83 protein-coding genes (1 of these 83 only partly in view) are annotated in these 102,027 nt (G+C 71.6%); 40 read left to right on the top strand and 43 right to left on the bottom strand.

Features of this window, described 5'->3' with window-relative positions; genetic code table 11:
- Positions 1-143 precede the first annotated feature (143 nt).
- Entirely contained in the window at positions 144-1,598 is a 1,455-nt protein-coding gene (locus ACSC1Q_RS12405; RefSeq protein ID WP_436758811.1) for an MFS transporter, read from the bottom strand.
- A gap of 82 nt (positions 1,599-1,680) precedes the next feature.
- Here ACSC1Q_RS12405 and ACSC1Q_RS12400 point away from each other — a divergent pair, with 82 nt between their 5' ends.
- Complete coding sequence (locus ACSC1Q_RS12400) at positions 1,681-2,544, top strand: winged helix-turn-helix transcriptional regulator (protein ID WP_436758810.1); 864 nt, start codon at positions 1,681-1,683, stop codon at positions 2,542-2,544.
- 193 nt (positions 2,545-2,737) lie between these two features.
- On the top strand, positions 2,738-3,256 hold the full coding sequence (locus tag ACSC1Q_RS12395; RefSeq protein WP_436758809.1) for a COG4315 family predicted lipoprotein: 519 nt from the start codon (positions 2,738-2,740) through the stop codon (positions 3,254-3,256).
- A 259-nt stretch (positions 3,257-3,515) separates the two neighbouring features.
- Here ACSC1Q_RS12395 and ACSC1Q_RS12390 read toward each other — a convergent pair whose 3' ends face one another.
- Complete coding sequence (locus ACSC1Q_RS12390) at positions 3,516-5,927, bottom strand: GH1 family beta-glucosidase (protein ID WP_436758808.1); 2,412 nt, start codon at positions 5,925-5,927, stop codon at positions 3,516-3,518.
- A gap of 411 nt (positions 5,928-6,338) precedes the next feature.
- On the opposite strand from ACSC1Q_RS12390, the gene ACSC1Q_RS12385 reads away from it, so the two are divergent.
- From ACSC1Q_RS12385 to ACSC1Q_RS12375, 3 genes are read left to right on the top strand one after another with little or no spacing between them, the layout of a single operon-like run.
- Entirely contained in the window at positions 6,339-7,790 is a 1,452-nt protein-coding gene (locus ACSC1Q_RS12385; protein ID WP_436758807.1) for a serine hydrolase domain-containing protein, read from the top strand.
- The gene (locus ACSC1Q_RS12380) at positions 7,787-8,974 is read left to right on the top strand and encodes a sensor histidine kinase (RefSeq protein ID WP_436758806.1); all 1,188 of its coding nucleotides are present in this window, start codon (positions 7,787-7,789) and stop codon (positions 8,972-8,974) included. Before ACSC1Q_RS12385 ends, ACSC1Q_RS12380 begins: the two co-directional genes overlap by 4 nt.
- Entirely contained in the window at positions 8,971-9,630 is a 660-nt protein-coding gene (locus ACSC1Q_RS12375) for a response regulator (protein WP_436758805.1), read from the top strand. The genes ACSC1Q_RS12380 and ACSC1Q_RS12375 overlap by 4 nt, the downstream gene beginning before the upstream one ends.
- 16 nt (positions 9,631-9,646) lie before the next feature.
- Here ACSC1Q_RS12375 and ACSC1Q_RS12370 read toward each other — a convergent pair whose 3' ends face one another.
- From ACSC1Q_RS12370 to ACSC1Q_RS12355, 4 genes are all read right to left on the bottom strand, one after another.
- Positions 9,647-10,273: a TetR/AcrR family transcriptional regulator gene (locus ACSC1Q_RS12370; RefSeq protein WP_436758804.1), complete on the bottom strand. Its 627-nt coding sequence runs from the start codon at positions 10,271-10,273 to the stop codon at positions 9,647-9,649.
- Between the two features lie 223 nt (positions 10,274-10,496).
- Positions 10,497-11,300: a DUF4097 family beta strand repeat-containing protein gene (locus ACSC1Q_RS12365; protein ID WP_436758803.1), complete on the bottom strand. Its 804-nt coding sequence runs from the start codon at positions 11,298-11,300 to the stop codon at positions 10,497-10,499.
- 4 nt (positions 11,301-11,304) lie between these two features.
- Positions 11,305-11,946: a response regulator transcription factor gene (locus ACSC1Q_RS12360; protein ID WP_362689643.1), complete on the bottom strand. Its 642-nt coding sequence runs from the start codon at positions 11,944-11,946 to the stop codon at positions 11,305-11,307.
- Positions 11,937-13,175, bottom strand: coding sequence for a sensor histidine kinase (locus ACSC1Q_RS12355; protein ID WP_436758802.1), 1,239 nt, complete (start codon positions 13,173-13,175; stop codon positions 11,937-11,939). Before ACSC1Q_RS12355 ends, ACSC1Q_RS12360 begins: the two co-directional genes overlap by 10 nt.
- 434 nt (positions 13,176-13,609) lie before the next feature.
- On the opposite strand from ACSC1Q_RS12355, the gene ACSC1Q_RS12350 reads away from it, so the two are divergent.
- A complete protein-coding gene (locus ACSC1Q_RS12350; protein WP_436758801.1) occupies positions 13,610-14,404 on the top strand; it encodes a hypothetical protein in 795 nt (264 codons plus the stop codon).
- Between the two features lie 161 nt (positions 14,405-14,565).
- On the top strand, positions 14,566-15,528 hold the full coding sequence (locus ACSC1Q_RS12345; RefSeq protein WP_436758822.1) for an asparaginase: 963 nt from the start codon (positions 14,566-14,568) through the stop codon (positions 15,526-15,528).
- A gap of 201 nt (positions 15,529-15,729) precedes the next feature.
- Here ACSC1Q_RS12345 and ACSC1Q_RS12340 read toward each other — a convergent pair whose 3' ends face one another.
- A complete protein-coding gene (locus ACSC1Q_RS12340) occupies positions 15,730-16,239 on the bottom strand; it encodes a VOC family protein (RefSeq protein ID WP_436758800.1) in 510 nt (169 codons plus the stop codon).
- 72 nt (positions 16,240-16,311) lie between these two features.
- Between ACSC1Q_RS12340 and ACSC1Q_RS12335 the strand changes: the two genes are divergently transcribed.
- Positions 16,312-16,773 carry a MarR family winged helix-turn-helix transcriptional regulator gene (locus ACSC1Q_RS12335; RefSeq protein ID WP_436758799.1) on the top strand — a complete coding sequence of 154 codons (462 nt, stop codon included), beginning with the start codon at positions 16,312-16,314 and terminating at the stop codon, positions 16,771-16,773.
- 97 nt (positions 16,774-16,870) lie between these two features.
- Here ACSC1Q_RS12335 and ACSC1Q_RS12330 read toward each other — a convergent pair whose 3' ends face one another.
- On the bottom strand, positions 16,871-18,022 hold the full coding sequence (locus ACSC1Q_RS12330) for an ROK family protein (RefSeq protein WP_436758798.1): 1,152 nt from the start codon (positions 18,020-18,022) through the stop codon (positions 16,871-16,873).
- 78 nt (positions 18,023-18,100) lie between these two features.
- On the opposite strand from ACSC1Q_RS12330, the gene xylA reads away from it, so the two are divergent.
- The 6 genes from xylA (at position 18,101) to ACSC1Q_RS12300 (ending at position 24,760) form a co-directional block, all read left to right on the top strand.
- Entirely contained in the window at positions 18,101-19,252 is a 1,152-nt protein-coding gene (gene xylA / locus ACSC1Q_RS12325; RefSeq protein WP_436758797.1) for a xylose isomerase, read from the top strand.
- Positions 19,249-20,628 carry a xylulokinase gene (xylB, locus tag ACSC1Q_RS12320; protein ID WP_436758796.1) on the top strand — a complete coding sequence of 460 codons (1,380 nt, stop codon included), beginning with the start codon at positions 19,249-19,251 and terminating at the stop codon, positions 20,626-20,628. The genes xylA and xylB overlap by 4 nt, the downstream gene beginning before the upstream one ends.
- 245 nt (positions 20,629-20,873) lie before the next feature.
- Positions 20,874-21,524, top strand: coding sequence for a DUF998 domain-containing protein (locus tag ACSC1Q_RS12315; protein ID WP_436758795.1), 651 nt, complete (start codon positions 20,874-20,876; stop codon positions 21,522-21,524).
- 141 nt (positions 21,525-21,665) lie between these two features.
- A complete protein-coding gene (locus ACSC1Q_RS12310; protein WP_436758794.1) occupies positions 21,666-23,924 on the top strand; it encodes a sensor histidine kinase in 2,259 nt (752 codons plus the stop codon).
- Positions 23,925-23,999: 75 nt separating this feature from the next.
- The gene (locus tag ACSC1Q_RS12305) at positions 24,000-24,389 is read left to right on the top strand and encodes a roadblock/LC7 domain-containing protein (RefSeq protein ID WP_350975632.1); all 390 of its coding nucleotides are present in this window, start codon (positions 24,000-24,002) and stop codon (positions 24,387-24,389) included.
- Positions 24,386-24,760, top strand: coding sequence for a DUF742 domain-containing protein (locus ACSC1Q_RS12300; protein WP_436758793.1), 375 nt, complete (start codon positions 24,386-24,388; stop codon positions 24,758-24,760). The genes ACSC1Q_RS12305 and ACSC1Q_RS12300 overlap by 4 nt, the downstream gene beginning before the upstream one ends.
- 379 nt (positions 24,761-25,139) lie before the next feature.
- On the opposite strand, the gene ACSC1Q_RS12295 is transcribed toward ACSC1Q_RS12300, so the two are convergent.
- The 4 genes from ACSC1Q_RS12295 to ACSC1Q_RS12280 all read right to left on the bottom strand — a co-directional run bounded on the left by ACSC1Q_RS12295 (position 25,140) and on the right by ACSC1Q_RS12280 (position 29,097).
- Positions 25,140-25,715, bottom strand: coding sequence for a GTP-binding protein (locus ACSC1Q_RS12295; protein WP_436758792.1), 576 nt, complete (start codon positions 25,713-25,715; stop codon positions 25,140-25,142).
- Complete coding sequence (locus ACSC1Q_RS12290) at positions 25,696-26,043, bottom strand: DUF742 domain-containing protein (RefSeq protein WP_362689693.1); 348 nt, start codon at positions 26,041-26,043, stop codon at positions 25,696-25,698. Before ACSC1Q_RS12290 ends, ACSC1Q_RS12295 begins: the two co-directional genes overlap by 20 nt.
- Before the next feature lie 67 nt (positions 26,044-26,110).
- Positions 26,111-26,518 (bottom strand): roadblock/LC7 domain-containing protein, encoded by a 408-nt coding sequence (locus ACSC1Q_RS12285; protein WP_329088690.1) that lies wholly within the window; start codon positions 26,516-26,518, stop codon positions 26,111-26,113.
- Entirely contained in the window at positions 26,515-29,097 is a 2,583-nt protein-coding gene (locus tag ACSC1Q_RS12280) for a sensor histidine kinase (RefSeq protein WP_436758791.1), read from the bottom strand. The genes ACSC1Q_RS12285 and ACSC1Q_RS12280 overlap by 4 nt, the downstream gene beginning before the upstream one ends.
- A 119-nt stretch (positions 29,098-29,216) precedes the next feature.
- Between ACSC1Q_RS12280 and ACSC1Q_RS12275 the strand changes: the two genes are divergently transcribed.
- On the top strand, positions 29,217-30,023 hold the full coding sequence (locus ACSC1Q_RS12275; protein WP_436758790.1) for an SDR family NAD(P)-dependent oxidoreductase: 807 nt from the start codon (positions 29,217-29,219) through the stop codon (positions 30,021-30,023).
- 253 nt (positions 30,024-30,276) lie between these two features.
- Positions 30,277-31,305 (top strand): acyltransferase family protein, encoded by a 1,029-nt coding sequence (locus tag ACSC1Q_RS12270; protein WP_436758789.1) that lies wholly within the window; start codon positions 30,277-30,279, stop codon positions 31,303-31,305.
- 121 nt (positions 31,306-31,426) lie between these two features.
- On the opposite strand, the gene ACSC1Q_RS12265 is transcribed toward ACSC1Q_RS12270, so the two are convergent.
- Positions 31,427-33,475: a flavin monoamine oxidase family protein gene (locus tag ACSC1Q_RS12265; RefSeq protein ID WP_436758788.1), complete on the bottom strand. Its 2,049-nt coding sequence runs from the start codon at positions 33,473-33,475 to the stop codon at positions 31,427-31,429.
- Positions 33,476-33,978: 503 nt separating this feature from the next.
- Here ACSC1Q_RS12265 and ACSC1Q_RS12260 point away from each other — a divergent pair.
- The 6 genes from ACSC1Q_RS12260 to ACSC1Q_RS12235 all read left to right on the top strand — a co-directional run bounded on the left by ACSC1Q_RS12260 (position 33,979) and on the right by ACSC1Q_RS12235 (position 38,771).
- A complete protein-coding gene (locus tag ACSC1Q_RS12260) occupies positions 33,979-34,179 on the top strand; it encodes an NfeD C-terminal domain-containing protein (RefSeq protein WP_436758787.1) in 201 nt (66 codons plus the stop codon).
- 136 nt (positions 34,180-34,315) lie between these two features.
- The gene (locus tag ACSC1Q_RS12255; protein ID WP_436758786.1) at positions 34,316-35,902 is read left to right on the top strand and encodes an SPFH domain-containing protein; all 1,587 of its coding nucleotides are present in this window, start codon (positions 34,316-34,318) and stop codon (positions 35,900-35,902) included.
- Between the two features lie 341 nt (positions 35,903-36,243).
- Positions 36,244-36,516 (top strand): GlsB/YeaQ/YmgE family stress response membrane protein, encoded by a 273-nt coding sequence (locus tag ACSC1Q_RS12250; protein ID WP_329088698.1) that lies wholly within the window; start codon positions 36,244-36,246, stop codon positions 36,514-36,516.
- Positions 36,517-36,793: 277 nt separating this feature from the next.
- Positions 36,794-37,381, top strand: coding sequence for an ArsR/SmtB family transcription factor (locus ACSC1Q_RS12245; RefSeq protein ID WP_436758785.1), 588 nt, complete (start codon positions 36,794-36,796; stop codon positions 37,379-37,381).
- On the top strand, positions 37,378-38,109 hold the full coding sequence (locus ACSC1Q_RS12240) for an SRPBCC family protein (RefSeq protein WP_436758784.1): 732 nt from the start codon (positions 37,378-37,380) through the stop codon (positions 38,107-38,109). The genes ACSC1Q_RS12245 and ACSC1Q_RS12240 overlap by 4 nt, the downstream gene beginning before the upstream one ends.
- A gap of 71 nt (positions 38,110-38,180) precedes the next feature.
- On the top strand, positions 38,181-38,771 hold the full coding sequence (locus tag ACSC1Q_RS12235) for a dihydrofolate reductase family protein (protein ID WP_436758783.1): 591 nt from the start codon (positions 38,181-38,183) through the stop codon (positions 38,769-38,771).
- Positions 38,772-38,885: 114 nt separating this feature from the next.
- Here ACSC1Q_RS12235 and ACSC1Q_RS12230 read toward each other — a convergent pair whose 3' ends face one another.
- From ACSC1Q_RS12230 to ACSC1Q_RS12205, 6 genes are all read right to left on the bottom strand, one after another.
- Entirely contained in the window at positions 38,886-39,779 is an 894-nt protein-coding gene (locus ACSC1Q_RS12230; RefSeq protein ID WP_436758782.1) for an aldo/keto reductase, read from the bottom strand.
- A 78-nt stretch (positions 39,780-39,857) separates the two neighbouring features.
- On the bottom strand, positions 39,858-41,015 hold the full coding sequence (locus tag ACSC1Q_RS12225) for an alpha/beta hydrolase family protein (protein ID WP_436758781.1): 1,158 nt from the start codon (positions 41,013-41,015) through the stop codon (positions 39,858-39,860).
- Between the two features lie 14 nt (positions 41,016-41,029).
- Positions 41,030-42,460, bottom strand: coding sequence for a S41 family peptidase (locus ACSC1Q_RS12220; RefSeq protein WP_436758780.1), 1,431 nt, complete (start codon positions 42,458-42,460; stop codon positions 41,030-41,032).
- Positions 42,457-43,530, bottom strand: a complete 1,074-nt coding sequence (locus ACSC1Q_RS12215) for an ABC-2 membrane transporter-related protein (protein ID WP_436758779.1) — start codon at positions 43,528-43,530, stop codon at positions 42,457-42,459. The genes ACSC1Q_RS12220 and ACSC1Q_RS12215 overlap by 4 nt, the downstream gene beginning before the upstream one ends.
- On the bottom strand, positions 43,527-44,417 hold the full coding sequence (locus ACSC1Q_RS12210; RefSeq protein ID WP_436758778.1) for an ABC transporter ATP-binding protein: 891 nt from the start codon (positions 44,415-44,417) through the stop codon (positions 43,527-43,529). Before ACSC1Q_RS12210 ends, ACSC1Q_RS12215 begins: the two co-directional genes overlap by 4 nt.
- A complete protein-coding gene (locus ACSC1Q_RS12205) occupies positions 44,414-44,818 on the bottom strand; it encodes a GntR family transcriptional regulator (protein ID WP_436758777.1) in 405 nt (134 codons plus the stop codon). Before ACSC1Q_RS12205 ends, ACSC1Q_RS12210 begins: the two co-directional genes overlap by 4 nt.
- 306 nt (positions 44,819-45,124) lie before the next feature.
- Here ACSC1Q_RS12205 and ACSC1Q_RS12200 point away from each other — a divergent pair, with 306 nt between their 5' ends.
- Positions 45,125-46,036, top strand: coding sequence for an alpha/beta fold hydrolase (locus ACSC1Q_RS12200; protein WP_436758776.1), 912 nt, complete (start codon positions 45,125-45,127; stop codon positions 46,034-46,036).
- A gap of 20 nt (positions 46,037-46,056) precedes the next feature.
- Here the strand turns inward: ACSC1Q_RS12200 and ACSC1Q_RS12195 are convergent, their stop codons facing one another.
- The 4 genes from ACSC1Q_RS12195 to wecB form a co-directional block, all read right to left on the bottom strand.
- The gene (locus ACSC1Q_RS12195; protein WP_436758775.1) at positions 46,057-46,602 is read right to left on the bottom strand and encodes an ATP/GTP-binding protein; all 546 of its coding nucleotides are present in this window, start codon (positions 46,600-46,602) and stop codon (positions 46,057-46,059) included.
- A 59-nt stretch (positions 46,603-46,661) separates the two neighbouring features.
- Positions 46,662-47,942, bottom strand: a complete 1,281-nt coding sequence (locus ACSC1Q_RS12190) for a DUF418 domain-containing protein (RefSeq protein WP_436758774.1) — start codon at positions 47,940-47,942, stop codon at positions 46,662-46,664.
- A gap of 560 nt (positions 47,943-48,502) precedes the next feature.
- Positions 48,503-50,560 carry a glycosyltransferase family protein gene (locus ACSC1Q_RS12185; protein ID WP_436758773.1) on the bottom strand — a complete coding sequence of 686 codons (2,058 nt, stop codon included), beginning with the start codon at positions 50,558-50,560 and terminating at the stop codon, positions 48,503-48,505.
- Between the two features lie 63 nt (positions 50,561-50,623).
- Entirely contained in the window at positions 50,624-51,793 is a 1,170-nt protein-coding gene (wecB, locus tag ACSC1Q_RS12180; RefSeq protein ID WP_436758772.1) for a non-hydrolyzing UDP-N-acetylglucosamine 2-epimerase, read from the bottom strand.
- 164 nt (positions 51,794-51,957) lie between these two features.
- On the opposite strand from wecB, the gene ACSC1Q_RS12175 reads away from it, so the two are divergent.
- The 5 genes from ACSC1Q_RS12175 to ACSC1Q_RS12155 all read left to right on the top strand — a co-directional run bounded on the left by ACSC1Q_RS12175 (position 51,958) and on the right by ACSC1Q_RS12155 (position 59,294).
- On the top strand, positions 51,958-54,180 hold the full coding sequence (locus ACSC1Q_RS12175; protein WP_436758771.1) for a glycosyltransferase family 4 protein: 2,223 nt from the start codon (positions 51,958-51,960) through the stop codon (positions 54,178-54,180).
- 129 nt (positions 54,181-54,309) lie between these two features.
- On the top strand, positions 54,310-55,575 hold the full coding sequence (locus tag ACSC1Q_RS12170) for a nucleotide sugar dehydrogenase (RefSeq protein ID WP_436758770.1): 1,266 nt from the start codon (positions 54,310-54,312) through the stop codon (positions 55,573-55,575).
- Positions 55,576-55,594: 19 nt separating this feature from the next.
- Positions 55,595-56,683 carry a glycosyltransferase gene (locus ACSC1Q_RS12165; RefSeq protein ID WP_362689755.1) on the top strand — a complete coding sequence of 363 codons (1,089 nt, stop codon included), beginning with the start codon at positions 55,595-55,597 and terminating at the stop codon, positions 56,681-56,683.
- 78 nt (positions 56,684-56,761) lie between these two features.
- Positions 56,762-58,606 (top strand): DUF4434 domain-containing protein, encoded by a 1,845-nt coding sequence (locus ACSC1Q_RS12160; RefSeq protein WP_436758769.1) that lies wholly within the window; start codon positions 56,762-56,764, stop codon positions 58,604-58,606.
- 19 nt (positions 58,607-58,625) lie between these two features.
- Positions 58,626-59,294 carry an NUDIX hydrolase gene (locus ACSC1Q_RS12155; protein ID WP_436758768.1) on the top strand — a complete coding sequence of 223 codons (669 nt, stop codon included), beginning with the start codon at positions 58,626-58,628 and terminating at the stop codon, positions 59,292-59,294.
- A 76-nt stretch (positions 59,295-59,370) separates the two neighbouring features.
- Here ACSC1Q_RS12155 and ACSC1Q_RS12150 read toward each other — a convergent pair whose 3' ends face one another.
- On the bottom strand, positions 59,371-60,042 hold the full coding sequence (locus ACSC1Q_RS12150; protein ID WP_436758767.1) for a Uma2 family endonuclease: 672 nt from the start codon (positions 60,040-60,042) through the stop codon (positions 59,371-59,373).
- Between the two features lie 59 nt (positions 60,043-60,101).
- On the opposite strand from ACSC1Q_RS12150, the gene hisC reads away from it, so the two are divergent.
- Positions 60,102-61,163, top strand: a complete 1,062-nt coding sequence (gene hisC, locus ACSC1Q_RS12145; RefSeq protein WP_436758766.1) for a histidinol-phosphate transaminase — start codon at positions 60,102-60,104, stop codon at positions 61,161-61,163.
- Between the two features lie 231 nt (positions 61,164-61,394).
- On the opposite strand, the gene ACSC1Q_RS12140 is transcribed toward hisC, so the two are convergent.
- The 5 genes from ACSC1Q_RS12140 to purD all read right to left on the bottom strand — a co-directional run bounded on the left by ACSC1Q_RS12140 (position 61,395) and on the right by purD (position 68,357).
- Positions 61,395-62,342 carry an EamA family transporter gene (locus ACSC1Q_RS12140; RefSeq protein ID WP_436758765.1) on the bottom strand — a complete coding sequence of 316 codons (948 nt, stop codon included), beginning with the start codon at positions 62,340-62,342 and terminating at the stop codon, positions 61,395-61,397.
- Positions 62,343-62,797: 455 nt separating this feature from the next.
- Positions 62,798-64,087: a GTP cyclohydrolase IIa gene (locus ACSC1Q_RS12135; protein ID WP_436758764.1), complete on the bottom strand. Its 1,290-nt coding sequence runs from the start codon at positions 64,085-64,087 to the stop codon at positions 62,798-62,800.
- Positions 64,088-64,312: 225 nt separating this feature from the next.
- Positions 64,313-65,581 carry a UDP-N-acetylglucosamine 1-carboxyvinyltransferase gene (gene murA / locus ACSC1Q_RS12130; protein ID WP_350975573.1) on the bottom strand — a complete coding sequence of 423 codons (1,269 nt, stop codon included), beginning with the start codon at positions 65,579-65,581 and terminating at the stop codon, positions 64,313-64,315.
- A gap of 409 nt (positions 65,582-65,990) precedes the next feature.
- Positions 65,991-67,025, bottom strand: a complete 1,035-nt coding sequence (locus ACSC1Q_RS12125; protein WP_436758763.1) for a hypothetical protein — start codon at positions 67,023-67,025, stop codon at positions 65,991-65,993.
- Positions 67,026-67,124: 99 nt separating this feature from the next.
- Positions 67,125-68,357, bottom strand: coding sequence for a phosphoribosylamine--glycine ligase (gene purD, locus ACSC1Q_RS12120; RefSeq protein WP_436758762.1), 1,233 nt, complete (start codon positions 68,355-68,357; stop codon positions 67,125-67,127).
- 559 nt (positions 68,358-68,916) lie between these two features.
- Between purD and corA the strand changes: the two genes are divergently transcribed.
- Positions 68,917-70,068 carry a magnesium/cobalt transporter CorA gene (gene corA, locus ACSC1Q_RS12115; RefSeq protein WP_436758761.1) on the top strand — a complete coding sequence of 384 codons (1,152 nt, stop codon included), beginning with the start codon at positions 68,917-68,919 and terminating at the stop codon, positions 70,066-70,068.
- 9 nt (positions 70,069-70,077) lie between these two features.
- On the opposite strand, the gene ACSC1Q_RS12110 is transcribed toward corA, so the two are convergent.
- The 4 genes from ACSC1Q_RS12110 to fbaA form a co-directional block, all read right to left on the bottom strand.
- Positions 70,078-71,004, bottom strand: coding sequence for a glycerophosphodiester phosphodiesterase family protein (locus ACSC1Q_RS12110; RefSeq protein WP_436758760.1), 927 nt, complete (start codon positions 71,002-71,004; stop codon positions 70,078-70,080).
- A 90-nt stretch (positions 71,005-71,094) separates the two neighbouring features.
- Complete coding sequence (locus ACSC1Q_RS12105; protein ID WP_436758759.1) at positions 71,095-72,378, bottom strand: adenylosuccinate synthase; 1,284 nt, start codon at positions 72,376-72,378, stop codon at positions 71,095-71,097.
- Positions 72,379-72,574: 196 nt separating this feature from the next.
- Positions 72,575-72,994 carry a DUF3151 domain-containing protein gene (locus ACSC1Q_RS12100; protein WP_436758758.1) on the bottom strand — a complete coding sequence of 140 codons (420 nt, stop codon included), beginning with the start codon at positions 72,992-72,994 and terminating at the stop codon, positions 72,575-72,577.
- A gap of 126 nt (positions 72,995-73,120) precedes the next feature.
- Positions 73,121-74,143 (bottom strand): class II fructose-bisphosphate aldolase, encoded by a 1,023-nt coding sequence (gene fbaA, locus ACSC1Q_RS12095; protein WP_436758757.1) that lies wholly within the window; start codon positions 74,141-74,143, stop codon positions 73,121-73,123.
- A 381-nt stretch (positions 74,144-74,524) separates the two neighbouring features.
- Here fbaA and ACSC1Q_RS12090 point away from each other — a divergent pair, with 381 nt between their 5' ends.
- Positions 74,525-74,950, top strand: a complete 426-nt coding sequence (locus ACSC1Q_RS12090) for a hypothetical protein (protein WP_436758756.1) — start codon at positions 74,525-74,527, stop codon at positions 74,948-74,950.
- Between the two features lie 23 nt (positions 74,951-74,973).
- Here ACSC1Q_RS12090 and pyrE read toward each other — a convergent pair whose 3' ends face one another.
- On the bottom strand, positions 74,974-75,510 hold the full coding sequence (gene pyrE, locus ACSC1Q_RS12085) for an orotate phosphoribosyltransferase (RefSeq protein ID WP_436758755.1): 537 nt from the start codon (positions 75,508-75,510) through the stop codon (positions 74,974-74,976).
- 170 nt (positions 75,511-75,680) lie between these two features.
- Here pyrE and ACSC1Q_RS12080 point away from each other — a divergent pair, with 170 nt between their 5' ends.
- Together ACSC1Q_RS12080 and ACSC1Q_RS12075 are read left to right on the top strand one after the other, a co-directional pair.
- A complete protein-coding gene (locus tag ACSC1Q_RS12080; RefSeq protein WP_436758754.1) occupies positions 75,681-78,278 on the top strand; it encodes a zf-HC2 domain-containing protein in 2,598 nt (865 codons plus the stop codon).
- 408 nt (positions 78,279-78,686) lie between these two features.
- On the top strand, positions 78,687-79,892 hold the full coding sequence (locus tag ACSC1Q_RS12075) for an NYN domain-containing protein (RefSeq protein ID WP_436758753.1): 1,206 nt from the start codon (positions 78,687-78,689) through the stop codon (positions 79,890-79,892).
- A 28-nt stretch (positions 79,893-79,920) separates the two neighbouring features.
- Here ACSC1Q_RS12075 and ACSC1Q_RS12070 read toward each other — a convergent pair whose 3' ends face one another.
- Together ACSC1Q_RS12070 and ACSC1Q_RS12065 are read right to left on the bottom strand one after the other, a co-directional pair.
- Entirely contained in the window at positions 79,921-80,553 is a 633-nt protein-coding gene (locus ACSC1Q_RS12070) for a response regulator (RefSeq protein WP_436758752.1), read from the bottom strand.
- Positions 80,554-80,556: 3 nt separating this feature from the next.
- The gene (locus ACSC1Q_RS12065; protein WP_436758751.1) at positions 80,557-84,732 is read right to left on the bottom strand and encodes a HAMP domain-containing protein; all 4,176 of its coding nucleotides are present in this window, start codon (positions 84,730-84,732) and stop codon (positions 80,557-80,559) included.
- A gap of 120 nt (positions 84,733-84,852) precedes the next feature.
- Here ACSC1Q_RS12065 and ACSC1Q_RS12060 point away from each other — a divergent pair, with 120 nt between their 5' ends.
- The gene (locus ACSC1Q_RS12060) at positions 84,853-86,391 is read left to right on the top strand and encodes a PP2C family protein-serine/threonine phosphatase (protein WP_436758750.1); all 1,539 of its coding nucleotides are present in this window, start codon (positions 84,853-84,855) and stop codon (positions 86,389-86,391) included.
- 24 nt (positions 86,392-86,415) lie between these two features.
- Here ACSC1Q_RS12060 and ACSC1Q_RS12055 read toward each other — a convergent pair whose 3' ends face one another.
- The 3 genes from ACSC1Q_RS12055 to rho all read right to left on the bottom strand — a co-directional run bounded on the left by ACSC1Q_RS12055 (position 86,416) and on the right by rho (position 90,476).
- On the bottom strand, positions 86,416-88,182 hold the full coding sequence (locus tag ACSC1Q_RS12055) for a S9 family peptidase (protein WP_436758749.1): 1,767 nt from the start codon (positions 88,180-88,182) through the stop codon (positions 86,416-86,418).
- A 176-nt stretch (positions 88,183-88,358) separates the two neighbouring features.
- Positions 88,359-89,189, bottom strand: coding sequence for a putative RNA methyltransferase (locus ACSC1Q_RS12050; RefSeq protein WP_436758748.1), 831 nt, complete (start codon positions 89,187-89,189; stop codon positions 88,359-88,361).
- A gap of 54 nt (positions 89,190-89,243) precedes the next feature.
- A complete protein-coding gene (gene rho / locus ACSC1Q_RS12045; RefSeq protein WP_436758747.1) occupies positions 89,244-90,476 on the bottom strand; it encodes a transcription termination factor Rho in 1,233 nt (410 codons plus the stop codon).
- Positions 90,477-90,639: 163 nt separating this feature from the next.
- Between rho and ACSC1Q_RS12040 the strand changes: the two genes are divergently transcribed.
- Positions 90,640-91,386, top strand: coding sequence for an MBL fold metallo-hydrolase (locus ACSC1Q_RS12040; RefSeq protein ID WP_436758746.1), 747 nt, complete (start codon positions 90,640-90,642; stop codon positions 91,384-91,386).
- A gap of 95 nt (positions 91,387-91,481) precedes the next feature.
- Here the strand turns inward: ACSC1Q_RS12040 and ACSC1Q_RS12035 are convergent, their stop codons facing one another.
- Positions 91,482-92,711, bottom strand: a complete 1,230-nt coding sequence (locus tag ACSC1Q_RS12035) for an MFS transporter (RefSeq protein ID WP_436758745.1) — start codon at positions 92,709-92,711, stop codon at positions 91,482-91,484.
- 26 nt (positions 92,712-92,737) lie between these two features.
- The gene (locus ACSC1Q_RS12030) at positions 92,738-93,487 is read right to left on the bottom strand and encodes a helix-turn-helix domain-containing protein (RefSeq protein ID WP_436758744.1); all 750 of its coding nucleotides are present in this window, start codon (positions 93,485-93,487) and stop codon (positions 92,738-92,740) included.
- 182 nt (positions 93,488-93,669) lie between these two features.
- Here ACSC1Q_RS12030 and ACSC1Q_RS12025 point away from each other — a divergent pair, with 182 nt between their 5' ends.
- The gene (locus ACSC1Q_RS12025) at positions 93,670-94,977 is read left to right on the top strand and encodes a benzoate/H(+) symporter BenE family transporter (protein WP_436758743.1); all 1,308 of its coding nucleotides are present in this window, start codon (positions 93,670-93,672) and stop codon (positions 94,975-94,977) included.
- 19 nt (positions 94,978-94,996) lie between these two features.
- Here ACSC1Q_RS12025 and ACSC1Q_RS12020 read toward each other — a convergent pair whose 3' ends face one another.
- Positions 94,997-95,446, bottom strand: a complete 450-nt coding sequence (locus tag ACSC1Q_RS12020) for a hypothetical protein (RefSeq protein WP_436758742.1) — start codon at positions 95,444-95,446, stop codon at positions 94,997-94,999.
- A 631-nt stretch (positions 95,447-96,077) separates the two neighbouring features.
- Between ACSC1Q_RS12020 and ACSC1Q_RS12015 the strand changes: the two genes are divergently transcribed.
- The 4 genes from ACSC1Q_RS12015 to ACSC1Q_RS12000 all read left to right on the top strand — a co-directional run bounded on the left by ACSC1Q_RS12015 (position 96,078) and on the right by ACSC1Q_RS12000 (position 101,286).
- On the top strand, positions 96,078-97,043 hold the full coding sequence (locus tag ACSC1Q_RS12015; protein WP_436758741.1) for a magnesium transporter CorA family protein: 966 nt from the start codon (positions 96,078-96,080) through the stop codon (positions 97,041-97,043).
- A gap of 114 nt (positions 97,044-97,157) precedes the next feature.
- Positions 97,158-99,791 carry a sensor histidine kinase gene (locus ACSC1Q_RS12010; RefSeq protein WP_436758740.1) on the top strand — a complete coding sequence of 878 codons (2,634 nt, stop codon included), beginning with the start codon at positions 97,158-97,160 and terminating at the stop codon, positions 99,789-99,791.
- Complete coding sequence (locus ACSC1Q_RS12005; protein ID WP_344749791.1) at positions 99,788-100,456, top strand: response regulator; 669 nt, start codon at positions 99,788-99,790, stop codon at positions 100,454-100,456. The genes ACSC1Q_RS12010 and ACSC1Q_RS12005 overlap by 4 nt, the downstream gene beginning before the upstream one ends.
- Positions 100,457-100,563: 107 nt before the next feature.
- A complete protein-coding gene (locus ACSC1Q_RS12000; protein ID WP_436758739.1) occupies positions 100,564-101,286 on the top strand; it encodes an HNH endonuclease family protein in 723 nt (240 codons plus the stop codon).
- Positions 101,287-101,322: 36 nt separating this feature from the next.
- Here the strand turns inward: ACSC1Q_RS12000 and ACSC1Q_RS11995 are convergent, their stop codons facing one another.
- A protein-coding gene (locus ACSC1Q_RS11995) for a DUF4429 domain-containing protein (protein WP_436758738.1) crosses the window boundary here: on the bottom strand, positions 101,323-102,027 show its 3' portion. 192 nt of this gene lie beyond the right edge of the window; the window shows 705 of its 897 coding nt (coding positions 193-897); its start codon lies beyond the right edge, outside the window; the stop codon is at positions 101,323-101,325.

Below are 102,027 nucleotides of genomic sequence, written 5' to 3'. Positions count from 1 at the left end.
GCCCGACACCGACCCGGCACTGACACCGACCCGCTCGGTCTTTCACGCTCGAACCCGGCCGGCTCCCCAGGGGGCCGGCCTCGTGCTGTACGGCCACCCCGGGAGCCTCGGGCCCACCGCGCTCGGATCTACCGCGCTCGGATCTACCGCGACTCGGCGGGCAGCGGAGTCGCGTGGCGGGGTTCCGTGCCGGCCACGCCGCGCCCGCGCAGGCCGGACGCGACGACGGCCGCCGCGACGACGGCCATCGCGAGCGGGATGACCAGGGCCGCGCGGAAGCCGTCGAGCTCGGTGAGGAGGGATCCGCCGGATCCGGTGGCGGCGACGTTCACGGCGGTCACCGCCGACAGGCCGAGCGCCGAGCCGAACTGGAAGGAGGTGTACAGCAGGCCGCCGGCGAGCCCCTGCTCCTCCTCGGCCACACCGTCGGTCGCGGCGATGGTGAGCGGTCCGTACGCCAGGGCGAAGCCGAGACCAAGAATAATCATGGTCGGGAACATCGCCGCGTACGTCCAGTCGAGGCCGATCGGGAGGAACAGGGCGTAGGCCAGTGCGGCGAGGCACAGCCCGCCGAAGATCACCCGCACGTTGCCGAAGCGGTTCACCAGGCGCGGGGTGAGGGTCGGCGCCAGGATGGCGTCGATGCTGACCGCCAGCAGCGCCAGGGCCGCCTGCAACGACGACCAGCCGCGCAGTTCCTGCAGGTAGAGCACGACGAGGAACTGGAACCCGAAGAAGGAGCCCCCGAACAGCAGCGCGCCGAGGTTGGCGCGTACCAGGGGGCCCGAACGGAGGATGCCCAGGCGTACCAGCGGCGACGCCGACCGCCGCTCGATCGCCACGAAGGCGGTGAGCAGCGCGACCCCGGCGGCGAGGGCCCCGGCCGTCCAGCCCCATCCCGCGGCGGGGTCCTCCAGGCTGACGACCGCGAACACCAGCACCATCATCGCCCCGGTCACGGTGACCGCTCCGGCCAGGTCGAAGCCCCGCGAGTGCCGGTACGGATGGTCGCTGTCCGGGATGAGCAGGAGCGCGGCGACGAGGATCACCGAGGCCATGATCACCGGGGCGAAGAACACCCACCGCCAGCTGATCTCGGCCAGCAGGCCGCCGACGACGAGGCCGAGGGAGAACCCGGCCGCCGCCGTACCCGCGTAGACCAGGAGTGCCCGGTTGCGCCGCGGGCCCTCGGCGAAGTTCGTCGTGATGATGGACAGCCCGGCGGGTGCCATGAACGCGGCGGCCACCCCTGTCACGAAACGGGCGACGATGAGGATCCATCCCTCGGTCGCGAACCCGCCCAGGCCCGAGAAGACGATGAACACGCAGAGCCACATCAGGAACATCCGCCGCCGCCCCAGCAGGTCGGCGGCCCGCCCGCCCAGCAGCATGAAACCGCCGTAGCCGAGCACGTACGAACTCATCACCCAGCTCAGCGAACCGGTGGTCAGGTCCAGGTCGGAGCGGATCGACGGCAGGGCCACGTTCAGCATCGCCACGTCGATCCCCTCCAGGAAGATCGCGCCGCACAGCACGAGCAGCATGCCCCAGGCGCGCCCGTCCAGGCGATCCGGGGACGAGGACAGTGGTGTGGACACGAGACGGCTCCTTGAGGAGAGGCGGAAACCGCTGCCGGTTCCCTCTTGTAAGTAGTCGCATCATGGGACACCATCAATGACCATGGAAGAAGGCACTTCGAAGTCACCGAGTTGCTGCCCGGATACCGACGACGCCTACGACGCGCGCCAGTGGGACACCCGGGAAGACTGCGAGGTCCGCCAGATCCTCGACAGGGTCGCGGACAAGTGGTCCCTGCTCGTCATCGCGCTCCTCGACAGCCGCACCCTCCGCTTCACCGAGCTGAGCCGCGAGATCGACGGCGTCAGCCAGCGCATGCTGACCGTCACCCTGCGCCATCTGGAGCGGGACGGCCTGGTGCGCCGCACCGTGCACCCCGTCGTGCCGCCCAGGGTCGACTACGAGCTCACGCCCCTCGGCGTCACCCTGCACGACACCATCCAGTCGCTCGTCACCTGGACGGAGAAGCACCAGAACGAGATCGCCGCCGCCCGCGCCGGCTACGACGCCCGCGCGGACACCGCGCCGGTCGCGACGGGCCCCGCCCCCTCGGCGAGGACCGGCCACGACACCGTGCGAGTGGTGGTGGCTCGCGGTGACGGAATCCCGCCCGCGACGCCACTACGTAACGAAACCCCGGCCACAGGCCCACTACGTAACGAAACTCGGCCTTCGGCGCCGTCACGTAACGAAACCCGAGGCGTGCTGCCGCCGCGCAATGAGATCCAGGACGTGGCGTCGGCGCGCAACGAGATCCGAGACGTGGTGCCGCCGCGTGACGAGATCCGGGACGTGGTGCCGGCGCGTGAGGAGAGTGGTCCCGGCGCGGACCTCTCGCGGTGCGAGGTGTGCGGCGACCCGATCCGTGTCGCGCGTACCGGCCGCCCGGCCCGGTTCTGCGGCACGGCGTGCCGCCAGAGGGCACACCGCCGCCGCTCCCGCGCCGCCCTCCCCACCTCCGGCTGACCGCCTCGCCCCTCCTGACCTCACTGTGACCTGACGTCTTCGCTCCCGGCCTCTCATACGCGGACGGTCGCGAGACGGGTCTCACAAGGGCGGGCAAAGGCATGTCCAACCGATCCGTGTCGTGCCCTCCAACCGGTGCCGCAGCGTGTCTGCTGTCCAGCAGTAATGGCACTGCTTACCTGGAGGGTCGGAGATGAGGAAGTTGCTTCATGCCGGCGTGCTCGCGCTCGGCGTGCTCGCAGCCGGATGCGGCGGCGCCGACGACGGGAGCACGACCGAGCCGATGGTCGCGGACCAGGTCAAGGCGTCGCCCACCTCGCCAGAAACCCCCACCTCGTCCTCGCCGGCGACCAGGGCCAAGGTCGAGCTGGGCGAGACGAAGATCGGAAAGGTTCTGGTCGGGGAGGGAGAGCGCACGCTCTACCTCTTCGAGAAGGACAAGGGCGGGAAGTCGTCGTGTACCGACGCCTGCGCGCGGGCGTGGCCGCCGTACGTCACGGACGGGGCGCCCGAAGCGGGAGAGGGTGTCGAGGGGAACCTGCTCGGCACCACCGAGCGGGACGACGGCACGACGCAGGTGACCTACAACAACCATCCCCTCTACTACTTCGCCAAGGACACCGAGGCCGGCGACACCAAGGGGCAGGACGTCGAGGGCTTCGGCGACGATTGGTACGCGGTCGGCGCGAACGGGAAGAAGGCGCGCGACTGAGCCGACCCAGAGGGAAAAGGACGTGAACGAGCGCACCCGGGAGACCCGGGTGCGCTCCACCGATTGAAACCACGGTCACCTCGGGCGAAGCCCAGGGTCACCCCGGTTGAGACTCACGGTCACCCCGGTTGGAACCCACGTCACTTCGGGCGAAGCCCAACGGTCCCCTTGGCCAAGGCTCACGGTTCCCTTGGCCGAGGTTCACGGTCACCCCGTGCGAGGTCCACGGTCCCCACGTCGAGACCTCGCGGTCACCCCGTCAGGTGGACTCCCGGATGACCAGCTCCGTGGGCAGGATCGTCGACGACACGGGGCCGCCGTCGATCTGGCGGAGGAGCAGGCGTACCGCCGCCCGTGCTTGGTCCTCCCGGGGAGTGCGTACCGTGGTGAGGGCGGGCACGGCGTAGGAGGCGGCCTCGATGTCGTCGAATCCCGCGATCGCGACGTCGTCCGGCACCCGCCGCCCCGACTCGCTCAACACCCGCAGGGCGCCGATCGCCATCAGGTCGCCCGCCACGAAGACCGCGTCGAGCGCCGGGTCGTCGCGCAGGAGCTGGCGCATCGCGTCGGCGCCCGAGGCGAGGGTGAGATCGCCGACGGCGATGATCGACCGGTACCCGGTGTCGCGCAGGGCCTCGCGGTATCCCCTGAGCCGGTCCTGCGCGGCGACCACGTCCGGGGGCCCGGAGATCGCGGCGATCCGCCGCCGTCCCCCTGCGAGCAGGTGCCCGACCGCCGAGGCGGCGCCGCCCACGTTGTCGACGTCGGCGTACGCGGCGTGCGTCGCCACCGCCGGCCTGCCCAGCGACACGACGGGGATGCCCGTACGGGCCAGCGCGGCGGGCAGCGGGTCGGTGCCCTGCGTGGACACGAGCACCACCCCGTCGACGTGCCCCGAGGCGGCGTACTGCTCCACCCGGAGCCGGCCGGACGTCGAGTCGGCGAGCATGAGGGTGACGCGCTTGCCCGCCTCCTCCAGCTCCCGGGTGGCCGAGCGGACGGTCGCCGAGAACAGCGGGTCGTCGGAGCGGGCCCCGCCGGGGGAGCCGGAGACGACCAGCGCGATCGAGTCGGTGCGCCGGGTCACCAGGCTGCGGGCCGCCGAGTTGGGGACGTAGCCCAGCTCGTTGACGGCGTGCATGACGATCGCGCGGAACGCGTCGCTGACCGTGCCCTCACCGTTGATCACCCGGGAGACGGTCGACCTCGACACGCCCGCGCGGGCGGCGACCGCCTCCAGGGTGGGGCGCCTGGCGCGTTCGCGGTGCAGCCCGTTGTGCCGGATCACCTCGCGGTACCACAGCGCGCTGTCCTTGGGCAGCCGCCGCTGCGTCTCGAAGTCGACGTGCACGATCCCGAAGCGCTTGTGGTAGCCCTCGGCCCACTCGAAGTTGTCCAGCAGCGACCAGACCAGGAAGCCGCGCAGGTCGGCACCGGCCTCGATCGCGGTGTGCGCGGCCCTCAGGTGGCCCTCGAAGAAGGCGGTCCTGTCGGCGTCGTGCACGCGGTCGCCCGCCACCACGTCGTCGAACGCGGCGCCGTTCTCGGTGACGAGCAGGCCGACCTCGGGGTAGTCGCGCGAGAGCCGCGTGAGCAGCTGGGAGAGCCCGGTCGGCACGATCGCCCAGCCCATCGCCGTCGTCGGGGCGTGGGTGCCGCTGAACTGGATGTCCTCGCTGCCGGGGTAGGCGGCGTTGGCGGGCTCGCCGGGCTCGGACCGTACGACGCAGGGGGTGTAGTAGTTGATCCCGAGCAGGTCGACGGGCTGGTTGATCGTTTCGAGGTCGCCGTCGCGGATGTGGTCGGTCCCGCCCGTGCGCTCCATGATGTCGAGCACAGGGTCGGGATGCTTCCCGCGCAGGGCGGGGTCGAGGAACTGCCGGTTGATGAGGCAGTCGATCCGGTTCACCGCCTCGGCGTCCTCGGCGGACGGGACGAGGTCGGGGTCGCTCAGCTGGCCGGGTGTCATCACCGGCGTGAGGTTCAGTGTGAGGGCGATCTCGCGGGCGCCTCCGTCGCGCAGCACCTGGGCGCCCAGCCCGTGGGCCAGCAGGAGGTGGTGGGAGGCGCGGAAGGCCTCGGCCGCCGAGGCGCGGCCCGGCGCGTGGATGCCGATGCCGTACCCCAGCACGGCGGCGACCCACGGCTCGTTGATCGTCATCCACGTCTCGACGCGGTCGCCGAGCCGGTCCTGCACGAGGCGCGTGAAGTCGGCGAAGCGGTAGGCCGTGTCGCGGTTTGTCCACCCGCCCAGGTCCTCCAGCGCCTGGGGGAGGTCCCAGTGGTAGAGCGTCACGTAGGGCGTGATGTCGGCCGCGAGCAGCTCGTTCACCAGCCGGTCGTAGAAGTCGAGCCCGGCGGCGACGGCGGGTCCCGAGCCCGACGGCTGGATCCTGGGCCACGCCACCGAGAACCGGTAGGCCCCGAGACCCAGCTCCGCCATCATCCGGACGTCTCCGGCGTAGCGGTGGTAGTGGTCGCAGGCCACGTCGCCGGTGTGGCCGTCGGTGGTCCTGCCCGGCGTGTGGGCGAACGTGTCCCAGATCGACGGGCCCCGGCCCCCGTCTCGCGCGGCGCCCTCGATCTGGTACGCGGCGGTGGCGGCTCCCCAGACGAAGCCCTCGGGAAAGGCCAGGGTCTCGCCCCGGGCCGAGATGGTCGTTGCGGTCATCCTTCGAAAACCCCCGTTGGTTCTCGCGACTGCCGGGACGCGCGGGGCGGTGGCGGGGTTGCCGTCGTCCCTGTAGGTGGAAGTCTCCCACCGCCATCATGGGACGGTCGCGGCCCGGCGTCGAGAGTATTTCCCGACCCGCGTGGGCACGCTCCCACCTCGTCCACGTCCATGATCGACGACACGGTAACGGATGCCACCGACAGCGGGGACGGGGAGCCGCCCTCCATCACGCCCGTGGGGTGAAGGGCGGGCCGCCGCGCTGGGTGGACGACCACGCGGGTTTCCGGCCGAGGGCTCCCAGGGACGCCCGGCCGCCGCCTCTCGCCGGCCGGAAATCAGACTTTGGTCGGGGGTGGCGGTGGCCGATCGTCGGATCTTTCCGGGACCCGGGATTCCTAGGTTCTCCCTATGAAACACGAGCTCATCCGCCTGGTGGCGGCGACCGGCCTGGTCTCGATCCTCGTCGCGGCCCCCGTCGCGGTTCCCGCCGCGCGGGCCGCGTCACCCGCCACCGGGCTGACACCGGCCGCCGTCGAGGCCTACCTCGACAGGACGATGGAGTCCACCGGACTGCCGGGGATGTCCGTCGTCGTCACCCACAAGGGCGAGATCGTGCACGCCGGTGGGTACGGGCGCGGGTCGGACGGCGAACCGGTCACCGAGAGAACCCCGATGCGTGTCGCCTCGGTCAGCAAGTCGTTCACCGCCATGGCCGTCATGACGCTGGTCGAGGACGGAAGGATCTCGCTGGACGAGCCGGTCGCCGGGCGGCTGCCGGAGTTCCGCATGGCCGATCGGCGCGTCACCGGGATCACCGTGCGGCACCTGCTCAACCAGACGTCGGGCCTGTCGGACACCACCGTCGACATCGGCGCGACGCAGGCGGCCCCGTCGCTCGCCGGCTACGTGTCCGCGCTGGGCACCGGCACGCTGGCCGCCGACCCCGGTACGCGCGGGGAGTACTGCAACGTCAACTACGACGTGGCCGCCAGGCTGGTCGAGGTCGTCAGCGAACAGGGCTTCGCCGACTACATGGAGCGGCGTGTCTTCGGCCCGCTCGGCATGACGGGCAGTGCCGTCGGAGACCGTGTCGTCAGGCCGTCCGAGGGATTCAACTCGATGTACGGCGCCTGGGTGGCGCGTCCCGAACTGCCCGGCTTCCGCGACGGCGGCGGTGGCGGGGTGGTCACCAACGCGGCCGACATGGGCAGGTGGCTGATCAGCCAGACCGGCAACGGAAGGCGACTGGTGACGCCGGAGAGCCTGAGGACCATGCACACGCCGTCCGCGGTGGGCGACTACGGCATGGGCTGGGTCGAGGAGAGCGTGGACGGCACCAGACTGCTCGTGCATTCGGGCAACCTGTTCACTTACACCGCCGCGGAGGCGATCGTCCCGGACACGGGGTACGGTTTCGCGGTCATGACCAACAGCGCCGCCCTCCACGACGACACCTACGACGTGCTCACCGGCCTCGTCGCGATGAGCCGGGGCGGTACGCCGGACGTGCCGGGCGGCGACCGGCGGATGTTCGAGTTGGTCCTGGGACTGGTCGCACTGGCGGCGGTGGGCCTGGGCGTGCTCGGCGGGCTGCGGTCCCGCCGCTGGGCGAGCCGGAGGGCGGGGAACCCCGCCTGGCGCATCGGGCTGCGGCTGGCACCGTCGCTGCTGCCGGTCGCGCTGTTCGCCGTGTATCCGTGGTCGATCTCCTTCATCTCGAACGGCCGGACGGTCACCTGGGGGCAGCTCACCTACTTCGCCGCCCCGTTGACGATCACCTTGGCGGTCGCGGCCGTGGCGGGGACCGTCACCGCCGCGATGCGACTGGCGAGGCTGCGGTCGGTAGTGTCGACCCGGTGAGAAACGGCGTGATACTGGCGGTGATCGCGGGATCCGTCCTGGTCAGCGGGTTGCACCTCGACTTCGTTCCGCTGTGGCGGCAGCTTCTCTTCGTCATGCTGGCCGTGGCCGCCTACCTGCACGGCCGCCACCTTCCCGTACGGCGAGGCCGGCTGCTGCTGGCCGTTCTCGCGGTGTCCGGGACCGTCTACGCCGTGCCGGACTTCGCGACCGTCGCCGGCGCGCTGGCGGTCTTCGGCCTCTTCGTGGTGCTGCCGTGGCTGGCGGGCTGTTTCCAGCGGCAGCAGGCCGACCTGCTGGAGGCGGGCCGGGAACGGGTCGCCCGGCTCGGACGGGAACGGGAGTTCGTCGCCGAGCGCGTCACCCTTCGCGAGCGCGCCCGCATCGCCGAGGACATGCACGACTCGCTCGGCCACGAACTGGCACTGATCGCGCTGCGCGCCGGAGCCCTGGAGCTGGCCGCCGACATGACCCCGCGTAACCGGGAGGCGGCGGCGCGGCTGCGAGCCTCCGCGGTCACCGCGACCGACCGGCTTCGCCACACCCTCGGGGTGCTGCGCGAGACCGGAGCCGTCTCCACCGAGCCGCCGGACGAGTCCATCGAGGCGCTGGTGGACCGCGCGCGTGGCGCCGGGATGACGGTCACCCTCGACCGCGCCGGCGAGCGGGCGCCCCTGCCGCCGCTGGCGGACAGGGCCGCCCACCGGGTGGTGCGCGAGTCGCTGACCAACGCCGCCCGCCACGCCCCGGGCGCGGACGTGCTCGTCCGCGTCGAACGGACCCGTGAGGCGGTCACCGTCACCGTGTCCAACTCCGCCACCCGTGCCGTGCCGGTCCCGGCTCCGGGTCCAGGTGCGGGTCCGGGTCCGGCTTTGGACCCGGCTCTGGTGCCGGTGCCGGTCCTGGCTCCGATCCCGGTCCTGGCTCCGGTCCCGGCTCCGGGCCAGGATCCGGTCCCGGCTCCGGGCCAGGATCCGGTTTCGGTTCCGGCGAGCGCGGGGAGCGGGATCGCGGGTCTGCGCGAGCGGGTGCGGTTGCTCGGGGGCACCCTGCGGGCCGGTCCCCGGGGCGGCGGGTTCACCGTGACGGCGCGGTTCCCGTCCAGTCTGGAGGGGGTCCCGCCCGACCGGGCCTGCGGGGACGAGGCCCCGCCCGGCAGGAGAGGAGACGAGGGAAGCCGATGATCCGGGTAGTGCTGGCCGACGACGAGGCCATGATCCGGGCGGGGGTGAAGGCGATCCTCGCCACCGACGAGGGGATCGAGGTGGTCGCCGAGGCCGCCGACGGGCGCGAGGCGGTCGAACTGGTGCGCGCGCACCGGCCGGACGTCGCGCTGCTGGACATCCGGATGCCCCGCCTCGACGGCCTGTCCGCCGCGGCCGAGCTGCGCGTCGCCATGCCGGAGGTCGCGGTCGTCATGCTGACCACGTTCGACGAGGACGAGTACGTCGCCAGGGCGCTCGACGAGGGGGCCGGCGGGTTCCTGCTGAAAGCCGCGGACCCCCGCGAACTGATCATCGGGGTGCGCGCGGTCGCCGACGGCGCGGCGTACCTGTCGCCGAGGATCGCGCGGAAGGTCATCACGCGGTTGAGCGGCGGCAGACTCTCCAGGGCGGGGGTGGCACGCGAGCACGTGAGGTCGCTGACCGCGCGGGAGCGCGAGGTGCTGGCCCTCGTCGGCCGGGGCATGTCCAACCAGGACATCGGCCGCGAGCTGTTCCTCTCGCAGGGCACCGTCAAATCCCACGTCAGCGCCATCCTGCTCCGGCTCGGCCTGAACAACCGCGTCCAGGCGGCGATCATCGCCTACGAGGCGGGTCTGGCGCCGGGAGACGCCTGATCGCCGCCCGGCGCCCTCAGGCTCCGGGCAGTTTCAGCATGCGGTCGAGCAGCTGGCGGTGATGGGCCAGGAGGCGTTGCCGGGCCCGGGGGTCGGTGGAGACGGAGTGCGCCTCGGCGATCGTCTGGCCGTGCAGGAACCCGTACACGCTCCAGATCAGCGTACGCAGCAGCAGGCCCAGGTCCACCTGGTCGTCGATCAGCCCGGCCCTGGCGGCGGAGCGCATCGCGTCGCGGGTGTGGTTGATGAGGGAGACCGAGTAGGCCCGCTCCAGGTCGGGGAGGTCGGCGGCGTCGCCGAGCCAGCGGTGCATCCACAGCGCGGGGATCTGCGGGTTGTCGAGACAGAACTCCAGATAGCGCTCGGAGAGTTCGTACATGACCGCGGCGAACGCCTCGGGATCGGCGGCGGGGAGCGCGCTGAGCGCCTCCTCCACGACGGCCCGTTCCGCCCGGCCGGCGTGGTCGATGACGGCGAGGTAGAGATCGTGCTTGTCGCCGAACCGTCGCTGCACCCACGCCAGGTCCTGCCCGGCCGCCTCCGCTATCCCCTGCAGTGACGTGCCGTCATGACCGAACGCCGCGAAGAGCCGCGCCGCGATGTCGATGACCGCCTGGCTCTGCGGGTCGTCGGCGGGAGTCATGACTCGATTCAAGTCCCCCGCACGGGTGGAGACGCCCTGGTGTTGGTTTTGACCTGGTCAAACCTGTGTGCGCGATGCCCCCTGCCCCGCCCCGCCCGGCGGGGGCAGGGGGCGTGACGCTCCTCACCGCGCCGTGCCCGTGGGACTCACGGGGCGGGAGACCACAGGCCGGAAGACGGGAGGCCACGGGCCGGAAGACGGGCCGCAGACGGGAGACGACGGGTCAGAAGGGGAGGACGCTCAGCCGGCCCGCCCCGGTCAGGGCGGTGATCCGCCGTGGGGCCGCCGGGTCGAGCCGCACCCTGACGGTCGCGTTCCCGGTGTTGGTCCGCACGTTGTAGCCCTCCTCGTACTCCTCCCCGTCCGGCACCCTGACCTCCACGTCCCCGGCCGTCTTCACCACGGCGCTGACGTCGCCCGGCGGGGCCACGAACCTCAGATTGACGTCTCCCCTGCCTGTCTCGACGTCGGTCCCGGCGGACCTGAGGCCGGTGCCGATCACGTGCCCGTTCTGCGTCCGCACCCGCAGCGCGCCCCCCGTACCGTCCACGACCACGTCGCCGGTGACGGTGGAGAGGCGCAGGTCGCCCTGGATCCCGCTCACCGAGACGGTCCCGAAGCGGTGGGACGCGGCCTCGACGTCTGTGGCCGCGGGCACGCTCAGGGTGTAGTCGGCCTGGCAGACGGGGCCGCCGGGACGGTCGCCGCCGGGGCAGTGGACGTCGAGCGTGAGCGTCCGCCCGTCCCACTCCTCGGTGACCTGGGGCCGGTCCCGGGTCCAGAAGAGCGTCCGCTCCATGCCCAGCCGCTTCGTCGCGCCCGGCACGACCGAGATGTTGACGTGGCTCGTGGTCTCCACGACGATCCGCGGCGAGGTGAGCGCCCGGGACTGCAGCGTGGTCTCGAAGCTCGGGGGGACGGTCATGATCTCGGCCCACGAGGCCAGGGCGGTGAAGGCCACGGTGAGCGCGGTGAGCGTCCCGCCGGCGACCAGCCAGGCGGTTCGGACGTTGTTTCGTGTCGGCATGCTCTCAAACCTTCAGGAATCGCAGGACGGCGAGGACCCGGCGGTGATCCTTGTCGGCGCCGGAGAGGTCGAGCTTGGTGAAGATGTTGTTGATGTGCTTGCCGACCGCGCTCTCCGACACCACCAGGGCCTCGGCGATCCCGGTGTTGGAGCGGCCCTCCGCGATCAGCGCGAGCACCTCGTGCTCCCTGCGGGTCAGCCGGTCCAGCGGGTCGCTGTGCCTGCGCAGCAGCAGCTGGGCGACCACCTCGGGATCCAGGGCGGTGCCTCCGGCGGCGATCCGGCGCAGCGCGTCGAGGAACTCCTCGACGTCTGCCACCCGGTCCTTGAGCAGGTAGCCGATCCCGCTGGTCGCGGTGGACAGCAGCTGGGTGGCGTAGCGCTCCTCGACGTACTGGGAGAGCACGAGGATCGCGAGCGTGGGCCGTTGGCGGCGCAGGACGAGCGCCGCGCGCAGGCCCTCGTCGGTGTGTGAGGGAGGCATCCGCACGTCGGTGACGACGAGGTCGGGGACGTGCTCGTCCACGGCGCGAAGCAGCCCCTCCGCGTCGGACACGGCGGCCACGACCTCGATGCCCGCCGAGCCGAGCAGGCGGACGAGCCCCTCCCGCAGGAGTACGGAGTCCTCGGCGAGCACTACGCGCACGGTAGCTCCACTCTGATCGTCGTCGGCCCGCCGAGCGGGCTGTCGACGTACAGGATGCCGTCCACGGAGCCGACCCGGCGGGACAGGCCGCGCAGGCCGGTCCCCCGGTCCGGGTCCGCGCCGCCCCGGCCGTCGTCGCTGACGGCCACGTGGAGGCGGTCGCCGAGGCGGTCGACGACGACCTCGGCGCCGGACGCCCCCGCGTGCTTGGTGATGTTGGTCAGCGCCTCGGACACGACGAAGAACGCCACCGCCTCGACCGTGGGGGAGACCCGCTCGGAGATGTCGACGCTCAGCCGTACGGGGAAGGGGGCCCGCGCGGCCAGGCCGGACAGCGCGGCGTCCAGGCCCTGGTCGTTGAGTACGGCCGGGTGCAGCCCCCGGACGAGGTCGCGCAGCTCCTTGAGGGCCTGCTTGGCCTCCTCGTGCGCCTGGACGATCACCTCGCGGGCGGGTTCCGGCAGGTCGGTGAGGGTGGCGCGGGCCATGCCCAGGTTCATCGCGAGCGACACCAGCCGCTGCTGGGTGCCGTCGTGCAGATCCCGCTCGATGCGGCGGCGCTCGGCGTCCGCGGCGTCGACCACCCCGGTACGGCTCTCACGCAGCGTCTCCACCCGCTGGGCCAGCTGGTCGCTCAGGCTGGGGCCGAGCAGGGCCTCGGCGGCGATCACGTCCAGCACCGCGAACCCGCGCGCCACCCACGGCCCCGCGACGAGCAGGGCCCCCGAGGCGAGCACGAACGCCACGCTCGGCCAGGTCTCCTCCATCGCCCAGTGCCGGACGGCGAGCCCGGCGGTGACCAGGCCGCCCGCCCACGCCCCGACGACCGAGGCGGCGCCGATGCCGCTGATCAGCGGGGCCAGCAGGTGATACCCGAGGCGGCGCCAGGTGCTCCGCGTCCTGGCCTCCTGGAGCAGCCGCCTGAACGGGTTCATGCTCAGGGGGCGGCGTGGGACCGGGAGGATGTCCACGTCGAGGAAGGCGGCGAACCGCGACCGCTGCACCAGGGTGAGCAGCCGGACGACCCAGAAGAACAGCAGCAGCGCCACCACGGGGACCACCACGGTCCACACCAGCACCACCGACGCGGCCACCAGCGCCCCGATCACCGCCGTGCCCAGCACGGCGATCGGCACGCCCGTCACCAGGTGCGCGGTGCGGAGCCAGGCCCGCGTGGACCAGTGGGCGCTGATCCTCTCCCAGGGGGTGGTCATCTCGGTGCCGGTCATGGAATCCACCGTAGGGACCGTGGCGGCCGGGACACAGGGGCGAGGTATCCCGGAAAAAGGTGGGGCAAACCCCACCCCCGAACCCGGGCCGGGGGTCCCGTCGCGGGCGCGCCCCGCCCTCGCGGCCGTACGGCCCGTCCGCTTCCTGGGTAAAGAAGTTGTTTGTCGGTTTCACCTACCCTTGAGAAATGAGCCCCCGCGAGCATGCCGAACGGCATGGCGCGGAACGGGCGGCGGACCGGCCGCCTCCCGGCCGGGCCGCTCCCCCTGGTCCTCCCGGCTCCCCCGACCGCCCCGGCCTTCCCGTGCCCCCTGACATCCCCGCATTTCCCGGCCTTCCCGTGCTCCCCGGCATCTCCGGACTCTCTGGACTCTCTGGACTTCCCGGCCTCCCCGGCACCGCCGATCCCGTTCGGCTTCTCGCCGACGACCCGATGTCCGAGCCCCTGACCTACCCGGGCCGTCTCCCCCCGGGAGCCGGGTTGCTGGCCGACGGCCGTTTCCTGCCGATGTCCGAGGAGGCCGGTGCCCTCGGCGGCGGGCGGGTCCGGCCGGGGGACCGGGTCGTGCGGCTCGCCGACCACCTGGAGAGCCTCGGCGCGGGGCCGATGGAGGCCCGCCACCCGGTGGTCGCGGTGGGGTCCAACGCCGCGCCGGGCCAGCTGCACCGCAAGTTCACCGCCGCCGGGGTCCGGCCCGTCGTCCCGCTCACCCCGGCCACCGTGCACGGCGTCGCCCCGGGGGTGTCGGCGCACGTCAGCCGGAACGCCTACCTGCCCGCCGCGCCCATCAGGGTGGCGGGGGCGTCACTCCTGTTCGTCGTGTGGGTGGACGACGCCCAGCTCGCCGCGCTGGACGCGACCGAGCCGAACTACCTCCGGCTCCCGCTGCCCCCGGGCTCCTTCCCGGTCACCCTCTCCACGGGGGAGACCCTTCCGTCGTGCCACGTCTACGCGGGCATGCACGGATGCCTGGTGGACGAGGAGGGGGAGCCGCTGCGGCTCGCTCCCCAGCCGGAGCTGATCGGGCACCTGCTCGCGCGCTCCGCGAACCTGCGGCGCCTGTTCGGGCGGACACCCGAGGAGTTCGTGACCAGGGCGCGGCGGGACGACGGGACGCGGGAGGCGGCCCACGCCCTGTTCAGGAGCGAGGGGCTCGCCGACCCCGGGGCCGGTCTCGCCGGAGAGCCGCCACGTCCCCCGGCCCGCCAACGGCTCGGGCGCTCCTGACCGGAGGCCGACCTCGCGGTCCCCCCCCGGCTCGCCGACGGTGTGGGCGCTCCTGATCGGAGGCCGGCTCGCCTGGAGATAACCCCAATGGGGGTAGGTATGGGTTATAAATAGACGGCGATCCGAAAGCGGCCATCGAAGGGACCGTCTCCTTGAAGCGCGTGCTGCTGCTGGCGACCGGCGACGCCATCGCCCACTCCTACGCCCCCGGCCGCCCGGGTGTCCTGTCCGGGGCCGAGCTCCTGCGGGCACTCCCGCCCGGCGCGATCACGGCCGACGTGGTGGCCGAGGACGTGATGGCGGAGCCCAGCTGGGACATGTCGCCCTCGACCATGCTGGAACTGGCCCGCAGGGCGCGCTCGGCCGTCCTGGACCGCGGGTTCGACGGCGTCGTGATCACCCACGGCACCGACACGCTGGAGGAGACCGCCTACCTCGTGGACCTGCTCGCGGGCCGGGCCGCGGAGGCCGGTGCCATCGTGCTGACCGGCGCCGTACGCTCCCTGGACGAGCTGTCCCCGGACGGCCCGCGCAACCTCGCCTCCTCCATCACGGCGGCCGCCGAGGGCTCGCCGCGCGGTGCCGGGGCCGTCGTGTGTGTCAACGACGAGATCCACGCGGCGCGCTGGGTCGCCAAGGTGGACGCCACGAGTGTCGCGGCGTTCTCGTCGGCGCCCTTCCCCTTGCTGGGCCGGGTGGTCGGCGGCCGGGTCGAGACGCTGTCCGCCCCGCCGCCCCGGCCGCCCGCGTTCGTGGGGGACCCGGCGTCGGACGTCGCCCTGATCAAGACCTACCCGGGGATCGCCCCCGTGCTGCTCACCGCCGTCGTGGACGCCGGGGCCCAGGGCGTCGTGCTGGAGGGGACCGGCCTGGGCAACGTACCGGTCGAGCTCTTCACGACGATCGCCGAGCTGACGGAGTGGGGAATCCCGGTGGTCGTCGCGTCGAGGTGCCGTACCTCCGCGGTCCCGCTCGACGAGACGCGCTTCGGCGCGGGGCTCGCCGCGCACGTCGGGGCGATCGGGGCCCGCGGCCTGGCGCCCTCGAAGGCGCGGTGCGCGCTGATGGTCGCCCTCGGGACCGGCGGGATCGACGCCGTACGCGACTGGTTCGGCAGGCTCTGACACCGGCCCGGCAGGTCCCCGAGCAACGCGGGGCGGTTTACGGATAGGTAAAAACCGCGGAAAGGGGAGTATCCCCGAGCTGTGCGGGCACGTCGGTGGAGTCCGTGATCCGGCGAAGGGCTGGGGAGGCCTTCGCCGGATCACCCCCCTCTTCCCCACCTCGTCCACCAGGCGGGCCGGACCCCCGGAACGATCAAACGATCAGACGGGGATCGAGACCCCGAGGCCGCCGCGGGTCTCGGCGCCGTACCGCTCCTTCTCCTTGGCGATGTCGAGGGGCTTGATGCCGGAGCGCCCGCCCAGCACCTCGTCGGTGAGAAGGTCGGCGGGGACCAGCCAGGAGACCTCGAACTCCAGCCCGTCGGGGTCCTTGGCGTACAGGGCCTTGGTGGTGGAGTGGTCGGAGGCGCCGACGAGGGCGTTGAGCTCGCCGAGCTTGAGGGCGATCCGCTCCAGCTCCTGGAGGGTGTCGACCTCCCAGGCCAGGTGATAGAGGCCGACGGTCGAGCGCCCGGCCCCCGAAGGGCCCGCCTGCGCGCCGATCTCGAAGAGCCCCAGGTCGTGGTCGTTGGTGGATCCCGAGGCCTGGAGGAACACGGCGCCCGGCATGCCCATGACCGCCCTGAAACCGAGGGCCTCCCGGTAGAAGGCGACGCTGCGCTCCACGTCGCGTACGAAGAGAACGGCGTGGTTGAGCCGCTGGACCGGCATGGTTCCTCCCAAAAGCTTGAACTCTCAAGTAGATTACCTCCGCATGCTTGAGAGTTCAAGTAAGCTGTGCGCGTGACGCGATGGCTGGACGACGACGAGCAGCGCACCTGGCGCGCGTTCCTGGCCGCCTCGCAGCGCGTCCAGGAGGAGCTGGACCGGCAGCTGCAGCGGGACTCCGGCATGCCGCACGCCTACTACGCCGTGCTGGTGAAGCTCTCCGAGGCTCCGGGCCGCACGATGCGGATGAGCGAGCTGGCGGCGGAGGTCAACTCCTCGCAGAGCCGCCTGTCGCACGCGGTGAAGCGGCTGGAGGAGCGCGGCTGGGTGCGGCGTGAGCCGTGCGACACGGACAAACGCGTGAGCTGGGCGATCCTCACCGACCAGGGCCTCGCGGTCCTCACCGCCACCGCCCCCGGCCACGTCGAGGCCGTACGGCAGACCGTGTTCGACCGCCTCGCCCCCGAGCAGGTCGTCCAGCTGGCCGCGATCTGCGCCGCCATCCTCGCCAAGCCCGACCCTGACCTCCCCGCCTGAGCGGTCTGGACGTCACGCCTCGCCAAGCCCACCCCGATCTCCCCACCTGAGCGGCCATGGGCGGGCTCCAGGCGTAGGCGCAGGAGTCCTCGGACGGCTACAGATGGCTCCAGGGGTCGGCGATGACCCGGTGGATGACCTGTCCGGCGGCGCCCAGGGTCGCGGCGTCGCCGCCGAGGCGTGAGACGGTCAGCTCGGGGACGGCCCGGCGCATCACGCCCAGCCGGGAGGTCATCGTCTCGTGCGCCGGGCCCCGGACCCACGGGAACAGCGGGGCGAAGACCCCGCCCAGCACGATGGTCCCCGGGTCCATCAGGTGCACCGCCGAGGTGAGGGCGACGCCGAGTGCCTGGCCGGCGCGCTCGCAGGCCTCCAGCGAGTCCCGCTCGCCCGCGTGGAGGTGGGCCAGCAGCGTGGCCACCCCGTCGGGGACCCCGGCGAGCCCGGCGGCCCTCAGCAGGGCGTCCTGCCCGGCGTACTGCTCCAGGCAGCCCCGGCCGCCGCAGCGGCAGGCCGGGCCGTCGGGGGAGACGACGACGTGTCCCAGCTCCCCCGCGAGGCCGCGGGCGCCGCGGAACAGGGTCCCGCCGACCACCAGGCCCGCGCCGATGCCGATCTCCCCCGACACGTGCAGGAAGTCGCCGGGCACGGAACCGAACCAGAGCTCGCCCAGGGCCGCGAGGTTGGCCTCGTTGTCCACCTCGATAGGGAAGCCGAGCAGGTCGGAGACGCGGACGTCGTGCCAGCCGAGGTTGGGGGCCGTGTGGACCAGCCCCCCGTCCACGGGGCCGGGCACCGCGAGGGTCGATCCGGCGATGGAGAGACCCTCCTCGCGGGCTTCGTCCACAGCCCTGTGGGCGAGTTCCTCCAGGTGGGAAAGGGTTTCCACAGGCGAGGACGTACGGTTGTCCACAGCCTGTGTATATCTGAGCCGCACCGCGAGGGTGAGGTCGACCACGCAGGCGGACAGGTAGTCGACGTTGATCTCCAGGCCGAGCGCGGCGACCCGCCGCCCGCTGAGCGCGACGGCCGTGCCCGGCCGCCCCCGCTCGCCGTCCCTGAGCGCTCCCGACTCGGTGACCATGCCCGCCTCGATCAGGTCGCCGACCATCTTCGACACCGTCGTCTTGGTCAGTCCGGTGATCTCGGCCAGCGCCGCCCGGGTGACCGGGCCGCTCCTGCGGACCTCGCCGAGGACCACCCCGAGATTGCGGGCGCGCATCGAATTGTGGCGTACGGCCTGTGTCATGGAACATCCACCTCTTGACGATCCCACCACCTCAATCCATATTAAGTCCATAAAGTGGATTAAATCGGAGGAACGAAGATGAGCGCCTACACCCCCAAGCCCGAAGACCGCTTCACCTTCGGGCTGTGGACCGTCGGCTGGCAGGCCCGCGACCCCTTCGGGGACGCCTCCCGCCCCCCGCTGGACCCGGCGGAGAGCGTGCACAGGCTCGCCGAGCTCGGCGCGTACGGCGTCACCTTCCACGACGACGACCTGCTCGCCGTCGAGCCCGACCGTGACAGGGCCATCGCGAACTTCAAGAAGGCCCTGGCCGAGACCGGGCTCAAGGTCCCGATGGCCACCACGAACCTGTTCACCCACCCCGTCTTCAAGGACGGCGGGTTCACCAGCAACGACCGCGACGTGCGCCGCTACGCGCTGCGCAAGGTCATCCGCAACGTGGACCTGGCCGCCGAGCTCGGCGCGACCACCTACGTCTGCTGGGGCGGGCGCGAGGGCGCGGAGTCCGGGGCCGCCAAGGACATCAGGGCCGCGCTCAGCCGCTACAAGGAGAGCATGGACGTGCTCACCTCGTACGTGATCGAGCAGGGCTACGACATCAGGTTCGCCATCGAGCCCAAGCCGAACGAGCCGCGGGGCGACATCCTGCTCCCGACGATCGGCCACGCGCTCGCGTTCATCAACGAGCTTGAGCACTCCGACCGCGTCGGCCTCAACCCCGAGGTGGGTCACGAGGAGATGGCCGGGCTCAACTTCGCGCACGGCATCGCGCAGGCGCTCTGGCACGGCAAGCTCTTCCACATCGACCTGAACGGCCAGCACGGCCCCCGCTACGACCAGGACCTGATCTTCGGCCACGGCGACGTGAAGAACGCCTTCTTCCTGGTCGACCTGCTGGAGAACGGCGGCTACGACGGCCCCAGGCACTTCGACTACAAGCCGCTGCGCACCGAGGACTCCGAGGACGTCTGGGTCTCCGCCGCGGCCAACATGCGCACGTACCTGATCCTGAAGGAGAAGGTCGCGGCGTTCCGCGCGGACCCGGAGGTCGCCGAGGCGCTCGCCGCGAGCAAGGTCGCCGAGCTCTCCGAGCCCACGCTCGCCCCCGGCGAGACGATCGCCGACCTCAACCGCGACGAGTTCGACCTCGACGCGGTGGCCGCGCGCGGCTTCCACTTCACGCGTCTCAACCAGCTCGCCATGGACTACCTCCTCGGAGTCCGCGGATGACGCTGGTGGCCGGGGTCGACTCGTCGACCCAGAGCTGCAAGGTGGTGATCAGGGACGCCCGCACGGGCGCCCTGGTCCGCCAGGGTCGCGCGACCCACCCCGAGGGCACCGAGGTCGACCCCGGGGCCTGGTGGGACGCGCTCCAGGAGGCGATCGCGCGAGCGGGCGGGCTGGACGGCGTCGAGGCCCTGAGCGTCGGCGCGCAGCAGCACGGCATGGTCTGCCTGGACGAGTCCGGCGACGTCGTCAGGAAGGCGCTGCTGTGGAACGACACCCGTTCCGCCGACGCCGCCGCCGACCTGGTGAGGGAACTGGGCGGTCCCGAGGTGTGGGCCGAGGCGGTCGGCAGCGTGCCGGTCGCGTCGTTCACGGTGACCAAGCTCCGCTGGCTCGCGGAGCACGAGCCCGACTCCGCCCGCCGTACGGCGAGGGTGTGCCTGCCGCACGACTGGCTCACCTGGCGTCTGGGCGGGGAGTTCGTCACCGACAGGGGCGACGCGTCGGGCACCGGGTACTGGTCGCCCGCGACCGGTGCCTACCGGACCGACCTTCTCCGGACGGCCTTCGGCTCCGTACCCGGGCTCCCCGAGGTACTGGGTCCCCGCGACTCCGCGGGCGAGGTGCGGCCCGCGGCCGGTGTCTCCGGCGCGGGCGTGCGGCTCGCGCCGGGCACGGGCGACAACATGGCGGCGGCCCTCGGGGTCGGCGCCCTGCCCGGGGACGTGGTGGTGTCGATCGGCACGTCGGGGACGGCCTTCGCGGTCGCCTCGGCCCCGAGCGCGGACCCGGCCGGTTCCGTGGCCGGGTTCGCGGACGCCACGGGGCGGTTCCTCCCGCTGGTGGCCACGCTCAACGCGGCCAGGGTGCTCGACGCCGCCGCGCGGATCCTCGGGGTCGGTCTCGACGAGCTCGGCAGGCTGGCCCTGCAGGCGCCCTCGGGGGCCGGAGGGCTCGTCCACGTCCCGTACCTGGAGGGCGAGCGCACCCCGAACCTGCCCACCGCCACGGGCTCGCTGCACGGGCTGACGCTCGCCACCTCCACCCCGGCGCACCTCGCCAGGGCGGCGGTGGAGGGCATGCTCTGCCATCTCGCCGACGCCTTCGACGCCCTCGGGCTAGACCCGGCCAGGGTCCTGCTCATCGGCGGAGGCGCCAGGTCGGAGGCCGTACGGCGGATCGCCCCCGCGGTCTTCGGACGGCCGGTGGTGGTCCCCGAGCCCGGGGAGTACGTCGCGGACGGGGCGGCGAGGCAGGCCGCCTGGCTGCTCGGCGGCGACGAGCCCCCGGAGTGGGAGGCGGGCAAGGCCGAGCACTACGAGGCCGATCCCGCACCGGAGGTCAGGGCCCGCTACGCCGAGGTCCGCGGCCTCCGCTGAGCCTCCGCTGAGCCACGGGCACACGGTCGCGCGCCCTCGCCCGACCGTGTGCCCCGTTTGACCGCGTGCCCCGCCCGACGTCTGACCGCGTGTCCCGCCCGACGCGTGTCCCGTCGGAGGGCGGGGCGCGCCATCACGTGGCGACGGGCCGGACGTCCCGGGCGGGGCGTCTCAGGGGTGGCTCAGGGTTGGATCAGGGGCGCCGCCGGATGTCTGAAACCTCCTCTGGAGGACAGTCTTAGCCCATGCTCGCGTCGAAGAGGCTCTACCCCCTGATCGCATGTGCCGGACTCGTCGTGGCCGCCGCGGCCGTGGCCGCCGGACAGGCCGACCCGGTTCCCTACGCGAACCCGCTCGATCTGACGATCAGTGAGTACGCCGCGCTGGACCGCACCGGAGCCACCGGGCTCGCGATGGTGTCGCTGGGGATCGCGGCCTTCGCGGTGGTCGCCGGGCTGCGGGCCGTGGAGGCGCCGGTGGGTGTCCTGGCCGAGCGGCTGATGCTGGCCTGGGGCGTGGGGCTCGTCGTGCTCGCGGTGGTGCCCGCGGCGCTCCCCGGTACGGGGACGGACCTCTTCTCCCAGGCGTACCGCTACGTGTCGCTCGCCGTGCTGGCCGCGGTGCCCGCGGCGGGTGGCCTGACGGTGGCGCGGTTCGGCGAGGACGAGCGGTGGCGGCCGGTGGCCAGGCCGCTGGAGTGGCTGACGCTGGCCGGGGGGTTCGGGCTGCTGGCGCTCACCTACGTGATGCTTCCCGGGGACGGGGTGCTCGCCGGTCTCGTCGAGTGGACCCTGCTCGGCACCGAGGTCGCGCTGATCGGGATGCTGGCCGTCCGGCTCGCGCGACTGACCTGGGCACGGGCCGCCGCTCCCGCATCACGCGCCGCTCTGGGGTGAATCACTCACTTCTGAAAACTCTTTCACGACATGTCACGAATAGGCTACAAATAGCAGGAGCCGCCAGTGCTATTCTCGTCGGCGATCTAGAGATCGTCCGGGGCTCCCCCTGGCGCTCCGAGAGCGAGCCGTTGAGGTGACATGGCAGCGAGCAGGTCCATCCGGTTCAAGGTCTCGGTGCTGCTGGTCATCCCGCTCGCATCGCTGGTGGCGCTGTGGGGATTCGCGACGGTCGTGACGGTCGGCGACTCGGTGAGCCTGCTCTCCGTCGGCACGCTGTACGACACCGTCGCCAAGCCCGCGGGAGACCTGGGCGCCGCGGTCCAGCGTGAGCACATCCTGTCGGCCGAGTACCTGGCCACCCGCTCGGACGCGGACCGCGACACCCTCGCGGGACAGCGCTCGGTCACCGACCAGGCCCGCACGCGGCTGCGCCAGCAGACGAGCGGGGACACGGCGCAGGGGGCGATGTCCGAGGAGATGAGGACGCGCCACGACGAGCTGATGCGGCAGGTGGGCGCGCTCGACATGATCCGCGCCAGGGTCGACTCGGGGCGGATCGGCCCGGTGGGACTCTCCGAGGAGTTCGCCAGGCTGCCGGACGCCCTGCGACGGCTCTTCAACACCCTGAGCCTCAGCAACGACCTCCCGCTCTACCGCCAGTCGCGCGCCATCACGACGATCAACCACGCCATGGACCTGCTCAGCCGCGAGCGGGCACTCGCCGCGGGCTCGCTGGCGCTCGGGAGCAAGATGACGCCGAGCGAGATGCGGCTGTTCACCCGGCTCTCCGCCAACCGGATCTTCCTCATGGAGCAGGCGCTCCCCGAGCTGGAGCCCGGGCTGCGCGCCCCCTTCTCGGACATGATCGCCTCCTCGACGTACGCCCGCTTCATCACGCTGGAGAACCACATCCTGACCGGCGCGGAGGTGCGGTCCACCGACTGGCGCGCCGCCGGCGACGCGCTGGACGCCGCCTATCAGCGGTCCCTCACCGCGGCCGCCCCCGCGCTCGTCGAGCAGGCCACGCCCGCGGCCGTCGGGGTCTTCGTCCGCGCCGGCGTCATCGGCGTGCTCGGCCTCATCGCGGTCGTCGCGTCGATCCTGGTCTCCTACCGGATCGGCAGCGGGATCACCAAGGAGCTCGCCGCCGTGCGGCGGGCCGCCATCGAGCTCGCGCAGGCGCGCCTTCCGAGGGTGATGGAGAAGCTGCGCCGCGGCGACAGGGTGGACGTGGAGGCCGAGGCGCCCGCGCTCAGGCCGTCGGGCAGCACGGCCGAGATCCACGACGTCGCCGACGCCTTCAACAGCGTCCAGCGCAGCGCCGTGGACGCCGCCGTGGAGCAGGCCAGGCTGCGCGAGGGCGTCTCCCAGGCCTTCCGCAACCTCGCCCGCCGGAGCCAGTCGCTGCTGCAGCGCCAGCTCAAGATGCTCGACGGCATGCAGAAGCAGGCGGAGGACCCCGAGGCGCTGGATAACCTCTTCAAGCTCGACCACCTCACCACCCGCATGCGCCGCCACGCCGAGGGCCTGGTGATCCTGTCCGGCGGGGCGGCGGGCCGCAAGTGGCGCTCGTCGGTGCCGATGGAGGACGTGCTGCGCGGCGCCGCCGCCCAGGTCGAGGACTACGCCCGGGTGCGGATCTTCCCGACGGGCGGCACCACCCTGGTCGGCAACGCCGTCGCCGACATGATGCACCTGTTCGCCGAGATCCTGGAGAACGCCACGGTCTTCTCCCCGCCGGGCAGCCAGGTCGCGGTCCGCGGCGAGCTCGTCGGGCGGGGCTTCGCGGTCGAGATCGAGGACAGGGGGCTCGGGCTGACCGACGACAAGCGCGCCGCGATCAACGAGCGCCTGGCCAGCCCGCCTGAGTTCGACCCGGCGGAGACCGACCGGCTCGGCTTCTCCGTGGTCGGGCTGCTGGCCGCCAGGTACGGGGTCGAGGTGGCGCTGCGCGCCTCGCCGTACGGCGGTACCGGGGTGGTCGTCCTCATCCCCGAGCAGTTGCTCGGAGACCCCGAGCCCGTCGAGGAGCCCCTGGAGCCGCCGGTGCTCACCGTCATCAGCGTGCGGTCCGAGTCCGCCGGGCAGCACACCGGGACCGTCGTGGAGCGGGTGGACCGGCCCGGCGACTCCTCGGGCGAGGTCCCGATCCCCGCGGACCTGTGGAAGCCGCTGCGGCGCGGTGGAGACGGGCTGCCCCGCCGGGTGCGGCAGGCGAACATGCCGTCGCCGCGCCAGGCCCAGGAGTCCAGCTCGCCCGTCTCTCCCGGGACCGGAGCCGGGGCCGAGGTCGAGGTCGAGGGACGGTCGCCCGAGGAGGCGAGGGCGCTGATGAGCGCCCTGCAGTCCGGGTGGCGGCGCGGCCGCGGCGACGAGGACGGCGGCGCCAGGCGATGAGCCGGGAAACGAATTCACCGAGCCGGTGGGGGCCGGCGACCAGCGAGATCATCAGAGGGGAAGGGGTTTAACCACGTGCCGGGTGAGCTTTATTGGCTTCTGGATGACTTCGTCACGAGTGTGGCGGACGTCTCGCACGCGCTGATCCTGTCCAACGACGGGTTGATGATGGCCTCGTCGCGAGGGCTGAGCAAGGAGGACGCCGAACACCTGTCCGCGGTGGCCTCCGGCTTCCAGAGCCTCGCCAAGGGCACCAGCCTGCAGTTCGGCGGCGGTGCCGTACGCCAGACGATGGTGGAGATGGACGCCGCGTTCCTCTTCGTCACCTCCGCCGGTCAGGGAAGCTGCCTGTCGGTCATGACCACCGGCGCCGCCGACGTGGGCCTGATCGCCTACGAGATGGCCCGCCTGGTCACCCGCGTAGGTCAGCACCTGGCCACCGGCCCCCGGGTGGCCGGCCAATGAAGGACGACGACGTCGAGTGGGTCGACGAGGAGGCCGGTCCCGTCGTCCGCCCCTACGCGATGACCGGCGGGCGCACCCGGGCGTCGTCGTCCTCGTTCGACCTGCTCGCGATGGCGGTGGCGACCGGGGTGCCGGCCGGCCCCGGGGCGAACCTGGGCTCCGAGCACCGGCGGCTGCTCAACCTGGTCAGGCGGGCCCGCCCGATCGTGGAGATCGCCTCGGACGCGGGACTGCCGGTCGGCGTGATCAAGGTCCTCCTGGGCGACCTGCTGGACCAGGGCCTGATCCTGGTGCGGCCGCCGCTGCCCGCCGCCTCCATGCCCCCGGAGAGCCTCCTGAAGGAACTGATCAGCGGCCTGCGGGCGCTGTGACACTGTGACACCTCCCGCGTCCCCGGCGGCGGGGAAGGACGCCGAGGGCGCAGAGGGCACAGAGGGCACAGAGAACGCCGAGAACACAGCACCCGTGCTCGCGCCCCCGACGGCGGGCGCGCACCCGCTCCCCGGCCATGGCGCCCGGGTCGGCGTGCCCGTTTCCAGTCGGTAGCTTCCGAGCCGTGGTGTGTCCGAGCGGCGACGCGTTCGTTTCCCGACCGCGGTGTCCGGTGACGCGCTCGTTTCCTGTCCTGACCGCGGTGTCCCGAGTCCTGTCCTGACCGCGGTGTCCCGAGCCGGTGGCGTACCCGCTCCCCGGCCGTGGTGCCCGAGCGGTGGCGCACCCCGCGGGGCCGGGCGCGCCCCGGCCCGATCCTCAGCTCTGGCTGGCCGTCAGCACCCTCAGGGAGTGCTCCACGAGCGTCACGAGCACCGTCTTCGCCGATACGCGGCGCCGCACGTCGCAGAGCAGCACCGGCACGTCCACGTCGAGGTCCAGGGCGACGCGTACGTCCTCCGCCTCGTGCCGGTCGGCGCCGTCGAAGCAGTTGACGGCCACGATGAACGGCGTGCCGCGCTGCTCGAAGTAGTCGATGGAGGGGAAGCAGTCGGTGAGCCTCCGGGTGTCGGCGAGCACCACGGCGCCCAGCGCGCCGTAGGACAGCTCGTCCCACATGAACCAGAACCGCTCCTGGCCCGGCGTGCCGAACAGGTAGACGACCAGGCCCTCCCTGATCGTGATGCGGCCGAAGTCCATCGCGACCGTGGTGGTGGTCTTGCCCTCGACGCCGTCGACGTCGTCGATGCCGATACCGCGGTCGGAGAGGATCTCCTCGGTGCGGAGCGGCCGGATCTCGCTGATGGCGCCCACCAGCGTGGTCTTGCCGACTCCGAAGCCACCCGCGATGAGAATCTTGAGGGCGACGGGTTCGTCAGAGGGCCCGAAGTCCATTGATCACTTCCTTGAGAATGCGCTCGCTCGCGGAGGCGCGCCCGATCGAGATGAGCTTGTGGTCCTGCAGGTCGCCGAGAAGGACCCTGACCACGCCGAGCGGCAGGTTGAGGTCCGAGGCGACGTCGGCGACCGAGGTCGGAGTGGTGACCATGGCGAGGATGCGTTCCTGTTCGGGGCCTGGGACGAATCCCCCGGACGGAGCGCCGCGAGTCGAGGTGACCATCGCGACCAGGTCCAGCTTGTCACCGGAGGAGCGGGTGCGGCCCCCGATGAGCGCGTACGGCCGGACGACCGGTCCGGCCTCCTCGTCCATCCAGTTCGTCATCCGGACCTCCGGCACCGGGATCGGGGGTCCAACGGTCCGTCGACGACGCGGCCCCCCGTTCCCTCGTTCACGAGAGACCCTGGCGTGGATTGGTGGAGATGTGCTGGCCGACCCGCTTGACCAGCATCGCCATCTCGTACGCGATGTGGCCGACGTCGGCGTCGGAACTGCTCAGCACGGCCAGGCAGGTCCCCTGACCGGCGGCGGTGACGAAGAGGAACGCCGACTCCATCTCCACGATGGTCTGGCGCACCTCACCGCCGCCGAAGTGGCGTCCCGCGCCGCGCGCCAGGCTCTGGAATCCGGCGGCGACCGCGGACAGATGCTCGGCGTCCTCGCGCAGGAGCCCCTTCGAGAATCCGACGGCCAGCCCGTCGGTGGAGAGGATCACCGCCTGGCGCACCGCGCCCACCCTGGTGGTCAGGTCGTCGAGGAGCCAGTTCAGCTCGCCGGTGTTGGTCAATTTCCCGGTCACTTGTCCCCCTTGTCGCCTGTCGTATGGTGCGCGAAGTCATTGTCCTGCTCCTCGCGCCCGCGTCGCGCCCCCGCCTGGAAGGCGGAGAACAGCGCGCGGACCTCGTCCGGCGAACGCTCCTCGCCGTGGTCCGCCCTCGGCTCCGGCTCGGCCGGCTCGGACTCCTGGCGGAGCTGAGGCGCCAGGTTCGCCTGCCGGACCCGGCGAGGCAGGCCGCCCGGCCCCGTGGGGGGCTGTGTGGCCGTCTGACGCGTCGGACCGCCGTTGCCGCCCTTCTCCCGGGCCAGAGTGTCGCGAGGCGTCTCGTGGGACTCACGGGGCGCCTGGGGCGGTCCCTGGGGCGACGCCGGGAAGGGCGCGCTGAGCGGGGCCTCGCGCGCCGCCGCGCCCCAGCCCGTCTCGTGGCCCGTCTCCCAGCCCGCGGGCGGCTGCCCCGCCTGATCCGGGGACGGGGTACGGGCGGGCAGGTCGGTCACCACGCTGAGGGACGGGGCGGCGGACTGGTCCGGCTGGTTCTGCTGGGCGGGCTGGCCCGTGTGGCCCGGCTGGTTCTGGGAGGCCTGCCTCGTCCTGCGCGGGAGGCCGTTGCCTCCGGCGGGAGGGGCGAGCGCGCCGGGCGGGGCGGGCTCGAACATCTCCTTCTGGCGCCCGGGGACGCGCTCGGCGGTGAAGGACGTCCGCTCCACGGTGAGGGCGAGCGGCGACTCCTGCTGGGCGATCACCGAGCGGGGGATGAGGACGATGGCCGTGGTGCCGCCGAACGGCGAGCCGCGCAGGATGACCTGGACGCCGTGCCGGGAGGCGAGCTGGCCCACCACGAACAGGCCGAGCCTGTCGCTGTCCGCCAGGTCGAACTCCGGCGGGCTGGCCAGCCGCTCGTTGATCGCCGCGTACTCCACGGTGCTCAGGCCCAGGCCGCGGTCCTCGACCTCGACGGCGAACCCGTTGGCCACCACGTCTCCGCGTACGGTCACCGTGGTCTGCGGCGGCGAGTAGATCGTGGCGTTCTCGATCAGCTCGGCCACCAGGTGGGTGATGTCGGCGACCGCGGCCCCGTCGAGCGAGACGTCGGGCACCGGCAGCACGTTGACCCGGGTGTAGTCCTCGACCTCGGCGATCGAGGCCCGCAGCACGTCGATCACGGGCACCGGCTTGCGCCACGTCCGGCCGGGCGCCGCGCCGGACAGGATGATCAGGCCTTCCGCGTGCCGCCGCATGCGGGTGGTCAGGTGGTCCAGCCGGAACAGGTCCTCAAGGCTGTCGGGGTCGGTCGCCCGGCGCTGCATGCTGTCGAGCAGGGTGAGCTGGCGGTGGAGCAGGCTCTGCTTGCGCCTGGCCAGGTTCACGAAGACCTGGCTGACACCGCGCCGCAGGTTGGCCTGGCCGACGGCGGCCTCCACGGCGGTGCGCTGCACCGAGCCGAACGCGTGGGCCACGTCGTGCACCTCTGTCGAGCCGCCCGCCTGGATCGGCGGAGCCTCGGCCCGTACGTCGACGTCCTCGCCGCGTCGCAGGCGGTCCACGACGCGGGGGAGCCGCACGTCCGCCAGGTCCAGGGCGGCCGAGCGGAGCCCGGCCAGCTCGGTGGCGAGGCGGCGGCCGAAGCGGACCGAGATGATGATCGACGCCACCACCGCGATCAGGCCGACGCCGCCGGCGATCAGGATCCGGGCCATGACGCCGGTGGCGACGTCCTGGGCCCGGCCCGCCAGTTTCTTGGAGGCGGCGAGGTTGACCTGGTCGAGCCAGGTCGAGAGCGCGTTCGTGGTCGCCTTCCACGTGCTCGCCTCGGGGGCGAGCCGGCCGCCGGACGACCCGGCGATGGCCTTCTCCAGGTTGGCGAACTTCTCGAAGGCGGTGGAGGCGAAGGTGTCGCGGTACTGCGCGCCCAGCTCGGAGTCCAGCGCGGCCGCGCCCTTGGTGTGCAGGAAGCGCCGGGTGGCGACGTACTCGCCGAAGGCCCTGCGCTCCTCCTCGGACAGCCGGTAGTCGATCAGCGCCCCGCTGATCAGCGCGTCCTCCCTTGCGACCATCTCGTGGGCGTTGCCCATCCCCTGCATGGCCGCGGCCTGCTGGAAGATCGAGAGGTCGGGCACCGCGACCATCTGGTCGTACACCTGGAAGACCGCGTCGAGGATCTGGTTGTAGTTCGACAGCACGCCGAGACGCGAGTGCTGCCCGCTGTCGACGCCGGAGCGGACGCTCGGGAGCCTGTCGAGCTGGCGGACCAGCTCGTCCAGCGACTTGCCGAGTTCCGGACTGTCGGAATGGTCACCGGCGGCGGCTCCCCTGAACCCCTCGACCGCGCGGTCGGTGCGGGCGCGCTGCTCGCCCATCCCGCTGGTGAGGACCCGGGAGCTGATCGCCACCGACGCCAGCGTCCGCTCGGCCTGGAGCTGAAGGCCAAGCTCCGTGGAGGTGACGCCCACCGTCTGGTAGAAGGTGTTCGCCCGCAGGAGCGCGATGCCGTCACCGACGGTCAGGTTGAGTACGAAGCCCCAGAGCGCGCTCAGCGACAGCAGCGGCAGGAGCAACAGCAGGAAAATCTTGAACCGAATCGAGCGGTTTCTAGAGCTCATGTCCACTCGTCCCAACCCCTGAGCGTGTGGAGGCTCGTGCCGGTTTAGGGATGGATACGCCTCCGAAGATCGCACAGGAGACTAGCACCGAATAAGGTTTTTGCGCAGTGGAGGATCTGATGATTAGTGTGATTACCGGGGCTAGTGCCGGAATTGGCGAAGCCGCTGCGGTGGAGCTCGCGAGACGCGGGCAGAAGGTAGTTCTGGTCGGCCGTAATCCCGACAAGACAGCGCGCGTGGCGGAAAGGGTGAAGGCGGTCTCCGGGTCCCTTCCAGATACGTTTACCTGCGATTACACCCTTTTGGATGATGTACGAAGGTTGGCGGCGGAACTGCTGTCCCGCTACGAACGGATCGACATCCTCGTCAACAACGCGGGCGTCATGACCACCGAGCGCACGCTCACGCGCGACGGCCACGAGACGATGATCCAGGTCAACCACCTGGCCCCCTTCCTCCTGACGAACCTGCTGCTCGAACGGGTCACGGGACGAGTGATCACCACGACCTCCCGCGCGGGCAAGACCGGGCGCCTCGACCCGTCCGACCTCGACCGCGAGCGACGGCGCTGGAACGGCTGGCTCCAGTACGGGGACTCCAAGCAGGCGGGCGCCCTCTTCACGGTGGAGCTGGCCCGGCGCCTCCAGGACACCGAGGTGACCGCGACCTGCTTCCATCCCGGTGTGATCAAGACCGAGTTCGCCCCGTCGACGTTCATGATGTGGATGGTGAAGAACGTGCCCGGCATGGGCCAGACCGTCGAGGAGGGCGCGAGCACCATGGTCCACCTCGCCACCCACCCGGACGGCGCCGCCCATCCGGGCCGCTACTTCGCCAAGAGCGCCCCCGCCGCCGTCCCCCGGGGAATGCGCGACCCCGCGCTGGCCCGAGCCCTCTGGGACGCGAGCGCCGCCGCCGTCGAGTGACTGTGCGCGTGACCGCTCGCGCGGCACGACGACGACGTCCGCCCTGGCGCCCACGGATACGCGCATGTGTCCGTGGGCGCCAGGGCGTTTCCGCCGTCCCTGGGCTGGGCGTCCGGCTGCGCGTGGGCGTCCAGCCGTCCTTGAGCGCCCGGTTGCTCGCGGGCGCCTGATGCCGTGGTTCGCGGCGGGGATTTCCCCGCGCGTCACCGGCCGTTCGCCGGGTGTTGGGCGGGTCCGGTTACCGTCCGGGGCTGTGAGCGTCACAACCCCGCTGCGGGTCGTCCTCCCGGCCGCCGCGGACAGGGACCCGTTCTTCGACAACGCCAAGTTCCTGGCGATCACCCTGGTCGTGTCCGGCCACCTGATCGAGGACCTGCGGGACGTCCCGGTCGCGCACGCCGCCTACTTCTTCGTGTACACGTTCCACATGCCGCTGTTCATCGTGCTCAGCGGCTATCTGTCGCGGAACTTCACCTTCGGGTCGGGCAAGGCGCGCAAGCTGATCAGCACCCTCGCCGTCCCGTACGTGATCTTCGAGCTGATCTACTCGCTGCCCCGCCTCCTCCTGTACGGCAAGCTCGACATCAGCCTCCTCGACCCGTACTACCTGACCTGGTTCCTGATGTCGCTGTTCCTGTGGCGGCTGTCCACACCGGTCTGGCAGCAGCTGCGGTGGCCGCTGGTGGTCGCGGTGGGACTGTCGCTGCTGTCGGGGATGAGCAGGCTCCCCGACGAGCTGTCGATGAACCGCACCCTCGGCCTGCTCCCGTTCTACGTGCTCGGGCTCATGCTGCGGCCCGAGCACTTCGAGTGGCTCAAGAGGCGGTGGGTCCGGGTCGCGGGCGCGGTCACCCTCGTCGCCGGAGCGGCCCTGGCGCTCGCCGTGCACACCTCCGTGAAGACCGAGTGGATCCGCTGGCGGCACGCCAACGACGTGATCGGGGTGGACGACCTCACCGGCAGCCTGATCCGCCTGGGCATGCTGGCCGCCGGGACACTGCTCGTCGCCGCGTTCCTGGCGATCACCCCGTCCAGGCGCACCTGGTACTCCGGGCTCGGCATGGCGACCATGTACGCCTACCTCCTCCACGGCCTGGTGGTGAAGGTCGCCGAGCGGTTCTACGGCGACTGGTCCCAGACCGTGCCGGGGGTCGCGGCCGTGGCGCTCTTCGGTGTCGGGCTCGCCGCCCTGCTGTGTACGGCGCCGGTGCGGCGCGCCACCCGCTGGGCGGTCGAGCCCCGCATGAGCTGGGCCTTCACCAAATTGAGAAAACCAGGCTGAGCGAACCCGGGCTGAGCGAACCTCCGCTGGGAGAACCCGGGCTGGGAGAACCGAACCGCCAGGGGCGCGGCAGCCGGATTCGGGACCGGCCGGACTCAGAGCAGGTCAGCCTCAGAGCATGTCAGATCAGGATCGGTCCACCGGAGGGGTTCGGCGGCCGGACCTGGAGCTCCGCGACCGCGCGGTAGGCGGCGGTGACGGCCGCGTCGGCGCGGGCGGCGGGAACGGAGTCGGAGTTGGCGATCGCGATCCGGCCGTGCGGCCTGCGGGCGACGGCCGCGGGGGGCTGCCCGTCGGGGTAGAAGTCGAGGTCCCACGGGGTGGCGTACTCGGGCGCGTAGCCGTGTCCCCACCGGTTGACCGTGATCGCCTCGATGTCGCGGGCCGCGTCGAAGCCCCCGGGGCCGAGCAGCCGGGCGAGCTGGTCGCGGATGCCGTACTCCAGGTGCTCGTACGACGTCCCGATCAGGGAGTACCGCCCGGCGACCGAGCCCTGCGCGGGTGACATGCCGGGGGTGACGGGGGTGCTGACCATGTGCACGGCGATCGGCTCCTCGGGACTCCTCGGGCACCGGTAGCCGCCGAGGTCGACCGGGTCGTCGAGCTCGGCCACGCACCAGCGGGCGCCGGTGAACCGGGCGCGCCTGATCCCCAGCTCCCGCCAGGCCCGCCAGTCGCGGAGCTGCACCGTCGCGTACAGCAGGGGCACCTTGACCGACCGCCGCAGGGCCGCCTGCTGCGCGGGCGGGAGGTCGCCGACCAGGTAGGGGATCATCGCGTTCCAGCAGGCCATGATCACGCCACCCGCCCGTACGGTCCTCACCCGCTCGCCGTCGAAGTAGCCGACCGTGGCGCCGGTGGCCGTGCCGGGATCCGTGCCGGGATCCGTGCCGGGACCGGCGCCGGGGAGGCCGTCGTTGGCGGCCGAGACCACCGGGCTGGACAGGCGGATCCGGACCCGGTTGCCCGGCCGGTCGAGCACGTCGTAGTCGAAGCGCGCGGTGGTGACGTCCCGCACGCCGCCGGCCGTGGCGAAGCCGGGGATCATCCGGGCGGCCGTCATCCGGGCGATCGCCTGGTTGCCCTCAGGGAAGCGGCAGGCGCGCGGTTCGCCCGCGTCCCACTCCTTGATCACGGTCGGGGAGTTGTACCTGGACGGCTTGGACCTGTCGAGCCCGAGCCCCTGGAACCCCGCGTACCGGTGCTCGTCGGCGCCGCCCCAGGCGTCGATCGCGCCGAAGGCGTCGGAGCCGTAGGCCCACTCGTCGCTCGGCATGGTCCTGACGAACGCCAGCACGTCCGGGTGGACCCCGCAGACGTCCCTGAGGAAACCCGAGTAGGTCAGCCGGGCCAGCCGCGCCTGTTTCTCCTCGGCGGACAGGCCGGGGAACCAGTCGGGCGGATTCCCGTACAGCATGAGCAGGTCCTTCCTGGCCTGCTCCGCGACGGGCAGCTCGGCGATCCAGCGGGCGGCGTCCTCGCCGGGCGTGAGCACGACGAGCTTCTCCCGCAGGAAGGTCTCCCGGTCGCAGAAGACGCTGTCGTGCATCCCCAGGCTCGCGTACAGTCCCCGGCCGGTGGGCTCTCCGAGGCTCTCGGGGCGGATGCCCAGCTTGGCGAGCAGGTCCTTGCCCTCGGGGGTCCACGCCGACGGGTGCTCCATCGACCGCGAGCCGCCGTACGCGACCAGCGGCCCCTTCCTCGCCGCCGGACGGAACTCGTTGCGCAGGGCGTGCCCGCCGATGTCGTCGTGGTTGTCGAGGATCAGGATCCGCGCGGAGGGGTCGCGCTCCAGCCACCGGTGGGCCGCGCTGAGGCCGCTGATCCCCGCGCCGACCACGACCAGGTCGTAGTGCTCGCCGGTGGGCTCCGGCGTGCCCGCGTACGGCCAGAACCGCTGGTCGCGGAGCGCGTGGGGCACGCTCATCGCCTCCGCGGTGTCGCCGCGCAGCCCCGTGAGGGACGGCGGATAGGACGTGTCCGGCGAAAGCTCCAGATTCTCCGGGGGCGCGTGAGGGGAGCCGCCCCACTCGCCCATCCCGGGCAGCGAGCAGGCCGCCGCGATCCCGGTGGCCGCGATCACCCCATCGAAGAAGTCTCGACGGGAGATGGGCCGGTCCATGCCGAGTTCCAGGGCCTTACGGGGATTGATCTCGTGTGGATCGGTCATGGGGCGATCCTCACGATGTGAATGGATCGGCGGGGCTGCCGCGCTGCGTTTTCGGGAAGTTTTTACCCGGGCCATTAACGCGCTGTCGTGACATCTCCTACATGAGAGGCATGCCATGGTGGCTGGGAATTAAAGGGGGAGAGGGGGTGATGCGGCTTCGGTGTCGCCTGGGCTTATCCGATCCGGGGAAAACCACCCATGTCGCGAGCGGCCCGGTGCGCGTCCCACGCCGTCCCCGAGCCGGCCTCATCCCGTTTCCGCTGCTCCGTGCCCTTCCGGTGCCGCTCCCCGGGGATTCCGTGAGGGCAGGGAAGGTGCGTCATATGAATTACCGGATAACCCGGAACGTTATGGTCAGTCGGCTCGTTACCCGTATAAAGTGAAGTGAGGGGATTAGTGATGGATCCGGCGCCTCCGTGTCGCCGGACGGTGAGGCGCGGCATGCCGGGGGCGGCGTCCGCATTCGCTTTTCCTCTTTGACGGATGTCACGGGGGAGTATCGCGTGATCGGTAAGCAGGGAAGAGTCACCGGAAGGATCGGCCCGGGCCTGGTCGGGGAGGTGATGGTGGCGGTCCGCGGGGGCGTCGAGGCGTTCTACGCCCACCCGACGGTCCCGGACGAGGAGATCGCCCCGACCTCGATCGTCGTGATCGTCGAGTTCTTCCCGCCGCGCACGGTCTACGTCGCCCGCGCGCTCCCCTGACCCCTCTCACTCACCTCCCCTCCTCTTGGACCCTTTTCGCTCACTCTCGCTGTCTTGAGCCCGAGCACCCCACTCCCTCGAACCCGATCCCCGACCTTTCCTCTCCCCTGCTCTCCCCCACACCGCGGAGGCCGAGATGCCCACGGAGTACTTCGTCATAGGGGGCGTGGTCCTTTTCGCCCTTCTCGTCATGATCCTGCTGTTCAAGACCGTCTGGCGGGTGGCCGAGCCCAACGAGGCGCTGATCATCTCCGGTCTCGGCGCCCGGGGTAACTCCGCGGACGCCGACAGCCTCGGGTTCAGGATCGTCACCGGCAAGGGCACCTCCGTGCTCCCCGGTTTCCAGACCGCGCGCCGCCTGCGCCTGGACAGCCGCGCCGCCAATCTTCAGGTCTCCTGCGTCACCCAGCAGGGCATCCCGGTGGTCGTAAGGGGCGTCGTGATCTACAAGGTCGGCGACGACCTGCACTCGATCGCGAACTCCGCCCGGCGCTTCCTGGACCAGCAGGACTCGATGAACGGCGCCATCCACGAACTGTTCACCGGCCACCTGCGCTCGATCATCGGCAACCTCACGGTCGAGGACCTCATCCTCAACCGCGAGCGGCTGACCGGCGAGACCCGCGCCTCGGCCGCCGAAGAGATGATCAGGCTCGGCCTGATCGTCGACTCCCTGCAGATCCAGGAGATCGAGGACGGGACGGGTTACATCACCAACCTCGGCAAGCCGCACGCCGCCAGCATCGCCGCCGCGGCCCGCATCGCCGAGGCCCAGCGTGACCAGGAGGCCACCCAGGCCGAGCAGATCGCCGCCGCCAACAAGGCCGCGGCGTGGCGCGACTCGCAGATCAAGCAGGCCGTCTACCAGGCCGAGATCGACGAGGCCCAGGCCAGGTCCCGCCAGGCGGGGCCGCTCTCCGAGGCCTCCGCCCGGCAGGAGGTCGTCGTCCAGGAGACCCGCGCGGCCGAGCTGGAGGCCGCGCTGGCCGAGCAGCGGCTCCAGGCCCAGATCCGCAAACCCGCCGACGCCAGGGCGTACGAGACCGTGACGGTCTCCCGGGCCGAGCGCGACGCCCGGATCGCCCAGGCCGAGGCCGAGGCGCGTGAGACCGAGCTCCGCGCCGCCGCGCAGGCGTCGCAGGTCAAGCAGGCCGCCGCGGCCGAGGCGGAGTCCGTGCGGCTGCGCGGTATCGCCACCGCCGAGGCGACGAAGGTCACCGGCTTCGGCGAGGCGGAGTCCGCCAGGGCCCGCGGCCTGGCCGCCGCCGACGCCTCCAAGGCGCAGGGGCTCGCGGAGGCCGACGCCGCCAGGGCGAAGGGCCTGGCCGCCGCCGACGCGATCCGGGCCCGCGCCGAGGCCCTCGCCGAGAACCAGGAGGCGGTCATCGCCCAGCAGCTCGCCGAGAAGTGGCCCCAGATCGTCGAGGCGGGCGCGAAGGCCTTCGGCAACGTCGACCACATGGTCGTCCTCAACGGCGCCCAGGGTGTCGAGGAGATGCTCGCCAAGGCCCTCACCCTCGGCGGCGCCGGCCTCGGACTCGCCCGCTCCCTCCTGAACACCGTCACTCCCGCGACCACCCCGGACGCCCCCGCGAAAACCATCCCCGCCCAGGTCAAAGCCGCCCCCGACACCTCCGCCCCCCGTGCCTCCACCTCCCGCACCTCCGCCGACGGCACGAGCACCGGCGGCACGGCCGCTCCCAGCAGAACCGGCGACCAATGAAAGCGGCGGAACCGGCAGGAGCGACGGAATCGGCGGATCCGGCGGAACCACCCTCTGGAAGACCCGCCCCCACCCCCTGACCCTCAGGATTTTGCTTCATTTTTCCGATTATTTTCTCCGCTCCCTCCGGCGGACGGACCGGAGGGCAGGTGGGGGCCATGGGACTCCCGGGGCAGGTGAAGCCCGGTTTCCCTCACGGAGGGTGGCGGGCCGAAGCCGGCCTGAGACCATCGCGCGACGGACTCGTGACCGGCGGACACTAATTCAGGGCACCCCGTTATGTGTTGTTCCTTCTTCCCAGGGCATACGCCTGGCAGCTGAGCAGACAGGGAGCGTGGAACATGACAGTCACCGGCATCATTACCGCCATCGTTATCGGCGCCATCATTGGTGCCCTGGGTCGGCTCGTCGTGCCCGGCAAGCAGGGCATCCCGATCTGGCTGACCATCGTGATCGGTATCGTCGCCGCACTCATCGGCACCGCGATCGCCGGAGCCCTGGGGGTCTCCGCTACGTCCGGTATCGACTGGATCGAGCTGATCATCCAGATCGCCCTGGCCGCAGTCGGCGTCATCCTGGCGGTGAGCCTGTACGGCAGGCGAGGCGTCCGCTAGCCCGTGACCTGGGGCGGCCGGTTTCCCCGGGGGTAACCCGAGGAAATCCGGAGACCACCACCCCAGGCACCTGCGACGGCCCCGTCCCGGATCTTTCCGGGGCGGGGCCGTCGCCGTTTTCCCGCTGCGGCGAGGAGGCCAGGAAATGGAATCGGACCCTCACGGAAGCCCCCACACCTGCCCGGCCCGACCCCGAACCGGGGAAGCCCGTGAAGGATCGCCCACCGGCAAATAAGACTTCCTTGACAACATAATTTGTCGGTCATAGTCTGTGGTCATGCAGGACATCGCCGTGATCGAGGACCCGGCCGCCGCCGAGGCCTCACTGGACCCCATCCGGGCCCGGTTACTGGCCGAGCTGAGCGAGCCCGGCTCCGCGACCATGCTGGCCGCCAAGGTCGGCCTGCCCAGGCAGAAGGTCAACTACCACCTGAAGGCGCTTGAGGCGCACGGGCTCGTCGAGATGATCGAGGAGCGGCGCAAGGGAAACGTCAACGAGCGCATCATGCGCGCGACCGCCGCCTCCTACGTGATCTCCCCGACCGCGCTGGCGTCGGTCGAGCCCGACCCGGCCCGTTCCCCCGACCAGCTGTCGGCGGGCTGGCTGCTGGCCGTCGCGGCCCGGCTGGTCCGCGACGTCGGGGCGCTCATCACCGGCGCAGCCAAGGCGCGCAAGCGCGTCGCGACCTTCGCGATCGACGGTGAGGTGCGCTTCGCCTCGGCCGCCGACCGGGCCGCGTTCGCCCAGGAGCTCGCCGGAGCCGTCACGGCCCTGGTGTCCAAGTACCACGACGAGTCCGCCGAGAAGGGCCGCGACCACCGGATCGTCGTCGCCGTCCACCCGAGTGTGAGGGAAACCCGATGACGCACCCGTTCGAGCTGACCCAGGAGATCGAGCTCACCGCCACCCCCGAGCAGGTCTGGGACGCGATCGCGACCGGGCCGGGCGTCGACTCCTGGTTCATGGGACGCACCGAGCTCGGCGCCTCCACCGGCGGCCCCGCCCACCTGACGATGATGGGCCACACCCAGCAGGCCACGATCACCGCCTACGAGCCCGGCACCCGCATCGCGACGCGTGGCGCGGAGGCTCCCGACGGCCGGTTCATGGCGATGGAGTATCTCGTCGAGGGACGCGGCGGCGGCACGACCGTGCTGCGGCTCGTGCAGAACGGCATGCTCGGCGACGACTGGGAGACCGAGTTCGAGGCGATGAAGGCCGGTTGGCCCATCTACATGGAGACCCTCAGGCAGTACCTCGCCCACTTCACCGGCCGCACCCCGTCGATCACCACGGTCTTCCGGCCGGGAGCGGGTGGCCCCGACACCCTCTGGAAGATCGTCACGGAGTCGCTGGCCGTCACACCGGACGTCCGCGAGGGCGACCCCGTCCGGCTCCCCGACGGTTCCGCCGGGGTCGTCTACTACGCGAACCTGCCCGTCAACCTGGGCGTACGGACGGACGAGGGCCTGTACCGGTTCATCCACTCCGGCACCGCCCGAGGCGACGCCCTCGTCCTCGGCCACCAGAACTTCGCGGGCCGCGACGAGCAGGCCGCGTGGGACGCCTGGACGGCGGAGAACTTCGCCTGACCGGCCGACCTCGGCCGGCTCTTCCGAAGCAGCGATCCAAAGCAGTGGTGCCACCCCCAAGGAGTAATCCCATGCGTATCGTGATCATCGAGTTCATGAGCCTGGACGGCGTCGTACAGGCTCCGGGCGGGCCCGAGGAGGACACCGACGGAGGCTTCGCCCACGGCGGCTGGTCGCACCCGTTCTTCGACATGGAGGTGGTCGGCGGCGCCTTCGGCGGCGCGCTGAGCGGAGCCGAGGCGCTGCTGTTCGGGCGCCGCACGTGGCAGACCATGGCCGAGGCGTGGCCAGGGCGGGCCGGTGACCCGTTCGCCGATCAGATGAACGGCATCCCGAAGTACGTCGTGTCCCGGACGCTGGGCGACGACGAGCTGACGTGGAACAACACCACCCGGATCCCCGGAGAGGAGGCCGTCGCGCACCTCCGCAAACTGCGCGAGACCGACGGCGGCGACCTGGTGGTGATGGGAAGCCCCACCCTCGCGCGCACCCTCCTGAGCGAGGGCCTGGCCGACGAGCTCCGGCTCGTCGTCATGCCGGTGCTCCTCGGCGGAGGCAAGTCGCTCTTCCCCGACGACGGTGCCCTGCGCACGCTCGAACTGGTCTCCACGGTCACCAGCGCCACGGGCGCGAACGTGTGCGTCTACCGGCCGATCGGCTAGATCCGCAGAACATCCCGGAGACCCCGCAGACGCCCGGAGACGTGACGCCGCGCACGCGATGTCGCCGACCTCCGGGCCCCGCGGCCCCCCACAGACGCCCGGACACCTCGGAGATCAGAAGGTGACCGGGGTCGACCTTTCGAGGCGGGCGACCTCGTCCTCCGAGAGCCGCAGCGCCCCGGCCGCCACGTTGGCGACCAGGTGATCCGGATTGCCGGTGCCCGGGATGGCCAGCACGTGCGGCCCGCGCCGCAGCGTCCACGCCAGCCGGACCTGCGCGGCCGTCGCCCCGTGGGCACGCGCCACGGCGAGGACCTCGTCGTTCTCGGTGCCGCCCGCGCCCGCCTCGCGCCCGTCCCCGGCGATCGCGAAGAACGGCACGAACGCGATGCCCCGCTCACCGCAGGCGCGCAGGAACTCGTGGCGCTCGGGGCTCGCGCCGAGACCGTACCTGTTCTGCACGCAGACCACCGGGGCGATGGCCAGGGCCTCGGCGAGGTGCTTGGGCCTGACGTTGGAAATGCCCAGGTGGCGGATGAGCCCGGCGTCGCGCAGCTCGGCCAGCGCGCCGAAGCGCTCGGCGATCGAGTCGGGCCCGTGGACGCGCAGGTTCACCACGTCGAGGTGGTCGCGGCCGAGCTGGCGGAGGTTCTCCTCGACCTGGCCGCGCAGCTGCTCCGGCCTGGCCAGGGGCAGCCACGCGCCCGACGGATCCTTGCCAGGACCGACCTTCGTGGTGATGACCAGGTCGTCCGGGTACGGGGCCAACGCCCGGTTGATCAGCTCGTTGGCGGAACGCAGCGGCGAGAAGTAGAACGCTGCGGTGTCGATGTGGTTCACCCCTAGCTCGACCGCGCGGCGCAGCACGCCGATCGCCCGGTCACGGTCGCTCGGCGTGCCGTCGGCGTTCGCCGTCAGCCGCATCGCGCCGAACCCGATCCGGTTGACGACCAGATCGCCGAGCTCCCATGTACCCGCCACCGCCGCCGTGACGCTCTCCGAGTCCATGTGCGAAGTTTGCCACCACCGCCCAGCCGCCCAGGAACACCGATGACCGGACCGTCCACGCACGGTGCCGTACGGCCCTCAAGGGGTGCCGCACGTCGCGGGGCAGAACGTGACCTCGGGAGAGCGCGGTGACGGTCTCTCCAGGAGGGGCTGCGGCCGCGATTTCAGGTGCCGGTCGAGGAAGGCCGCCACGTAGGCGCGGGTGAGTTCCGCGCCGCGCTCCGCCGGTAGAACGCCTGGGGCGGGCCTGATGCCGAGGGCGCCTCCCAGCAGCGGCAGGTCGGTGAAGGACTGGTGTTCGGCGCCCGTCAGGACGAGCCATCGCTTCCACCCGGTCAGCAGCTTCCAGTCGCGGTCCCAGGAGGTGTCACGCCCCCCGGGGACGTGCTGCGGCGCACCGACGAACATGAACGGCTTGGTGAACCCGCTCTTGGGGATGCGGGCGTAGGTGGTGCCGTCCATGTCGATCCCGGCACGGATCCGGGGGTCCTTCACCATGGTCGCCAGGGCGGCGGCCCCGCCGATCGACTGGCCCGCCATCGCGATCCGGGTGCGGTCGATCATGCCGGAGCCGTCCCACTTCGACGGCAGCCGGTCGAGGACGAAGGAGACGTCGGCGGCCCGGCCCTGGACCACTCTCGGGCCGAAGCCCGGGTCGGTGTCGCTGTCGCAGGCGAGGCATTCGGCGATCCGCCCGTCGGACAGGGTGGTGGCGTAGCTCTCATGAGTGTGGTCGATCCCGGCCACCACGTAGCCCCGGCTGGCCAGGTCCTCGGCCAGGGAGGTGAGCGTGCTCACCGGCTTGGTGAAGCCGGGGGAGAGCACCACCAGCGGGAACCCGCGCCCCGTGGGATCGGCGTCCTGGATGGCGTTCGTGCGCGTCTTGCTCAACGTGTCGTACGGCGCGGTCGAGATCCCGGAGCCCTTCAGCACGAGCTCCGACTCCTTGGCCGTCATGTAGGGCGCCCGCCGCCCGTCACGCCGCTTGGCCGGGTACCACAGGGTGACCTTGAGTTCCCTGGCGTCGGCGTCGGGGTCCCAGGGGTCGGGGCGGGAGGTGTCGGTCAGGTGCAGGACGGTGCTGCCGACCGGGTGGGGGCCGGTGGGGGCGGGCAGGGTGGCGGGGCCGGTCGGTGTGACCGGTGGGCCGGCGTCGGCCCGGGGCGGGGTGGGGGCCGAGCAGGTGGACGCGGCCAGGACGACCAGTCCCGCGGCCACGGCCAGGAGCTGTCTCATGGAGAGGAGTCCGTTCACTTGTGCAGCAAGGCCAAGGCCTTGGCCAGTGCGGGGTCGTGTCCGGTGGCGGCGTCTTCGGGGGTGAGAGGGACGTGGTGGTCGGGGGGTACGCCGATCTTGTCGATCACCTCGCGGTCGGGTCCGAGGTGGTGTTTGTCGGGGAAGCTCAGGAGGGTGTTGTTGCTCAGCAGGTAGGAGCCGGCCGGGCCGGAGACGAGCCCGGCGGTTCTGGTGCCGACCAGGTGTCCGGCGCGCAGGTCTTTGATCGCGGAGGTGAAGTGTTCGCAGGCCGAGGCGCAGCCGCGGTCGGTGAGTACTACCAGTGGCAGGCCAAGGAGTTCGACGGTGTCGTCGGTGCGCATGGCCTCGCAGGTGCCGTCCACGGTGCATTGGTAGGCGGTGTTCTTGCCGTGGGCGAAGGCGCTCAGCAGGCGGACCGCCTCGGTGGGGCTGCCGCCGCCGTTGCCGCGCAGGTCCAGCACCACGCCGGACAGGGTGCGGCCGGTGCGCAGCCGGGCGATGGCCTTGAGGACCCGGTTGGCGGCGTCGGGGGCGAAGCCGGTCATCCGCACATGGGCGACGTCGTCGTCCAGCAGCTTCGATCGCACCACCTGCAGGGTGTCCAGGTCGCGTTGATAGAGGCCGGGCTTGAGCGTGATGCTCCAGCGGCGGCCGGTGTCCTGGCGCAGCAGCCGCAACCGCACCGGCCGCGCCTCCGGATACTGCGGGTAGAGGGCGGTGATCGCGGGGGTGGCCTTTCCGCCGATGAAGGGGGCTGATTCGTTGATCGCTTCGATGACGTCACCGGGACGGACCCCGGCGGTTTGTGCGGCGCCGCCCTGCACGGTGGCGACGAACAGCGGGGCGAGGGCGGTGCCGGGGTTGGCGTCCGCTTGCGGGCCGGTGACGTTGGCCGTCAGGCCCAGGCCGTAGCCGTCGCCGTCGTAGTGGCCGGGCGGCCTTTTGACGTCGTGTGTCCAGCGGGCGTGGTTGTCGCCGAGGGCGGCCACGATGGCCTCCAAGGTGACGACGGCGAGCTTGTCGCGCAGGTCGGGGACCTGGTCGGTGACCTTTGTGTAGGTGGCCTCGAAGGCGGCCCAGTCGGCTGTGCGGTCGCCGGTCAGGGCGGGCATGGTCGCCTCGGTTACGTCGCGGCCGTTGCGGTTGAGTTCTTGGGTCAGGGCGGCGAATCCGGCCATCAGCAGCGCGCGGGCGTCCAGGGTGGCGCCGCTGTAGTAGGTGCCCAGGATGCAGCGGTAGGCCTGTTCGATGACGTCGATCGTGGTGGGCTTCTCGGCCGCGGGCGGGCCTTGGGGGCGTGCGCAGATCGCCGCGCCCGCGGTGCCCGCCTGGACGCGTGGTGGTGTCGGTGTGGTGCAGGCCGCCGCCAGGAGGAGGGCGAGTCCGGCGGCGGTGGTTTTGGCGGTGGTTTTGGCGGTGGTCATGACAGGCGCCTTCGGACCCACCAGAAGCAGAACCAGGTGAGGGTGGCGCTGAGCAGGGCGTAGATGCCGGTCTCGATCCACTGGAAGGGCCAGAAGCGCTCCAGGGGCTGGTAGGTCGCCTGCTGCCGGTAACCAAGCCGGTTGATCTCGACCAGGCACCCGTCCATGCCCTGTCCCGCTGCCGCTCCCAGTCCCGGCGGTGCGCAGGGCCCCGACGTGGTGGAGGTCCTGACGGCGGCGCCCTCCTCGCTGCTGCCGGAGATCATGCGCCCGGACGGATCGATGAAGTCACTGGACAGAACCCAGGCGCCGGCCCCGGCCTGACCGGGAACGGCAGAGTCCAGCGTGATGTGCACGAGCTGGTTTTCGTCCCGTCTTATGCCGATGCGGTCCACGTTCGCCTGGCTGAGTTCGAAGGTCCCGGCGACAGGGGGTATGAGATGGGGCCGGACGAGCAGCGGCATGGCGATCTGGATCGCGGCGAAGACGGCCAGGGTGAGGGCCATCGCGGGCAGCGTGCGGCGCACCAGCATGCCCACGGTCACCCCGAGGACGAAGGCGAAGGCCGCGTACCCCATCGGGGCGATGCCGCGCGCGCCGAACACCAGGGGGGCCATCAGGGCCAGCTCCGAGGTGGCCGACTTGTCCAGGGGGGCGGACCACCAGGTCACCGCGAGGCCGCACACGCCGGCGGCGGCCATGGCCGCCAGGCCGGTGAGGCCGAGCTTGACCGCCAGCCAGCGGCCGCGGGTGATGCTCTGGTTCCACACCAGCAGGTGCGTGCCCGCCTCCAGCTCCCGGGTGATCAGCGGCGCTCCCCAGAAGAGCCCGACGAGGGCGGGCAGGAGCAGCACGAGGAGGCTGACGGCCATGAAGGGCATCTGGTAGTCGTCGAAGAGGCCGTCGAAGAAGCGGTCGCAGGTGTCGTCCCGCACACAGGCGGCGATCCCGGCGGAGTAGCGGGAGGCCAGGTCCGGGCCGGTCAGGGCCAGGGTGGCGACGAGTACGACGAGCAGGGCGGCCGTCATCGTGGCCGAGCCGCGGAACTGGCGCCAGGTCAGCCAGATCATCGCCGCACCTCCAGGGCGGGTCGCCGGTTCTCGGCGGTGCGTTTCTCCATGTAGGCCAGGACGAGGTCCTCCAGGCCGAGCCGGCTGACCGTCCAGGCGGGGTCGTGGATCGGGGTGTCGGTGCGGACCACGTACGTGCTCTGCCGGTCGGTGTGGCGCGCGGAGATCACGTGCTGGTCGGCGGGGAGCCGGTCGGGGTCGCGGCGCGGGCCGGTGAGCCGGTGATGGGTGGACAGCAACTTGTCGACCTCCCCGGCGACCTGGACGCGGGAGTCGACCAGCACGATCAGGAAGTCGCAGACCCGTTCCAGGTCGGAGACCAGGTGGGAGGAGAGAACGACGCTGAACTCGTGCTCGACGGTGGCCTCCATCAGCCCCCGCAGGAACTCGCGGCGGGCGAGCGGGTCCAGCGAGGCGACGGGCTCGTCGAGGATCAGCAGCTCGGGGCGCTTGGCCAGGCCGAGGGTGAGGGCGAGCTGGGCGCGCTGGCCGCCGGACAACTTGCCCGCCCGCTGGGTGGGGACGAGATCGAGCCGCGCGATGCGCTCCCGTGCCATCGCGGCGTCCCAGCGGGGGTTGAGGCGGGCGCCCAGTCGCAGGTGTTCGGCGACGGTCAGTCCCGCGTAGACGGGGGTGTCCTGGGCGACGAAGCCGACCTTGGCCAGCTGCGCCCGCCCGCTGACGGGCCGGCCGCCGAGCACGGTGATGTCGCCCGCCGTCGGCTCCAGCTGGCCGCCGGCCAGCTTCAGCAACGTGGTCTTTCCGGCTCCGTTGGGGCCCACCAGCCCCACGACGTGGCCCGCCGGGATGTCGACGGTGCACTCGCGCAGCGCCCAGCGCCTGCCGTACCGCTTGCCCAGTGCCTGGGCCTTCAAGACAGCGGTCACGCTATTTCCTCCTGAGCGGTGGTCCGAAAGGTGGTCGTGAAGAGGGCCTCGATGCTCTCGTCGTCGAGGCCGGCCCGGCGGGCCTTGGCCAGCCAGCGCTGCAGCTCCAGCCGCAGCGGGCCGTGCGCGGCCAGCGAGGTGTCGGTGAGGGTCGCCGTCACGAACGTCCCCACCCCCGGCCTGGCGGCGACCAGGCCCTCGTGTTCGAGTTCCCGGTAGGCCTTGAGGACGGTGTTGGGGTTGATCGCCAGTCGCGCCACGGCCTCCTTGACGGTCGGCAGCTGGTCGCCCTCGCGCAGGAGGCCGAGTCGTAGCGCGTGCCGTACCTGCTGGACCAGCTGCATGTACGGCGAGACGCCGGACTTCGCATCCAGATGGAACTCGATCACCGGTTCCTCCATTTATCTACGGTACTAGTACTTTAGATTATTACATGTATGGAACTTGTTAAGAGGACGCACGGCCAGGAGATCGACCCGTCCACTCGCGGACCTCGCCATCAATTGATCCTGGCTGGGACGGGTGAGCCGAAGATTGTTGCCAAAGCGGCAACAGGATTCGCGGACTTCCGGGCCACCACCCCACGATGAGGAGGTGCGTCGGAGGAGCGCTTCGATTCGGGGGGACTCATGTCACGGGAAGTTCAAGCTGTTCAGGACGGGGAAACGCGCCGTCTGGTTCCTTCCCCGGCGGGCCGGACCCATCTGGTGGAGCGGGGCACCGGGCCGCTGGTGCTGCTGGTGCACGGGTTTCCCGAGTCGTGGTACTCCTGGCGCCACCAGCTGGCGGCACTGGCCGCGGCCGGATACCGGGCGGTCGCCGTGGACGTGCGCGGATACGGCCGTTCGTCCAAGCCGGACGGGGTGACGGCCTACCGGATGCTGGAACTGGTCGAGGACAACGTCGCGGTGGTGCGCGCCCTCGGCGAGGAGACCGCGACCATCATCGGTCACGACTGGGGTTCGAGCATCGCCGCCAACAGCGCCCTGGTCCGGCCGGAGGTGTTCACCGCGGTCGGGCTGCTGAGCGTTCCCTACGCGCCTCGGGGCGGGCCCCGGCCCAGTGAGGTCTTCGCCCGGATGGGCGGGGAGGAAGAGTTCTACGTCAGTTACTTCCAGAAGCCCGGCCGGGCCGAGGCCGAGATCGAACCGGACGTCCGCGGCTGGCTGGCCGGGTTCTACGCCGCGCTCTCCGGCGACACCATGCCCGCCCCCGGGATGCCCGACCCCCATTTCGCCACCCGCGGCGGCACGCTCCGCGAGCGGTTCCCCACCGGTCCGCTACCGTTCTGGCTCACGCGGGACGACCTGGACGTCTACGCCGGAGAGTTCGAACGCACCGGCATGAGCGCGGCACTCAACCGCTATCGGAACATGGACCGGGACTGGGAGGACCTCGCTCCCTGGGACGGGGCCCCCATCCTTCAGCCGTCGGTGTTCGTCGGCGGCGCCCTGGACGCCTCCACCACCTGGCTGACCGACGCGATCGACGCCTACCCCGTCACCCTGCCCGGACTCGCCTCCTCCCACCTCCTCGACGGCTGCGGCCACTGGATCCAGCAGGAACGCGCCCACGAGGTCAACGAGATCCTGACCGGCTGGCTCGCGTCCCTGAGCTGAGAGGGGGGAGCGCACGGGTCTCACGCGGTGAGTCGTGAGATCGATTCCCTGATCATGGCCACCCGATCGGTCAGGTTCCCGGCCGGGATGTCGACGAGCTCGTAGCCGAACGCGCGATAGCTCTCCTCGTGCACACGCTCGAACTCCAGCGAGTCCTCGAAACTTATCCGCCGGGCGGCGGTGGGCTCGCAGAACCCGAGATTGCGCACGAAGAACACCTGACGCTCGTAAATCCCGCCGCGTGTGATCCGGTCGATCTCGGCGGACAGCGACGCGGGGACCGGGCGTTCCAGATAGGTGCTGAGCGCATGGGTGCAGATCGGCGAGCGGTCGTAGACCTGGATGTTCGCGGCGCCGGACGTCCGTGTCTGCCGCTGTCGCTGCAGGGCGACGATGTCGTCGACGAAGGACGGCCGGGACCACGGCTCGGCCTCTCCCCGCGCCTGCCCCAGCGCGATGACCGCGGTCGCCGCCTCGTCGACGACGCCGTACCCCTGAGTCCCCAGAACCCGGAGGATCGACGTCTTCCCGGCACCGGGGGTGCCCGTGAGGATGTATCGCTTCACTGTTTCTTCCGTCTCGTCATTCACGGTTCGAGGTACGTACGGCGAGAGGATCCGAGTGGTCAGTGCCGCGGGCGACCTTCTTGAACGCCGTCAGCGCGTGAGCCGGTCGGGCTGTCCGGAGTATGCCGCGTCCGGTACGTCAGCCTGCGCAGGAGCACCTCGGCGGGCCCTCGGCCGCCACGGCGCTCCAGGCCGTAGGCCGCGGCCACGGTGATCAGCCAGACGCCGATCGCGTAGCAGGCCACGGAGGCGCTGTGCAGGTGGGCTCCGACCCCGAGGCCCCACGCGGCCAGCACCGGGGCGCAGAGCAGCGACTGGGCGAGGTAGGCCGACAGCGATCGCCTGCCCGCCGCGGCCACCGCCGTGACCGCCAGGCCGGGCCGTCGCCGACGTCCGAGCCGGTGCCCGACCAGTCCGAACACCGCCGCGTAGCCCAGCCCGGCGGGCAGGCCGGTGGCCGACTGGGACACCTCGAAGACGAACATCGACTCCTCGGGGATCCTCAGCACCCCCATGACCGCCGCCGCGTGCGGCAGCCCGCCCAGCCAGCCGATGGCGATGCCCACGACGGCGACGCGGCGCAGCAGCGGCAGGTGCTCGCCCGGCCGCTCCAGGATCCGCCGTCGGGCCGCCCAGAAACCGAGGACGATCGCGACGGGCAGAACGAGCCCCAGCAGGCCCTGGCCGACCACGACCATCGGCCAGAAGGCCAGACGTCCCAACGCCGCGGCGAACGGATCGCTCTCGGCGACGCTCGCCGCCCCGATGGGCAGGTAGCCGGCGATCTCAGGGGACGCGTCCGTGGCGAAGCAGGCCCCCACGGCGCTGAGCAGGGTCGCCAGGGTGAGGACGCCCATGCCGATCGCGGCCCAGACGAGCAGCGTGCGGTCCTTCCGGCGCAGGAACAGCCCGGCGAGGAGAAGCCCGGCCAGGCCGTACGCGCCGAGAATGTCCCCCTGCCACAGCAGCGCCGCGTGCGCGAACCCGAACACGAGCAGCCACAGGCCGCGACGGCGCAGCAGCGCCCGCACGGCCGGTTCCGGGTGCCCGGCGGCCCGCTGGCGCGACAGGAGCTGCACCATGCCGTAGCCGAACAGGAACGCGAACATCGGGTAGACCCGGCAGTCCACCCCGACGATGGCGGCCACCTGGACGATCCGGTCCAGCGTCGAGCCTCCGGGCGGATGGATCGTGGTGGCCCTGAGCTCCCGCCCCCACAGATACCAGGGGGTGTTCGCCACGGCGATGAGCAGCAGCATGAAGCCACGGGCGAGATCGGGCGCGAGCACACGCTCGCCGACCTGAACCGGGCCGCGGATCGGGGCGCTGGTAGTCGCCATGGGGAAGCGGGTCTCCTGTCGTGCTGTCGTGACCGAGCGAGGTCGTCTCACCCACCGGCTCCGGGGGCGAGGCCAGGGAACGCGGCGGGGTCGACCGGGTAACCGGAGACGGCGAGGGAGAGCGGATCACCGCGTTTCGGGGTGCCTCCACGCCTCGGTCGAGGCGGAAGCCGTAGCGGCCGGGCTGTTCCGGCGAGCGAGCACCAGGGCATCGGCGATTGTTCGATCACGTAAAGTCACGATACGACGACAGGCGGTAGGAGGAGACCTGATTCGCAGAGTGGACGACTCACGGGTGGCCCCGCCGGCGAGAACCAAAGGTGATCCGTCGATGACCCATCGCCACGAAACGGCCGCCGGCCTCGTACGGTGAGCGAGTCGCGGCGAGCGAGTCGCGGTGAATGAGTCGCGGCGAGCGCCCATGCGCTCCTTCCCGCACCCACCCACCGGAGCGCGAACCCGCCCGGCCAGGCGACCAACGAATACGGGCAGAGCAACCGGACGGCAGGGGAAAACCCCGCTTCGGGAACCGCCCTGCCGAAAGGGAACCGCTCCACCGATCAGATCATGACGTGCGCTTCCGGGTGCCCGGCGAAGGAGAACTGGGCGTTGCGGGTGAGCTTGATGTCGTCGGCCTGCCAGGTGTGCATGGACTTGTCGCCGCTGCGCCAGTAGACGAAGTTGAAGCGGTCGGCGGAGTAGATCTTGACGCGGTCTTCCTTGAGGCGGCGGACCAGGCGGGTGTCCTCGCCGCGCGTGATGTCCTCGAAGCCGTAGTGGCGGAACATGTCGGCCTTGCCGAGGAAGGTGCCGCCCTGGACGAGGAACGCGTAGCGGTGCTCCAGGCCGGGCAGGCGCAGCATCGTGGTGTTGCTGCCCTCGAAGTAGGCGTAGTGGGCGCCCTTGCCGACCAGCTCGGCGTCGGTGTAGTCGAAGGAGCGGGCCAGGTCCGACAGGTAGTGCTCGCCGTACAGGTTGTCGTCGTCCATCTTGGCGATCAGCTCGCCCTCGGCCGCGGCGATGCCCATGTTGAGGCAGGCGCCCAGCGACAGCGACTCGTCGGCGGGCAGGACGACCACGTCGGTGATCCCGGCCATCCGGGCCTTGTCGGCGACGACGACGGGGTCGATGTCGAGGCCGTGCAGGACCATGACGAGCTGGACGGGCCGGTGGATCTGCCGGGCCACCGAGGAGATCGCGTGCTCGATCTGGGAGGCGCGGTTGGTGGGCAGGACCACGGAGATCGACCGGGTCCGCTTCTGCACCGGCTTGCCGAGGATCCCGAGGATCTGGTCCACGCGGTGCGAGAACAGGTGCTTGTCGAAGACCTCGCGCATGGCCAGGTGCCCCTGGCGGGCGCGCAGCTCGGGGCTGTTGATCAGGTGCAGGACCTGGTTGTACGACTCCAGCTCGTCACGGGCGATCGGGATCAGCGACCCGAAGGTCTCCTCGATGGCCCGGGACCAGCCGGAGACCATCGACGTCGAGCAGGCCGACAGCTCGAAGACGCGGCGCGCGCACATGGTCGGCGAGTCGAGCACCGAGTTCACGTTGAGGAAGACCTTGTACATCTTGTACGCGGCCAGCATCCGGTCGTACGGGAGCTCGCCCACGATGTGCGGGACGTACTCCTTCGGCCAGGCGTACTTGGGGTCCACGGTGCCGTTGCGGGCGAAGATGTGCAGCCCGAGCTCGCGGATCGGGGCGATGACCGTTTCCATCTGCTCGCGGCGCTCGGGGTGCTTGTCCCGGAAGTACATGCCCGCGAAGACCACGTCGTTCACGCGCCCGCGCTTGTCCTGGACGGGGTTGTGCACCCGGGGCTGCGCGGCGAACTGCAGTACGTCGACCCGGTCGTGGCCCAGCACCTCGCGGTAGCGGGGGACCATGTCGCCGTCACAGGTGAAGACGTAGTCGAACAGCTTGGCCGTGTCGATGAAGAAGTCGAAGTTCGGCGGGTCCTCCTTGTTCCAGAAGACCGTGGGGATCCCCTCGGCGCGGCACCAGTCGATCAGGGCGAGCAGCTCGGGCTTGGGAGCCTTCGTGCCGGTCATCTGGTAGCGCCAGCGGCCCTGGTTGCCGTGCCAGGCCGACTCCACGAACAGCATCTCGGGACGGCGCTCGGCGAAGATCTGCGGCCAGTCGCGGAGCCCGAACTCGATCTGGTCCCACTCGTACTTGAACGCCATCCGGGAGAAGTCGTCCAGGATGACCGCGACCTTCATATCCGGGCGGACGATCGGACCGGCGGGCCACTTGACCTGCGGCACGTCGACCACCGGCCCCTGCTGCTTGAGCTCCTCGACCACCTCGGCCACCGGGCGGGGCGGCTTGGGCCCCTTGCGGGCCTGCATGGCGGAGCGCAACCTGCCCGGCAGCGCGGTGACCCCGGGACCCTTGGCCGCCGTCAGTGCCTCGGCCACCCGGTAGGGGCGCTGCACCTTGGTCGACTCCAGCTTCCACTGCGCGTAGTCGGCCCGCGCCTCGGCGATGGCGAGCCGCCGCTCCAGATCCTGGACGCGCTCCTCAAGGCGTTCGACGACCTTGCGCTCCTCGGGCAGCCAGTTGATCGGCCCGAGACGCTGGAACTTCGGCTCTTCTGGGGTCTCATCGCTCATGGGGAATCGCCTTTGTCAGGGGTCGTGCCAGCGTACGACCATAGCCGTACCGAAAAAGTCGTTTTAAAGGGATTTGGGCGATACGGATTGGCCGGCCGGTGAGAGGTTGCCGCCGCGCAGCCAGTTCTCGATCACCCGGGCGATCCGGGGACCGGCCTTCCCGTCCCAGAGCGGGGGCAGCTCGCCCGACGGCGTCGCCGCGCCGTCCGCCAGCGCCCGGTCGGCGGCGGCGGCCAGCCGCGCGGGGGTGACGAGCCGGTTGGTGCCGTGCGTGATGGTGATCGGCCGCTCGGTGTTGGGCCGAACCGTGAGGCACGGGACACCCAGCATGGTCGTCTCCTCCTGCACGCCGCCGGAGTCGGTGACGACCAGCGTCGCGCCCCGCACGAGTGACAGGAACTCCACGTAGCCCAGCGGGTCGATGATGAAGAGGTTCTCCCCGTTCACCAGTCCGGCCTCCGCCAGACGGGTCCGGCCGCGCGGGTGCAGCGGCACCACGACCGGGAGGCGCTCGCTCACCGACAGTACGGCGTCGACCAGCTCCTTGGCGGAGGCCGGGTCGTCGACGTTGCCGGGACGGTGCAGGGTGGCCACCGCGTACCGCTCGGGAAGGCCGAGCCGGGAGCGCACCGGCGCGGGGTCGAGGTGGTCGAGCGCGGAGAACAGGCTGTCGATCATCGGGTTGCCGACGAGGTGCACCCGGGCCGGGTCGATGCCCTCGGCGGCCAGGTGGGAGAGCGCGTCCGGCGAGGTGGCGAAGAGGATGTCGGACAGGCCGTCGGTGACGATCCGGTTGACCTCCTCGGGCATCTCCCGGTCGAAGGAACGCAGGCCCGCCTCCACGTGCGCGGTCGGCACGTTGAGCTTGGCGCAGACGAGGATCGCGGCCAGCGTCGAGTTCACGTCGCCGTAGACGACGACCAGGGCAGGACGGTGTTCGAGCACCACGTCCTCCAGGCCGACGAGCAGGGCCGCCGTCTGGCGGGCGTGCGAGCCGGAACCGACGCCGAGGTTGGCGATGGGGTCGGGGAGACCGAGGTCGGCGAAGAACACGTCCGACATGAGCGCGTCGTAGTGCTGACCGGTGTGGACGATGCCCTGCCGCACCCCGAGCTCGCCGAGGGCGCGCACCACGGGCGCGGCCTTCACGAAGTTGGGGCGCGCGCCGAGCACGTGCAGGACGAGGGGATTATCGGGGCCCTGAGCAGCGCCCGGACGGGCAAAGTCCCTCATTGACCTCGCCTTTCATGCGGCAGTGGGGCAAACGTTGCCTATGGTACGGTCACGGCGTGGTATCCGATGCCAACAGGCCAGACTCCCCCTCGGTTCCAGCGAAGGTTCCGGCGAAGCCCCCGGGTCCGGCGACATCCTCGGGTCCGGCGACACCCTCCCTTCCGGTGACGCCTCCAGCCGTCGAGACCCCGGCCGTCGAGACCCCGGCCGCCGAGGAGACCCGCGCCGAGCCCTCCGCTTCGGTGACCCCTCCAGCGACCGAGGCCCCCGCTCCCGCCTCCGCGGAGCCGGTGACGCCCCCGGGTCCGGAGGGTTCCGACAGGAAACCCTCCGCGCCGGAGACACCCTCCGTCGGGGAAGCCGTCCAAGACGGGGAAGCCGTCCAGGAGACGACGCCGGTCGTGGCGGATCCCGCCGTGGACACGCCCACGGAGCCGCCGCCCCCGCCGAGCGCGGAGACGCCTCCCCTCGCGGACACGACCTCGGACACCACCGCGACCCGCGACCCGGACCTCGTCGTCGACTGTGACCCGGACCTCACCGTCAACCGTGACCCGGACCTCACCGTCAACCGTGACACGGACGCGACACCGGCCCCGGACACGGTCCCGGTCTCCGACATGCCCACGGTCCCGGCGAGGCCCTCGGACGAGGACGAGGAGAAGGTCCCCGCGTCACTCCCGGCGCCCTCGGCCCCCCCGACGCCCCCGGGCTCCCCGGGCTCCCCGGGCTCCACAACGCCCCCGGCGACCCCGGTGGCGGCGAAGTCGGCCAGAGCGGGACTGCGCGGGCTGATCAAGGGATTCGTCCAGCACCCGGTCATCGTCTCCCGGGTCGTGGCGACCAAGGTGAAGTCCGACCCGTTGCGCGTGGCGCAGGCGGCGGCCGAGACGCTCCCGCCGAGTGTCCGACCCGTCGTGGGCCGGTTCGCCTGGCCCGTCGCGCGCCGCGCCAAGATCGTCGTACGCAAGCTCGGCATGCGCCTGGTGAAGGGCCCGTGGAGCGAGGCGAAGGAGCACTTCGACTCCGGCCGGATGAGCGAGGCCGCCGCGGTGCTGCAGGCCCACACGCGCTATCCCTTCATCAGACGCCGGGCCGCCTACTACGCGGGAGAGCTGGCCGCGATCCAGCCGAACCCGATCCCGCCCAAGGCGAAGGTGATCGTGGGCGAGCGGTTCCCCGGCCGGGTGCTGCACTGCGTGACCAACGCGCTGCCGTACACGCAGGCCGGGTACACCGTCCGCACGCACCGCATCGTCACCTCGCAGAAGGCCGCCGGGCTCGACCCGCACGTCGTGACCAGCTGGGGCTGGCCGATGATGCAGGGGCACGCCGACGCGACGCCGTACGAGGAGATCGACGGGATCCCCTACCACCGGCTGATCCCGAGCGGCGAGGTGCCGTTCGAGAGCCAGGGGCGGATGATCCGCGGCGCCGGTGAGGTGACCGAGCTGGTCAGGACCCTGCGGCCGCAGGTGCTGCACGCCGCGACGGACCACCGCAACGGTTCGGTGGCGCTGGCGGTGCGCGAGCGCACCGGCACGCCGATGGTCTACGAGGTGCGGGGCTTCCTGGAGGAGACCTGGGCCTCCCGCGACCCCAAGCGCATCGGCAGCCAGCGGCACGTACTCCAGCGCGACCGCGAGGCGTTCATCATGCGTTCCGCCGACGCCGTGGTCACCCTCGCGGAGACCATGGCCGTCGAGATCGTCGAACGCGGGGTGCCGAGGGAGAAGATCTATCTCGCGCCGAACGCGGTGGACGACGCGCTGCTCAGCGCCGAGTACGACGGCGCGGCCTTCCGCGCCGCGTACGGCATCGAGCCCGGCGAGATCGTGATGGGCTCGGTGTCGAGCATCGTGGCCTACGAGGGCTTCGCCACCATGATCAACGCGGCCGCGCTGCTGCGGGACGAGGGCGCGCCGGTCAGGGTGCTGCTCGTCGGCGACGGCGTGGAGCGGGCGGCGCTGCTCGAACAGGTCGAGGAGCTGGGGCTGGGCGATATCGCGATCCTGCCGGGCCGGGTCGGTCCCGACGAGGCCCTGCAGGCGCAGGCGGCGATCGACATCTTCGTCTGCCCCCGCGAGGACCTGCGCGTATGCCGACTCGTTACCCCATTGAAACCCGTCGAGGCGATGGCCCTCGGCAAGCCGGTCGTGCTGAGCGACCTGCCCGCCCTCTCCGAGCTCGTGGGCTCCGAGGGAGCCGGGCTTCTGGTGCCCGCGGGAGACCCCGAGGCGCTCGCCAAGGCGATCGCCGGGCTGCGTGACGATCCGGGGCGAAGGGCCGAGATGGGTGAGGCCGGACGGGCCGAGGTGGCGGCGAAGCGTACGTGGAGCCGCATCGCGGAGACTTACCGTGATATTTACCGATCGATTGCTGGTTGATGGTCTCGTGTTGGTAACAGGGAGACCAGCCGTTTGCGATGCGTTCAATCGCATTAGGCGTAGCTCGTTCGGACTTGAGATAGCCTTTGCGACCATGAAGTGTTGTTTCCGGCGTTCCAAGGTCATCCAGTGACTGCCTACGACCTGGCCATCATCGGTCTGGGCTACGTCGGCATGCCCCTGGCCAAGGAGGCCACGGCCGCTGGTCTGCGGGTCGTCGGCTTCGAGGTCGACGCCGCGAAGGTCGAGGCCCTCAACGCGGGCTCGTCCTACATCGACGACCTGACCGACGCCGACCTTGAGCACATGCTGGCGGGGGGCTTCACCGCCACGCTGGACGAATCGGTCCTGGCCGACAGCCGGACCATCGTCATCTGCGTGCCGACCCCGCTGGACGAGGACCACCGCCCCGACCTGTCGGCGGTCGAGGGTGCCACCGGCACCGTCGCCCGCAACCTGCGGGCCGGATCGCTGGTGGTCCTGGAGTCCACCACCTGGCCCGGCACCACCGACGAGGTCGCCCGCCCCATCCTGGAGAAGGGCTCGGGCCTCACCGCGGGCACCGACTTCCACCTCGCCTTCTCGCCCGAGCGCATCGACCCGGGCAACCCCAAGTACGGCCTGCGCAACACCCCGAAGGTCGTCGGCGGCTACACCCCGGCCTGCAAGGACCGCGCGGTCGGGTTCTACTCCCAGTTCATCGAGCAGGTCGTGCCGGTCAGCGGCACCCGCGAGGCCGAGATGGCCAAGCTCCTGGAGAACACCTACCGCCACGTCAACATCGCCCTCGTCAACGAGATGGCGATCTTCTGCGACGAGCTCGGTGTCGACCTGTGGGAGTCGATCGAGGCCGCGGCCACCAAGCCGTTCGGGTTCCAGAAGTTCCTTCCCGGGCCGGGCGTCGGCGGGCACTGCATCCCCGTCGACCCGTCCTACCTCTCCTACACGGTGCGCAAGCTGGGCTACCCGTTCCGCTTCGTCGAGCTGGCCCAGGAGATCAACGAGCGGATGCCGTCGTACGTGGTCGCCCGCGTGCAGCGCCTGCTCAACCGGCAGCGGAAGCCCGTGAACGGCTCCAGGGTCCTGCTGCTCGGTGTCACGTACAAGCCCGACATCGCCGACGAGCGCGAGACACCGGCCCTGCCGGTCGCGCGGGCGCTGCTGGAACTGGGCGCGGAGCTCGTCTTCGCCGACCCGTACGTCAAGGAGTGGCGCGTCGACGACGTCGAGGTGCCACGTGAGGAAGACCTCGCCAAGGCAGTGGCCGAAGCCGACGTGACGCTGCTGCTGCAGCAGCACGCCGCCTTCGACCTGTCGGTCGTCGAGGACCAAGGCAAGCTCGTGCTCGACACCCGAGGCGTGCTCGCCGAGGGTGAACGCGTCGAGCGGCTCTAGCGACGGAGGGCTGCGCGCAGTGCACGTGCTCGTCATGACGGTGGTGCATCACCCCGAGGACGCCCGGATCCTGCACCGGCAGATCCGCGCGCTCGTGGACGCCGGTCATGAGGTCACGTACGCGGCCCCGTACACGGCGCGGGGCGTGATGGCCCGCTCCTGGGTCAACGGCGTCGACCTCCCCCGCGCCGCGGAGCGCAAGCGGTTCGCCGCCGTGCGCGCCGCGCGCAAGGTGTTCAAGCGCATGCGCGGCCAGGTCGACCTGGTGGTCATCCACGACCCGGAGCTGCTGCTCGCGGTGGTGGGCATGCGCAAGCGGCCCCCGGTCGTCTGGGACGTCCACGAGGACACCCCGGCGACGCTGTCGCTGAAGCCCTGGCTGCCCGCGTTCCTGCGCCCGCCGGTGCGGTTCCTGGCCCGCCTGCTCGAAGGCACGGCCGAACGGCATTTGCACCTGCTGCTCGCCGAGACCGCCTACGCCGGACGGTTCCGCCAGGCCCACCTGGTGGTGCCCAACGAGACCTGGGTGCCCGACGAGGTGACCCCGCCGGGTGACGACCGCGTCGTCTACCTCGGCTGGCTGTCGGGGGCGCGCGGGGTGCGCGAGGCCATCGAGGTGGCCCGGCTGCTCCAGCCGTACCGGGTGGCGGTCGAGCTGATCGGCTACGCCGACCCGCAGTCGCGGCCGACGCTGAACGAGGCGGTCGCGGAGGGCGTGCTGGAGTGGCGCGACTTCATGCCGAACGACGAGGCGCTCAAGCGGCTCGACGGCGCGCTCGCGGGGCTCTCCCTGCTGCACGACGAGCCCAACTACCGGCACTCCATGCCCACGAAGATCGTGGAGTACATGGCGCACGGCATCCCGGTGATCACCACTCCCTCGCCCCGCGCGGTGGAGCTGGTCGAACGCTACGACAGCGGCATCGTCGTGCCCTGGCAGGATCCCAAGGCCGTGGCCCAGGCGGTGCTCTTCCTGCGAGACGACGCCAGGGAGCGGTATGGCCGGGGCGCCCGAGGGTATGCGGCGGCTCGTGCGAACCACCACTGGCCCAACTCGGCCCGCCGTTTCGTCTCCCAGCTGGAGGCGTGGGCGGGCGTCAAGAGCTGATCTACGGTACGGCGGGGACCGCGGTGCCCGCCCGGCTCCTTATGTCTGCCTGATCACAAGAACGGTAGTGTCCTGAACGTGCGCTGGCTCATCGCTTTCCTGGGCGTGGCGATCCTCGCAGGGGTGGCGGCGTTCGTGGTGACCACTCCCGCCGGGAACGGCTCCCCGACGGCGGGGAGCTCGCCGCTCGCGGCGTCGCCCTCGCCCTCCTCCCCCTCGCCCTCCGCGTCCCCCTCGGTCCCGGTGCCGGAGGTGGCCGAGTTCACCGACCCGTGTGGAACGTTCGACACGACGATGCGCTGGCCGTACGCCATCACCGGCTACTGGCTCATCCCGACCGCCGACCACTGCACCTGGCGCCGGCAGTTCGGCGCCATCCACGAGGTGGGCGGCGACACGGTGATCCGGATCGGCTGGGGCCTGCAGGCGCGCAGTCTCGACGACGACGGCCGGATCCTCGACGGCGAGAAGAACGTCGACGCCCGCTACGAGCCGTGCGAGGAGGACGGGGTGCCGTGCGCGCTGGCGGCGGAGAACGACCTCAAGGCCGCCAACTCCGGCAACCGGGTGAGCTGGACGTTCGTCTACCGGACCGACGAGGCGTTCGGCCCCGACCTGTTCCGCTGCCCCGAGTTCGAGCGGAAGATCGTCACGGAGAAGACCGTCTTCTACCGGATCGTCTCCCCCGACGACGGCTCCGACGACCCGAGCTGCTCGAACATCCGGGCGAAGGGACGCGGCTACCACGTCATCCTGGTCGCGGCCGCGCACGAGGACAGCCTCACCGAGCTGCTCGACCTCGGCGACCGGTTCGGGGTGAAGGTCTACCCCGCGCTGCCGCTCGCCCCGCGCGACCCGGCGCAGAAGACCCGTGCCGCCAAGCAGGGCACGGACACGCTCACCACGCTCACCCGGCGGATCATGCAGGACTACGGGGCGCGCTTCCAGGACCGCGAGTCGCTGGGCGGTTTCTACCAGCCGTTCGAGCTGCAGATGCGCGAGATGAAGTACATCGGTGACGCAGGCGACGACCATCCGACGCTCAGGGTCTACGCCTCGCAGCACGAGATCGTCGAGCAGGAGATGCCCGGCAGGCCCGTCCTCGTCAGCCCCTACCTCGACGCCCGCAAGGAGCGCCCGTTCAGCGCCACCCCCAAGCAGGTCGCCAAGGGCTTCGAGGCCCTCGCCAGGACCGGTGTCGGGATCATCGCCCCGCAGGACAGCCGGGGTACGGGCAAGGTCGGGCTGTTCTGGCCCGACCAGCGCGAGGACGAGGTCGACGAGCGGCTGCGCCCGGTCGTCGACGAGAAGACCAACGGCGACGCGTACCACGGCTCGACCCGCGACTACTACCGCGAGATGTCCCTGGCCAGGACCAGGATGGTCGAGCAGGGCTTCGACGTGCAGCTCTGGGCCAACGTCGAGGCCTTCGAGCCGGACGGCGAGGAGCGGTGCGCCGCGGGTTCCGACCGGGGACGCACCGACAAGGAGCGGCTCGACACGGCCGTGGCGCAGGTCGGCCGCTACGTCTCCAAGATCGTCTCCTACATGTGGAGCGACTTCTACACCTGCGGCTCCCCGTCCCTCGCCGAGGAGATCGCCCGCGACTACAACCGGCCCATCGCGGCCGACGCGATCCGCATGCAGCGCGACATCCAGGACGGCGTGGAGATCCGCGGCTACAACATCCCGATGGGCTCCAAGGTCACGCTCACCTGGAAGGGCCAGGAGGAGCCCCACGTCGTCGACGTGGCCGGGGTGAACCTGACCGAGCCGCCGCCCGACCTGCCGGTGCGGATGAGCACGGCGTGGATCCCGTTCGACTGGTCCAGGGTGCCGGACGACACCTGGGTCCAGGTCTCGGTCGCGGCGGCCGACGGACGCGCCGCCACCGAGCCGCTGCACGTCCGCGTGCGGGTCTGACCGGTGTAACGTGCCTGCCATGGTGCCGCGCATTCCCGTCAGCGTGGACCTTGTCGTCCTCACGGTGCGCCGCCAGGTGCTGAGCGCGCTCGTCTGGCGGCGCGACAATCCGCCGTACGAGGGACGCTGGGCCCTGTCAGGCGGGTTCATCCAGCTCGACGAGGACCTGCCCGCCGCCGCGGCCCGGGTCCTCGCGGAACGGGCGGGCCTGCCGGGCGCCCCCGTGCACCTGGAGCAGCTCCAGACCTACGGCTACCCCGACCGCGACCCGCGCCAGCGCGTACTGAGCGTGGCCTACCTCGGGCTCGCCCCGCACCTGCCGACCTCCACCGAGGTGCACATGAGCTGGCAACCGGTCACCGCGCTGCTGTGTGAGATGGCCTTCGACCACCGGCGCATCATGGTCGACGGGATCGAGCGGGCCCGCGCCAAGCTGGAGTACACCCCGCTCGGCGCGGCCTTCTGCCACCCGGAGTTCACCGTCGCCGAGCTGCGCCGGGTCTACGAGATCGTCTGGGGCCGCGCCCTCGACCCGCGCAACTTCCACCGGAAGGTCACCAAGGCCGAGGGCTTCCTGGTGCCCACCGGCGGCACCACCACCCGCGACGGCGGCCGCCCCGCCAAGCTCTACCGCCGAGGCCCCGCCGTGGCACTGCACCCCCCGATGCTCCGCTCCCTGAAGGAGTGACCGGGGCCCGTCGTTGTGAGCCGTGGGGCCTCGTCGCCGATCAGCGGTCGTCTCAGAGGTCGTCTCAGCGGTCGTCTCAGAGGTCGTCGATCTCCGTCAGGTCGACGTCGACGTCGAACGGGACGCTGAGCTTCAGCCGGTCGTGGTGGATCCCCATGAGCGCGTAGGCCTTGGTGGCCGGGTCCAGCTCGTAGACGTAGACGACCGGGCGGTCGTCCTTCTCCTCGATCCGCCAGAAGTGGTCGATGCCCGCCTGGGCGTACAGGACGGGCTTGCGCTCCCGGTCGCGGATCTCCGACTCGGCGGAGACGAGCTCGACGGCGAGGACGACGTCGGCCGGTTGGTAGGTGGTCTGCTTCATCCCCAGGTCGCCGTCGGCCCGGATCACCACGAGATCGGGCTCGGGGCGCTGGCGATCGCCTAGTGTCACCGTCATCTCCCTGCGAACGCGCAGGCCGGCCGGGAGGGCTCGACGCAGCGTGGTCTCCAGGAGAAACATGATGAGTGAGTGGAAACGAGTTTGGGGGCTCACGAAGACGAGAGTGCCATCGATGAGTTCCGTGTGCGGAGGGATCCCTCGAAGTCGGTCGAGGTCCTCGGCCGAGAAGCCCTCTTTGGGGGGAAACACCCAACTGGGCAGCGGCTCCAGCTCGGGCGACCCCGTCTCGTCCGCCTCGGTGTTCGGCGCCTCGGCGCTCGGCCTCTCGGCCAGCGGTGCGATGCTCATGTCGTCCTTCCGGTCGGGCATGCCTCTCACCTCCAGTGTTACAGGATGCCTCATCCGCCCGCTGCTCATAAAGTAAGGCCATGCCTCGTTTCCGCGCGATCCTGGACACGATGCCCGCCTACCGGGCGGGCAAGGCCGTGGTGTCCGCCGACGGCCGGTCCTACAAGCTCTCCTCGAACGAATGCCCCTACGAGCCGCTGCCCTCGGTGGTCGAGGCGGTCGCCAGGGCCGCGACCCAGATGCACCGCTATCCCGACCCGGCGGCCACGGAGCTGACCGGGGCGATCGCGGAGAGATACGGCGTCCCGGCCGAGCACGTCGCCCTCGGCGCGGGCTCGGTGACGGTGGCCCAGCAGCTCTTCGAGACCGTGAGCGAGCCGGGCGCCGAGGTGATCTACGCCTGGCGCTCCTTCGAGGCGTACCCGCTCCTGGCCGACCTGGCCGGGGCGACCTCGGTGCGCGTCCCGCTGCTGGGGGAGACGCACCACCTGGAGGCGATGGCCGACGCGATCACCCCGCACACCCGCATGATCTTCGTCTGCAACCCGAACAACCCCACAGGCACGGTCGTCCAGGCGGCCGAGCTGGAGGCCTTCCTCGACCGGGTGCCGGAGAGCGTGCTCGTCGTGCTCGACGAGGCCTACCGCGAGTACGTCAGGGACGCCGGGGTCACCGACGGGCTCACCGTCTACCGCGACCGTCCGAACGTGGCCGTGCTGCGGACCTTCTCCAAGGCGTACGGCCTGGCCGGGCTCCGGGTGGGCTACCTGATCGCCGACGAGCCGGTGGCGTCCGCCGTCCGCAAGACGATCGTGCCGTTCGCGGTCAACCACCTCGCCCAGGCCGCCGCGATCGCCTCGCTGGCCGCCGAGGACGAGCTGATGGAGCGGGTCGACGCCGTGGTCAAGGAGCGCGACCGGGTCCGCGAGGCGCTGGTCTCCCAGGGCTGGGAGGTGCCGGTGAGCGAGGCCAACTTCGTCTGGCTCCGGCTGGGGGAGCGCACGCTCGACTTCGCCGGTTCGTGCGCGACCGAGGGCGTCGCGGTGCGGCCCTTCGCCGGGGAGGGCGCCCGCGTCTCCATCGGCGACCCCGAGGCCAACGACACCTTCCTGGCCGCCGCGTCGGCCTTCTGGAGCGCCTGAGCCCGGCATCCCGCCTGCGCCGACCGTTCTGCCTGCACCGGCCGTCCCGTCTGGGTCGGCTGTCCTGTCTGGGGCGGTCGTCCCGCCTGGGTCGGCCGCGTGCCGGACCGCTCTTCCCGCACCCCGGCGCCTCCGTGCCGGACCGTCTTCGCGCCGGGTGCTCGCGGCCGTGTGGCCGTGTGGCCGTATAACCATGTGGCAGTACAACCGTGTGGCCGGCGCGGCCGCGGGCTACACCGCCGCGGGCTCCGGTTTCGTCTCCGGGACGGGCTCCGGCTTCCTGCGCCGTTCGGTGGAGACCACCAGGGCCACGCCGATGACGATCACCACGCCGGCCGCGATCATCGAGCCGGTGACCGGCTCGCTCAGCACGAGGGCGCCCAGCACGACCGCCACGACCGGGTTGACGTAGGCGTAGGTGGAGATCAGCGAGATCGGCGCGTTGCCCAGCAGCCACACGTACGCCGTGAAGGCGACCAGCGACCCGATCAGGATGAGGTAGGCCAGCGCGGTCCACGACCGCGCGGAGACGGCGGCGACGTCGAGGCGCTCGCCCATCGCGGCGGCGGTGAGGGCGAGCCCGACGCCACCGGCCGCCATCTCGACGGCGCTCGCGGTGAACGGGTTCGCGGGCATCGGGATGCGGGACGCCAGGAACGAACCGGCCGCCCACGACAGCGACGCCAGCAGGATGATCGCGACTCCGGTGCCGTCGGCCGCGTTGCTCCCGCCGCCCAGCGACAGCACCGCCACACCGCCGAACCCGATGAGCACCCCGACGAGCGTCAGCGCCCGCGGCCGGTCCCTGAACAGGATCCTGAAGACGACCAGCCAGAGCGGTGTCGAGGCCACCAGCAGCGCCGCGAGGCCGCTGGAGATGTGCTGCTCGGCCACGGCGACCATGCCGTTGCCGCCGTTCAGCAGCAGCAGGCCGACCAGGGCCGCGCCGCCCGCCTCCCTCCAGGTCATCCGGAAGGCGTCCCGGCCCCTCAGCAGGTACACCGCGAGGCCGAGGACGAGCGCGGCCGTGGTGAAGCGGACAGCCCCGCTGAGCAGCGGCGGGATCGTCTCGATCGTGATCATGATCGCCAGGTAGGTGGAACCCCACACCACGTACACGATCGCCAGCGCGCCCCAGACGAGGAGCGCCTTGCGGCTGTCAGTACTGTCTTGACGCATAGCTCATGACAATAGCGGCTGAAACCGACAATCCGCTCGCGGGTTTCGGCCCCTGAGATCCGGGGCGGCGGACCGTGCGCCGACGGGTTCCGCGACACCGGATCCGGCGGGGCGCGCCCCGGGGAGTCGCGGCCCGGGATCCTCGCCGTGCCGGAACGGGCGAGCCGTAAGGGCGGGCGTCCGTAAGGGCGGGCGTAATGACCGGGCCGGAATGAACGGACCCCGTGAACAGGTCCGGTGAACAGACCAAAATAAACAGGCCGGAATGAACAAGACGTGGTGAACACGCCGGGCCGGGCGGGCCGTGGTGAACAGCCCGCGACGAACACGCCGCGACCGCTGGGACGCGGCCCGGAGGGTCACGTCACACCGGGACCGGCGCGCCGTGACCTGGGAGGTTCCGCCGTCCGGGTGCGGCGGAATCCTCCAGGTCGGTGCGGACCGTGGCGCCGGGCTCAGCGGGTGCCGAGCTTCTCCACGATCAGTCGGTACAGCTGCCGGGGGCGGCCGGGCTGCGGCGTCCGGTTCGGCGGGAGCGGCCACGCGAGTCCCTCGTCTACCAGCGTGCGCAGCAACCGCCGTGCCGTACGCGGGGTGACGCCGAGCATCTTGCCCGCGCCCTCCGCGTCCACCACCGTGTCCCCACCCTCCAGTTTGGCCGCCAGCCGGGCCAGGACCTCCACGCCCTTCGGCTTCAGCGGCCCCGCGCCCTGAGGGGGCATCCTGGGCGCCGGGATCAGCGCCCTGCCCTCGCGGTCGACCGCGAAGCCCTGGGCCTGCTTGCCCGCCTGGGTACGCGCCAGCGCGGCCCTGGCGTGCGACTCGGCGTCGTGGGTGGTACGGCCCATGCCGACGCCCACCTCGACCGCCAGGCCCAGCTCGTCGCGGACCCGTGCCGCGAACGGCAGGACCCGGAAGCCCTCGGTGGCCGCGGCCACCGAACCGCGGGTCGCGGTGACCATGTAGCTGTGGTCGTCGACCGCGGTGACCGACGCGTTGATCCGGTTGGCCTCCTGCACCAGCAACCGGTGCAGCGACAGCCGGAGCTCGTCGCGCCAGTAGCGCGGCGCGGCCCGGCGGACCGGCTCGCGCAGCGTGGGCACCTCCACCAGGACCACGGTGAGCTGCGACTCCTCCAGTCTGTGGTGCGCGCCCAGCAGGGCCGCCGTGTGCAGCGCAGTGCGCACCGCGGCGGAGGTGGGGCGGATCCTCACGACGGGCACGCCCGCCGTCTGGAGGCGGTCGGCGACCGCGGGCAGACAGGTGAGCGCCCCGCTCGTGCTGCCCTGGCGGGCGAGGCGTTCATGGAAGGCCGCGATCGTACCGGTGGCTCCCGGTTCGTCGCGGCTCTGTACGTCCCCTGAGGGAAGGCTCAGATCGTTATAGGCCTCCTCGACCTCTGCTCTGCCCAGGACGTCGACGCTGACCCTGCGCGGGTCTATCCGCTCGTCCAGCGCGGCCCTCGCCAGCGCGGCGATCAGCGCGGCGCCGCCGAGCTGGACATACGTCGCGGGCATCGTCAGCACCCCCGATCGCCGGGCCAGGTCGTAGGGGACCGGGCTGGCGAACAGACATGCGTCGACCCCGGCTCCCAGCCGGGTGACCTTGTCGGCTGCCTCCTGCTCGTCACGGTATGCCGCCGCCACCAGGCGGCAGGGTAACGGGGCAGCCGCATGCCCCATCAACATCACCCGTTCGACGAGGTCATGGGGGCCCACCACACCGATAGTGAGGTCCGGTGTCATGGCACCCGGGCGTGACACTCGTGGCGCTTCTTCGGCCCGCTCGACCAATGTTCGTCCCATCATGCCGTCCGTTTGTTTTCGGCTCTCTTTTGGAACGATCGCTCGCGAGGGCCGTAATGTCACGCCCGATTTGCGGCCAATTCCGGAAGCCACTTCCGGGTTAAAGCCATGACTGGCACCGTTTACACAGGTCAGAGCGGTTTTTGAGCGTCTCAAACCTGCTGATTATGACGCTGAAATCTCTCGGCGCACATCGGCCCCCAGGGACTGCATACGCTCGGCCAGATAAGAGTGCCCGCGGTCGATGAGATATCCCGATTCGATCACGGTCTCCCCCTCGGCGGCCAGGCCCGCGAGCACGAGCGCGATTCCCGAACGCAGATCGTGCGCGGTCACCCGCGTTCCGGTGAGCGGAGTGGCACCGCGAACGACAGCGCTGTTCTCTTTCACTTCAATATCGGCGCCCATCTTGTTCAGCTCTGAGGCCAGAGCGAAACGCCCGTCGAAGATACGTTCATGAATGTAACTGGCGCCGTCGGCGAGACAGGCGACCGTCATGATGGGCGACTGCAGGTCCGTCGCGAAGCCGGGGTAGGTGTCGGTGATCACGTTGATCGGGCGCAGCGGGCGGTCCCTGCGCACGTGGAGCACCGCGCCGTGGTCGGCGAACTCCACCCCCATCTGCTCCAGCTTGTAGCGGACCACGCCGAGGTGGTCCAGGTCGGCGCCGACCAGGTTCACCTCGCCGCCGGTGACGGCGGCGGCCATGGCGAACACGCCCGCGTCGAGGCGGTCCGGCATCACGGTGTGCTCGACGGCCTGGAGCTCCTCCACGCCCTCCACGGTGATGAACCCCGTGCCACCGCCGCTGATCTTCGCGCCCATCCGGGTCAGCATGTCGATCACGTCGAGGACCTCGGGCTCCAGCGCCGCGTTCTCGATCACGGTGGTGCCCCGCCCGAGGGCGGCGGCCATGATCAGGTTTTCGGTGCCGGTGTGCGAGGGGGTGTCCAGGTACAAAGTGGCGCCGGTGAGGCCCGCCGACTTGACGTGGATGACCGAGTCGCCCTCGTCCACGAGCGCGCCCAGGCGCTTGTAGCCCAGGTAGTGGAAGTCGAGGTTGCGGCTGCCCAGGTTGCAGCCGCCCACGCCCTCGATGATCGCCTCACCGAGGCGGTGCAGCAGGGCGGGCACGAACAGCACCGAGCCGCGGAAGCGGCGGGCGATCTCGGCGGGCAGGACCGGGCTGCTGAGCGTCGAGGCGTCGATCACCAGGGTGCGCTCCGCCTCGTGGAGCTCGACCGTGGCGCCGACCGTCTCGGCCAGCTCGACCGCGCGCCGGACGTCCTCGATGATGGGGACGTTGCGCAGGACCGTCCGGCCTCTGGACGCCAGCAGCGCCGCGCCGATCATGGGCAGCACGGCGTTCTTGGCACCCTGGATGAAGGCGGTTCCACGAAGTGGGTTGCCACCGCGCACGCGGTAACGGACCATGCGTCATGCTCCTTGAAGTGGTTTGGGTGATTCGTGTGGCGCGGGGCGGCAGCCGAGTTTATTCGGCCAACAGTAGCCGTTGGATGCCCCTGAACCGGCCACTTCAGGGGGGAACTACCCCTCGAATGACCGGTAATCACGGGCCTTCACGCCGCCGGGCGACGAGGGCCCGTCCGCCCGTGTTCCCCGGTGTCCCCGCGCCTCCTCGACCATGTCTCCCGCACCGCCCGCGGCCGGGACGCGTAGAAGATCATCTCATGGCCCGCCGACCACGAAAGATGAGGGCGCCGCCTTGGCGGACGGGCGCCGTCCACCCTCGGCGCCGCTCAGGTGAGCGGCCGCCGCCCGCCCTTCGCGCCGTTCCGGAGGGGGCGTCGTCCGCCCTTCGTGCCGCCCCGGCGAGCGGGCGTCACCTGCCCTTCGTGCCGCCCGCGGCGGTGAGTGGTGAGGCGGCCGACAGGAGGCTGTCGGCGCGCTGGTCCACGAGGCGGGTGACGAGCTGCTGGCCGTACCCGAACGCCATCGCCCAGACCAGGATCGCGGGCTGCGAGCCCAGCCCCGCGAAACCGGGGACGAAGCCCGAGTTCAGGATCAGCAGCCCGAGCACCGAGGTGGCCACCCCGGCGGGCGCCTTGAGGAGGTTCTGGACGACCGCCAGCGAGTAGCGGGTGGACAGCTCCGAGCGGGTCGACAGCGAGGCCGCGGTGGCCAGCGCCGCGCCCAGCATGCCGATCAGGGCCACGAGCGGGACGTCGCCGTGGCCGGGCTGCAGGCCGCCCGTCGGGCAGATCTGGGCGGGCATCAGCCCCTGCGTGCGGATCACCGACTGGTCGCCGCACATCGGGATGACGTTCGGCCAGATCGCGCCGATGACCACCACGCCCAGCACGATCAGGGTCAGCATCACCACCCCGCCGAGCAGCAGGTTGCGGAAGCTGCGGACCCGCCCGGTCTCCATCGCCTGCGCGGTGTACGCGGCCCGCAGCACCGACTGCATCAGCGGCCTGTCGTTCTCCACCAGGTCTCCCGCCGCCAGCCTGGCCTGGAGATGGACCAGCCGGGGGTCGTCGCCCGGCAGGTACGCCCGGCCGATCGCCGCCACCTCCGGGCCCCGCCCGCAGAGCTCCGCCGTCGGCAGCACGCCGTACAGCATCACGGTCGCGCTGTTGACGTTGGACCAGGCGCCCTCGATGGCCTGGCCGGTCAGCCAGCGCCGCACGCCGTGCCTGCTGCGGGCGTACGTCTCCGCGCGGGCCAGGTGCGTGCCGATGCCCTCGCCCACCGAGACCAGCTGGCCCGCCTCGTCGCGCATCGTGAGGGCCCGCTCGGCGTCGGCCCTGATCTCCTCGCTCCGGGTGGCCACGTACACCCGCCAGGTGCCCGGCCAGCGCAGCACGCCGGTGTCACCGATCCGCTCGGGGGGCATCGCGGGGTCAAGCGACATCGTTCCTCCGGGGGAGCGGCCTGGGACGGCGGGCACCGACTGCCCCAGGCTTACCGCGACATGCCGATCAGGCGCTACGCCTCCGGGGAAAACCGGGGTTCAGGCGCCGCGGCCCGCGATGTCGGTGCGGTGGTGCGAGCCGCGCATCCGGATGCGCTCCACGGCCTCGTAGGCCGCCGCGCGGGCCGCGGGGACGTCGGGCCCGGTGCCGACCACGCTGAGCACCCGGCCCCCGTTGGAGACGATCCGGTCGCCGTCGCGGGCGGTGCCCGAGTGCAGCACGTAGGCGTCCTCGACCGGGTCGGACAGGCCCTCGATCACGTCGCCCTTCACCGGCTCCCCGGGGTAGTTCTCCGCGGCGATCACCACGGTCACCGCGGCGCCGTCGCGGTAGGAGAGCGGCCCGAACCGGTCGAGCGTCCCGTTCGCGCAGGCGAGCAGCAGGGCGGCGAGGGGCGTCTCCAGCCGGTCCAGCACGACCTGGGTCTCCGGGTCGCCGAACCTGGCGTTGAACTCGATCACCTTCGGGCCCTTGGACGTGAGGGCCAGCCCCACGTACAGCACCCCCGTGTACGGAGTGCCGCGCCTGGCCAGCTCGGTCACGGTCGGCATGACGGTCTCGGCCATCACCTGGTCGGCGAGGTCGTCCGGCGCCCACGGCAGCGGGGTGTAGGCGCCCATCCCGCCGGTGTTGGGGCCCTGGTCGTCGTCGTAGGCGCGCTTGTGGTCCTGGGCGGGCTGGAGCGGCACGGCGGTGGAGCCGTCGCAGAGCGCGAACAGCGACACCTCGGGACCGTCGAGGAACTCCTCGATCACCACCCGCCCGCAGGCGGCGGCGTGCCGGAGCGCCTCGTCGCGGTCACCGGTGACCACCACGCCCTTGCCCGCGGCCAGGCCGTCGTCCTTGACCACGTACGGCGTGCCGAACTCGTCGAGCGCGGCGGCGACCTCCTCGGGCGTGACGCAGGTGTGCGACCGCCCGGTGGGAACGCCCGCCGCGACCATGACGTCCTTGGCGAAGGCCTTGGAACCCTCGATCAGCGCGGCCTCGCGCGAGGGCCCGAAGCAGGGGATCCCGGCCTCCCTGACGGCGTCGGCGACCCCGGCGACCAGGGGGGCCTCGGGGCCGATCACGACCAGGTCCGCCCGGAGGCCCTCCGCCAGCCCGGTGACCGAGGCCGGGTCGGCCGGCGCCACCGGGTGCAGGGTCGCGACCCGCGCGATCCCCGCGTTTCCCGGAGCACAGTGGACCTCGGTGACCTGGGGGTCGGCCGCCAGCGACCGGCACAGGGCATGCTCACGCCCGCCGGATCCAATCACAAGAACGCGCACTCGTCAGAGCCTATCGCCCTCCGGGCCTGCCCCTCGGTCTCGCCTCCGCCGCCCCTGGTCTCGCGGCCAGGACGGCTTCCCGGGCCCGCGTCCGCCATGCCTTCCCCGTCACCGCCTCGCCCGCGGGCCCGGTCCGGTCGCCGGACGGTCCTGTCGGCCGAGCCCCGGGAGGCCGGTTCTCCGGGAGGCCGGGCCCGGGTTCGCGAGGTTGTCCACAGCCTGTGGACAACTCCGGGTGCCCGCACGCGGGGATGATGCCGTAAAGGACGTGTGAATTTTGTCTGGTTGTGCATGATCAACACTTGAACCTGGGAGTAAACTGAGAGACATCCCCCCAATCGTGTTAGCTTTTGGGTGGCTTTGCGTGTCTCTTGCTGATTGGAGGTGGTTCGGGATGTCCTCTGGCGATCCCAGCAGTACGTGCTCGCGCACGCCTGCTGTGCGCACCCTCGACCACCCCATCTCGGTGCCCGACCGGCGCCACACGCATCGCCTCCCTCACCGGGGGTGACATCGCATCGCGTGTGGATCCCGCCAGGTTGGGCGGGAAAGGCTCGCCATGCGCTCCTCGCTTCTTTTTCCCCGTATCAAGCACACCCGTACGATCCGTGCCGCGCACGCGCCCGCCGTCTCGCTCCGTGAGCGGATGACCGGCGTCTGCGTCCCGCCGAGCGACTCGCTCGTCGAGTACGCCGCCTACGTCGGCGGCAAGAAGATCGACACCCTGGGCATCCCCGACGCCCTGGAGATCGTCCGCGCCCACAACGCGGCCGTCGAAGCGGCCTCCGACGGAGACTCGGGCGGTTCCAGCAAGGGCAACGCCTTCGTCTGGGTCGGCCTGCACGAGCCCGACGCCCCCGAGGTCGAGTGGCTGGCGGAGGTCTTCGCCCTGCACCCGCTCGCCGTCGAGGACGCCGTCAAGGCTCACCAGCGGCCCAAGGTCGAGCGCTACGGCGACTCGATCTTCGTGGTCCTGAAGACCGTCGCCTACATCGACCACGAGGTGCTGACCGCCACCAGCGAGATCATCGGCACCGGCGAGCTCATGGTGTTCGTCGGCCCCGACTTCGTGGTGACCGTGCGCCACGGCAGCCACTGCCCCCTCTCGGAGGTGCGCGCCCGCCTGGAGGACAAGCCCAAGCTCCTCAACCGGGGTCCCACCGGCGTGCTGCACGCGATCGCCGACCACGTCGTCGACAGGTACCTCAGCGTCGCCGACCGGATGCAGGCCGAGCTGGAGGACGTCGAGGCCATGGTCTTCGCCGACGTCAGCGCCCGCGACATCGGCCGGATCTACAACCTCAAGCGCGAGATGATCGAGATGAAGCGGTCCGTCATGCCGCTCCAGTCGCCGATGTCCACGCTGGCCCAGCGCCGGATGATCCCCTCCGAGATGCGCGAGTACTTCCGCGACGTCGTCGACCACCTGGCCCGCGTCTGCGAGCAGGTCGAGTCGTCCAACGAGCTCTGCAACTCGATACTGCAGGCGGCGCTCGCCCGCTCCAACGCGCTCGCCAACGAGGACATGCGCAAGATCTCCTCGTGGGTCGCCATCATGGCCGTCCCCACGATGATCGCCGGCATCTACGGGATGAACTTCGAGCACATGCCCGAGCTCGACTCCGTCTTCGGCTACCCGCTGGTGATCGGCGTGATGGTCATCGCCTGCACGCTGCTCTACCGGGGCTTCCGCCGCAACGGCTGGATGTGACCCGGCCTCTCAGGCGCTCAGCGGACGCGCGGGGGTGACCGGCCGGGGGACGGGCATGCCCCGCTCGGCCCACAGGGCGATCATCCGGTCGGGATAGTCGGTGACGATCGCGGCCGCCCCGAGGTCGAGCAGCTCCGCGGCCCGTCCCGGGTCGTTGACCGTCCACACGGCCAGCGGCAGGTCGGCCTTCTCGGCCCGCCCGGCGAACTCCCGGTCGACCATCACGTGCTCGGGGGAGAGCGTGGTGCCCCCGGCCTCGGCGGCGGCGGCCGGGACGTCGCCGCCGAAGTCGTCCAGGCGGAGACCGTCGAGCCAGGCGCTGTCCATGGTCGCGCGCTCGATCAGGGCGTACCGCGGGGTCGAGGGGGTGAGCGAGCGGGCGATCCGCAGGACGCGCCAGTCGAAGCTGAGGATCGCCGCCCTGCCGAGCCTGCGGTGCCGGTCGAGCTCGGCGACCACCATCTCGGTGAACTCGGCGGGGTCGGCGCTCAGCTCGGGCCTGGTCGGGTCGGACTTCAGCTCCACGTGCACCCGCACCCCGTCGGCGCCGTACGCGTCCATCAGCCCCAGCACGGAGCCCAGGGTCGGCATCCGGGTGTTCGGCACCGGCAGCTGGGTCGGCGCGAACCGGTCGTCGGGGTTACGCGGCACCCGCACCCCGCACTCCAGCGTGCGCAGCTGCGCCAGCGTGAGCGCGCCGACGGGCCGGCCCACGTACGGGAAGGCGGGGTCGTCGCGGAAGGCGGGACGGACGTCGGCGCTGGTCACCGCCGACACGGTGAGATCGTGGGTGAGCACCAGCCGCCGGTCGGCCGTGAGCGCGACGTCGAGCTCCAGCGCGTCGACACCCAGTTCCAGGGCGTGGGCGAAGCCGGGCAGGGTGTTCTCGGGACGGAGCCCGCGGGCGCCGCGGTGACCGTGAATCTCGGCATGCACACAGGGACCTTATCCACCCCGAGCGCCGATCGTCCGGTACGGCTCGCGCCTCGGCGACGCCGGGCGCGGGCCGTACCGGCAGAAACCCGCTTAGAGCATCGAGTGGATCTGGAGCGTCTCGGTGCGGCCGGGGCCGACCCCGACGGCCGAGATCCTGGCGCCGCTCATCTCCTCCAGGGCCTTCACGTACGCCTGGGCGTTGGCGGGCAGGTCCTCGAAGCTGCGGGCACCGGTGATGTCCTCCTTCCAGCCGGGGAACTCCTCGTACACCGGCGTGGCGTGGTGGAAGTCGGTCTGGGTCATCGGGATCTCGTCGTGGCGGACGCCGTCGACCTCGTAGGCGACGCAGACGGGGATCGTGTCCAGGCCGGACAGCACGTCCAGCTTGGTGAGGAAGTAGTCGGTGATCCCGTTGATCCGGCTGGCGTAGCGGGCGATCACCGCGTCGAACCAGCCGCAGCGGCGGTTGCGCCCGGTGGTCACCCCGTACTCGCCGCCGGTGGTGCGCAGCCACTCGCCCATCTCGTCGTCGAGCTCGGTCGGGAACGGGCCGGAGCCGACGCGCGTGGTGTACGCCTTCAGGATGCCGATCACGCCGGTGAGCCGGGTCGGCGGGATGCCGGAGCCCGAGCAGGCGCCGCCGCTCGTCGGGGAGGAGGAGGTGACGAAGGGGTAGGTGCCGTGGTCGATGTCGAGCAGGTTGCCCTGCCCGCCTTCGAGCAGCACGACCTTGTCGTCGTCCAGCGCCCGGTTGAGGATGAGCGAGGTGTCGGCGATGTGCGGCGTGAGGCGCTCGGCGTAGCCGAGATACTCGTCCAGGACCTTGCCCGCGTCGATCGCCCTGCGGTTGTAGATCTTGGTGAGGATCTGGTTCTTCTCGCCCAGCGCGACCTCGATCTTCTTCTGCAGGATGCCCGGGTCCAGCAGGTCCTGGACCCGCACGCCCATCCGGTAGATCTTGTCGCCGTACGCGGGACCGATGCCGCGCCCGGTCGTGCCGATCTTGGCCTTGCCGAGGTAGCGCTCGGTGACCTTGTCGAGGGCCTTGTGGTGGGGCATGATCAGGTGCGCGTTGGCGGAGATCAGCAGACGCTCGGAGGAGACCCCGCGGGCCTCCAGCCCGTCGATCTCGCTCAGCAGCACGCCCGGGTCGATGACGACGCCGTTGCCGATCACCGGGACGACGTTCGGGGAGAGCACCCCCGTGGGCAGCAGGTGCAGGGCGTACTTCTGGTCGCCGATGACGACCGTGTGGCCCGCGTTGTTGCCTCCCTGGTATCTGACGACGTAGTCGACCTGGTCCCCAAGCAGGTCGGTCGCCTTACCCTTGCCCTCATCGCCCCACTGGGCACCAACGAGAACGACAGCCGGCATCGTGAGTCTCCCACCACAAAAACGAAAACCCCTGGCGCAATCGCGACAGGGGCTCTTGCGTGGAGAGAATACCCGACGGCGTCCGAAATGGGGATCTCCCACCTTGCGAAAGAGGGGGCGGCGAGAGATCCCGGGGGCGGATCGGAAGCTGATCAGCGGCTCAGCGGGGCGGATCGGGGGACGGGAGACCGGCCGGTCAGCGGCTGGTCAGCTCCTCGGAGGCCTCGGCGCTGGAGTCCTTCAGGAACTGGAAGCACCGCTCGGCCTCCTCCTTCTCCCCGATGCTCTGGGCGGCGCGGGCCAGCGCGTGCAGGCAGCGCAGGAACCCCTGGTTGGGAAGGTGCCGCCAGGGAATCGGGCCGTGCCCCTTCCAGCCCGACCTGCGGAGCTGGTCCAGGCCGCGGTGGTAGCCGGTGCGGGCGAAGGCGTACGACGTCACGGCGTGCCCCGCCGCGAAGTACTCGTCCGCGAGCACGGCCCAGGCGGCCGGGTACGCGGGGAAACGCGCGGCGACGTCGGATGCTTGGGCGCCGGATTCCAGTGCCTCGCGGGCCTCGGGCAGGTCCGGGAGCAGGGTGGGCGGCGGGCCGGCGAGGAGATTCTCGTGCGATTCCATAACGACAGTCCTACCCGGTGTACCCGCGTCAGGCCAAGATCGGCCCCCGGAGTCTTTCCGGAGGCCGGTCTCGTGATCCCTGTCGTGACCCTTTCCGGGCCTTGTGTGGCGTGACCCCTTCGGGGCCTAGGAGATCTTGGTGCCCGCGGACTTCAGGTGCTGGGCGGCCTCGACGATGCGCGCGGCCATCGAGGTCTCGGCGGCCTTGCCGTACGAGCGGGGGTCGTACACCTTCTTGTTGCCGACGTCGCCGTCGACCTTGAGCACGCCGTCGTAGTTCTTGAACATGTGCTCGACGATCGGGCGGGTGAAGGCGTACTGCGTGTCGGTGTCGATGTTCATCTTCACCACGCCGTAGGAGATGGCCTCGTGGATCTCCTCCAGCAGCGAGCCGGAGCCGCCGTGGAAGACCAGGTCGAAGGGCTTCTCCGTGCCGTACTTGGCGCTGACCGCGTCCTGGATCTCCTTGAGCACGCTCGGGCGGAGCTTGACGTGGCCCGGCTTGTAGACGCCGTGCACGTTGCCGAAGGTCGCGGCGAGCATGTAGCGGCCCCGCTCGCCCAGGCCCAGGGCCTCGGCGGTCGCGAGGGCGTCCTCGGTGGTGGTGTAGAGCTTCTCGTTGATCTCGCCGACGACGCCGTCCTCCTCGCCGCCGACCACGCCGATCTCCACTTCGAGGACGATCCGCGCGCGGGCCGTCTTCTCCAGGAGCTCCTTGGCGATCTCCAGGTTCTCGTCCAGCGGTACGGCGGAGCCGTCCCACATGTGCGACTGGAAGAGGGGGTCCTCGCCCCTGGCCACCCTCTCAAGGGAGATGTCGAGCAGCGGGCGTACGAAACCGGCCAGCTTGTCCTTGGGGCAGTGGTCGGTGTGCAGGGCGATCGTCACGGGGTAGTTGGCCGCGACGACGCGGGCGTACTCCGCCAGGGCCACCGAGCCGGTCACCATGTTCTTGACCGTGGTGCCCGAGAGGAAGTCGGCGCCGCCGGTCGACACCTGGACGATGCCGTCGCTCTCCGCCTCGGCGAACCCCCTGAGCGCCGCGTTGAGGGTCTGTGATGAGGTCACGTTGATGGCCGGGTAGGCGAAACCGCCTGCTTTTGCCCGGTCGAGCATCTCGGCGTAGACCTCTGGAGTAGCGATAGGCATCGGGTCATCTCCCTGGAGACGGCTGTGAACAGCTGGCGCGTGGCTATGAGGACATAGCCCGTAGGCCAGTATCCCGGGTTCGTGCCCGGCCGGATAGCTCGGGTGCCACTTCGGTCCGTACCGATGTGTACCCGGCCGTGTCTCCAACCTATCCCCGGCCCGTCTCCGACCCGTCTCCGGTCCTTCCCCAGCCCTTCCCCGGTCCTTCCCCGGCCGGAGGGTCCGGGGGGCGCACGACCTGGGCGGGAGCGGACGATCTTCCAGATCGCCGGTCTTCCCGACGGATCCGCCAGGTCGGTCGTGAAACTCCGCCGGGTCGGTCGTGAAATCTCCTCACGAACCGCTAACCTCCACTGTGTGGGACGCCACAGGTCTGACCCCATGGGTATCGCGCGCCTGGTCCTCGTCGGACTGGCGGTGCTGGCGCTCGTCGCCCTGATCGTGTTCGGAGCGCTCTCGCTGTTCGGCAGCCTGGGCTCCGGCGCGGAGACGGCCGCGCCGCCCGCCTCCTCGACCGGCGTGTCGCCCGCCGCCGCCTCCCCGCCCTCCTCCGCCACCCCCGAGCGCGTCCCGACGGTCCACGTCGAGTGCCTGCGGGAGCACTGCCCCACGGTCTTCCTGAAGGTCACCGGGGGCGACGTGCTCCTCGACAGGGAGCTGGTACGCGGCGAGCGGTTCCAGTCCTTCGACACCAAGGTCGACGTCGTCCTGGCCGACTCCGCCGCCGTCCGCGTCCAGGTGAACGGGGCCGTCCGCTCCCCGGGCAAGGCGGGGGAGCGCCAGGAGTTCACGGTCTCCCGCGACTAGCCCCCGGCCCCCCGTACGCGGCTCTAGGCCAGGCCGAGGTCGGCGAGGGTGTAGGCGGTCAGGTACGGCAGCCCGGCCCCGGCGATCGCCGGGGCGGCCCCCCGGTCCACGATCGTGGCGACCGCCACGACCTCGGCGCCCGCCTCGCGCAGCGCCTCCACGGCGGTCAGCGGGGATCCGCCGGTGGTGGAGGTGTCCTCGACCACCAGCACCCGCCGCCCCGACACGTCCGGCCCCTCGATCCGGCGCTGCATGCCGTGGGTCTTCTGCGCCTTGCGGACCACGAACGTGTCGAGCCTCCGGCCTCGCGCGGCCGCCGCGTGCATCATGGCGGTCGCCACCGGGTCGGCGCCCAGCGTCAGGCCGCCGACCGCCTCGTAGCCGAGGTCCTCGGTGATGTCCAGCATGACCCGCCCCACCAGCGGCGCGGCCTGCCCGTCGAGGGTCACCCTGCGCATGTCCACGTAGAAGTCGGCCTCCACGCCCGAGGACAGCACGACCTTGCCGTGCACCACGGCCTTGCCCTTGATCTCCGTCAGCAGGTTCTCGCGATCGCTCATGGCACAAGGTTAGGGCGGTCCGGGAAGCCGTCCGATCGGGCCCCGCCGGGGAACCGGGCTGCCGTAACGCGGATTTCGGGCCGGGGGTGGCAAAAGTGCGATCCGGGTTTACTCGCGGCGCGTACTGCGGGATTATCCGGCAGGCAACTCCGGGTAATGATGAGGTCACAATGAGTGTGAAAACATCTCAAGGCGACGCTGAACTGCTGGCTGCCACCAGGAACGGCGACGTGGCCGCCTACCGGGTGCTCCATCAGCGACACGCCCCCGCCGCGCGTGCCCTGGCCCGCCTGCTCCTGCCGGGCGAGACCGAGGCCGACGCCGTGGACGTCGTGGAGAGGACGTTCGCCGGGGTCCACCGCGTGATCGCCCAGGGGCACGGCCCGGAACAGGCCTTCCGCGCTTATTTGCTCACCACCCTCCGCCGCACCGCCGGCGCCCGTCCGGACATGGCCGTCACGACCGACGCGGGGAACGACCCGTCGGCCGCCGTCCCCGAATCCGGTGGGGAGAGGGCGGAGGGGGAGACCGGCGAACGGGCGGAGGCCGATGAGCCGGGGGAGGGGGAGGTCGACGAGCGGGCGGACGGGGAGATCCCCTTCGGTCCGCGCGCGTTTCTCGTCGACCCGTCCGTGGAGGGCCTGGAACGCTCGCCGGTGGCGAGGGCGTTCCTCTCCCTGCCCGAGCGGTGGCAGTTCGTCCTGTGGCACGCCGAGGTCGAGAGGCTGAGGGCCGAGGACGTCGGGCTGCTGCTGGGCCTGACGGTCAACGGGGCGGCCGCGCTCGCCCACCGGGCACGGGAGGGGACGCGCCAGGCGTGCCTGCGCATCCACCTGGCCGAGACGTCCGCCCCCGAGTGCAGGCCCGTGCTGACCAGGCTGGGGCCCTACACCCGTGGCGGCCTGCCCAGGGAACAGGGCAGGGTCATCGACGGGCACCTGGACGGCTGCTCCGGCTGCCGCGCGGTGCTCGCGGAGCTGACCGGCATCGGCCAGGGCGTCCGCTCCGTGATCGGACCGCTCGTCGCCGGTCCCGCGTTCCCCGCCTACCTGACGGCACTCGCCAGGATGGGCGCCACGGCGGGTGGCGGGCTGTCCGGACGCTGGCACCGGGCTCCCCGGTCCGTACGGCGCGCCGTCGTGACCGGTGCGACGGCCACCGCGCTCGCGGTGGTCGCGGCCCTCGTGCTGGTGTCGGCCGAGGGGCCCGTCCCCCGGCCGAGCACGGCCTCCGAGCCGATCGTCGTGGCCCCCGCGCCCACCTCCCCCGCTCCGGGCGAGTCCCCGGGCGAGCCGGACACCCCCGTCTCGCCCGTACCGCCGCTCCCGGGTCCGTCGGCGGGCCCCGACCGCGAGCCCGCCGAGACCGGGACGACGCCCGGATCCGGCGGTACGACGAGTCCCGGCGCGGCGGAGAGCGGGAGCGGCGAACCGCGGGGGACGGCCGGAGCGGGGCAGGACGGCCGGACGGGTTCCTGGCTCGCCCCTCGCCTGGTGGCCAGGATCGACGCGCTCGGCGCCCTGGTCAGGTCCGAGGCCGGAATCGTCGCGGTGCGGCTGCGCAACGCGGGCCAGGGGCAGAGCGGCGAGGTCGTCGCCGACGTCGGCCTGCCACGGGGCGTGACGCTGCCGTCCGGGGCCCGCAGGGGAAACGCCGTCGGCGGTGTCACGCCGGTCGGCACGGTCGACGGCTGGTCCTGCCGGGCGAGGAGCCGGGGCGCCCGGTGCGTACGCGGCCCGCTGCCGGCGGGCCGGGCCACGGCGGTCTTCCTGAGGGTCCTGGTGTCGGGCGACGCGCCCTACGGCGCGGTGCCCTCGGTCACGGTCTCCACCGCGGGGACGCGGGTGGCGGCGAGGTCGCGCGGCGGGGTACGGGCGACGGGTGCCCCGGCCAGGTTCGCCACCGACGGCAGGGTGGCCGTCTCCGCGATCGGCAACACCCTGATGAGCTGCGCGTCCTCGGAGCCCGCGTGCGAGGCCGCCCACTCGCGGCGGGGTGGCAGGCGCGACAACAACAGCTGGGAGATGCGTCCCCTCGACCGTGACGGGGACCTGTCGACGAGCAGTTCGAGTGCCGCCAGGCTCGTCCTGCCCGCGGCGAGCAAGGTGGTCTGGGCTGGACTCTACTGGTCGGCGAGCGCGCCACCCAGCGGGCGGATCAAGCTCAGGGTGCCGGGCGAGGAACGGTACCGGCAGGTCAGGGCCACGCAGGTGGTGGAGCGTGAGCTGCCCGCCGGACGCGGCTACCAGGCGTTCGCCGACGTGACGCGGCTGGTGGGCACGGTCCGCGGGACGTACTGGGTGGCCGACGCCTCGGTGCGGGCCGGGGTGGCGCGCCATGCCGGCTGGAGCCTGGTGATCATCGTGGCCGATCCGCGCCGGCCGTACAGCCAGGCCGTCGTCGTGGACACCGCGACGGTGCTGGACGGGGGGCACCGCTCGGCGCGGATACCGCTCGGAGGGCTGACCCCCTCCGGTTCCGGCGCGCCCGCGAGGCTGGCCCTGGTGACCTGGGAGGGTGACGCGGGCGTCATGGGTGACCGGGTGAGGCTCGGCGGACGGCCCCTGCGGCCCGCGGGCGGGGAGCGGGACCCGCGCAACCCCTTCGACGGGTCCGCCGCCGGGGCGAGGGGCACCGGCACGACCTTCGGCACGGACGTGGACCGCTTCCGGGCGCCCCTCGGCCGCGACCCGGTGCTGGAGCTGAGCACGCGCCAGGACGTCCTGCTGTTCGGCGCGGCGGCGGTGAGCGTGCGGACCGCGCCGTGACGGCCGTGACGGGCGTGACGGCCGCGACCTTCGCGACCTGAGGAGATGTCCGGCCGCGTTCGCCGCGGGTGTCCTCGCGGGCGTCCCCGGTGGTGGAGGGGGCGCACTGTTCGCCCGGGTTCGTTGTGCGGTGAGGGCGTCATGCGGGGTGCGGGGACACATGTGGCGGGGCGGCGGGAAACCCGACCGAGTGGCACCCCGCCGAGGGGGTCCACGAACGGGACAAACTGGTACGGTCTGCGTGAACGATCCAGCGTATGGTCGAGCGCGGGTGGAATCGTCGGGATTCACCCTCGGATGGTCAGCTGCTTGATTACCCTGAGGAAGGGCCGTCTGTCCGGTCTCTTAGGGGTTCTTTCAGGCTTGTCTGAACCGAAGGGTCGGGCTACGTAGGAAGGGCGGTGTCGTGTGGATCGTTGCGCGCTGTTCGTGGACGCCGGCTACCTGCTGGCCGACGGCGCGATGGCGGTGCACGGTACCCGCCACCGCGAGTCCGTCTCCTGGGACTACCCGGGGCTGCTCCAGCTGCTCAACAAACTGTCGAGAGAGCGCACCGGCCTGCCGCTGCTGCGCTGTTACTGGTACGAGGCGACCGTCGAGGGCCGCCGCACCCCGGAGCACGACACGCTGGCCGACATTCCCGGCCTCAAGCTCCGCCTGTCGCGCATCCGCCCCGGCCGCCGCGAGGGCGTCGACGCCCAGGTCCACCGCGACCTGATGACGCTGGCCCGCAACGGCGCGGTCTGCGACGCGGTCGTGGTCAGCGGTGACGAGGACCTGGCGCAGGTCGTCTGCGACGCCCAGGACCTCGGCGTCCGGGTCACCGTGGTCCACATCAGCGCCGACGGCAGCTGGGCCGTCTCCCGTACGCTGCGCCAGGAGTGCGACGACCTGATCGAGATCGGCGCCGGTCATCTGCGCCCCCACGTCAGCGTGCTCAGCGGCGACGTGCCCGCCCTGGTGACCAACGGCCACCAGCACGGCTCCGTCAACGGCCAGTCCGCCACCTCGCGCGGCGCCGGCGTGAGCAACGGCGCCCCGGCCACCAGCCCCATCCCCGCGGTGCAGACCTCCCGCGCGGCACACGCCCAGCCCTCGCCGCCCTCGCCGCCCTCGGCCTACCCGAGCTACACCCAGGAGTCGCCGATCACCCCGGTCACTCCCGCCGCTCCGCCACCCCCGCCGCCCCCGCCCGCCTCCACGCCCTCGCACGCGGCCACCGGCAGCACCCAGACCGGCCCGCTGCCGGCCGCGCCCCAGTACTCACTGGGCAACACCGGCGGCATGCCGAGTTACCAGGCCCCGCAGATGGGCGCCTACACCGGTCCCCAGGCGGCCCCCGTCCCCCCGCAGAGCATCGGCACCGCGACGACGCTCTCCGACGCGGTGCAGGCCGCCCACAAGGAGGGCCACGACTTCGGCGAGTCCGTGGCCAAGGACGCGCCCGCCCTGTGGCTGGAGGCGGTCCTCGCCCGCAAGCCCCGGATGCCCTCGGACCTGGAGGCCCGCCTGCTCCAGGGTTCCTCCCTGCCGATCGACTTCCTCCTGCACGACGAGGTCCGCCACGCCCTGCGCCGAGGCTTCTGGGACGCCCTGGAGCGCGCCCGCCGCTGAGGACCCACCGCACCGGCGGGAACGCCTGTCAGGTGAGGGCGTCGAAGCCCGCGCGCAGGTGGTTGAGGCGGTTGGACAGGTCGGCCATCGGGCCCGCGAGGCTGTGGTCGCCGCTCTTGCGGGTCAGCTCGGCGACCCGGCCGAGCTCCTCCTCGACGGCGGTCAGGCGCCTGGACAGCTCGGGCAGCACGGCGGCCTGGTCCGACGCCTCACCGGGCGGCAGCTCCGTGCCGAGGCGCTCGCGGAGCATGGTGGCCTGCTCGGCCAGCCTGCGGTTCATGTTGTAGAGCTCCACGAACACCGCGACCTTGGCCCGGAGCACCCACGGGTCGAAGGGCTTGGTGAGGTAGTCGACGGCGCCCGCGGCGTAGCTGCGGAAGGCGTAGTCGGGCGCGCTGTCGACCACGGTCAGGAAGATGATCGGGATGTTGCGGGTGCGCTCGCGGCGCTTGATGTGGGCCGCCGTCTCGAACCCGTCCATGCCCGGCATCCGGACGTCGAGCAGGATCAGCGCGAACTCCGTGCCGAGCAGCGCCTTCAGCGCCTCCTCCCCCGACTTCGCCCGGACGGGTATCAGATCGAGCGAGCTGAGAATGGCCTCAAGCGCGATCAGGTTCTCCTCCCGGTCGTCCACCAGGAGGATCTTGGCTCTGTCCGGCATCGATCACACGCCTTCGTTGGAGTCGCCGGCCGGCTTGCCCCGGGTCAGCCAGCCGCGCAACCTCTCCAGGAGGCGGTCGACGTCCACGGGCTTGGGCACGTAGTCGGAGGCGCCGGACGCGATGCTCTTCTCCCGGTCGCCTCGCATGACCTTAGCGGTTAGCGCGATGATCGGCAGGTCCGCGAACTGGGGCATCCTGCGGATCGCGGAGGTGGTGGCCCAGCCGTCCATCTCCGGCATCATGATGTCCATCAGGACGAGGGCGACGTCCTCGTTGCGTTCGAGCTGCTCGATGCCCTCGCGGCCGTTCTCGGCGTAGATCACCGTGGAGCCGTAGCGTTCGAGCACGCTGGTCAGCGCGAACACGTTGCGGATGTCGTCGTCCACGATCAGGATCTTCGCCCCGGTCAGCGGGTCGTCGCCCTTCCACGGCTTGCCCTCGCCCTGCGGGAACTGCGGCAGGGGCATGTCGTCGTTGAACGTCAGCTCCGGCAGGTCGTCCGGTCCCTCCAGCGCGCCGATGAGCGCCGGTTCGCGGGGGGAGGAGCTGGGGGCGCTCGCCCCGCCGTCGCGCGAGGCCAGCGGCCCGCCGTACGACGGGGGCAGGTAGAGGGTGAAGGTGCTGCCCTCGCCGACCTCGCTGACCACGTGGATCTCGCCGCCGAGCAGGCGGGCGATCTCGCGGCAGATGGACAGGCCCAGGCCCGTCCCCCCGTACTTGCGGCTGGTGGTCCCGTCGGCCTGGCGGAACGCCTCGAAGATGACCTCCAGCTTGTCGGAGGCGATCCCGATGCCGGTGTCGACCACCTCGAAGGCGAGGATGCCGTCGGCGCCGCGCAGGGTGTCGTCCACGAAGGAGACGGCGCGCCTGGCGTGGATCACGCGCAGCCGGACCTCTCCCTTGGGGGTGAACTTGATCGCGTTGGAGAGCAGGTTGCGCAGCACCTGCTGGAGGCGCTGCTCGTCGGTGCGGAGCTCCTGCGGGACCGAGGGGTCGACCTCGACGGTGAACGACAGGCCCTTGTCCTGGGCGAGCGGCGCGAAGGTGGCCTCGAAGTAGTCGACGAGCTTGGGGAGCGAGATCTGCTGGGGGTGGACGTCCATCCGGCCCGCCTCGACCTTCGACAGGTCGAGGATGTCGTTGATCAGCTGCAGCAGGGCCGAGCCGGCGCCGTGGATGGTCCTGGCGAACTCCACCTGCTGTGCGGTGAGGTTGCCCTCGGCGTTCTCGGTGAGCAGCTTGGCCAGCACGAGGAGGCTGTTCAGCGGGGTGCGCAGCTCGTGGGACATGTTGGCGAGGAACTCGGACTTGTAACGGGAGGAGACCGCGAGCTGCTCGGCGCGCTCCTCCAGCGTGCGGCGGGCCTGCTCGATCTGGAAGTTCTGGATCTCGATGGCCCGGTTCTGCTTGGCCAGCAGCGCGGCCTTGTCCTCCAGCTCGGCGTTGGAGTGGCGCAGCTCCTCCTGCTGGCGCTGGAGCTCGTCGGAGCGCTCCCGCAGCTCGGTGGTGAGGCGCTGCGACTCGGTCAGCAGGTCCTCGGTCCTGGAGTTGGCGATGATCGTGTTCATCGTGACGCCGATGGTCTCGACGAGCTGGTTCAGGAAGTCGTGGTGGATCTCGCTGAACTCGCTGAACGAGGCCAGCTCCAGCACGCCGAGCACCTGCGTCTCGAACAGGACCGGCAGCACGACGATCTGCGCCGGGGTGGAGGTGCTCAGGCCGGTGTCGACGGTCAGGTAGCGGGCGGGCACGTTGCCGAGGACGATCCCCCGGCCCTCCATCGCGGCCTGGCCCACGATGCCCTCGCCGGTCGCGAACCGCTGCCTGGGGCCGTTGCCGGGGCGGGCGCCGTACCCGGCGATGAGGTGCAGGTCGTGGTCGCCGGTGGGCTCGGCGAGGTAGAAGGCGCCGTAGTGGGCCGACACCAGCGGGGTCAGCTCGCTCATGATGAGCTTGGCGACCTCCATCAGGTCGCGGTGGCCCTGCATGAGGCGGGAGATCCTCGCCAGGTTGGACTTCAGCCAGTCCTGCTCCTGGTTGGCGGTGGTGGTGTCGCGCAGCACCGCCACCATCATGTTGATGTTGTCCTTCAGCTCGCCGATCTCGCCCTCGGCGTCGACGGTGATGGAACGGGTCAGGTCACCGGTGGCGACGGCGGTGGTGACCTCGGCGATGGCGCGGACCTGGGTGGTGAGGCGGGCGGCGAGCTCGTTGACGTTGTCGGTGAGACGCTTCCAGATGCCCTCGGCGCCCTCGACGCGCGCCTGGCCGCCCAGCTTGCCCTCGGAACCGACCTCGCGGGCGACGCGGGTGACCTCGGCGCCGAAGGACGACAGCTGGTCGACCATGGTGTTGATCGTGGTCTTCAGGGCGAGGATCTCGCCCTGGGCGTTCACGTCGATCTTGCGGGTCAGGTTCCCGGACGCCACCGCGGTGGTGACCTCGGCGATGTTGCGGACCTGGTACGTCAGGTTGTTGGCCATGGAGTTGACGTTGTCGGTGAGGTCCTTCCAGACGCCGGAGACGCCGCGTACGCGGGCCTGGCCGCCGAGCTGGCCCTCGGTGCCGACTTCTCGGGCGACGCGGGTGACCTCGTCGGCGAACATCGACAGCTGGTCCACCATGGTGTTCAGGGTGTCCTTGAGCTGGAGGATCTCGCCCTGCGCGTCCGCGGTGATCTTCTTGGACAGGTTGCCCTGGGCGACGGCGGTGGAGACCGCGGCGATCTGGCGGACCTGGGTGGTCAGGTTGTTCGCCATCACGTTGACGTTGTCGGTGAGGTCCTTCCAGGTGCCGGAGACGCCGGGCACCTGCGCCTGCCCGCCGAGCTGGCCCTCCGAGCCGACCTCGCGGGCGACCCGGCTCACCTCGGAGGCGAAGGACGACAGCTGGTCGACCATGGTGTTGATCGTGGTCTTCAGGGCGAGGATCTCGCCCTGGGCGTTCACGTCGATCTTGCGGGTCAGGTCCCCGTTGGCGACCGCGGTGGTGACCTCGGCGATGTTGCGGACCTGGTACGTCAGGTTGTTGGCCATGGAGTTGACGTTGTCGGTGAGGTCCTTCCAGACGCCGGAGACGCCGCGTACGCGGGCCTGGCCGCCGAGCTGGCCCTCGGTGCCGACCTCGCGGGCCACCCGGGTGACCTCGTCGGCGAACATCGACAGCTGGTCCACCATGGTGTTCAGGGTGTCCTTGAGCTGGAGGATCTCACCTTGGGCGTCCGCGGTGATCTTCTTGGACAGGTCACCCTGCGCCACCGCCGTGGAGACCGCCGCGATGGCGCGGACCTGGGTGGTCAGGTTTCCCGCCATCACGTTGACGTTGTCGGTCAGGTCCTTCCAGACCCCCGAGACGCCCCGCACCTGCGCCTGGCCGCCGAGCTGGCCCTCGGTGCCGACTTCTCGGGCGACGCGGGTGACCTCCTCGGCGAACGCCAGCAGCTGGTCGACCATGGTGTTGACGGTGTTCTTCAGCTCGAACATCTCGCCGACCGCGTCGACGGTGACCTTGCGGCTCAGGTCGCCCCGCGCGACCCCGGTGGTCACCGCGGCGATGTCGCGGACCTGCGCGGACACGCGGCTGGACATGGTGTTGACGGCCTCGGTGAGATCGCGCCAGCTCCCCGACATGCCGCGCACGTTCGCCCGGCCGCCCAGGCGGCCCTCGGTGCCGACCTCCCTGGCCACCCGCGTCACCTCGGACGTGAACAGCGACAGCTGGTCGACCATGCCGTTGATCGCCTTGCCGAGGCGGCGCACCTCGCCCCTGGCACCGCGGTCGAGATCGATCCGGCGGGACAGATCACCCTTGGCCACCGCGTCGATCACGTCCGCGGCCCCGCTGACCGGGCCCACCAGCGCGTCGATCAGCGTGTTGACCGAATCGACGCTCTCGGCCCACGAACCGACGCCCGGACCGGGGGTGAGGCGCTCGCCGAAGCGGCCCTCCTTCACCACCTCGCGGCGCACCCGGTGCAGCTCGTTGGCCAGGTGCTCGCGGCGGTCGGCCACCTCGTTGAGCAGCAGGCGGATCTCGCTGAGGATTCCCGGCGGGGCGTGCGGCACCCGGCGGCGGAAGTCACCGTCGCGCCAGGTGATCAGCGTCTGCAGGATCGGTCGCAGGTCGGATTCGCTGTAACGTCGCTCCTCGACGTCGGGCACGGTGTTGACCGTGGTCATATGACCTCCTTGACTCCCGGGGGCGCAGCCGTGAGTCACCCCAGTCTGTCACGGTGCGCAATGTGTAGTCCCACCTTCGATTCACCCCATGTCAACGGGAAGTGTGGTAGTCACGGAACAGTGACCAGTGCTCCACGAGCCGTCCTGGCGGCGACCTTCGCCCCGGGACACACGGCCGTTCCCGCCGCCAGGCGGTTCACCATCGAGGTGATGACCGCCTGGGCCGCCGCGTCCGTTCTGGCGGTCGCCGAGCGGCTCGCGGCCGAGTTGTCGTCGCAGGTGACCGACGTCCCGTTCGAGATCGTCTGGAGCCATCTGGGCGACGGGCTGCAGATAGAGGTGCGCCAGAAGCAGGCCCCCGACAGGAGCCCCGGTGCCCCGTCCGTACCGGTGGAGGAATGGGGTGTCACCTTCGCCGGTCAGCAGCGCACGCACTGGGCCAGGATCCGGCTGCCCGGCTCCTCCGGGCGGCCGTCCTCGGAGTGGACCGCCGAGGAACCCAACCGCGGGCCGATATGGATGGGTTTTCTCGCCGACGCCAGCGATCTGCTGGCGGGCACCCTCGATCCCGACATGGTGCCCGCGATCATCTCGCAGATCGTGGTGCCGCGGCTGGCCACCTGGTGTGCCGTCTACACATGGAGCAACGGCGGCGGCCCGCAGCGTCCAGCCTACCTCTGGCACACCGACGAGCGGCGCATCGACGAGCTCAGGGAGGAGCTCGCCAGCGTCCAGATCCCGCAGACCGGCGGGTCCATGCAGCTCGCCGACTCGCAGATGCTGGTCATCCCGCTCCTCGCGCGCGGGCGCACGCTGGGCGCGATGTGCCTGGGGCGGCCCGACCGGTTCGCCGAGGACGTCTTCCAGTACGCCGAGGACATCGGCCGCCGCGCCGCGCTCGCCCTGGACAACGCCCTGCTGTACGCCACCCAGGCGGCCGCCAACCGGGCCCTGCAGCGCAGCCTGCTCCCTCCCGACGAGCCCGGCGAGATCCCCGGCCTGGACCCCGCGGTGGTCTACGAGCCGGCCGGGGAGACCAACGAGGTCGGCGGCGACTTCTACGACCTCTTCGCGGCCGGAGACGGCTCCTGGCGGTTCGCGGTGGGCGACGTCTGCGGGACCGGCCCCGAGGCCGCCGCGGTCACCGGCCTCGCCCGCCACACCCTGCGCCTGCTCTCGCGGGAGGGGTACGGGGTGGCGGCCGTCCTCGACCGCCTCAACCAGGCCATCCTGGAGGAGGGTGAGCGCGCCCGCTTCCTGACGCTGCTGCACGGGGAGATCACGCCCGTGCCGACCGGCCTGGACGTGGCGATGGTCTCCGCCGGGCACCCGGAGGCGCTGCGGCTGCGGCCCAGCGGCGTCGTGGAGCCCGTGGTGACCTCGCAGTCGCTGCTGGGCGTCTTCCCCGAGGCGACCTTCAAGGCGGAGCTGGTCCACCTCGACCCCGGTGACGTGCTCCTCGCGGTGACCGACGGGGTCACCGAGCGCCGCAGGGACGGGCGGCTGCTCGACGACGACGCGGGGCTGGCCAAGCTGCTCGCCGAGTGCGCGGGGCTGTCGGCGCGGGCGGTCGCCGAGCGGATCCGCCGCGCGGTCCAGGACTTCGCCCCCGAGCCGAGCGCCGACGACATGGCGATCGTGGTCCTGCGGGCCCGCTGACGGGCCCGCCCGAGGCGGTGCGGGCTAGATGTCGGTCTTCACGTGCTTCCTGGCGAACTCCAGCTGGGCCGACATCTGCGCGATCCGCTCGGAGACGACCAGGGAGCCGTGGCCCGCGTCGTAGCGGTACACCCGGTGCTCGTGGTCGCGCTCGGCGAGCCGGGCCACGTACGTCTCGATCTGCCCGATCGGGCAGCGCGGGTCGTTCTCCCCGGCGAGGACCAGCAGCGGGGCCTCGACCTGGTCGACGTAGGTGATCGGCGAGCTGTTCACGTACCGATCGGGCTGCTCGTCGGGTGAGCCGCCGAGCAGCGCGCGGTGGTAGGAGCGGAGCGCCTCCGTCTCCTCCCGGTAGGCGGCGACGTGGTCGGCGATCGGCACCGTGGCGATGCCCGCCGCCCACATCTTGGGCTGGGTGCCCAGGCCGAGCAGCGTGAGATAGCCGCCCCAGGAGGCGCCGGACAGCACCAGCCTGTCGGGGTCGGAGACGCCGCGGTCGACCATGGTGTCCCTGACGGCGGCCACGTCGGCCAGCTCGATGTGCCCGACGTCGCCGTGCAGGGCGTTGCGCCAGGCCGAGCCGTATCCGCTGGAGCCCCGGTAGTTGACCCGTACGACCGCGAAGCCGAGGTCCACCCAGGCGGCCACCTGGGGCACGAAGGAGTCGTCGTCCTGGGCGGTGGGCCCGCCGTGCAGCATGAAGACCGTGGGGAAGGGGCCGGAGCCGCGTTCGGGGCGGGAGACCAGGGCGTGGATGCGCCCGCCGGGACCCTCCACGTCCACGTCCTCGACCGGGACCGACGGGGGCGAGGTGGGGCCGCCGTGGTTCATCACCACGTGGCCGCTGGTCGACCGGATCAGCGGCGGGTGGGCCCCGCTGGACCAGGAGTACTCGACGGAGCCGTCGGGGCGGGGCGCGGCGGCGTCGATCACGCCGTGCTGGGTCTCGATCGGGAAGAACCCGCCGCCGGGAAGGTCGTAGCGGGTCAGGTAGGTGCGGCCCCGGTTGCCGCGCACGACGAGCAGCGAGCGGCCGTCGTCGTACCAGTCGGCGGTGATCTCGCCCGGGTCGCGCAGCCAGATCTCCCGCTGGTCGCCGGTCTCGGGGTCCCAGACGAGGGGCTCGCGGCGGCCCCTGCGCTCGTGCAGGGTGAGCAGGCGGCGGTCTCCGGACACCGGCGCGAAGCGCAGGCCGACGACCCCCTTGCCGGGCTCGTCGTGCAGGTCGCCGACGACGTCGCCGTTGCGCCTGAGCACGCGCAGCCCGGGGTGCCGGGCGTCGCCGCGCTCGCTGTGGCTGATCGCGATCAGCGAGCCGTCCAGGGAGACTGCGGAGACGGCGGCCGCCTCGGTGTGCTCGTAGATCGTCCGCGCGGGCTCGCCCGGCTGCACGAGGTGGATGGTGAAGCCCTGCCCCGGCCTGGCCATGCCGACGACCGCGTCACCCGTCGCCGAGAGCCCGAGCCCGGCGGGGAAGCCGGGAGGGAGGTCGACCGGCTGGTCGGGGCCGCCGTAGAAGGGCTGGCGCATCCACCGGCCCCACTCGTCGCCGTCGGTGTCGTCGAACCACCAGATCCACTGCCCGGTGGGGTCGATCGCGCCGTGCGAGGTGCCCTTGGGCCTGGAGGTCGCCTGGCGGGCGGAGCCGCCCGCGCGGTCCCAGGCGTAGACCTCCCACGCCCCCGAGGCGTTGCTGCGGTAGACGGACCGGCTGGGAGCCTGGGCCGCCCACGCGGGCAACGTCGCGCGCGGCGCACGGAACCTGGCCTGCCAGCGCTCCTCCGCCTTCATATGGCGCTTCCCTCCGTCAAGGCATCAGCTACACGCGTCCAGGCGCGGGCTCGCCGGATTGCGGTCCAGTATGGCGTCTTCACCGGCTAATTGCTTGAGTAATGTCGGGGAATTTCGGACTAAAAGTCACATCAGTAACAGGTGCCCCGAAGGGGGCTGTCAAGCACACAGCTTGCTCAGAGGCGGTGCTTAAAGATAGACATACGGAAAGAAGCTTCCACAAGGCACATTTCTGGTAGTTCTACGATCTTTCTTCGCATAACTTCCGTATCCGTGTGCCAGGCGCTGGGTCCCATTCCCACGACCGCCCCGACCGCATCATGCCCCAGGGCCATCTCGAACGCGAGTGCGCTCCGGCCGGTCTCGACGAAGTGATCGTTCAGGCTCTCCGCCACACGCCGCTCCTTCGAGTCGTCCACCGACAGGAGCCCCAGGCGCTCCACCAGTGGCGATAGGTGCCGCGAGGTGGGCGTGACCACTACAAGCTCACCGTCCCCCTTGAGCACTCGTGCGAACTCTGCCCCATTTCTAGGGGCGAACACATTGAGAAGCACATCTATCGTGTCATCTCGCAGCGGCAACGGCTTCCACACGTCGGCCACCACCGCCCCCAGCCGGGGATGGGCCCGCGCGGCCCGCCTGATCGCGTGCTTGGAGACGTCCAGCGCCACCCCGGCGGTCCCGGGCAGCCCGTCGAGCGCCCGCGCGAGATAGTGGCCCGTCCCGGCACCGGCGTCCGCCACCACCTCCGCGCCGGTACGGCAGGCGCCCGCGACCGCCTCCGCCAGCGGGGCGTAGTGCCCGGCGGCGAGGAAGGCGTCCCTGGCCGCCACCATGGCCGCGCTGTCGGCCGTCCCCGGCACCCTGGACCCGGTCAGCAGGCTGACGTATCCCTGCCTGGCCACGTCGAAGCCGTGCCCGAGGGCGCACCGCAGGACCCGCTCCCCGAGCTCCAGGGAGCCGTGGCAGACCGGGCAGGCGAGGTGTTCGACGACATCGTCCAGCATCTCCCCATCATCTCGCGTCCCGCCGGGACCGAAATGTCGTACTGGACGGGGCGGTCAGGCGGCCTGCTGGATCTGCTGGAGGAAGGCCGCGTTGGACGGGGTCTCGCTGAGCCTGCCGGTGAGGAGCTCCAGGGCCTGCTGCCGCTCCAGGCCGCCCAGCGTGCGGCGCAGCCGCCAGGTGAGCTGCCGCTCCCGGGAGTCGAGGAGGATCTCCTCGCGGCGGGTGCCGGAGGCGTCGAGGTCGACGGCGGGGTAGAGGCGCTTGTCGGCGAGGGCGCGGCTGAGGCGCAGCTCCATGTTGCCGGTGCCCTTGAACTCCTCGAAGAGGCTGTCGTCCATCCGCGAGCCGGTCTCGACCAGCGCGGTGGCGAGGATGGTGAGCGAGCCGCCGTCGCGCAGGTTGCGGGCGGCGCCGAAGAAGCGGCGCGGGGGGAGCAGGGCCGTGGCGTCGATGCCCCCGGCGAGCGTGCGCCCGCCACCGGGGGCGAGGTTGTTGTACGCGCGGGCGAGCCGGGTGAGGGAGTCGAGCAGCAGGACGACGTCGTGCCCGGCCTCGGCGAGGCGCTTGGCGCGCTCGACGGCGAGCTCGGCGACGGCGGTGTGGTCGCGGTCGGGACGGTCGAACGTGGACGCGGCGACCTCGCCGCGAATGGACTCGCGCATCTCGGTGACCTCCTCGGGGCGCTCGCCGACGAGCACGACCATGAGGTGGCAGTCCGGGTGGTTGGCGGTGATCGCGGCGGCCAGGTCCTGCAGGACCATCGTCTTGCCCGCCTTGGGCGGGGCGACGATCAGCCCGCGCTGGCCCTTGCCGACCGGCGCGAAAAGGTCGACGACCCTGCCGGTCAGCGACCCGGTCTCCAGGCGGAGCCGGTCGCGCGGGTGGATCGGGGTCATGTCCGCGAAGTCGGGCCGGTGCCGCCAGGCGGCGGCGCCGTTCACGCTCTCCACCCCTTCCAGCCTGTCGTACGGGGCGCGCGCGGTGGCCACGACGTGGTCGCCGGGGCGCAGGCCGTACTCGGAGATCTGGGACTGGGGCACCTGGACGTCGCGCGGGGACGGCAGGTAACCATTGGTCCTGAGGTATCCGGTCCGGTCGCGGACGTCGAGCAGGCCGGTCACGGTCTCGGCGGGGGCGTCGCGCACGGGGGGCCGTCCGGCCGTGGTCGTACTGTTCCTGCGGGGGGTTCTAACGGTGGTGCCCGCGTCGCCTCCACGGGGGCGCGGCACCTTCTTGGCGGTGATCTTCTCGATGGTGGGTTCCTTGAAAACGGGTTCGGCGGTCATGAACGACCTTTCACGGGAGATGGGGACCGCACGCCTGAGACAGGGGCGGTGCCGAGAGAAAAAAGTGAGAAACGGGGGCGGATCATCGCACGCGGCCTAGCCAGCGGTGCGTCACGCCCGGTATCACGGTAGCACCCTTGCCTCATCCCGAACAGGAGAGCGGATGCTACATCAACCCATAACGGTCGCCGGGGTCGAGGTGTTCCCGCTGTGCGACGCGGTGGGGCCGATGGGCGACGCGATCCGGCGCCCGCTGCCGCAGATGTTCCCCGGCGGCCACCACGGCGAGTCGGACGAGTGGATCCTGCACTTCCACTGCTACCTGCTGCGCGACGCGGCGGGCCGTACGGTGCTGGTCGACACCGGCGTCGGCCCCCGCGACTCGCCCGCGGCGAGCTGGGCGCCGGTGCCCGGCGCCCTGGGCGCGGAGCTGGCCCGGGTGGGGACGGCCCCCGAGGAGGTGGACGCGGTGGTCATCACGCACCTGCACAGCGACCACGCGAGCGGCGCGGTGGTCGCGGGGGCGCCGGTCTTCGCCAACGCCCGGCACGTCCTGCAGCGCGCCGAGATCGACGCGGCGGGCGAGGCGGTCCTCGACCACGTCGTACGGCCGCTGGGCGAGCGGGTGCAGGCGGTGGACGGCGGGGCGGAGGTGCTGCCCGGCATCCGGGTGCTGCTCACCCCGGGGCACACCCCGGGTCACCAGGTCGTCCAGGTCGGCGATCTGGTGCTGACCGGCGACGTGGTGCTGCATCCGGTGCAGCTGGAGGATCCGCGGGTGCCCTATCTCTACGACGCCGATCCCGAGCTGGCCGCCGCCACGCGCGTGGAGCTGCTCGACCGGGTCAGGGCGGCGGGCGGGACGATCGGCACCGCCCACTTCGCCGAGCCTTTCACCAGGATCGTCTGAGCCGGGACCCTCCGCGAGGCTCGTCCGGCCCGGGGTCTTGCGCGGAGGGCGTCACGGGTTCGCCTGGGCGGCCGGGGTCGTCCGGGCCGGGGGCGTCACGGGTTCGCCTGGGCGGTGGTGGCGGGGGCCGGGCGGCGCCTCGCCTTGCCCCGGTAGCGGACGACCTGGACGGCGCCCAGTGCCCAGATCGGGTACTGGGTGGCGAACGCCCACCGGAAGGCGTCCAGGCCGGTGCCGCCCAGGAGGTCGAGGGTGACGCCGATCAGGGCGATCACGGCCACGGACGCGACGAAGCCGCCGCCGTTCACGATGCCGGTGGCCGCGCCGATCCGGGTGGCCGGGTTGAAGGTCCTGGCGTAGTCGAAACCGATCATCGAGCCGGGGCCGTTCGCCGCCAGCACCACCACGAGCGCCACCAGCAGCCAGAGCGGCGCCCGTCCCGGCCAGGCCAGCACGGCGGTCCACGCCCCGGCGGTGGTGCCGATCACGATGAGCACCATCCGGGAGCGGTGGAAGGGGAACCGCCCGGCGAGGTAGCCGAGCAGCGGCCCGCACACCATGCCGCACAGGGTCAGCGTGGTCAGCAGCACGCCCGCCGTCGCGGGGGTCAGGCCCTGGCCCTGGACCAGGAACGGATACCCCCACAGCATCAGGAACGCCGCGGCCGAGCACTGGGTGGCCGCGTGGGTCCACATGCCCAGCCGGGTGCCCGGCTCCGCCCAGGCGGCCTTCAGGCTCGGCGGCTCCCCCGTACGCTCGGGGCGGGGGTCGCGCAGCACGGTGATCAGCAGGAACGCGGAGACCACGCCCACGACGGCGGCGGTCAGGAAGGTCGGCGTCCAGCCGTACGTGTGCAGGGAGTAGATGAGGGGCACCGCGGAGGCGATCGCGCCGAGCTGGCCGAGAAGTCCGGTGAGCTGGACCATCAGCGGGTTGCGGCGGGCGGGGAAGGAGAGGCCGACCAGCCTGATCACGCTGATGAACGTCATCGCGTCCCCGCACCCGATCAGCGCCCGCCCGGCGATCCCCGGCGGCAGCCCTCCGGCCAGGGCGAAGACGAGCTCGCCGCAGGCCATCACCACGGCGCCCAGGACCAGCATGCGCTTGGAACCGAGCCGGTCGACCAGCATCCCGACGGGCACCTGCATGCCCGCGTAGACCAGCAGCTGGCACATGGCCAGGACCGAGAGTCCCGCCGCGCCGACGTCGAGTCTCGCCGCCGCCTCGATGCCCGCCACGCCCAGCGACTGCCGGTGGAAGACGGCGACGACGTAGGCAACCACGCCCGTGGCCCAGAAGAGGATCGCCATGGACCGTGGTGTCATGGGGCAAATATTACTTTTTACGTGTTTTACGAATGCGATCGGGTCCACGAGGGCCGCCGGGCTCGGCGGCGCGGGTAGCGGATGAGCAGGCTGGCGTGGACGTCCAGGTCACCGGGGACGGCGTACGAATGCGGGACGTCCGACCGCCAGGAGATGTGCTCGCCGGGACCGGCCCGCAGGGGAGCCCCGGCCGGTCCGGCGTCGAGCGTCCCGGCGAAGACGGTCACGTGCTCGGTGACGCCCTCGTGGTGGGCGGGCGAGACCTGCGTCGTCCCCGCCCGGATCACCAGCCGGTAGAGCTCGTACGTGACCCCCTCGTCCTCGAAGACCTGGAGCAGTGTCCCCTCGACGGCCGTCCCGTGGACGACGGGGATCCCCCCGGTCCGCCCGCTCCCGCCCGCGTCCACCGGCGGCGGGGTGCCGACGGCCATCGCCAGGGGGACGCCGAGTTCGGCGGTGATCGCCCAGAGGGTGTCCAGGGTGGGGTTGCGGGTGCCGTTCTCCAGGCCGGAGAGCGTGGCCTTGCCGACACCGGCGGCGCGGGCGAGGGCGGACAGGGAGATGCCGCGCTCCTCGCGCAGCCCGCGAATCCGCCGCCCGATGTCGGGCGTGCCGGTGTCCGTGGCCGGTCTGTCGGGCGCGCTGCCGCCCATGGCCGGTCTGCTGGGCGTGTCGCCGTCCCCGGTCGGCCTGTCGGGTGTGCCGGTGTCCGTGGCCGGCCGGGCGGGTGTGCCGGTTTCCCCGGCGGGCCTGGGGCTTTGTGCTCCGGAGTCCATGGGGCTATCGTGCAGCACGAGAGCCGTTCCGTTTACGGAACGGCTGGCGCTCCCCCCTGTGAGGACGCGCCGGTGACCGGGCCGAGAAGCGAAGAGGAGCGAGGGAGCCGGAGGGAGGTCACCGGGTTCTGGCGTCCTCGTCGCGACGCGCCGACGTCGCCGTCAACGTGTGAGGAACGGAAATGACACGTCTGCTGCAACCCGTGCTGGCCGGAGTGGTGGCCGCGGTGGTCGGGTTCGCCAGTTCCTTCGCCGTGGTCCTGGCGGGGCTCAGGGCGGTGGGCGCCGACCAGCGGCAGGCGGCGTCGGGGCTGCTCGCCCTCTGCGTGGCCAGTGGTGTGGTGGCCGTCTGGCTGGGCCTGCGGCAGCGCGTCCCGATCGTCGGCGCCTGGTCCACCCCGGGGGCGGCGCTGCTGGTCGCGACCGGCACCGTGGAGGGCGGTTTCCCCGTCGCGGTCGGGGCGTTCGTGGTCTCGGGACTCCTCCTCACCGCCGCCGGTCTCTTCCCCGTCCTGGGCCGGTGGATCGCGGCCGTCCCCACGTCGATCGCCGGTGCGATGCTCGCCGGTGTCCTGCTCAACCTGTGCGTCGCGCCGGTCAGGGCACTCGCCGAGATACCGCTGATGGCGGGTCCCGTCGTACTCACCTGGGCGCTGCTGAGCAGGTTCGCCCGCAAGTGGGCGATCCCGGCGGCTCTCCTCGTCGCCGTCGCGGCCATCGCGCTGACCGGTCCCGGGCTGGGCGCGGTGGACGTGCGGCCGGTACTGGAGGTGACCGTCCCGTCCTGGAGCGCGCAGGCGATGGTCAGCGTCGCGCTCCCGCTGTTCCTGGTCACCATGGCCTCGCAGAACGTGCCGGGCATGGCGGTCCTCGCCGGGTACGGCTACCGCCCCCCGCTGCGCGGGATCCTCGTCTCCACCGGCCTGGCGAGCACGCTGGGCGCTCCGCTGGGCGGCCACGCGGTGAACCTGGCGGCGATCAGCGCCGCGCTGTCCGCCGGGCCCGACGCCGACCCCGATCCGGCCCGCCGGTGGATCGCCTCGGTCTCCTCGGGCGTCGCGATGATCGTCCTGGGGATCGGCTCGGGGCTGGCCACCGCGCTCGTCCTGCTCTCCCCGCCGCCGCTCGTCGAGGCCGTCGCCGGTCTCGCCCTGCTCGGCGCGCTCGTCTCGGCCATCGCCTCCGCCGTCGCCGACCCCGGGGGCAGGGAGGCCGCTGCCGTCACCTTCGTGGTCACCGCGTCGGGACTGACGCTCCTGGGCGTGGGCGCCGCCTTCTGGGGCCTCGTCGCGGGCGGGCTCATGACACTCCTGCACCGTCGCGCGAGACCACCCTCCCGAACCCCGGCCGACGAGGCGCCGGTGGACGGGACCGGGTCAGATACGGGCGCGGACAAAGAAGGCCCGGACGTGGACGAGGAGGGTTCGGGTGCGGACGAAAGAGGTCCGGACACGTCTCAGCCGGTGCGGCCTGCGGGGCGCACCGGCTGAGAGCTGAGGGCGGATGTGACTAGCGGTGGTCCGAGCGTCCGTGGCGACCGGCCACGAGCTGGTCGGTGGAGGACTGGCGGGGCACCTCGACCCGGGGGTGGGGCGCGGTGTCCTCGACACGGTCGTCGACGCCGTCGCGGTCGCGGTCGACCACGGGGGCCGTGGCGGTCGCGGGGGTCGCGGGGGTGGCGGGAGTCGCTTCGAGCTTGCGCTCCAGCTCCCGCTTCTCCTCCTCCAGGCGGGTGACGCGGTCACGCGCCTCCACCCGCGAGGCGCGGAGGCTGCGACGCTTCGCGGCCGAGCGGCGCATACCGGAGAACATCATCCCCAGGCCGAGCAGGAAGACCGCTCCGGTGGCCACACCCGCGAAGAAGAGCTCCAGCTGGGTGAACTGGAACAGGCGGTCGAACACGGTGAACGAAGCGGTGGTGGTCGATGCCGCGGTCTCATCCCAGGAAACCGCGATCACGGTCGCACCCGCGAGTACGATCAAGAGAAGTCCCAGCACTATCATGTGGCTACCACCTCAGGCTTTGGCTGTTGTGATAGCCACTGCTGCCCCCGGCGGGCGGGATTATTCATCGGATCCCGTTGGTTGCCAGGGAATGTGAAGGACGAGCCGCCGCGAGACGCCTGAGGGCGGCTGCTGGTGGAGACAGGGGCCGGTGACCGGTCGGCCCGCGCGCTGGTGAACGCCACCGGCACCTGGGACCGCCCGTTCTGGGCCCGCTGTCCGGGCCGGGAGACGTTCCGGGGGCGGCAGCTCCACCTCCCGCCTTCAGTACGGGGCCGTTCGACGAGAACCCCGGCCGCGAGGCCGCCGCCAGGGTCGACGCCCGCGTCCGCGCGGGACTCACGACGCCCGCGTCCGCGCGGGACTCACGACGCCCGCGTCCGCGCGGGACTCACACCGGGCGGCGTGGTCGGGGCCACCGGTTACCCGGCGACCCCCGGGTGGAGGCGGCCACGGCGTCGGGGCCTCTCTGCGGCGGCATAGATGATCACGGCCGGGTGGGGACGGCGCGGGCGTCGAGGAGGGGAGGAAATGGGGATCTCCCGGAGATTCCCGGCCTGCCGTGGCGGGTCTAGGGTTGACGCCCATGGACCGTACCCGCCTGTATCGCAACGGCGTCCTGGAGGCCGAGGGCTTCCCCATCGACGACATCTCCGAGCACGTGGGGGACGAGTCCGCCGTTGTCTGGTTCGACCTCTGCTCGCCCACGCAGGCGGACCTGGCGAAGATCAGCGAGGAGCTGGGCCTGCACCCCCTCGCGGTCGAGGACGCGCTCCAAAGCCACCAGCGTCCCAAGCTCGACACCTACGACAGCCACCTGTTCATCACCACCTACGCGGCGAGGCTGGTGGACAGGGGGATCGACTTCATCGAGGTCTCGATCTTCGCGACCAAGAACGCCCTGGTCACCGTACGGGAGAACCCCGAGTTCGACATCGACGAGGTGATCAGGCGCTGGGACGCCAACGCCGCCATGGTGCGGTTCGGGGTGCCGTACCTGCTGCACGGCCTGCTCGACTACATCGTGGACGGCTACTTCGACGTGCTGCAGGGGGTGGACGACCGGGTCGAGGAGCTGGAGGACGACCTCTTCCAGGACAATCCCGGGGACATGCCGCACATCCAGCAACGAACCTTCGAGATGCACAAGAAGCTGGTGCGCTTCCGGCGGCTGGCGGTGCCGACGCGCGAGGTCGTGGGCAGCCTGCTGCGCAGGGAGGACGTCCTGGATCCCAAGCTGACCCCGTACTACCAGGACATCTACGACCACACCCTGCGCACCGCGGAGTGGAGCGAGTCCCTGCAGGACCTGGTGAGCAACGTCCGCGAGGCCCACATGAACCAGCAGGGGTTCCGGCTCAACGACATCATGAAGAAGATCACCAGCTGGGCGGCCATCATCGCGGTGCCCACGATGATCACCGGTTTCTACGGGCAGAACGTGCCCTACCCCGGGTTCGCCCAGTCGATCGGGTTCTGGACCTCCACGATCCTGATCGTCGTGGGCACGGTGCTGCTCTACCGGGCGTTCAAGAAGCGCAACTGGCTCTGACCCGGCCGCCGTCCCGGGTCACCCGATCGGCCGGGAGACCGTCCGCCGTAGCCTGGCCTCAGGGGAGAGCCCCGGCATCCGGCGGGGATCGGCGATCGGTGAGGGACGGGCTGCATGGCACGCGGACGGCTGCGCGTCTACCTGGGGGCTGCTCCCGGGGTGGGCAAGACCTTCGCGATGCTGGCCGAGGGGCGCAGGCGCGCGGAGCGCGGCACCGACGTGGTGGTCGGGCTGGTGGAGACGCACGGGCGCGAGCGCGTCGAGAGGCTGCTGGAGGGGATGGAGACCGTCCCCCGGCTGGCGGCGGAGCACCGCGGGGCCGTGTTCGGCGAGCTGGACGTGGACGCCGTCGTCGCGAGGCGGCCTGAGGTCGTCCTGGTCGACGAGCTGGCCCACACCAACGTGCCGGGCTCGCGCAACGCCAAGCGCTGGCAGGACGTGGAGGAGATCCTGGAGGCCGGGATCGACGTGGTCTCCACCCTCAACGTCCAGCACCTGGAGTCGCTCGGGGACGCGGTCGAGAAGATCACCGGGGTGGTCCAGCGCGAGACGGTGCCCGACGAGGTGGTACGGCGGGACGGGCAGGTGGAGCTGGTGGACATGGCCCCGGAGGCGTTGCGCCGCCGGATGGCGCACGGCAACGTGTACGCGCCGGAGCGGGTGGACGCGGCACTGTCGAAGTACTTCCGGCCGGGCAACCTGACGGCGCTGCGCGAGCTGGCGCTGCTGTGGGTGGCGGGAGAGGTCGGCGACAGCCTCGGCCACTACCGCTCGGAACACCGCGTCGCGCGGGTGTGGGAGACCCGGGAGCGGGTGGTGGTCGCGCTGGCGGGCGGCCCTGAGGGGGAGACCCTGGTGCGCCGGGCGGCGCGGATCGCGGCCAGGTCCCCACGGGCGGACCTGCTGGCGGTGCACGTGACGATGGCCGACGGCCTGGCGAACGCCGATCCGGCACGCCTGGCCAGGCAGCGCGCGCTGGTGGAGAGCCTGGGCGGCGGCTACCACCAGGTGGTGGGCGACGACGTGTCGCGGGCGCTGCTGGACTTCTCCCGGCGGGTGAACGCCACGCAGCTGGTGCTGGGGGTCTCCCGGCGCGGATGGCTCGCGCGGGTCCTCTCCCGGGGGGTCGGGGTGACCACGGCCGCGTACTCGGGGACCGTCGACGTCCACATGATCACCCACGAGGAGACGGGGAGGTCCGGCCGCGGCCCGTCGCGCGCCGCGCTCACCCGCTCCCGCAGGCTCGCCGGTTGGGGGACGGCGCTGCTCGGGCTCCCCCTGCTCACCGCCGCCCTCCTGGGGTTCGATCACGCGACGCTGCCGAGCGTGATACTGCTGTTCCTGCTGATGGTGGTCTGCGTCGCGCTGGCCGGTGGCATGTGGCCCGCGATCACCGCGGCGGTGGCCGGTTTCGCCCTCCTCAACTGGTACTTCACGCCGCCGTTCCACTCGCTGGCCGTGACGCGGCCGGAGAACCTGCTCGCCCTGGTCGTCTACGTGCTGGTCGCGATCATGGTGAGCGCGGTCGTCGACCTGGCGGCCCGCCGCGCGAGGGAGGCCGCCCTCGCGGGCGCGGAGGCCGAGGTGCTGGCGACCCTCGCCGGATACGTGCTGCGGGGCGAGGCGGCGCTGCCGTCCCTGCTCTCCCGGCTCAGGGAGATCTTCGGGCTGGCCTCCGTCACCCTGCTGGAACGCCGGCCTGATGGTCTGTCCGGCTCGCGCGGTCCGAGCGGTCCACCCGGTTCGGACGGCTTGGACGGCTTGGACGGCTTGGACTGCTGGCGGATCGTGGCGACCGGGGGTGGGGAGCCGTCCACCCGTCCCGGCGTGGCCGACACCGACGTGGTCGTCGACGACGACCTGGTGCTGGCCGTACGCGGGTGGCTGCCCGGCACGTCCGGACGCCGGGTGCTGGAGGCGTTCGCCGCCGAGGCGGCGGTGGCGCTGCGCCACCAGCGCCTCGCCGAGCAGGCGGGACGGCTGCGCCCGCTCGCCGAGGCCGACAGGATGCGTACCGCGCTGCTCGCCGCGGTCAGCCACGACCTGCGCACCCCGCTCGCCTCGGCCAGGGCGGCCGTGGAGGGCCTGCGCGCCACCGACGTCGACTGGTCGCCGGAGGACAGGGCGGAACTGCTCGCCACGGCCGACGAGTCCCTGGTCAAGCTGGACCGCCTGGTCGCCAACCTGCTCGACATGAGCCGTCTGCAGGCCGGGGTGCTCGGGCTGACGCTCCAGCCGACGGCGCTTGAGGACATCGTCCCCCGGGTCGTCGACGAGCTGGGCCCGCCGTACGACCGGGTGCTGAACCGCCTGCCGGAGGATCTCCCCGAGATCGCCGCCGACCCCGCGCTGCTCGAACGCGTACTGGTCAACCTCGTCTCCAACGCCGTCCGCTACAGCCCGCCGGGCGTCGCCGTGCTGGTCGGCGCGAGCGTGGGCGTGAGCGACGGCGGCGACGGTAGCGACGAGGGCGACGGCGGCGAACACGTGGAGATCAGGGTCGTCGACCGGGGGCCGGGTATCCCCGAGGAGTCGCGCGACCGGGTCTTCATGCCCTTCCAGCGGCTCGGCGACCGCGACAACGCCACCGGTGTCGGTCTCGGCCTCGCGCTCTCCCGGGGGCTGGCGGAGGCGATGGGCGGCACCCTCGTACCGGACGAGACACCGGGCGGGGGCCTCACCATGGTCCTCACCCTGCCCGTCTTCCCGCGGCACCGGGCCGCGCCCGTACCTGTGGAGGACCCGTGACGCGCATCCTCGTCGTCGACGACGAGCCCCAGCTCCTGCGGGCGCTGCGGATCAACCTGGCCGCCCGGGGGTACGAGGTGGCCGTGGCCGCCGACGGCGCCGCCGCCCTGCGCCAGGCGGCCGACCGGCACCCCGACCTGGTCGTGCTCGACCTCGGCCTGCCCGACATGGACGGGGTGGACGTCATCCACGGGCTGCGCGGCTGGACCACCGTCCCGATCATCGTGCTGTCCGGCAGGGCCGAGGGCCGCGACAAGGTGGAGGCCCTGGACGCGGGCGCCGACGACTACGTCATCAAGCCGTTCGGCGTCGACGAGCTGCTCGCCAGGATCCGCGCGGTGTCGCGCCGCGCCTCGGTCACCGAGGAGGAACCGGCCCGGTTCGTGATCGGCGAGCACGAGGTGGACCTGGCGGGCAAGACCGTCTCCGGTGGCGTACGGCTCACCCCCACCGAGTGGCGCCTGCTGGAGATCCTGGTCCGCAACCCCGGCAAGCTGATCACCCAGCGCCGGCTGCTGAACGAGGTCTGGGGCGCCGCCTACAGCAAGGAGACCAACTACCTCCGCCAGTACATGGCCCAGATGCGCAAGAAACTGGAGCGCGACCCCGCCCACCCGGTCCATCTGCTCACCGAACCGGGCATGGGCTACCGCTTCCAGCCCTGACCGGCCCTTCTCCGGGTACGGTCTCAACCAGCGGACGCCCCCGTGTCAACCAGGGGAATACCGGGAATCGGTCAAGCGTGAGCCGGTAGACCCTTCTGGAGGCATGGGTGAGCACGCGGGGGGTGGTCACCGTGATGCTCGGCGCCGCGGTGCTCTTCTCACTGTCGACGCACGACGACACGCGTGCGAGGGCCGCGCCGGCCCGGGTCGCGCCGCTGGACAACCCGGATGGCGTGGGCCCCGGTCTGGCGCCCGTCAGGTCGACCGGCGACCGGGGCACCGCCGTCAGGCTGATCGGGAGGCTCCGGGTCGGGCCGATGGGGTCCAAGGCCGGTTACGACCGGGCCAGGTTCGGCGAGGACTGGGCCGACACCGCCAAGGGGGTGCCGTACGCGCGCAACGGCTGCCGTACCCGCGACGACCTGCTCGCCCGCGACGGCGAGAACGTGCGCTACCGACGCGGGTCCGACTGCGTGGTCGTCTCCATGAGGTTGCGCGACCCCTACACCGGCCGGATCGTCCGCTGGACCAAGAAGCGCTCCGACGAGATCCAGGTCGACCACGTGGTCCCGCTGTCCTACGAGTGGCGGATGGGGGCCTCCCGCTGGCCGCTGTCCAAGCGGAAGCGCATCGCCAACGACCCGCTCAACCTCCTCCCGGTGTACGGCGACGCCAACGAGGCCAAGGGCGGCTCGGGACCGGCGTCCTGGCTCCCTCCCGTACGCGGGGTCCGCTGCGCCTACGTCGTCCGCTTCGCCCAGGTGGCCCTGAAGTACAACCTGCCGGTCACCCGAGCGGACAAGACCGTCATGCTCGCCCAGTGCCGGTGACCTCCGCGCTGCTCTTACCGCTCGTACGGCCGGTGGTCAGAAGCGGCGGAGCAGGGACTGCTTGGCGGTGGTGAACTCCTCGTCGGTGAGGACGCCGTCCCTGTGCAGGTCGCCCAGCTCGCGCAGGCGGCGCAGGAGCGAGTCGGGGTCGTCGCCGCCGGAGGGGGACGCGGGTGTCGCGGCGGCCTCGATCGCCGGGGGCTCCGCGGCGGGGGACGGCCGGACGCCCGAGGGGTGCGGCAGCCTGGCGAGGATCGCGGCGACGAGCAGCGCCGTCGTGCGGGTCTCCTTGTCGAAGCCCCACAGGACCAGGCAGCTCGGGTCGTGCTTGGGAGCGAGCTTGTGCGGTGCCGCGCCCCTCACGTGGAAGCGGAGATAGCCGTTCTCCAGGCCCGAGGCCGGGAACCACTCCACGCCGTCCAGGTCCTTCAGCGCGAGCCGCTGGGGACCGGCCGACTTCTTGCCCTCCTCCGTCGACCAGCTCCATTCGAGGCGGAGCGACTCGCCGTCGAACGTCGCCGTGCCGTCGCCCGCCGGGACCACCACGGGCAGCGCCGGGCCCGGCATGAGGTAGCGCTCCGAGGGACCGGCCGGCACCTGCTCGATCACCAGCGCGTTGCGCACCTCGTCGACGAAGTACTCGGCGGCGCCGGTGCGGTCGGCGTCCACGACCAGCTGGTAGGGATCGGCGGCGTCGGGGATCCGCCCGCCCGCCGCCTGGCTGAACGGGTCGGCGCCCTC

Source organism: Streptosporangium heterodermiicola, assembly GCF_051390675.1.
Classification (GTDB): Bacteria; Actinomycetota; Actinomycetes; order Streptosporangiales; family Streptosporangiaceae; genus Streptosporangium.
The sequence above is the reverse complement of the archived record's forward strand: the minus strand, read 5'-3'. Positions and strand labels throughout refer to the sequence as shown.

Excerpts from the sequence above, each read along its gene's own strand:
- ACSC1Q_RS12400 (WP_436758810.1), top strand. The coding sequence starts at position 1,681 with ATGGAAGAAGGCACTTCGAAGTCACCGAGTTGCTGCCCGGATACCGAC.
- ACSC1Q_RS12395 (WP_436758809.1), top strand. The coding sequence starts at position 2,738 with ATGAGGAAGTTGCTTCATGCCGGCGTGCTCGCGCTCGGCGTGCTCGCA.
- ACSC1Q_RS12390 (WP_436758808.1), bottom strand. The coding sequence starts at position 5,927 with ATGACCGCAACGACCATCTCGGCCCGGGGCGAGACCCTGGCCTTTCCC.
- ACSC1Q_RS12385 (WP_436758807.1), top strand. The coding sequence starts at position 6,339 with ATGAAACACGAGCTCATCCGCCTGGTGGCGGCGACCGGCCTGGTCTCG.
- ACSC1Q_RS12375 (WP_436758805.1), top strand. The coding sequence starts at position 8,971 with ATGATCCGGGTAGTGCTGGCCGACGACGAGGCCATGATCCGGGCGGGG.
- ACSC1Q_RS12370 (WP_436758804.1), bottom strand. The coding sequence starts at position 10,273 with ATGACTCCCGCCGACGACCCGCAGAGCCAGGCGGTCATCGACATCGCG.
- ACSC1Q_RS12365 (WP_436758803.1), bottom strand. The coding sequence starts at position 11,300 with ATGCCGACACGAAACAACGTCCGAACCGCCTGGCTGGTCGCCGGCGGG.
- ACSC1Q_RS12355 (WP_436758802.1), bottom strand. The coding sequence starts at position 13,175 with ATGACCGGCACCGAGATGACCACCCCCTGGGAGAGGATCAGCGCCCAC.
- ACSC1Q_RS12350 (WP_436758801.1), top strand. The coding sequence starts at position 13,610 with ATGTCCGAGCCCCTGACCTACCCGGGCCGTCTCCCCCCGGGAGCCGGG.
- ACSC1Q_RS12340 (WP_436758800.1), bottom strand. The coding sequence starts at position 16,239 with ATGCCGGTCCAGCGGCTCAACCACGCCGTTCTCTTCGTACGCGACGTG.
- ACSC1Q_RS12330 (WP_436758798.1), bottom strand. The coding sequence starts at position 18,022 with ATGACACAGGCCGTACGCCACAATTCGATGCGCGCCCGCAATCTCGGG.
- xylA (WP_436758797.1), top strand. The coding sequence starts at position 18,101 with ATGAGCGCCTACACCCCCAAGCCCGAAGACCGCTTCACCTTCGGGCTG.
- xylB (WP_436758796.1), top strand. The coding sequence starts at position 19,249 with ATGACGCTGGTGGCCGGGGTCGACTCGTCGACCCAGAGCTGCAAGGTG.
- ACSC1Q_RS12315 (WP_436758795.1), top strand. The coding sequence starts at position 20,874 with ATGCTCGCGTCGAAGAGGCTCTACCCCCTGATCGCATGTGCCGGACTC.
- ACSC1Q_RS12310 (WP_436758794.1), top strand. The coding sequence starts at position 21,666 with ATGGCAGCGAGCAGGTCCATCCGGTTCAAGGTCTCGGTGCTGCTGGTC.
- ACSC1Q_RS12300 (WP_436758793.1), top strand. The coding sequence starts at position 24,386 with ATGAAGGACGACGACGTCGAGTGGGTCGACGAGGAGGCCGGTCCCGTC.
- ACSC1Q_RS12295 (WP_436758792.1), bottom strand. The coding sequence starts at position 25,715 with ATGGACTTCGGGCCCTCTGACGAACCCGTCGCCCTCAAGATTCTCATC.
- ACSC1Q_RS12290 (WP_362689693.1), bottom strand. The coding sequence starts at position 26,043 with ATGACGAACTGGATGGACGAGGAGGCCGGACCGGTCGTCCGGCCGTAC.
- ACSC1Q_RS12280 (WP_436758791.1), bottom strand. The coding sequence starts at position 29,097 with ATGAGCTCTAGAAACCGCTCGATTCGGTTCAAGATTTTCCTGCTGTTG.
- ACSC1Q_RS12275 (WP_436758790.1), top strand. The coding sequence starts at position 29,217 with ATGATTAGTGTGATTACCGGGGCTAGTGCCGGAATTGGCGAAGCCGCT.
- ACSC1Q_RS12265 (WP_436758788.1), bottom strand. The coding sequence starts at position 33,475 with ATGACCGATCCACACGAGATCAATCCCCGTAAGGCCCTGGAACTCGGC.
- ACSC1Q_RS12255 (WP_436758786.1), top strand. The coding sequence starts at position 34,316 with ATGCCCACGGAGTACTTCGTCATAGGGGGCGTGGTCCTTTTCGCCCTT.
- ACSC1Q_RS12250 (WP_329088698.1), top strand. The coding sequence starts at position 36,244 with ATGACAGTCACCGGCATCATTACCGCCATCGTTATCGGCGCCATCATT.
- ACSC1Q_RS12245 (WP_436758785.1), top strand. The coding sequence starts at position 36,794 with ATGCAGGACATCGCCGTGATCGAGGACCCGGCCGCCGCCGAGGCCTCA.
- ACSC1Q_RS12240 (WP_436758784.1), top strand. The coding sequence starts at position 37,378 with ATGACGCACCCGTTCGAGCTGACCCAGGAGATCGAGCTCACCGCCACC.
- ACSC1Q_RS12235 (WP_436758783.1), top strand. The coding sequence starts at position 38,181 with ATGCGTATCGTGATCATCGAGTTCATGAGCCTGGACGGCGTCGTACAG.
- ACSC1Q_RS12230 (WP_436758782.1), bottom strand. The coding sequence starts at position 39,779 with ATGGACTCGGAGAGCGTCACGGCGGCGGTGGCGGGTACATGGGAGCTC.
- ACSC1Q_RS12225 (WP_436758781.1), bottom strand. The coding sequence starts at position 41,015 with ATGAGACAGCTCCTGGCCGTGGCCGCGGGACTGGTCGTCCTGGCCGCG.
- ACSC1Q_RS12220 (WP_436758780.1), bottom strand. The coding sequence starts at position 42,460 with ATGACCACCGCCAAAACCACCGCCAAAACCACCGCCGCCGGACTCGCC.
- ACSC1Q_RS12215 (WP_436758779.1), bottom strand. The coding sequence starts at position 43,530 with ATGATCTGGCTGACCTGGCGCCAGTTCCGCGGCTCGGCCACGATGACG.
- ACSC1Q_RS12205 (WP_436758777.1), bottom strand. The coding sequence starts at position 44,818 with ATGGAGGAACCGGTGATCGAGTTCCATCTGGATGCGAAGTCCGGCGTC.
- ACSC1Q_RS12190 (WP_436758774.1), bottom strand. The coding sequence starts at position 47,942 with ATGGCGACTACCAGCGCCCCGATCCGCGGCCCGGTTCAGGTCGGCGAG.
- ACSC1Q_RS12185 (WP_436758773.1), bottom strand. The coding sequence starts at position 50,560 with ATGAGCGATGAGACCCCAGAAGAGCCGAAGTTCCAGCGTCTCGGGCCG.
- wecB (WP_436758772.1), bottom strand. The coding sequence starts at position 51,793 with ATGAGGGACTTTGCCCGTCCGGGCGCTGCTCAGGGCCCCGATAATCCC.
- ACSC1Q_RS12155 (WP_436758768.1), top strand. The coding sequence starts at position 58,626 with ATGGTGCCGCGCATTCCCGTCAGCGTGGACCTTGTCGTCCTCACGGTG.
- ACSC1Q_RS12150 (WP_436758767.1), bottom strand. The coding sequence starts at position 60,042 with ATGCCCGACCGGAAGGACGACATGAGCATCGCACCGCTGGCCGAGAGG.
- hisC (WP_436758766.1), top strand. The coding sequence starts at position 60,102 with ATGCCTCGTTTCCGCGCGATCCTGGACACGATGCCCGCCTACCGGGCG.
- ACSC1Q_RS12140 (WP_436758765.1), bottom strand. The coding sequence starts at position 62,342 with ATGCGTCAAGACAGTACTGACAGCCGCAAGGCGCTCCTCGTCTGGGGC.
- ACSC1Q_RS12135 (WP_436758764.1), bottom strand. The coding sequence starts at position 64,087 with ATGACACCGGACCTCACTATCGGTGTGGTGGGCCCCCATGACCTCGTC.
- murA (WP_350975573.1), bottom strand. The coding sequence starts at position 65,581 with ATGGTCCGTTACCGCGTGCGCGGTGGCAACCCACTTCGTGGAACCGCC.
- ACSC1Q_RS12125 (WP_436758763.1), bottom strand. The coding sequence starts at position 67,025 with ATGTCGCTTGACCCCGCGATGCCCCCCGAGCGGATCGGTGACACCGGC.
- corA (WP_436758761.1), top strand. The coding sequence starts at position 68,917 with ATGCGCTCCTCGCTTCTTTTTCCCCGTATCAAGCACACCCGTACGATC.
- ACSC1Q_RS12105 (WP_436758759.1), bottom strand. The coding sequence starts at position 72,378 with ATGCCGGCTGTCGTTCTCGTTGGTGCCCAGTGGGGCGATGAGGGCAAG.
- ACSC1Q_RS12100 (WP_436758758.1), bottom strand. The coding sequence starts at position 72,994 with ATGGAATCGCACGAGAATCTCCTCGCCGGCCCGCCGCCCACCCTGCTC.
- fbaA (WP_436758757.1), bottom strand. The coding sequence starts at position 74,143 with ATGCCTATCGCTACTCCAGAGGTCTACGCCGAGATGCTCGACCGGGCA.
- ACSC1Q_RS12090 (WP_436758756.1), top strand. The coding sequence starts at position 74,525 with ATGGGTATCGCGCGCCTGGTCCTCGTCGGACTGGCGGTGCTGGCGCTC.
- pyrE (WP_436758755.1), bottom strand. The coding sequence starts at position 75,510 with ATGAGCGATCGCGAGAACCTGCTGACGGAGATCAAGGGCAAGGCCGTG.
- ACSC1Q_RS12080 (WP_436758754.1), top strand. The coding sequence starts at position 75,681 with ATGAGTGTGAAAACATCTCAAGGCGACGCTGAACTGCTGGCTGCCACC.
- ACSC1Q_RS12070 (WP_436758752.1), bottom strand. The coding sequence starts at position 80,553 with ATGCCGGACAGAGCCAAGATCCTCCTGGTGGACGACCGGGAGGAGAAC.
- ACSC1Q_RS12065 (WP_436758751.1), bottom strand. The coding sequence starts at position 84,732 with ATGACCACGGTCAACACCGTGCCCGACGTCGAGGAGCGACGTTACAGC.
- ACSC1Q_RS12055 (WP_436758749.1), bottom strand. The coding sequence starts at position 88,182 with ATGAAGGCGGAGGAGCGCTGGCAGGCCAGGTTCCGTGCGCCGCGCGCG.
- ACSC1Q_RS12050 (WP_436758748.1), bottom strand. The coding sequence starts at position 89,189 with ATGCTGGACGATGTCGTCGAACACCTCGCCTGCCCGGTCTGCCACGGC.
- rho (WP_436758747.1), bottom strand. The coding sequence starts at position 90,476 with ATGACCGCCGAACCCGTTTTCAAGGAACCCACCATCGAGAAGATCACC.
- ACSC1Q_RS12040 (WP_436758746.1), top strand. The coding sequence starts at position 90,640 with ATGCTACATCAACCCATAACGGTCGCCGGGGTCGAGGTGTTCCCGCTG.
- ACSC1Q_RS12035 (WP_436758745.1), bottom strand. The coding sequence starts at position 92,711 with ATGACACCACGGTCCATGGCGATCCTCTTCTGGGCCACGGGCGTGGTT.
- ACSC1Q_RS12030 (WP_436758744.1), bottom strand. The coding sequence starts at position 93,487 with ATGGACTCCGGAGCACAAAGCCCCAGGCCCGCCGGGGAAACCGGCACA.
- ACSC1Q_RS12025 (WP_436758743.1), top strand. The coding sequence starts at position 93,670 with ATGACACGTCTGCTGCAACCCGTGCTGGCCGGAGTGGTGGCCGCGGTG.
- ACSC1Q_RS12015 (WP_436758741.1), top strand. The coding sequence starts at position 96,078 with ATGGACCGTACCCGCCTGTATCGCAACGGCGTCCTGGAGGCCGAGGGC.
- ACSC1Q_RS12010 (WP_436758740.1), top strand. The coding sequence starts at position 97,158 with ATGGCACGCGGACGGCTGCGCGTCTACCTGGGGGCTGCTCCCGGGGTG.